The organism is Microcella flavibacter (assembly GCF_012530535.1).
GTDB lineage: Bacteria > Actinomycetota > Actinomycetes > Actinomycetales > Microbacteriaceae > Microcella > Microcella flavibacter.
Genome location: NZ_CP051299.1, coordinates 954,863 through 1,066,450, shown reverse-complemented (window position 1 = coordinate 1,066,450; position 111,588 = coordinate 954,863). Strand labels below are relative to the sequence as shown.

Genomic DNA, 111,588 nt, shown 5'->3' with positions numbered 1-111,588 from the left:
GAGGAGCAGGCCGTCGCCGAGCTCGGCATCGCCCGGGTCACCGCCGAGACCGCCGCCGAGGCGGTCGCCGCCCGCGCGGCCGACGGCGCCACGGGCCTGTACGCCCACGTCGACCTCGACGTGCTCGACCCGGGCGAGTTCGCCGGGGTCGCGTTCTCGACGCCCTTCGGCGAGACGACCGCCTCCCTCGTCTCCACCCTGCTCGCGGTGCGCGCGGCGCTGCCGCTGCGGGGTGCGGGGGTCACCGAGTTCGCGCCGAGCGACGCGGCCGCGGCCGCCGACGATCTGCCGAGCATCCTGCGCATCGTCTCGGCGCTCACCCGACCGGTCGAGCCCGCCTCGCTACGCTGAGCGGCCATGAGCGAGAACCGCGTCACCGTCGACCGCCGAGGCCCGCTGCTGCTGATCGGGCTGAACCGCCCCGAGAAGCGCAACGCCGCCGACCTGGCCATGCTCGAGCAGCTGGCGCTCGCCTACGGCGAGCTGGATCGCGACCCCGCGCTGCGGGTCGGCGTCGTGCACGCGCACGGCGAGCACTTCACCGCCGGGCTCGATCTCGGCGATCTCGCCCCGCGCATCGGCACCGAAGGACTGCGGATGGTGCCCGAGGGCGGCATCAACCCCTGGGGCACGGAGGGCGAGCAGGTCTCGAAGCCCGTCGTGCTGGCCGTGCAGGGCACCTGCCTGACGCTCGGCATCGAGCTGGCGCTCGCGAGCGACGTCGTGATCGCGGCCGACGACACCGTCTTCGCCCAGCTCGAGGTGGCGCGCGCCATCCTGCCGTTCGGCGGCGCGACGACGCGCTTCGCGGCCCGCGCGGGCTGGGGCGACGCGATGCGCTGGATGCTCACCGGCGACCGCTTCGACGCCGCCGAGGCGCATCGGATGGGCCTCGTGCAGGAGGTCGTGCCCGCCGGCGCGCAGCTCGACCGCGCCCTCGAGCTCGCCGAGCGCATCGCCGCGCAGGCCCCGCTCGCCGTGCAGGCGACGCTCGCCAACGCCCGCCTCGCCGACCGCGAGGGGCCCGCCGCCGCGGAGGCCCGGCTGCAGGGCGAGCTCGTGCGCCTCATGCAGACCGACGACGCGCGCATCGGCCTCGAGGCATTCATGACCCGCACCACCCCGCAGTTCACCGGAAGGTAGACCCCATGACGCAGCTCGAGACGACCTACGACCTCATCGTGCTCGGGGGCGGAGCGGTAGGCGAGAACGTCGCCGACCGCGCCGTGCAGGGCGGACTGAGCGTGCTGCTCGTCGAGCACGAGCTCGTCGGCGGCGAGTGCTCGTACTGGGCCTGCATGCCGTCGAAGGCGCTGCTGCGCTCCTCCGCCGCGCTCGAGGCCGCCCGGTCGCTCGCCGGGGCGCGCGAGGCCGTCACGGGCGATCTCGACGCCGCCGCGGTGCTCGCGCGCCGCGACTCGTTCACCTCGCACTGGGACGACAGCGGCCAGGTGCGCTGGCTCGAGGGCGCGGGCATCGCGCTCGCCCGCGGCCACGGCCGGCTCGACGGCGAGCGCCGCGTGATCATCGCCGACGCCGAGGGCGTCGAGACGGCGGTGGATGCCCGGCACGCCGTCGCCGTCTGCACGGGCTCCGACGCGCTCATCCCGCCCGTGCCGGGCCTCGCGGAGGCCCTGCCCTGGACGGCCCGCGAGGCGACGAGCGCGCAGGAGGTGCCGCAGCGCCTCGCCATCATCGGCGGAGGCGTCGTGGGATGCGAGCTCGCGACCGCCTGGAGCGCGCTCGGCTCCTCCGTCACCCTCATCAGCCGCGGCGCCCTGCTCGGCGGCGTCGAGCCCTTCGCCGGCGAGGCCGTCGCCCAGCGCCTGCAGTCGCGCGGCGCGCGCGTGCTGCTGCACGCCTCCCCCGTCGAGGTGCACCGCGGGGCGGATGGCCCCGTGCGGCTGGTGCTCGACTCCGGGGACGAGATCGAGGCCGACGAGGTGCTCGTCGCCACCGGCCGCACCCCGCGCACCTCCGGTATCGGCCTCGACACGGTCGGTCTCGAGGAGGGCGCCTGGATCGAGGTGGACGACACCCTGCGCGTGCCCGGCAGCGACTGGCTGTACGCCGTCGGCGACGTCACGCACCGCGCGCTGCTGACCCACCAGGGCAAGTACCAGGCGCGGGCCGCCGGCGACGTCATCGCGGCCCGGGCGCACGGCGCGCCGGTGGACGACGCGCCCTGGGGCGCCCACGTCGCCACCGCGGATCACGCCGCCGTGCCCCAGGTGACCTTCACCTCGCCCGAGGTCGCGAGCATCGGGCTCACCGCCGCCCAGGCGGAGGAGCGCGGTCTGCGCACCCGGGTCGTCGACTACGCGCTCGGCAGCGTCGCGGGCGCCTCGCTGCACGCGGACGGCTACGAGGGCACCGCGCGCATGGTCGTCGACGACGAGCGCGACGTCATCGTGGGCTTCACGGTCGTCGGGGACGACGTCGCCGAGCTGCTGCACGCGGCGACCATCGCGGTCGTGGGCGAGGTGCCGATCGCCCGCTTGCAGCACGCCGTGCCCTCGTACCCGACGATGAGCGAGGTCTGGCTGCGCCTGCTCGAGACCGACCGCGCGCAGCGCTCATGAGCGCGGCGCGGCCGCCGCGCTGAGCAGGGCGCGCCGCGGTCGCGCCCGGACTGCTAGGAATGGGGCATGAGCCCCGTCCCGCCCGCGCGCCCCGGCTCCGCCGCGCCCTCGACGGCGGCGCTCTCGCCGGTGCCGCGGGGTCGCTTCGCCCGCGTGGTCGATGAGGCGCGCCGGCGGCCGCTGCTGCGCCGCGTCGCCCTGCACCCGGCGGTCTGCCGGCCCGGCTACTGGACGGCGAGCGGCCTCGCCCTCGCCTGGGGCTCGGTGCTGGGCGGATTCCACGTGCGGCGGCGCGGCGGCGTGGTGGTCTGCGCCGGGCTCCCCCGCTGGGCCTTCGGCCGCGGCGGCACCACGATCGGGGCCGTCTACCTCACGCACGACAACACCGGTCGCGCCGTGCTCGAGCACGAGGCCGTGCACCGCGCGCAGTGGCGGCACTACGGGCTCGCCTTCATCCCGCTCTACCTCGCGGCGGGTCGGGATGCCCGGCGCAACCGCTTCGAGATCGAGGCCGGTCTCGAACGAGGGGGCTACCGCTGATGCGCACCGTCGTCATCACGGGCGCGAGCTCGGGCCTGGGGTCGGAGGCGGCGCTCGAGCTCGCCCGCCGCGGCTGGCAGGTCGCCGTGGTCGGGCGCCACGAGGCCCGCACGCACGCCGTCGCGGCGCGCGTCGGCGGCATCCCCTTCACGGCCGACTTCGACGAGCTCGACCAGGTGCGCGGGCTTGCCGACGAGCTGCTCGCCCGGTTCCCGCGCATCGACGCGCTCGCCTCGAACGCGGGCGGCCTCGTGCCGCAGCGCGCGCGCACGGTCGACGGCTTCGACGTCGGGTTCCAGCGCAACGTGCTCGCCGGCGCCCTGCTCACCGAGCTGCTGCTGCCGCGCCTGCGCGCCGCTCGCGGCCGAGTGATCGCGACGGCGAGCGTCGTCAACCGGCTCGGCGGTCTGCGGCTCGACGATCTGGAGTTCGAGCGGGGGCGGGTCGGCGGCAGCTGGCGCCGCTACGGCGCCGCGAAGCTCGCCACGATCCTCTACGCGCGCTCGCTCGCCGAGCGCACCGGGCTCGAGAGCTACGCCTTCCACCCCGGCTACGTGCGCAGCGCCTTCGGGGCCGAGTCGGCGAGCGCCCGGGTGCTCATCGCCCTCACCGGCAGCATGCAGATCTCGCCCGAGGCGGGGGCGGCGCCGCTCGTGCACCTGGTCGACACCCCCGAGCTCGGCGTGCCGAACGGCACCTACTTCGACGGGCTCAACCCCTTCGGCGCCGCCCATCCGAGCGCGGGCGATGCCCGGCTCGCCGAGGATCTCTGGCACGCGATCGCCGAGCGCATCGGCATCGCCGTGAGCACCGCCGACCGCTGACGGCCGACCGCCGCCCCGATCCCGGGCCCGCGCCCGCGCCGCGGGTGCCGCGCGTCACCACATCGCGGGATGCGGCAGCGGCCCGCGCCGGCGCTCGAGCTGCGCGCCGAGCGACAGCAGCGCCGCCTCGCCGCCCGGCCGCCCGATGAGCTGCACGCCCATCGGCAGGCCCGGCTCGGCCGAGTCGGGGCCGGTGAGCCCCACGGGCACGGTGAGCGCGGGCAGCCCGCTGACATTGACGAAGCTCGTGAACGGCGTGTACTGCACCTGCTGCCGGAAGTTCCGCTCCGCATCCACCGCGTCGTACCAGCCGATCGGGCGCGGGGTCATCGCGAGCGCGGGCGTGACGACGACGTCGACGGCGGCGAAGCGCCGGACGACCCGCCGCTCGAACGCCGCGAGCCCCGCGAGGGCCTCGGCCAGGCGCGAGGCGGGCAGCGCGCGCCCGCGCTCCACGAGCCAGGCGGTGAGCGGTTCGAGCTGCGCCAGCTCGTCGGGCGTGCGGGCGGGGATGCCGGCGGCGCCGGCCATCCACACGGTTCGGAAGTGCTCGGCGTACTCGGGTTCGGGCCGCGGCTCGAGCTGCTCGATGCCGTGCCCCATCTGCGCGAACAGCCGCAGCGCCCCGTCGAGCGCCGCCTGCGCCTCGGGCGCGAGGCCCACCTCGCACCAGTCGTCCCACGGCGAGTCGGTGACGACCCCGAGCTGGAACCGCCCCTCGCCGCGCACGGCGTAGCCGAGCAGGGGCCCGTCGTGCGGGCTCGGCGCGCGGGTCGCGAACTCCCACGGCGCCCCCTCGACCATCGCGTCGAGCATCAGGGCGGCGTCGGACACGGTGCGGGCGAGCGGCCCGGGCACGACGAGGCCGGCGAGCCGGTCGAGCCCGCTGCCGGCCGGCACGCGACCGCGCGAGGGCTTGAGCCCGACGAGCCCGCAGGCGGCGGCGGGGATGCGCACGCTGCCGCCGCCGTCGCTGCCGGGCGCCACGGGCAGCAGTCCGGCGGCCACGGCGGCCGCCGCGCCCCCGCTCGAGCCGCCCGCGCCCCGGGCGAGGTCGTAGGGATTGCGGGTCGCGCCCGACTGCGCCGACTCGGTGTACGAGGGCAGGCCGAACTCGGGCGCGGCCGTCGCGCCGAGGCTGATGGCGCCGGCCGCGTCGAGCTGCTCGACGAGCTCGTCGGAGTGCTCGGGCACGAAGCCCGCCCTGAGCCGCGAGCCGTAGCTCGTCACCTGGCCGGCGCGCGCGCTGAGCTCCTTGTCGGCGATCGGGATGCCCCACAGCGGCGCCGTGCGCGCGACCTCCCCGCGCTCCAGGCCGGCGGCTCGGGCCCGGGCGCGCTCGGGCTCGACCACCGTGAGCGCGCCGATCGCCGGATCGAGTCGCGCGATGCGTTCCAAGTAGTGGTCGACGAGCTCGCGCGGCGAGAGCCGGCCCCGGTGCAGCTCGTCCCACTGCTCGAGGGCGGTCAGGTCGTGCAGCTCAGCCATGCTCCGAGCCTAGGCGGAGCATCCGCGGTATCGATTCGGCAACGAAGGCCCGCGCACCCCTCGAGAGGGGGTGATCCGGCGGCTGCGGGAAACGCCGCCCTGCTACATTCGCGCCGAGGGCACGCCACCGTCGTCGTGGCCCCGCCGGTCGGGCATCCTCCGCTCGACCCCCATCACCGCAGCGCCGTGCCGCCGCAGCACGGCGGCATCCGTCACCGCCCCCGCTAGGAGAGCAATGTCCCGGTCGCGCCTGCTCGCGAGCACCGCCGTCCTCGCCCTCGTCGTGGGGCTCAGCGCGTGCGCCCCCGCGGCCGAGTCGGAGGAGCCGGTCGCCGAGCCGAGCACCTCGGCCACGCCCGAGCCGGTGGAGACCCCGACGGCCGAGCCCGAGCCCGAGGCGCAGCCGCGCGTGTTCACGATGCCGACCGACTGCACCGACATCCTGCCGCCCGAGCGCGTCACCGCCCTCACCGAGCAGGATCTCGCGCTGCTCGGCGGCCCGGGCAGCCTCTACGGCGACGAGTACTTCTTCAACGCCACCCCCGAGCAGCTCGCCGGCGGCATCAGCTGCGTCTGGGCGCAGGAGGGCGTCGACCTCTCGAGCCTGCTGATCAGCGCCGCCCCGCTGACGACCGCCACGCGCGGCCAGATCATCACCGACCTCAGCGCGCAGGGGCTCAACGAGGTCATCCTGGAGGACGGCTCGCTCACCTACGGCGTCGTCGGCGACGAGGCCGCGGCCGGTGCGCAGTTCAATCTGCTGACGGATGACGCCTGGGTCTCGGTCATCAACGCCTTCGGCGGCGACGTGTTCTTCGACGAGGCCGTCGTGCTCGCGAACGAGGTGCTCGACCACAACTCGGAATGACCTCCGCTTTTGTGGAACGTTTGCGCTATTTTTATGGCACAGACGTTCTAGATTCGGAGTCATCATGGGGTACCTGTTCCTGGTCGGCGCCATCATCGCCGAGGTCATCGCGACGAGCTTCCTCAAGCTCACGAGCGGCGAGCGCGCGGTGTGGTGGGCCTTCCCCATCGTCATCGTCGGCTACATCGCCGCCTTCTCGATGCTCTCGCTCACCCTCGGCCGCGGCGTGCCGCTCGGCACCGCCTACGGCATCTGGGCCGGCGCGGGCGTCGCCCTCGTCGCGGTCATCAGCTGGGTCGTCTTCGGCGAGACCCTGACCTGGGCGCAGCTCGCCGGCATCGCGCTCATCATCGCGGGCGTCGCGCTCGTCGAGCTCGGCGGATCGCACGAGACCACGACCGCCCAGGCCCCGTCCCTGACGCCATGAGCCTGACCGAGAAGGGCCGTCGCCGGCGCGAGGCCCTGCTCGACGCGGTCGTGGCCGTGCTCGAGCGCGAGGGCCCCACGGCCGTCACGCACCGGGCGGTCGCCGCCGAGGCCGGGGTGCCGGTCTCCGCCGCGACCTACTACTTCGCCTCGATCGACGACCTCCTCGTCGAGGCGCTGCGCCGCGCGGTGGAGGAGGAGTCGGCGCTGCTGCCGCCCGCGGCGCCCGCCGACGTGGCCGCGCTCGCGCGGGCGCTGCACGGCTACGCGGTCGAGCGCCGGGCGACGGCCGTCGCGCACTACGAGCTGCTGCTGCTCGCGACGCGGCGACCTGCGCTGCGGCCCGACGCCGAGCGGTGGTACGCCAGCCTGGAGGCGGCGCTCGACGCGGGCTTCCCCGCGACCGCGGGCGAGCATCCCGATGACCGCGCGCGGCGCCTCGAGGGCGCGGCCATGGCGCTCGACGGGCTCATCCTGCGCATGCTGTGGCGCGGCGAGCCCTCCGCCCCGGCCGAGGTCGAGCGGGCGCTCGCGCCCCTCATCGGCCCGCTTCTGCCGCTCGCCGATCGGGCGCCGGGCGTCAGCGCTTCTTCTTGAGCGACTTCTGCATCATGACGATGCCGAGCCAGCGCTCGAACTTGTAGCCGACGCGCGCCATGCGTCCGGTCTCGACGAAGCCGAACTGCTCGTGCAGGGCGATCGAGGCCTCGGCGCCGCGGTCGGCGATCACGGCGATGACCTCCTTGATTCCCGCCTCGCGCGAGCGCTCGAGCAGCTGCTCGAGCAGCACCCGCCCGAGGCCCTTGCCCGTGGCGCCCGGCCCCAGGTAGATCGAATTCTCGACCGTGAAGCGGTAGGCGGCCTTCTCCTTCCACGGGTAGACGTAGGCGAAGCCGAGGATGACGCCCGAGGGCGACTCGGCGACGAGGAAGGGGTGGCCGAGCTTGCGGATCCTGCCGAACTTCGTGCGCAGCCCGCGCAGCGTCCAGGGCTTCTCGTCGAAGGTCACCGTGGAGTTCGCGACGTAGTGGTTGTAGATCTCGCGGATCCACGGCAGATCGGCCTCGACCGCCTCGCGGATCTCGTAGGCGAAGACCGGTTCCGGGTCGGCGGGCGCCCGCAGATGGGGCGGCAGCACGCGACGCGGTTGGTACTCCTCCTCCAGCACGGGCTCAGTCTAGGCCGGGAGCGGAGCCCGTCGGATGCTCGGGGAGGCCCCAGTCCACGGGGGCCGCGCCCTGCTCCTCGAGCAGCGCGTTGACGCGCGAGAACGGGCGCGATCCGAAGAAGCCGCGGTGGGCCGACAGGGGGCTGGGATGCGCGGACGCGACGACGGCCGCCCCGCCCAGCAGCGGCTGGGCGGCGGCCGCATCCCGCCCCCACAGCACGCCCACGAGCGGCGCATCGCGCGCGGCCAGGGCCTCGACGGCGCACGCCGTCACCTCCTCCCAGCCGCGACCGCGGTGGGAGCCGGCGGCGCCGGCCCGCACCGTGAGCACCCGGTTGAGCAGCAGCACCCCCTGCCGCTGCCAGGCGCTGAGGTCGCCGTGCGCGGCGGGGGCGAGCCCGAGGTCGTCCTGGCGCTCGCGGTAGATGTTGACGAGGCTGCGCGGCAGCGGGCGCACGGCGGGGTCGACCGAGAAGCTGAGGCCCACGGCGTGGCCGGGCGTCGGGTACGGGTCCTGCCCGAGCACGAGCACCCGCACGGCGTCGAGCGGCTCGGCGAAGGCGCGCAGCACGCGCTCCCCCGCCGGCAGGTACGGCCGCCCGGCCGCGGTCTCGGCGCGCAGCCACTCGCCGATCCCGGCGATGCGGTCGGCGACGGGGGCGAGGGCCTCGGCCCAGCTCGGGTGCACGAGGTCGGCGAGGGGGCGGGGCGGGCTGGTCACCGTGCCACGCTAGCCGGGCATCCCGCGTCGACATCGCCCGCGCGCTCGACCGGGTCTAGCATCGCGGCATGCCCCTCGCCCCCGGCCGCACCGTCGCGGCCCTCCGCGGCCGCTCCGGCGCCATCACGCTCGGTCTCGTCGGCTACCTGTTCTTCGTCGAGTTCGTCAGCGGGATCCTGCAGGGGTACTACATCCCGCTCATCCCCGACCTCGTCGACCACCTCGGCATCCGCGACGCCGACGTCAACTGGTTCGAGGCCGCCCAGCTGCTGCTGAGCGCGATCGTCGTGCCCGTGCTCGCGAAGCTCGGCGACATGGTCGGGCACAAGCGGATCCTGCTCGTCTCGACCGTGCTCACCGCGGGCGCGAGCTGGTGGCTCGCCTTCGCCGGCGACTTCTGGAGCTTCCTCATCGCCTGGACGCTGCAGGGCTTCTACGTCGTCTGGCTGCCGCTCGAGGTCGCGCTCATCTTCGACCGCGGGCGGGCGAAGAACCGCGCCGCCTCCGACACCCGGCGGGCGGCGGGCCTGCTCGTCGTCGCGCTCGAGGCGGGCGCGATCGCCGGCGCACTCGGCGGCGGGCGCCTCTTCGAGGCCCTCGGCGGCGACGTGACGCTCACGCTCATGGTGCCCGCGGCGAGCGTGACGATCGCCTTCTTCGCGATCCTCTTCGGCGTGCCCGAATCGGCCCCCGTCACCGGGCGCCGGCTCGACACCGTCGGCTTCGCGCTGCTCACCCTCGCGCTGCTGACGATCACCTCGGGGCTGACGTTCCTGCGCATCAACGGCCCCGGCGCGCTGTGGGTCTACGCGCTCATGGCGCTGGGCCTGCTCCTGCTGCTGCCCTTCGGCCGCTGGGTGCTGCGCCACCCCGACCCGGCGATCGACCTGCGCGTGCTGCGGCAGCCGTCGATGTGGCCGGTGCAGCTCACCGCCGGGCTGCTCGGGGTGAGCATCCTGGGCGCCCAGGCGCCGCTGTCGACCTTCGCCGGCACCGATCCGGCCGAGGCCGGCTTCGGCCTGGGGCTCGGCTCGAGCGCCATCTCGAACATCATCGGCGCGTACCTCATCGCGATGATCGTCGGGGCGCTGCTGTTCCCGGTCGTCTCGAGGCGCACGACCCCCCGCATCGCGCTCATCGTCGGCACCCTGCTCATCGCCGCGGGCTACCTCGCGTTCCTCGTCAACAGCGCCACCGCCCTCGGCGTCACGCTCAACATGGTCGTCGCCGGCATCGGCTCGGGCGCGCTCGTCGCCGCCCTCCCCGCCGCGGCCGCCGCCGCCGCGCCGCTCGGGCAGACGGGCATCGCCACCGGGCTCACGAACACGACGAAGACCATCGGCGGATCCTTCGCGAGCGCGATCTTCGCCGTCGTGCTGGTCTTCGCCGCCGGGCAGGCCGCCGTCGGCACGGCCGCGAGCCTCGTGGGCTACCTCGTGGTGTTCGGCATCTGCGGCGTCACGGCGCTCGTCGCCGCGGGCGTGCTCGTGCTCGTGCCGCGCGCGGCCTTCGGCGACGCGCCCGCGGTCGCCGTGCCCGAGCGGGTCGTCTGAGCCCGCGGGCCGACCGGGCTCAGCCCTCGCGCACCCGCAGCGGCTCGCGCACGAGCTTGTGCTGAGCCGCCTGCGCGACGGGGCGCATCGTCACCTCGTCGAGGTTGACGTGGTGCGGCAGCAGGATCGCGTGGGTGATGGCCTCGGCGACGTCATCAGCGGTGAGGGGATGCTCCACCCCCGCGTACAGCGCGGCGACGCGCTCCTCGTCCCCGCCGAAGCGGTTCCGGGCGAACTCGTCGGTGCGCACCATCCCGGGCGCGATCTGCACGACCCGGAGCGGCTCGCCGGCGAGCTCCAGCCGCAGCGCCCCCAGCAGCCCGCGCAGGGCGAACTTGGCGGCGTTGTAGCCGCCGCCGCCCTCGTAGGCGACCTGCCCGGCCGTCGAGGTCACGGCGACGATGTCGGCGACGCCGCGCTCGACGGCTCCGGCGCGCAGGCTGCCGATGAGCGCGGCGATCGAGCGCTGCGCCGTCAGGACGTTGAGGTCGAACATCGCGGCGAGATCCGAGGCATTCGCCTCGGCGACGGGATCGGTGCCGATCGCGCCGCCCGCGTTGGCGACGAGGGCGTGCAGGGGGCCGGCCGCGCGCACGGCCTCGGCGAGAGCATCCACGGCGCCCGCATCGGTGAGATCGGCGACGACCACCGAGCATCCCGTCTCGGCGGCCAGGGCCTCGAGTCGGTCGGCGCGACGGGCGACGGCGGTGACGCTCCACTCGGCGGCCGTGAGACGGCGCACCGCGGCCGCTCCGATGCCCGAACTGGCTCCCGTGACGACCGCGCGATAGCTGTGCATGGGCCACACGCTACCGCGCAGCCACCGGGGTCGCGCCCGGCCGCGCAGTAGCCTGGGCCTCATGCAGGCGAGCGAACGCACCAAGGCCCCCCGCGAGCGCGTGCCGTTCTGGGACAACGCCCGATTCGTGTTCGTCACCCTCGTCGTCGCCGGCCACGCCATCCAGCGCCTCACGGCCGAGAGCGACAACGCGCTCGTCGTCTACCTGTTCATCTACGCGTTCCATATGCCGGCGTTCGCGATGATCAGCGGCTACTTCTCCAAGCCCGGCGCCCCGGGCGAGCGCCAGATGCGCAGGGTCATCACCGACATCGTGATGCCCTACGCGATCATGGAGACGATCTGGACGCTCGTGCAGTTCCTCGTCGAGGGCTCGATCGCGCTGAACCCGACGCAACCCTCCTGGACGCTCTGGTTCCTGCTCGCGCTCGGCATCTTCCGGCTGATCCTGCCGTACCTCGCCCTGCTGAAGTGGCCGCTCCTGTGGGCCGTCGTCTTCTCGGTCGGCGTGGGCTACCTCAGCAACGTCGACTCGACCTTCTCGCTCTCGCGCGCGATCGGCATCCTGCCCTTCTTCGTTCTCGGCTGGAAGCTCAAGGAGTGGGGCCTCATCGAGCGCTGGCGCTTCGTCGAGGCGCCGGCCCGGCTCGTGCGCATCGGCTCGGTCGCCGTGCTGCTCGTCTGGGGCGCCGTGCTCGTCGCCTTCATCGACGTCTGGCGCGCGACCGACCTGCGCTTCTGGTTCTTCTACGACGACTCGTACCAGGGCCTCGGCGAGGACCAGTGGTGGGCGGGCCTCGTGCGTCTGCTGCTCATCGCCCTCGCGGTGCTGCTCTCGGGCTGCGTGTTCGCGCTCGTGCCGCGCCGCGAGACGTGGATGACCGCCTTCGGCCAGGCCACGATGTACGTCTACCTGCTGCACTCCTTCGTGCTGTACCCGATCCGCGAATCGGGCGTGCTGGGCGGCGGCAACTCCTCCTTCACTTGGCTGATCGGGATGCTCTTCGCCTCCGTCGCGATCACCGTGGTGCTCGCGAGCCCGATCGTGCGGCGCATCACGCGCCCGATCATCGAGCCGAAGCCGCGGTGGCTCTTCCTCGAGCCCGCGGAGGACTCCCGGGCGCCGCGCTCGGGGTCGTCGAAGACCGACCCGACGGGCTCGCGCCGCCGCTGAGGAGCCCGCGAGGTTACGCCGCGTGTCCGCGATCGTTGACCGGCGCTCGGCGCTGTCCGTACCGTTGCGCTGACGCCGGAGCTCCGTGCCGGCCGCCGCCCACCCGCGAAGGAGCCACCCATGAGCGACGAGTACCGCTTCGAGACCCTGCAGATCCACGCGGGCGCCGCCCCCGACCCGCAGACGAACGCCCGCGCGACGCCGATCTACCGCACGACGGCCTACACCTTCGACAGCGCCGAGCACGCGAAGAACCTCTTCGCCCTCGCCGAGTTCGGCAACATCTACACGCGCATCCAGAACCCCACGCAGGACGTCGCCGAGCAGCGCGTCGCCGCGCTCGAGGGCGGCACCGCGGCCCTGCTGCTCTCCTCCGGCCAGTCGGCGACCACGTACGCCGTGCTCAACATCGCGCAGGCCGGCGACCACATCGTGTCGTCCTCCTCGGTCTACGGCGGCACCTACAACCTCTTCAAATACACCCTCGCCAAGCTCGGCATCGAGACGACCTTCGTCGAGAACCAGGACGACCCGGAGGAGTGGGCGCGCGCCGTGCGCCCGAACACGAAGCTGTTCTTCGGCGAGACGATCGGCAACCCGAAGATCAACGTGCTCGACATCGCGACGATCGCGGGCGTCGCGCACGACCACGACCTGCCCTTCATCGTCGACAACACGATCGCCACCCCGTACCTCATCCGGCCCTTCGAGCACGGCGCCGACATCGTCGTGCACTCGGCGACGAAGTTCCTCGGCGGGCACGGCACCGTGCTCGGCGGCGTCATCGTCGACGGCGGCCGGTTCCCCTGGTCGCAGCACGTCGACAAGTTCCCCGGCCTCACCGAGCCCGACCCCTCGTACCACGGGGCGAGCTACACGGGCGTGCTCGGCGACGGCATCGCGTACATCATCAAGGCGCGCGTGCAGCTGCTGCGCGACATCGGCTCGGCCATCTCGCCCGACAACGCCTGGCAGATCATCCAGGGCATCGAGACGCTGAGCCTGCGGGTCGAGCGCCACGTCGAGAACGCCGAGGCCGTCGCGCACTGGCTCGAGGAGCACCCCGACGTCGCGAGCGTCAGCTACTCGGCCCTGCCCTCGAGCCCGTGGTACCGCCACGCGCAGACCTACGCCCCCAAGGGCGTCGGCGCGGTGCTCTCCTTCGAGCTCAAGGGCGGCGTCGACGCCGGCCGCGCGCTCGTCGACTCGCTGTCGCTGTTCAGCCACGTCGCCAACATCGGCGACGTGCGCAGCCTGATCATCCACCCCGCCTCGACGACGCACTCGCAGCTCACCCCCGAGCAGCAGCTCACCGCCGGCGTCACGCCGGGCCTCGTGCGCCTCTCGGTGGGCCTCGAGAACATCGACGACATCCTCGCCGACCTCGAGAAGGGCTTCGCGGCCGCCCGCGCGGTGAGCCTCGCCAACGCGAGCGCCTGACGCACGGAACCGCCGCACCGCATCACCGCGCCTCCGCCCCCGTCGTCATACGGCGGGGGCGGAGGCGCGTCTGCGACAGAATGAAGCCGACATGGACTGGCAGACATCCGAAGACACCGTCCCCTCGGCCTTCATCACCGAGGCGAGCCGGCGCGCCCTGAGCGGCGCGCCGCCCGTCACGGGCGCGTGGCGCGAGGGCGACCCCGCGGGCGATCGGGTGTTCGAGAACCTCGGGCCGCTCGAGCTCGAGTCGGGCGCGCGGCTGCCGCACATCCGGCTCGCCTACGAGAGCTGGGGAGAGCTCAGCCCCTCCCGCGACAACGTCGTGCTGCTGCTGCACGCGCTGACGGGCGACAGCCACGTCGTCGGGCGGCCCGGCGGCGGGCATCCCACCGCCGGATGGTGGAGCGGCATCGTCGGGCCGGGCCTCGCCATCGACACCGACCGCTGGTTCGTGCTGGCGCCGAACATGCTCGGCGGCTGCCAGGGCTCGACCGGCCCGGCCTCGTTCTCGCCCGACGGCGCCGAATGGGGCTCGCGGTTCCCGTACCTCACGATCCGCGACCAGGTCGCGGCGCAGCGGATGCTCGTCGACCGCCTCGGCATCGACTTGCTCGCCGCGGTCGTCGGCGGCTCGATGGGCGGCATGCACGCGATCGAGTGGGCCGCGACGCACCCCGAGCGCGTGCAGCGGCTCGCCGTGCTCGCCGCCCCCGCCGTCTCGACCGCCGACCAGATCGCGCTCAACTCGGTGCAGCTCGAGGCGATCCGCATGGATCCGGCCTTCCACGGCGGCGACTACTACGACGAGGACGAGGGGCCGTACCGCGGGCTCGCCCTCGCGCGCCGCATGGCGCTGCTCAACTACCGCTCGCCCCACGAGCTCAACGAGCGCTTCGAGCGCTCCTGGCAGGGCGTGCTCGACCCGCTCGGCGTGGGCGGGCGCTTCGCGATCGAGAGCTACCTCGACTTCCACGGCAACAAGTTCACCCGGCGCTTCGACGCGGGCAGCTACAGCGTGCTCGTCGAGGCGATGAACTCGCACGACATCACCCGCGGCCGGGGCGACCTCGCCGCGGTGCTCGCCCCGGTCACGCGCCGCAGCCTCGTGCTCGGCATCGACAGCGACCGGCTGTTCCCCGTCGAGCAGCAGCAGGCGATCGCGAGGGCGCTGCCGGGCACCATCCACGGCGACGAGGCGGTCGTCATCTCCTCCCCCTTCGGCCACGACGCCTTCCTCATCGAGGACGACCTCGTCAGCCCGCACCTGCGCTCCCTGCTCGCGAGCGAGTAGGGCAGGGGATGCGCGGCGCAGGGGCAGCGGCGGCGCTCCTGCTCGCCGCGCTGCTGCCCCTCGCGGGCTGCGCGGCGGCCCCGCCCTCCCCCGCCGGGCCCGACGAGCCGGAGCCGACGGCCGGGCCCCTCGCCGCCGCCGTCGACGAGCTGCACGTCGTCGCCGAGGTGTACCGCACGCGCTCCGACCCGGGTCGCGGCGGCATCCAGCTCTCCCTCCGCAACGACGGCGCCGCACCGCTCGTCGTCCGCTCCGCCCGCCTCGACTCCCCCGCCCTCGCCGCCGCTGCGACGCGCGAGGACGAGGCGACCGTCCCCGCGGGCCTGCAGCGCGATCTGCCGATGCTGCTGCCCGCGCCCGTCTGCGAGGGATCCGCGGCGCCGGCGCCGCCCGAGGCCGTCCTCGAGGTGCTGCTCGCCGACGGCACGACCGCCGAGCTGCGCCTGCCCACCGCGGATCGCATCGGGCAGTGGGCGCGCTGGCATGCGGAGGCGTGCCTGGCCGCCACCGCCGCCGCGCTCGCCGAGCTGCGCCTGGAGGCGGCGCCGGCCGCGGAGGGCGAGATCGGCGTGCGGCTCGTGGCCGCTCCGGGGGCCGGCGGCGCGGAGGGGGCCAGCGGTGCGGAGGGCGGCGGCTCGGTGCGCCTGCTCGAGGTGAGCGGCTCGGTGCTGCTGAGCGCGCTCGACGCCGACGGGCGGCCCGCAGCGGGCATCCCGGTGCCGTCGGCGCTGTCGACCGCGCCGACCGAGCTCGCCCTGCGCTACGCCCCCGCGCGCTGCGATGCGCACGCGATCGCCGATGACAAGCAGGGCACGCACCTGCGCGTGCGGCTGGCGATCACGACCGAGGAGGGCGTGCGGGAGGGCGAGGTCGTCGTCGTGCCCGAGCCCGCGGTGCGCGACGCCCTGCTCGCGGCGGTCGTGGCGGCCTGCGCGTCGCGCTCGCCGGGCGACGGCGGGTGAGAGACTGACCGCAGAGCCGCGAGCGGCACCGAATCGCCCGGGAGACCCATGGATCTGATCGACAAGGAGCGCCGGGCGCTGCTGCAGCACGCCGCCCGGGCGCTCGGCCTCGTCGGCGTCGTGATCTCGGCGTTCTGCCTCTCGCTGCCGGGCGTGGTCGAGCCCGACGTGCTGCCCTCGGTGCTCATCGTGCTCGCCGGCCAGTCGGCGGCGCTCGTCATGGTGGGGCGCTCGCCGCACGTCGGCTGGCCCGCGCTGACGATCGTGCTCGGCTGCGGCGCCCTCGTGCTGGCGCAGCTGCCCTTCGACGGCACCGTCTCGGCCTCGCTGCCGATCGCGCTCTCCCCCCTCGCCGCCGCGGGCGTCGGGGCGGTGGGCACGGTGCTCAGCGAGGGGCGCGGCCGATGGATGCTCTGGGCCCTCGGCACCCTCGCCTCGAGTCTGCTCGTCGCCCTCGCCGGCCCCACGCGCGGCCTCGTCTCGGTGCCCGCGATCGCGACCGTCGCGGGCTGGGCCATCACGCTCATCATCGGCATCTGGGTCACCGCGGGGGTGCGCCGCGGCTTGCGCCGGATCGCCCAGATCGGTCTCGCCCACCAGGCGGAGCGCCAGGCGAGCGAGACCGAGGCCCAGCGCCGCCAGAGCGCGCGCCTGCTGCACGACACCGTGCTCGCCACCCTCACCCTGCTCGCGCACTCCGGCGTCGGCGTGAGCGCCGACGCGCTGCGCCAGCAGGCGGCGGAGGACGCGAACCTGCTGCGCCAGCTGCGGCTCGGCTCGACGCCCATGCCGCGCTTCTCCGGCTCGTACAGCCTCGAGCCGGTGGGCGAGACGACGCTCGGCACGACCCTCGAGTCGGTCAAGCAGCGCTTCCTGCGCATGGGGCTCACGGTGCGCTGGCACGGCACGGGCCAGGTGCTGCTGCCGAACGACGTGCTCGACGCCTTCCTGCTCGCCCTCGCCGAGTGCCTCGAGAACGTGCGCCGGCACGCCGGCGTCACCGAGGCCGACGTCACGATCACCGAGAGCGACGACGCCCTGCGCGCCGTGGTCACCGACGCGGGCGTCGGCTTCGACCCGACCGCGATCACGACCGAGCGGCTCGGCTTCAGCGAGTCCGTCGTCGCCCGCCTGCGCGACGTCGGCGGCAACACCCGCGTCTTCTCCACCCCGGGCGCCGGCACGACCGTGATGCTGGAGGTGCCCCGATGAGCTTCGCGCAGCCGAGCGGCCGGCCCGACCGGCCGAGCAGCCCCTTCGCCTTCCCCGACGAGTCGACCCTCGGCGGCAGCGTGCGCCCGGCGGGCGCGCGCTCGGCGGTGCGCCGCGGCAGCCCCACCTCGACGCACGGCTCGGCGCTCGGCACCGGGTTCCTCGGCATCGGCGTCGCGATCGTCGCGGCCCTCCAGTCGATGATCGGCCTCGGGCTCTTCCTCGCCCGCGCGGGCGACTACCCGGTGCTGCTGCCCGCCCTCGGGGCGTGGATGCTCCTGCTGGGCACCTTCCTCGCGCTCATCATCACGATCTCGGCGACGGGCGAGCGGCTGCCCGACTGGTTGTACGCGGTGTTCCTCACCGCGCTGGCCGCCGTCGTCGCCCTCGACTTCATCGCGATCGCCCCGCTCGACGACGTCGGCCGCTGGGCGACCGCCTCGGTGAGCGCGGGCTTCGTGCTGCTCGTCGTCGTGACGCTGCGCGCCCCGTGGGAGGTGCTGGCGGCCGCCGTGGCCCTCGGTGCGGCCTTCGTCGTCGCGATCGCGCTCACGACCCCGCTCACGCCGGTCACCCTGCCCTGGCAGCTCGTCACCGTCGCCCTCGCGGTCGCGCCCGGCGTCACCGGCGTGCTGCTCGTCGCGGGCTTCGAGAGGATGCTCAAGCGCGAGCTCGACCGCGTGCTCGTGCAGTCGACGGTCACCGCGCCGCGGCTCGCCGTCGGCATGCTCGCCTCGGAGGAGCTCGCCCGCCTCGACCTCGCGGCCGAGGAGCTGCTCGACGCCGTCGCCGAGGGCAAGGTGCCCCTGCCCCTGCGGCCGAAGGTGGCCTCGCAGGCTTCCGGCCTCGCCACCGAGCTGCGCCTGCACCTGCTGGAAGGCCGGCGCGAGACCTGGCTGTTCCACGCCGTCACCGAGTCGGAGCAGCTGGGCAAGCGCGTCACCGTGAGCGACCCGGGCACGCTCGCGGGGCTGCTCGACGACGTGCAGCGCGACGCGCTCCTCGCAGCCCTGTGGATGTTCGGCGCCGATCCGCTCGGATCCGCGCCCGCCGAGTCGGTCACCATCGCGCTCGGCCCGATGACCTCCGCGATGATCGACGGGCACGGCCGCACCCTCGTGCCCGTCGTCATCGAGGTCGTCGGCCTGAAACGGAATCGCGTCGACCCCGGAGTGTGGGAGGCCCTGGACAAGGTCGGGCGATACAGTGACTCGACGGCGAAGGGCGCGGTGCGCATCGAGATCGACTGCCCGGTCGAGAATCCGGTCGACGCCGCCCGCCCCTCCTGAGCCCTCCCCCCGGGGGCCAGGGATCCGCGATTTTCGGAGGATACGAATCCATGACCGACGCCCCCATCCGCCTCGCCCTGGTCGACGACCACCGCATGCTCCTCGGCGCGCTCACGGAGTGGATCCGGCAGGCCGCGGACGACATCTCGATGGTCGCCGCCGTCGCGAGCTGGCCCGAGCTGCTCGCCCACCCCGAGTTCCCCGTCGAGGTCGTGCTGCTCGACCTCGACCTCAAGGACAACATCCCCGTCTCGCTCAAGATCCAGACGCTCAAGGCCACCGGCGTCGCCGTCGTGCTCATGAGCACCTACAGCGAGCCGAACGTCGTTCGCGAGGCCCTCAACGCCGGCGCGCTCGGCTACCTCGTCAAGAGCGAGGACGCCGGCATGATCGTCGAGGCCATCCGCGCCGCCAAAGCCGGCGAGTCGTTCATCTCGGCCGAGCTCGACCTCGCCCTCAACGCCGCCGACGTCGGCGGCTCGCCGCGGCTCAGCGCGCAGGAGCGCCGCGTGATGGCGCTCTACGGCGCGGGCGAGCCCGTGAAGGCCGTGGCCTACCAGCTCGGCATCTCGGAGGAGACGGCGAAGAGCTACCTCAAGCGCATCCGCGAGAAGTATCGCATCGCGGGCATTGACGTCGGCACGAAGGTGGCGCTGCGCAAGCAGGCCATCACCGACGGCATCCTGGTCGACGCGCAGGGCGCCTGAGCCCGGGCGCTGCCGCGCGGCCCGCGGCGGGCATCCCCCGACCGGTCAGGCGAGGCGCGCGGCCCGGCGCTCGAGCGCGACGCTGAGCACGGCGAGCAGCACGCCGCCGATCGCGAGGGCGAGCCCCACCCACGACGGCGCGAGGTAGCCCCAGCCGGCCGCGACGACGACGCCGCCGAGCGCGGCCCCGAGCGCGTTGCCGATGTTGAGGGCCGAGTGGTTGAGCGCCGCGGCGAGCGTCTGCGACTCCCCCGCGACGTCCATGAGGCGGGTCTGGATGATCGGGCTGAGCGTCGCCGCCATGAAGCCGACCAGCGCGGTGCCGACGAAGAGCCCCACGGGGTTCGCGCCGGTGAGGCCCAGCAGGGTCACCGAGACGATGAGCCCGCCGAAGCCGAGAAAGATCGCGCGCACGGTGCCGCCGTCGGCGAGGCGGCCGCCGATGAGGTTGCCGATCGTCATCGCGATGCCGGTCGTGACGAGGATGATCGGCACGATCGACTCGGGCAGGCCCGCCTCGTCGGTGACCATCGGCGCGATGTAGGTGTACATCGCGAAGAAGCCGCCGAAGCCGATGGCACCCACGAGCAGCGCGATCCAGACCTGCAGCGAGGCGAAGGCGGCGAGCTCGGAGCGGATGGTCGAGCGCGGGTTGCCCGGCTGCCACGGCACGAGCAGGCGGATGGCGATCGCGGTCGCGGCGAAGAGCGCGGCGACGAGCAGGTAGGCGACGCGCCAGCCCTGGGTCTGGCCGACCGCGGTGAGCACTGGCACCCCGATGACCGTGGCGATGGTGAGCCCGCTGAGCACGAGCGCGACGCCCTGCCCGCGCTTGCCCGGCCCCATGAGGTCGGCCGCCACGAGCGCGGCCACGCCGAAGTAGGCGCCGTGCGGCAGCGCCGCGACGAAGCGCGCGATGAGCACGGTCTCGAAAGTCGGCAGCAGCGCCGAGGCGATGGTGCCGAGGGTGAAGGCGATCGCGAGGGCGATGAGCAGCGTGCGGCGCGGCATGCGCGCGGCGAAGGCGGCGATCGTCGGAGCGCCGACGACGACGCCGAGCGCGTAGGCGGTGATGAGCGCGCCGGCCTGCGCGTTGGCCTGCTCGGAGCTCGCCCCGTACAGCGCGGGCAGCAGGTCGCGGGCGAAGTCGGGCAGCAGGCCCATGGCGACGAACTCGGTCGAGCCGATGCCGAAGCCGCCGAGCGAGAGCGCGAGCAGCGCGGCGATGACGCGGCCCCGGCTGAGCGGGGCGCCGTGGCGGTCGCGGGCGACGAAGTCATCGTCGGGGCTGCCGCTGCCGCCGGTCGGGATGCTGCTGCCGGTGCCGCGCGCGGGCCGGCGCTCGGCGGGGATCACGGGGATCGGGGCGGTGGGGAAGCTCACGAGGTCCTTCGGATCGGCGGGACGGTCAGTCTATCGAAACGATTCGATGCGCTCAGCCATTCCCGCCGCGCCGACTGCGCCTCGCTCCTCCCGCGGACGCGCGTCGCGGCCGATCAGACGCCGAAGCGGTACCAGTGCCGCACGTGCCGGCGGTCGGCGCGCGCCTGCCAGAACTCGATCTCGGTCGGCTGCAGTGCCCAGGCCGCCCAGTCGGGGTTGCTCGGCTCGATGACGCCGGGCCGGGCGGCCCAGTCGGCCGCGGCGACGGAGGAGTCGAGCTCTTCGACCTCGCCGGTGACGCGGATCTGCCGCCCGCGGGTCGGCCAGTAGAAGGTGAGGGCCGCGGAGGGGTTCGCCGCGAGGTCGACGCCCTTGCGGGTGGATCGCGCCCCGGCGAAGACCCAGAGGCCGTCGAGCAGGTCCTTGAGGATGAGCGTGCGGGCGGTGACGTGGCCGGTGGGCCCGGCGGTGGAGAGCGTCGCGGCGTGCGGCTGGTGCACCCCGGCGGCGAGGGCCTCGTCGAGCCACTGCGCGAAGAGCTCGGCCGCATCATCCGGCGCCCGGGCCGGGTCGAAGACGGGCAGATCCTCGGGGAAGTCGGGGAGCGCCCGGAGGCGGTCGCGCAGTGGCTCGGTCATGCGCTCAGGCTATGCCGCGCATCCCGAACCGACCAGGGGAACCGCCGGGAGCGCCACCGCCGAGCCTGCGGGACGGGACGGGCGGGTGGCGCCTACGCGCTCTTCTCGCGGCGGATGCTCGCCCGCGGCACGATCGTCGGCGCGGCGTTCTCGAGCACGGCCTCGCGGGTCACGACGACCTTGGCGACCTCGTCGCTGGACGGCACCTCGAACATGATCGGCCCGAGCACCTCCTCCATGATCGCGCGCAGGCCGCGGGCGCCGGTCTGGCGCAGCACGGCGAGGTCGGCGATGGCGTCGAGGGCGCCCTGCTCGAAGTCGAGCTCGACGCCGTCGAGCTCGAACATGCGCTGGTACTGGCGCACGATCGCGTTCTTCGGGGTCGTGAGGATCTCGATGAGGGCGACGCGGTCGAGCGGCGTGACCGTGGTGACGACGGGGAGGCGCCCGATGAACTCGGGGATGAGGCCGAACTTGTGCAGGTCCTCCGGTAGCACCTCGCTGAAGAGGTTCTTCTCCTGCGCCTTGTCGTGCAGGGGGGCGCCGAAGCCGATGCCGCGCTTGCCCGCGCGCTGGCTGATGATGTCTTCCAGGCCCGCGAAGGCGCCGGCCACGATGAACAGCACGTTCGTCGTGTCGATCTGGATGAACTCCTGGTGGGGGTGCTTGCGCCCGCCCTGGGGCGGCACGCTCGCGACGGTGCCCTCGAGGATCTTCAGCAGCGCCTGCTGCACGCCCTCGCCCGAGACGTCGCGCGTGATCGACGGGTTCTCGGCCTTGCGGGCGATCTTGTCGACCTCGTCGATGTAGATGATGCCCGTCTCGGCCCGCTTGACGTCGTAGTCGGCGGCCTGGATGAGCTTGAGGAGGATGTTCTCGACGTCCTCCCCGACGTAGCCGGCCTCGGTGAGCGCGGTGGCGTCGGCGACGGCGAAGGGCACGTTGAGGCGCTTCGCGAGGGTCTGGGCCAGGTACGTCTTGCCGCAGCCGGTCGGGCCGATCAGCAGGATGTTGCTCTTCGAGATCTCGACGTCGTCGGCGAGCTGGTCGGCGGCGGTGAGTGCCTGGCCGGCGCGGATGCGCTTGTAGTGGTTGTAGACGGCGACGGAGAGGGCCCGCTTGGCGGCGCCCTGCCCGATGACGTACTCCTCGAGGAAGGAGTAGATCTCCTTCGGCTTGGGCAGCTCGAAGTCGGCGGATTCGGTCTCGCCCGACTCGGCCAGGCGCTCCTCGATGATCTCGTTGCAGAGCTCCACGCACTCGTCGCAGATGTACACGCCGGGGCCGGCGATCAGCTGCTGCACCTGCTTCTGGCTCTTCCCGCAGAACGAGCACTTCAGCAGGTCGGCGCTCTCCCCGATACGGGCCATGAGCCACCCCTCCTCACGTGATTGCCCCGAGCCTATCCCGCCGCACCGACATCGTGGCGCACGCGGCGACCCCGCGGGTGTCGGCCGATCGAGCGGCCGGGCGCGGGGCTCCGAACACAGGGCACGGCTGCCGCTGGGGCGCCGATCCGGGTGGCGTCCCCTGGGTTGGTGTAGTTTCCCGGCTCGGGTGTCACGTCGTGGACGTGGTGAGCCATCGTGCGATGGTCAGTGAGAACTGTCTAGGAATCTCACGGAAGGACACAAACGCACGATGGCTCTTGACCAGTCTGCCCTCCTCGAGCTACTCGGGGAACTGAAACTCACCGATGTGAACGACCGGATCCGGGTCGCGACCGAGACGCTCTACCAGGAGCTGATCGACGCGGAAGCAGCTGCGTTCATCGGCGCTGCCCCGTTCGAACGCTCCCCGGACCGTACGACGCAGCGCAACGGGACCCGGCTGCGGACCCTCACCACCACCGCGGGGGAGCTGGAGTTGCGGATCCCGAAGCTGCGGCAGGGATCGTTTTTCCCGTCGCTGCTGGAACGCCGCCGCCGGGTCGATCAGGCCCTGTTCGCGGTCGTGATGGAGGCGTACGTCCACGGCGTCTCCACCCGCAAGGTCGACGACCTGGTGAAGGCGCTCGGTGCCGACACCGGGATCAGCAAGTCGGAGGTGTCGCGGATCTGCAGCAACCTCGACGAGGACGTCGCGGCGTTCCGCGATCGGCCGCTCGCGGACAGCACGTACCCGTACGTGTTCCTCGACGCGACCTACTGCAAAGCCCGCGTCGGCCGGCGGGTCGTCTCCCAAGCCGTCGTCGTCGCGGTCGGTGTCGCCGCCGACGGGCGCAGGGAAGTCCTCGGCTTCGAGGTCGGGGACACCGAATCGCAACCGTTCTGGACCGCGTTCCTTCGCTCGCTGAAGGCCCGCGGGCTGGGCGGAGTGAAGCTGGTGATCTCCGACGCGCACACCGGGCTGATCGCGGCGATCGACACCGTCTTCCAAGGCTCGTCATGGCAGCGGTGTCGGGTCCACTTCATGCGCAACGTGCTTGCCAACGTCCCCAAGACCGCTGGGCCGATGGTCGCGTCGATCATCCGCACGATCTTCGCCCAGCCAGACACCGAGCACGTGTTCACCCAATTCCACGAAGTCGTCCGCATGCTCTCGAGGTCGCACCCGAAGATCGCCGGCATGCTCGAGGACGCGCAGAACGACATCCTCGCGTTCTGTCAGTTTCCCGCCACACACTGGCGGCAGATCTGGTCCACGAACCCGCTCGAGCGGGTCAACAAGGAGATCAAACGCCGCACCGACGTCGTCGGCACATTCCCCAACCCCGCCGCGTTGCTGCGCCTGGCCGGACACGTCCTGATCGAGCAACACGACGAATGGGACGGCGCTGACCGCCGCTACTTCAGCGAGCACTCCATGAAGCTCCTGAACGTCACCGAAGAGGAGGTCGCGATCCCGGAACTCGCTGCGGCATAATCACAACAGCTGACCCGCACGGTGTTGAGAAACTCCACCACTCAGCGGGACGTCACCCCGATCCGTAGACTGGGAGGCACGGTGCTGGATGCTCCCGCCGCACTCCGCGACCGCCGCAGCCGCACCGCTGCCTCCCTCGTCGTCGCCGCGCTCGCGATCGTCGTCACCGCGGTCGGTCACGGCCTCGCCGGCGGGGCCATGCCGCATCCGGTCGCCCTGGCCCTCGGCCTCGTCGTCACCGCGCTCGTGGGCATCCTCGTCATCGGGTCGCGCCCGACCGCGGGCCGTCTCGCCCTCGGTGTCAGCGTCGACCAGCTCCTGCTGCACGTCCTCTTCACCGCGCTCGGAACGGCGGCCGCTCCCGCGGCCACCGCCCTCGCGCCCGGCGCCGCGCACGCGGCGCACGCCGCTCCCGCGCTCCTGCCCGGGCACGCCTCGGGGGGGGGCAGCGCGCTCCTCGCCCTCCTCGACCCGGTCATGGCGGGGCACCACGCGCTCGCCGGGATTGTCGTCATCGCGCTGCTGCTGCGGGGACGGGCATCCCTCGCCGCCGCATTCGGCGCGCTCGGGCTGCGCATCCGCCGCGCGCTCACCCCGCTCGACGCGCTGCGCGCGCCCGTGACCCCGCGCCCCGTTGCGGCCCACGCGGCTCCGGCCGCCCCGCGCTCCGCCCTCGCGCCGCGCCCCGAGCGGCGCCGCGGCCCACCGGCGTTCGCCCTGGCCGCCTGAGCCGAGCGCCTCCTCCCCCTCCGCAGGGCGATGGACGGGCGCGCGGTGCGGTCACGCGCACGCTCCCATCCCCGCCGCTCGGCCTCGGCCCGCGCCCTCCTGGCGCCGCCGTCGCTCCGCGGCACCCTGACTCAGGAGAACTCCCATGATCAAGCGCCACCTCGCCATCCCCGCCGTCGTCGCAGGGGCACTGCTCGCCCTCGCCGCCCCGACCGCGGCATCCGCCCACGTGTCCGCATCCGCCACGAGCGCCGCCCCCGGCGCGTACACCGTCGTCACCCTCAGCGTGCCCCACGGCTGCGAGGGCTCGCCCACGCAGGTCGTCACGATCGACATCCCCGAGTCGGTGCCGTCGGTCACCCCGACGATCAACCCGCTCTGGACCGTCGAGAAGGTCATGGTGCCGCTCGACGAGCCCGTCGAGAGCAGCTACGGCGAGCCGCTCACCGAGCGCGTCGGCCAGGTCGTCTACACCTCGACCTCCGGCGGGCTCGAGGACGGGTTCCGCGACGTCTTCGCGCTCTCGCTGCAGCTGCCGCAGGGCGAGGAGGGCGAGGCGGTCGAGTTCCGCACCACGCAGACCTGCACCGAGGGCACCGCCGTCTGGGAGGGCGAGGACGTCCCCTCGGTCGTGCTCGCCGGCGCGGCCGAGGCCGGCCACGGCGCGAGCGATGCCGCGCCCTCCGATGAGGAGACCGCCACGACGACCGCCGCCGACGGCGACGCGAGCGCGGCATCCACCACCACCGCCACAGGACAGGGCGACGTGCTCGCCCGCGTGCTCGGCGTTCTCGGACTCCTCGTGGGTATCGTGGGCGTCGCGCTCGCCGTCATCAGCCGTCGCGCCGCGCGCGCCTCGGCCTAAGGAAGGAGACGCCATGCGTCGCACCACCGCTGCAGCGAGCATCATCGGGATGTCCGCGCTGCTCGCCCTCGGCACCAGCCTGCCGGCGAGCGCCCACAACTACGTCGCCTCGTCGACCCCCTCCGAGGGCGAGGCCGTCACGGCCGTGCCGGAGGGCTTCGTGCTCACGACGAACGAGCCGATGCTCGCCCCCGAGGGCGCAGCCGGAGCGGAGACGGCGGGCTTCGCCATCCAGGTCACCGACGCCGCCGGGCTGTACTACGGCGACGGCTGCCTCGAGGTCGCCGGCACGACGATGGGCATGGGCGCCGGTCTCGGGGAGGCGGGCGACTACACGCTCACGTACCAGTTCATCTCGGCCGACGGCCACACGGTGAGCGAGAGCTACGGCTTCAGCTACGCCCCGGCCGGCGACGCCGCGGTGCAGACCGGGCTCGCCGAGCCGCCCGTCTGCGGCGAGGCCTCGGTCACGGGCGAGGCCCCGGCAGAGCCGGCGCCGAGCGAGGTGCCCGACGCGAGCGCCGAGCCCGAGGCGACGGACGAGGCGGCGACGCCCGCGCCGAGCGACGACGCGTCCGCGACCGAGGCGAGCAGCACCGACGAGACGGGCCTCGTGCTCGGCATCGTGGGCGGCGTCCTCGCCCTGCTGCTCGTCGCCGGCATCGTCACCGCGATCGTGCTCGCCCGCCGCCGCGCGGCCGGCGGCGCGGGGTCGGCACCGGTCGACTGACGCGCACCCGCGAACGACGAGGGCCCCGCATCCGGTGAATGGATGCGGGGCCCTCGTACTGTGGCGCGAGTTACGCGGTCAACGCGTTGAGCGTCTTGCGGCTCGTGAGCACCTGGTCGATGAGGCCGTACTCGAGGGCCTCGGCCGCGATGAGGATCTTGTCGCGGTCGATGTCCTTGTTGACCTGCTCCTTGGTGCGGTTGGAGTGGTGCGCGAGGGTCTCCTCGAGCCACTCGCGCAGGCGCGCGATCTCCTTCGCCTGGATCTCGATGTCGGAGGCCTGACCGCGGCCCGCATCGCCCGTGGCGGGCTGGTGGATGAGCACGCGCGCGTTCGGCAGGGCGAGGCGCTTGCCCGGGGTGCCGGCGGCGAGCAGCACGGCCGCGGCGGAGGCCGCCTGGCCCAGCACGACCGTCTGGATCTCGGGACGGATGTACTGCATCGTGTCGTAGATCGCCGTCATGGCCGTGAACGAGCCGCCGGGGCTGTTGATGTACATGACGATGTCGCGGTCGGGATCCTGCGACTCGAGGACGAGCAGCTGCGCCATGACGTCGTCGGCGCTCGCGTCGTCGACCTGCACGCCGAGGAAGATGATGCGGTCCTCGAAGAGCTTCGCGTACGGGTCCTGCCGCTTGTAGCCGTAGGCCGTGCGCTCCTCGAAGCTGGGGAGGATGTAGCGGCTGCTCGGCATCGCGAGCGGGGAGCCGCCGAGGTTCGGGGTTTCCATGTGCGTCTCTCTCTGTCTCGCGGGCCTAGGCCTGGGTTCCGCCGCCGCCGACGATGTCGGTGGCCGAAGCGCGGATGTGGTCGACGAAGCCGTACTCGAGCGCCTCCTGGGCGTTGAACCAGCGGTCGCGGTCGCCGTCGATGTTGATCTGCTCGACGGTCTTGCCGGTCTGCTCGGCCGTGATCTCGGCGAGGCGGTGCTTCATGTCGGTGATGAGCGCGGCCTGCGTCTGGATGTCGCTCGAGGTGCCGCCGAAGCCGCCGTGCGGCTGGTGCAGCAGCACGCGGGCGTTGGGCGTGATGTAGCGCTTGCCCTTCGTGCCCGCCGTCAGCAGCAGCTGGCCCATCGAGGCGGCCATGCCGATGCCGACCGTGACGATGTCGTTGGGCACGAACTGCATCGTGTCGTAGATGGCCATGCCCGCCGTCACCGAGCCGCCGGGCGAGTTGACGTAGAGGTAGATGTCCTTCTCAGGATCCTCGGCCGCGAGAAGCAGGAGCTTCGCCGCGATCTCGTTGGCGTTGTCATCGCGCACCTCGGAACCGAGCCAGATGATCCGGTCTTTCAGAAGGCGGTCGAAAACACTGTTGGGCATTGCCGGTTCGGCCATGGGAGTGAGCTCCTTGTTCGTCTCGTGGTTCGAATCTACAGAAGCCAACGCGCGCGCCCGGCCGTGTTCGCCGTGGGCAGAGACCATGTCGCGGCGGCGCTCAGGAAGGCGGTCCACGGGCGCTCGTCGGGCGCTCCCCCGACGCTCGCCGGCCGCTACCGTGGCCCCATGCCGCGCTTCCGACGCCCCGCCCCCGCCGACCTGCCCGCCCTCTACCGGGTGTGCCTGCAGACCGGCGCCGCGGGGGCGGATGCGAGCTCGACGTACGCCGACCCCGACCTGCTGGGCCACCTCTGGTGCGCTCCGCACGCCATCACCGACCCGGCGCTGTGCGAGGTCGTCGACGACGAGAGCGGGGTGGCGGGGTACCTGGTCGCGACGGCGGACACTCCGAGGTTCGAGGCGTGGTGCGCGCAGAGCTGGTGGCCTCCGCTGCAGTCGCGGTACCCGCTCGAGCAGGCGCGGCCCGCGGCCGATCAGGAGCTCGTGCGCAGCATCCATTCGCCCGAGACGACGCCGGCGGCGATCACCGGGCCGTTCCCGGCGCACCTGCACATCAACCTGCTGCCGCGGCTGCAGGGGCAGGGGGCGGGCGGGATGCTCATCGCACGCCTGCTCGACCGCCTGCGCTCGCGGGGCGTCGCCGGGGTGCACCTCGGGGTGGACGCCGCGAACACGCACGCGATCGGCTTCTACGAGCACCAGGGCTTCACGCGGGTCGCCGTCGAGGACGACGGCGGGATCATCATGGGCCTGCGGCTCACCTGACCCCGCGGGGACGCGGAAGGGCCCGGCGCTCGCGCGCCGGGCCCTTCGCTTCGTGCGGGTGCTGCCTAGTGGTTGTGACCCTCGTGGTCGTCTTGGCTCTCCTCGTCGCCCTCCTCGGGGATGGCGTCGGTGACGGGCTCGGTGGCCGCGGCGGTGAAGGCGGAGAGGTCGACCTCGTCGCCGTTGCCGTCGACGACCTTCGCCTTGCTGAGGGCGACCGAGAGCGCCTTCGAGCGGGCGACCTCGCCGACCATCGACGGGATCTGGCCGTTCTGGTCGAGCAGCTTGATGAACTCGCCCGGCTCCATGTTGTACTGCGCGGCGCCCTGGATGAGGTACTGGGTGAGCTCCTGCTGGCTGACCTTGACCTCCTCCTTCTCGGCGAGCGCGTCGAGGAAGATCTGGTTCGTGAAGGTGGTCTTCGTCGACTCGGTGACCTCGGCGCGGTGCACGTCGTCCTCGAGGCGGTTCTCGTTCTCGAGGTGGCGGTGCACCTCCTGCTCGACGAGCGAGTCGGGGACGGGGATCTCGACCTCGGCCAGCAGCTTCTCCAGCAGCAGGTCGCGGGCCTGCGAGCCCTGACCGAAGGCCTTGTTGCGCTTGACCTGCTCGCGGATGTCGTCGGTCAGCTCGGCGAAGGTGTCGAACTGGCTGGCGATCTGGGCGAAGTCGTCGTCGGCCTCGGGCAGCTCGCGCTCCTTGACGGAGAGCACGGTGACCTCGATCTGGGCGGTCTTGCCCTCGTGGTCGCCGCCGAGCAGAACCGACTCGAAGGTGGTGGTCTCGCCGGCGCTGAGCGAGTCGAGCGCCTCGTCGATGCCCTCGATGAGCTCGCCCGAGCCGACCTCGTACGAGATCGAGCTGGCGGTGTCGACGGTGTTGCCCTCGACGGTCGCGGTGAGGTCGATCTGCACGAAGTCGCCGGTCGCGGCGGGGCGGTCGACGGTGATGAGGGTGCCGAAGCGCGAGCGCAGCTGGTCGAGCTCGGCCTGCACCTCCTCGTCGGTGACCTCGGCGGTGTCGACGGTGAGCTCGATGCCGTCGTAGTTCGGGATGTCGAACTCGGGCCGAACGTCGACCTCGACCTCGATCTTCAGGTCGCCCGAGAAGTCCTTCTCGCTGGGCCAGTCGGTGACGTCGGCCGAGGGACGGCCGAGGGTGCGCAGCTTCTGCTCCTGCACGGCGGCGCGGAAGAAGCCGTCGAGGCCCTCGCTGACGGCGTGGTTGAGCACCTCGCCGCGGCCGACGCGCTGGTCGACGATGGGCGGCGGCACCTTGCCCTTGCGGAAGCCCGGGATGCTCACCGACTCGGCGATGTGCTTGTACGCGTGCTCGATGCTGGGCTTGAGCTCCTCCGGCGTGACCGTGATGGCGATCTTGACGCGGGTGGGGCTCAGCTTCTCAACCGTGGACTGGACCAAAAGGGGTTCTCCTGAGTGTGTTGGCGTGCGGCATGGGGGGATCGTGGTCGGGGCGACAGGATTTGAACCTGCGACCTCCCGCTCCCAAAGCGGGCGCTCTAGCCAAGCTGAGCTACGCCCCGAAGAGGCCGACCCGTCGACCAGAGCAACGGAAGACGAGGTCGTCCGAAAAATGGCCTCGGCAAGTCTAGCCGAGCGGAGCCCTCCGGACGCCGGGAGCCTCGTCGGGGATGCGTTAGGCTTGCGTCTCGCACGGGCCGGGAACGGCCCTCGCGGGGATGTAGCTCAATGGTAGAGCCTCAGTCTTCCAAACTGATCACGCGGGTTCGATTCCCGTCATCCCCTCTCTGCTCACTGCTTCGCCGCCGCTTCTGCGGCGAACGCCTGGCGGCTGCGCCGCCGCCCCTCACATCGTCGCGCCGCTCGCGTGCGGCTACGCCTTCGCGACGGAGAGCACCGCCCAGGCGATGAGCGAGTCGATGCGTCGGACGTCGGCACCCTTTGCGAGCTTGATCTTGATGTGGCCGGCGCGCGTCCAGAGCTCGATCTCGGAGTTGAAGTCGAGGCGGCCCGCGTTCTCCGACGACCACATGTTGATCATCGAGTACGGCAGCGAGTAGATCTCCACCTTCTTGCCGGTGATGCCTTGCGCATCGCGAACGATCAGACGACGAGTCGTGAAGGTCGCCGAGTCGCGGAAGGTGCTGAACGAGGCGACGGCGGTCTCGCCGTCGACGAGCAGCGAGGTGACGTCGGGCGGGATGGGGATCTCCTGCTGGAGGGTCCACGTGAGCATCGGGGCGGTTTCCATGCTGGGACTGTGCCATGAGCCGTCCTCGCCGGATCGGTGCGACTCGCGGTGCGCTCGCGCGCGACGCACGCACTACTCCTCGCGGAACAGTTCCACCTCGACCGGCTCGGGCAGGGCGATGACGCCCTCCTCGAGCGAGATGACCGTGGAGTACCAGCCCTCCGGCTGCAGGTACGCGTAGCCCGGTACGAGCCAGGCGTCGCCCTGGGCATCCCACACCAGCAGCATCGTCGCCTCCGCCTCCTCGAGCGTCACCGTCACCTGCTCGGGCGTCGGCTCGGGCAGGGGCTCCGGAAGCGGCTCCGGCAAGGGCTCGGGCAGCGGCTCGATGGTCGGCTCCGGCTCCGGCTCCGGCTCGGGCAGCGGCACGGGGGCCGGCTCGGTGCCGGGCAGCGGCTCGACCGTCATGTCGGGCTTGGGCTGCGGCTCGTTGTCGGGGATGACGGAGGGCGCGGGGTCTGGCTCGGCCGGCACGGTGGGGTCGACGGGCGACGAGACGGGAGCATCCGGCCCGGTCGATTCGAGCGCGACCTCGGGCACGCCGCGCGCGGCGGTGTCGGCGAGCGCCATCACGCCGCCCTGGTAGTCGGGGCCGCCCGAGCCGAACCAGCGGCCGTCGGCCAGGCGGTCGACGGCGTCGGCGGCCGAGACGGTGCCGTACTCGCCGCGGTCGACGAGCTGCGCCGTGTGACCGGATGCCCAGGCCAGCTCGCCCGTCGAGGACCACGATGCCGCCCACTCCACGGCGGTGCGCACGCCGTCGACCTCGAGCGAGGCGAGCGCGGTGACCTGCCACTCGTCGCCCTGCACGCGCACGTCGTCGGCGTCGACGTCGAGGCCGGTCGCGGCGAAGAGCTCGAGCGCGTCCTCGAGCGCCTCCTGCTCGCTCGGCACGGAGCCGGCAGGCTGCGGGTTCTGCTCGTCCGGGGCGAAGACGGGGTTCGCGTCGGGGTCGGAGAACCACCAGGCGCCCGTTCCGTAGTCGCCGAGCACGAGGGAGGCCGCCGTGCCGTCCTCGGCGCCGATGAGGAGCGTGGGGAAGCTCGGATCGGAGGAGGACGACGCGGCCGGCTCGCCCTCGAGCCCGACGGCGGCGGCGATCTCGCGCAGCGACTGCTCGCCCGACTCGGGGCGCTCGACGGCGTAGGCGCGGCCGCTGCCGGCATCGGTGCCGAGGCCCGGGCCGGCGAGGTAGGTGTAGTCGATCCACTGCGCGATGCGCGACTCGTCGGCGGCGCCGAGCGTCGCGGCCTCGGGGCCGGCCGCTCCCCCGCCCGCGACGGTGAAGAGCGGCGCATCGGGGACGCCCGGCATGGTCGCCGGCACGACGACGAGCGCGATGGCGGTGGCGCCGGCGAGCGCGAGCACCGCACCGCCGGAGGCCTGGGCGACGCGGCCGCGGTTGACGAGCCGCGGAGCGCGACGGTCGGCAGCGCCGTCGACCACAGAGGTCGGCAGGGCGGGCGCGTCGTCCGCGCGGTCGAGCGAGCGGCGCAGGCGCGCGTCGAGGTCGGGGGTGGGGGTGTCGTCGTGCGCGGTCATACCGGGGGAACGTCGCGGGCGGGCGCGATCTTTCACGACGCGTCGACAGCGCTTCGGGATGCCCGGCGCGGGCCGCGCGCTACTCGGCCGTGCGCTCCCGCTCGAGGGCCGCCGCGAGCGCCTTCTTCGCCCGGTGCAGGCGGATGCTGACGGCATTGGGCGTGGAGCCGGCGGCCACGGCGATCTCGGCCACGGGCATCCCCTCGAGCACGGCCAGGGCGAGCACCTCGCGGTCGCGGGGGCGCAGCGCCGCCCAGGCCGCGGCGAGCGCCGGCTCGGTGTCGTCGACGAAGGCATCGGCGGCGGGCGCGGAGTCGGGGGCGATGAGCAGGTGCGCGAGGGATGCGCGCGTCGCGAGGCGGCGGCGGTGGTTGGCGACGACGTAGGAGGCGATGCGGTAGAGCCAGGGCAGCTCCTCGCCGGGCGCGACCGCGGCCCGCTTGCGCCAGGCGATGGCGAAGACGTCGGCGGCGAGATCCTCGACGGCCGTCCCGTCGACGCGACGGCGCAGGTAGCCGCTGACCGCGGGCAGGCATCGCGTGTAGGCCTCGGCGAAGGCCCGGGCCTCGTCGCGCTGCTCGGTCATGCGCCCATCATGGCGCGCTCGCCGCTCCTCCCCCGTCAGTCGGCGCGCCATGTCGTCCCCAGCCCATGCGCGTCAGGAGGCCCGGCGCGGCCGCGCAGCCGATAGCGTGTGCCGCGATGAGCGAGACACCCTCGACCCCGGTGCCCGGCAGCGCTGATCGCAGCGCGACCGACGACGATGCGATGTGGGCCGGTCGCGTCGACTTCCCCCGCGGGCCCGGCGATCTGCGGTCGGTGACGACCTGCCCCGCCTGCCACGCGCCGCTGCGCTCGGCCGTCTGCACCGTCTGCTCGCTCGATCTGCGGCATCCCGACGCGGCCGAGCTCGCGGCGCTCTCCGCGCAGACCGCCGACCTGCTGGATGCCCGCCGCGCCCTCATCGGCCGCCTGCGCCGCGACGCCCACGTCGCGAGCCGCGCGCGCGCCGCCGAGTCGCTCGCGGTGCCCGCCCCGACCGCGGCGGCGCACGCCGCCGCGCCGGTGGCCGCGCCGGTCACCGCTCCCGCGCTCCCGACCGCCGGGGCGCCGGCGGCCGTCGGCGATTCGCCCGCGGGACCGCCGCCTGCCTCGACCATCCCGCCGCGGTCCGCACCCGCCGCGGCCGCGCCGCGCCGCTCGGGCCGCTCCGGCATCCAGGTCGCGCTCCTCGTCGTCGGCATCAGCCTGCTGTCGATCTTCGCGATCTTCTGGCTGGCCTACGCCTTCCTCGTCTACGGCTCGACCGTGCGCATGCTCATCATCGCGGCGGGCACGCTCGCGACGCTCGCCGCCGCCGCGGCGCTCTCCCGCCGCGGGCTCACCGCGACCGCCGAGGGCATCGCCGTGCTCGGCACGATCATCCTCGTGCTCGACGCGTGGGCGCTGCGGGCGAACGATCCGGGCGGCATCGGAGCGGTCGAAGCGCCGCTGTACTGGGGCGTCGCCCTGCTCGTCATCGCGGTCGTCGCCGTCGCGTGGTCGCGTCTCGGCGCCCTCGCCTCCCCGGCCGTCGGCGCCGCCCTCATCCTGCCGATCGGTGCCGCGCTCGTCGCCGGGCACATCGCCGACGCCGCCCGTCTCGAGGTCGACGCGGTCGCCGTCGTCGCGGGGCTCGCCGCCGTCCTCGCCGCCCTCGCGCACCCCGTCATGGCCCCGCCCGAGCGGCCCCGGACGGCCACCGTCGTCGCGCTGAGCGTCCTCGCGGCGGGCGCCCCCGGCGCGGTCCTCGCCCTCGCCGCCGGCATCGGCGGCAGCCTCGGCGAGAACGGGGTCGGCCCGCTCCCCCTCCTCACGGGCGCCGCGCTCGCGCTCGTCGCCGGCGCGCACGCGATCGGTGCCGCGCGTCTTCCGGGCCCGCCCGTGATCGGAGTCGCCGTCGCCGGCACGGCGGCCGCGGGCGGCACCCTCGCACTGCTCGCCGGTGCGGCGTCGACCATCGTGCAGAGCGACCCCGGGCCGACCACGGCCGCGGTGTCGCTGCTCGTGGTCGTCGCCCTCGCGGTCGCGCTCTCGCTCATTCCCGCGCGCGCCGGCCGCGCCCGCGACGTCGCGCGGCTCGGAGCGCTCCTCGCCGCCGCGACGGTCGCCGGCGCGGCCGCGACGGTGGCGCTCCTCAGCGCCGTCCGCCCCCTCCTCGAGGCGGCGGAGAACGTCATCACCGAGCTCGACGGCCCCGGGTCGATCGTGCAGATCGCGACCGAGTCCGACCTCGCCGCCCTCGGCGGCACCGCGGCGACCCTCGCTCTCATCGCGCTCGGCGGCCGCCTCGGCGGTCCGCTGCGCCCCCTCGTGCCGTTCACCGCGCCCGCCCTGGCCCTCCTCGTCGTGGCGGCCGTGCCCCTCGCCGGGGCGTGGTGGCTCGTGCTCGCCCTCGCGGCGGTGCTCGCGATCGGCGCGGCCTTCGCCGTCGCCCCTGCCCGCGCGATCGAGCCCGGGGCGTCCCGCTCGGCCGCGCTGGTCGCCCTCGGCATCCTCGCGGTCGGGGGCTCGCTCACCGCGCTCGTCGTGGCCCCGCGGCTCGACTCCGCCTGGATCCTCGGCACCGCCACCGCCCTGATCGCTATCGCGCTCGGCCGACGCGCGACCCCGCCCGGCGCCGCCACCGTCGGCGCGCTCGGGGTCGCCGTGGTGCTCGTCCTCGCCGCGGCGCCCGCCCTCGCCGACGACCTCGCCCGCGCCCGCATCGGGGCTACCGACGCGGGCGTCCTGCTCGCCCTCGCGGCGCTCGTGATCGTCGGCGCGGTGCTCGGCCGGCTCGACGACGCCGAGCGGAAGGCCGCCGCGCTCCTCGGCGCGGTCGGCGGCATCGGCGGGGCCCTGCTGCTCGCCGACGCCGACGCCGACGCGCGCGTCGCCGTCACCGACGGGCTCGCGGCCCTCCTCGCCATCGCCGCGGTCGCGCTCGTCGTGCTGCGCACCCGCCTCGTCGAGCTGCGCCGCCCCGCCGCCGCGCTGCTCGGGCCGGCGGTCGTCCTCCTCGTGATCGTGGGCCTGCGCGGCATCGCCGCCTCCGCCGGGTTCGATACCGTGGCCGGCGTGCGGCTGTGGGGTCCGATCGCGGCCCTCGCCGCGCTGCTGCTCGTCGCTGCCCTCGCCCTCGCGACCCTCGGCCGCGCGTCGCGGGCCGACGGCCGACCGGGCGAGCACCGCATGACCCGCGGGGCGATCGACGCGGGGGCGCTCGCCATCGGCCTCGGGATGCTCGGCCTCGCCCTCGACCGCGACTCCGCCGTCCTCGGCCTCCTGCTCTCCGCCGTGCTCGTCCTGATCGTCGCGCTCAGCGGCGACGGGCTCATCGGCTCGACCTCCCGCCGCCGCCACCTCGGGTGGATCGCGCTGGCGCTCGGCACCGCCTCCCTCTGGACGGGGCTCGCCGAGGAGGACGCCGCCGACCCCGAGGGCTACGCGCTGCCCCTCGCCGGCGCCCTGCTGCTCATCGCCGCCGCCCTCGCCCGGCGCGACGCCGACAGCGGCGCCCCCTCGCGCAGCACGGCGCCGCTCATCGGCGCGGCCCTCGCCATCGCGCTGCTGCCGGTCGGGCTGCTCAGCGGCATCGCGCCGGGCGCCCCGACGATCCGCTCCGCGGTGGTCGCGCTCGTCGCGCTCGCGCTGCTCGCCGCGGCCGTCGCCCGCACCGAGCGGCTCGAGCGGAGCATCCCGACCCTGCCCCTCGTGCTCGCGGGCGTCTCCGTCACTGCCCTCGGCGTCGTCGGCGGCGTGCTCACCGCCGACCTCGTCGCGACGCCGGCGGCACCGCTCGACGAGCAGCTGCGCGGCCTCCTCGTCGTCGTCGTGCTCGCCGGCGCCGCCGCCGCGGTGCGCGTCGGCACGAGCGGGGCCCTGCGCGACCCCGTCGCGGGCGTGCTGCTCGGGCTCGCCGGCCTCGTCGCCGCCGCGCTCGGGCTCGCCGGGGTCGTCGCGCCGGTCGAGCTCGTCGCCCTCCCCGTCGCGCTCGCGGCGCTCGCGATCGGCGTGCTCGAGCTCGACCGCCGGCCCGCCACGAGCAGCTGGCCGCTGCTCGCCCTCGGCATCCTGCTGCTGCTCGGCCCGAGCCTCATCGCCATCGCCGACGAGCCCGAGCCCTGGCGCATCGTCGCCCTCGGCGTCGTCAGCGCCGGCGTCATGCTCGGCGGGCTGCAGCAGCGGCTGCAGGCGCCCTTCGTGCTCGGCGGCTCGGTGCTGCTCGTGCACGCGCTCGTGCAGAGCTGGCCGCTGCTGAGCCGCGCCGCCGCGGCCGTCGACTGGTGGATCTGGCTCGGCATCGTCGGCATCCTCGTCGTCGCCGTCGCCGCCCGGTACGAGCGGCGTGTGCAGAACCTCACCGCCGTCGCGCGCCGCATCGCCGACCTGCGCTGACCGGCAGCGACCCGCGCCGGCCGCGAATCGCGCGCGCCGCTCGGCTGAGAGCCCCCTGCACGCTCCCTGCACGATGTCAGCCCCGGCGGCTACCGTGGCACTCGACCGGACTCCCCACGAAAGGACCGTCATGACCGACATCTCCTCCGCTCCCGAAGCCACCACCGACACTGAGATGACCACCGGGGTCGCGCAGTACCTCGCCCCCGTCGTCATCGACCTCAACGCGCTCGCGCTCGAGGGCAAGCAGGCCCACTGGCACGTGCGCGGCCCGAACTTCATCGGCGTGCACGAGCTGCTCGACACCCTCGTCGACCACGCCCGCGAGTACGGCGACACCGCCGCCGAGCGCATCGTGGCCATGGGCGAGGAGCTCGACGCCCGCACCGCCACGATCGCCGCGAAGACCTCCGTGCCGGCCGTCCGGTCGGGCTTCAACCAGTCGGAGGACTTCATCGCCGACGTCATCGCCGGCATCGACGCGGCGCTCGTCACCCTTCGCGCCGCGATCGAGGGGCTCGAGGAGATCGACGCCGTCAGCCAGGACCTCGCGATCGCCATCACCGCCGACCTCGAGAAGGACCGCTGGTTCCTCTTCTCGCACATCGCGAAGTAGCGCGAGCCGCGCGAGACGCAGCGCAGCACCACCCCGGACGGGCCGGATCACGCGAGTGACCGGCCCGTTCGGCGTCTCCGGCCCACAACGTGCGCGCGCGGGCCGCGGGTGAGCGCGCGCTAGATGTACTCGGCAGGGACGTTGGTGACACAACCGTTGTGAGACAGGGAGACCTCCTGGCTTAGTGGAGCTGTCTAGTTCTTCACTGCCAGGAGGTCTCGTGTCCCACGGTAATGCCCGCCTCAACGTCCGCGGGAGGTTGCTGCTGATCGATCGCGTGATCGGTCAGGGCCGCCCGGTCGCTCACGTCGCCGCCGAGCTCGGCATCTCCCGACAATGCGCCCATCGATGGGTCGGCCGGTTCCGGCAGGAAGGTGCCGCGGGGCTTCAGGACCGCTCCTCGCGCCCGCATCGCTCACCGAATCGAACACCGGCCCACCTCGAGCAACAAGTGTTGACTTTGCGACGCCGGCGCCGGGTCGGGCCGGCGAGACTTGCTGAGGAGTTGGGAATCCCAACCCGCACGATCGGCGCGATCCTTCACCGGCATGCCGTGCCGCGCCTGGCGGAATGCGATCCACTGACCGGGGCAGTGATCCGCGCCTCTCGCCGAACCGGGCTGCGTTATGAACGAGACCGGCCCGGCGAGCTGGTCCACATGGACGTGAAGAAGCTCGGCCGGATCCCCGACGGCGGCGGATGGCGCGCCCACGGCCGCAGCGAACAAGTCCGCGGCCGCGGCATCGGGTTCGACTACGTCCACTCCATGATCGATGACCACTCCCGGTTGGCGTATTCCGAGATCCTTCCCGACGAGAAAGGCATCACCTGCGCGCAGTTCCTGCTCCGCGCCGCGGACTACTTCGCCCAGCGCGGCATCACCCGCATCGAGCGGATCATGACCGACAACGCCTTCGCCTATCGCAAATCCCTCGCTGCTGCGGCGGCTCAACTCGGCGCGAAACAGGTCTTCATCCGTCCTCACTGCCCCTGGCAGAACGGCAAGGTCGAACGCCTGAACCGGACGCTGCAGATCGAATGGGCTTACCGGCAAGTGTTCACCTCCAACGACGACCGAGCGGCTGCGCTTGCGCCCTGGCTGGAGCACTACAACACTCAACGCATCCACACAGCCATCGGAGCACCCCCGATCAGCCGAGTGTCGCCAACGTGACTGCCGAGTACAGCTAGAGCGCGGAGTGCGTCGCGCGACCGCCGAGGAGCGTGAGCGCGACGGGCATCGCCCGGAGGGCATCCCCCGACGCCGTCAGCGGGTCCTCGTCCACCAGCAGCAGATCGGCCGGCTCGCCCACCGCCACCATCGACCGCGACGACGCCGCGAGCGCCTCGTGCGGCGTGATCGCCTGCTCGGCGTGGAACGGCTCGCGGTCGCCGCGCGTGCGGGTCGTCGCCGCGGCGATCGCGACCCAGGGGTCGAGCGGCGCCACGGGCGCGTCCGAACCGAGGACGAGGCGCGCTCCCGCGTCGAGCAGCGATCGCAGCGCGAAGGCGCGATCCGTGCGCCCCGGCCAGAATCTTTCAGCCACATCGCGGTCGTCGACCGCGTGCTCGGGCTGCACGCTCGCCACGACGCCGAGCGCCGCGAACCGCGGGAAGTCGCAGGGTCGAACCAGCTGCGCGTGCTCGATGCGGCCGCCGCGGCCGATGCGCGCGAAGACGTCGAGCGCGGTGTGGTTCGCGCCGTCGCCGATCGCGTGCACGGCGAGCTCGAACCCGGCGCCGGCGGCGCGGGCGAGCAGGGGCTCGAGATCGCACGGCGGCACGGTCAGCACGCCGTAGGGCGTCGCCGACTCCTCCGGGTACGGATCGCAGCAGTAGGCGGTGCGGGTGTTGAGCGAGCCGTCGGTGATGACCTTCAGCGGGCCGACCCGAACGTCCGACGCGACGTCGAGGCCCGAGCGCAGCCCGAGCTCGATCGCGCGGTCGAGGTGCTGCGGATAGACGCCGAACTCGACGCGCAGCGCGTCGAAGCCGGCCTCGACGCGGCGGGCCCAGTCGTCGCGGTTCCAGCGCATCTCGAGGTCGACGACGCCGACGACGCCGCGGGCGGCGGCCTCGCGCGCGGCCTCCTCGACCCAGCGGTCGAGCACGTCATCGGGCGCGCCGTCGAGCTGGCGCGTGACCGCGAAGGCCGCCTCCTCGCGCAGCAGGCCCGAAACGGCCGCATCAGCGGTCTCGGCACCCTGCGAGCCGGCCGAGGCGGCGGCGTAGGCGGGCACGTAGCGCGCGAGCGCGGCCGTGTTGAGCCAGGCGCAGTGCACGTCGGCGCTGACGAGCACCACCGGGTGATCCGGCGCGGCGGCGTCGAGCAGGGCGGCCGTCGGGGCATCGGGCCAGAGCGCGTCGCGGAAGCCGCCGCCGACGATCGTCTCGCCGGGCGCGGCGGCGGCAGCGGCATCCCGAACCCGATCGGCGACCTCGTCGGCGCTCGACGCGCCCTCGAGATCGAGTCGGCGGCGGTGCTGCGCCCACTGCGTGAGGTGCACGTGCTCGTCCCAGAGGCCCGGCATGATCCAGCGGCCATCGGCGTCGATTACGCCGTCGCCGGCGGGCAGAGTGCCGGCCGGGTGGATGCCCGTGATGAGCCCCTCGGCGATGCTCACGTCGATCGGCGCGTGCCCTCCGAGCGGGCGGGCGTTCCGGATCGCGGTGATCATTCCCGTCTCCTCATCTCGCGGGCGAGGCCCGGATGCGCGTAGTGGCCGTCGCCCTCGAGCTGCGTCACGATGCTCGCGCGCACCTCCGGGGTCTTGCCTTGGCTGAGCTTCAGGCGCGCGTCGAAGCGGGTGACGCGCAGGCGGATGCCCACCGTTCCCTTCGCGACGCGCGCGCTGTACTCGGGGTCGAGGTGCAGGCCCCGCGGGTCGGGCACGTGCCGCTCGAAGTGGTCGGTGAGCGTGCTGAGCACCCGCAGGTTCTCCTCCGCCGAGAGGAGCTCGGGGGTGCCGTAGAGGTGCGCGGTGACGTGGTTCCAGGTCGGGATGATGTCGCCCTCGGCGTACCAGGAGGGCGAGATGTAGCCGTGGGGCCCCTGCACGATGACGAGCACCTCGCTCTCGCCGAGGCGGTGCAGCTGCTCGTCGGGGCGGCCGACGTGGCTCAGCAGCACGATGTCGTCGCCGGTGGAGGCGGCCTCGTCGAGCAGGAAGGGGTAGTGCGAGGCGACGATGCCGCGGTCGGGCACGTGCGAGACGATGCCGGCCCAGGGGTTCTCGCGCACGAGGCGGCGCACCTCGTCGGGCTCGGTGAGCAGGTACTGGGGCGTGTGGCGCATGATCGGTGCTCCTCGTCCGTCAGCTCTGGCAGTTCGGGCAGTAGTAGAGCTTGCGGCCCGCAGCCACCTCGAGCACGATGTGCGTCCCGCAGATGCGGCACGGCAGGCCCTCGCGCTTGTAGACCCAGTGCCGGTCGGCCCGGTTGCGCAGGGCGCGTTTCCGCGACTCCTCGTCGAGGCCGTCCATCGTCATCATCTGGCCGGTGTCGACGCCGATGCCGAGCAGGTAGCGCCAGTCGCGCCACAGCTCGCGGATGACGTCCTCGGGCAGGCTGGCGCCGGGCGTGTGCGGGTCGAGCCGGGCGCGGAACAGCATCTCCGCCCGGTACACGTTGCCGATGCCGCTCACGACGCTCTGATCCATGAGCAGCAGCCCGATCGGCACGCGGCGACGGCGGATGCGCGCGAGCATGCGCTCCTCGCCCTCCTGCGCGTCGTCGACGAGCGGATCGGGGCCGAGGGCGTCGATGACCGTCTGCACGGCGGCCGCGTCGAGTACCTCGCAGGCGGTGGGGCCGCGCAGGTCGGCGACGACGCGCTCGGTGAGCAGGCGCACGCGCACCTGCCCGATCGGCTCGGGCGGCCAGCCCTCGACGACGGCGGCCGTCTCGGCCTCGGCCATGCGCAGGCGGGTGCGCCGGGGGGCGCCGATGGAGGAGAGCGAGTCCTCGTGCTCGCCGACGACCGTGGCGGGGGCATCCCCCTCATCGCCGGTGCCGCGCATGCCGGTCTGGCCCATGCGCCCGCGGGCCGCGCGCTGCGTGGCGTCCTGCCGCAGGTCGCCCGAGAAGTCCCAGGCGCCGTAGATGCCGAGGTGCACGCGCAGCCACAGCGCCTCGTCGAACTCGAGGAACATCTGCTTGCCGACGGCCCGCGAGGCCGTCATGGTGCGGCCGTCGATGAGCGCCGCGCCCTCGGCGAAGCGGCCCTGCGGCGAGCTCACCGCGACGGCGTCGCCGACCATGTGCCGGCCGAACTGGCGGGCGATGCGGTGGACGGAGTGACCCTCGGGCACGGCTAGACGACGTCGCGGCCGGCGAGGGCGCCGGTCGTCTCGTACTCGCCGATCTGGCCGATGCGGCGCACGTGGCGGATGTCGCCGCTGAACGGCGTGGCGAGGAAGATCTCGATGAACCGCAGGGCGTCCTCGACGGGGTGCTGCCGCGCGCCGATCGAGATGACGTTCGCGTCGTTGTGCTCGCGGGCGAGGGCGGCGGTCGCGTCGTTCCAGACGAGGGCGGCGCGGATGCCCGGCACCTTGTTGGCCGCGATCTGCTCGCCGTTGCCCGAGCCCCCGAAGACGATGCCGAGCGCCTCGCGGCCCTCGGACTGGTCGTGGGCGACGGCGCGGGCGGCGTCGATGCAGAAGCCCGGGTAGTCGTCGAGGGCGTCGTACTCGACCGGCCCGTGGTCGATCACCTCGTGCCCGAGGGAGGCGACGTGGGCCTGCACGGTGCGGCTGAACTCGAGTCCGGCATGGTCGGTGGCCACGTGGATGCGCATGGGGTCAGTCTAGATCCGGCGCGAGGGGGCGGCCGTCGGCCGCGGGGCGCGCGCTCAGGCGGGGCGGGCGCTCAGGCGATGTAGATCTTGCGCAGGGTCTCGAGCACTTCCCACTCGGTCTCCTCGCCGTCGTCGAGACGGCCGACCGAGCCGACGACGAGCTCCTGCTCGGAGCCGTCCTCGCGGCGCAGGATGGCGCGGCCGGCGAGCACGATGAAGACCTCCTCGACCTCGACGTCGGTGACGATGCCCGGGGTCATCTCCCAGACCCCGATCTCCCAGTCGTCGACCTCGGTGAGAGCCTCGACGCCCGTGGTGGGCGAGCCCTCGACGACGCGCTCCTCCTCCACCGGCTCGTGGTCGAGCTCGAGGGTGAGGGCCTGCAGCACGGTGGCGGCGTCGAGCGGGAGTGAGGTCACGAATCGAACCCTAGACCCACCGCGTCGAGAGTGCGAAGGAATGCGCCGCGGCGGCCCTCGCGGTGGTCGGCCCGGTCGAGCGCGGCGCGCACTGCCTGCACGGCGAGGTACGTCGCCGGCTCGGGCGGGAACGGCAGCGGCAGCTCGTTCACCATCTTCAGGCTCGTGCGCTCGGTCTCGAGCCCGGCGAGCTGGTCGAGCATGACCTCGGCGGCGAAGCGGGTGGCGGCCACGCCCAGCCCGGTGAAGCCGGCCGAGTAGGCGACACGGCCGCCGTGGGCCGTCGCGTGGAAGGCGCAGAAGCGGCTCGAGGTGTCGATGACGCCCGCCCAGCGGTGGCTGAAGCGGATGCCCTCGAGCTGCGGGAAGGTCGTGAGGAAGTGCGCGGCGAGGGTCTCGAAGCTCTCGCGCCGCTCCTCGTACGCGCGGCGGATGCGGCCGCCGTAGTGGTAGACCGCGTCGTAGCCGCCCCAGAGGATGCGGTCGTCGGCGGTGAGCCGGTAGTAGTGGAACTGGTTGGCCGAGTCGGCGATGCCCTGCCGACCCTGCCAGCCGATGGCGGCGCGCTGCTCGGCGGTGAGCGGCTCGGTCATGAGCACGTAGTCGTAGACGGGCACGGTGTGCAGCCGGTACCGCTTGAGCAGCGAGGGGTAGGCGTTCGTCGCGAGGGCGACCCGGTCGGCGGCGAGGGTGCCGTGGGCGGTGTCGAGCAGCACCGCGTCGGGCTCGGCGGTGAGGCGGCGCACGGGCGACTGCTCGTGCACCTCCACGCCGGCATCGAGGCAGGCCTCGAGCAGGCTGCGGGCGAGCCTGCCGGGATGCACGAGCGCGGTATCGCGGGTCGACTCCAGCCCGCCGAGGTAGGTGGGCGAGTCGACGAGCGCCCGCATCCCGCCGCCGTCGTGGAACAGCTCGTGCTCGCCGTCGTGCGCCTCGGCGAGCGCCGCCAGCTGGTACTGCTCGGTGGCGACGGCGATGGACCCGACGCGCTCGAACTCGCACCGCCACCCCCGGGACTCGACGGTCTGCTCGATGGCGTCGAGGTTCGCCATCCCCAGGCGGTCGAGCTCGGCGAGCTCGGTCGGGAACCGCGTCTCGCCGTTCGCGGCCCCGTGCGTGAGGGTCGCCTCGACGAAGCCGCCGTTGCGCCCGGAGGCGGCGTGACCGATGCGCGCGCCCTCGAGCAGCACGACGCGGGCGCCGGGGTCGCGCTCCTTCGCCAGCAGCGCCGTCCACAGCCCCGCGTAGCCGCCGCCGACCACGGCGAGGTCGGCGCGCACGCGGCCGGTGAGGCGCGGCAGGGCGGGCGCGGCGGGCAGCTCGTCGAGCCAGAACACCGAGGGGCGCGACGGGGCCAGCGCCTCGGTCACGAGTCGGGTGTCGGGGCGCTCGCGGTCGAATACGGTGGTGGCCATACCGCCACGATGCCAGACGGTTATCCATTTGGACAATAGGGGAACGCGCAATGGAGCACACCCGTACCCGGTCGATCGACGACGCCCTCGCCGCCGCCCGGCTGCCCGAGACCGCCGAGAGCGACTGGCAGCAGCTGCTCGACCGGGTCGACCGCGAGCTGCCCCGGCTCGAGACCCTCTTCCGCCGGGTCTACGGCGAGAACGAGGCGACCGACGCCCAGCTCGCCCTCCTGCTCGGCGAGCTCGCGACGAGCTGGCAGGCCCGCCCCGCCGACCTCAAGGCGGTCGACTCCGCGCGCGAGGCCGATCCGCACTGGTTCCTGTCGAACCGGATGCTCGGCGGCGTGCTCTACGTCGACCGCTACGCCCGCGACCTCGACGGCGTGCGGGCGCGCATCCCGTACTTCCGGGAGCTGGGCCTCACCTACCTGCACCTCATGCCGCTCTTCCTCGCCCCCGAGGAGAACAGCGACGGCGGCTACGCCGTGTCGAGCTACCGCGAGGTGAGCCCCGCCCTCGGCGACATGGAGCAGCTCACCGCGCTCGCCGCCGAGCTGCGCGAGAACGGCATCGCCCTCGTCGTCGACTTCATCTTCAACCACACCTCGAACGAGCACGAGTGGGCGATGCGGGCCCGCGCCGGCGAGCAGGAATACGCCGACTACTACTGGATCTTCGACGGCCGCGAGATGCCCGACGCCTTCGAGACGACGGTGCGCGAGATCTTCCCCGACGACCACCCCGGCTCCTTCGTGCCCATGCCGCTGCCCGACGGAACCGTGCCGAGCCGGGAGGAGGCCGAGCGCTGGGTCTGGGCGACCTTCCACTCGTTCCAGTGGGATCTCAACTACGCCAACCCCGCGGTCTTCCGCGCCATGGCCGGCGAGATGCTGTTCCTCGCCAACCGCGGCGTCGACATCCTGCGCATGGACGCGGTCGCGTTCATCTGGAAGCAGCTCGGCACGACGTGCGAGTCGCTGCCCGAGGCCCACCTGCTCATCCAGGCCTTCAACGCCGCCCTGCGCATCGCCGCCCCCGCCGTGCTGTTCAAGTCGGAGGCCATCGTGCACCCCGACGAGGTCATCCAGTACATCTCGCCCGAGGAGTGCCAGCTCAGCTACAACCCCCTCCAGATGGCGCTCATCTGGAACTCGCTCGCCACGCGCGACGCCCGCCTGCTGCAGCAGGCCCTCGACCGCCGGCACGCGCTGCCCGCCGGCACCGCCTGGGTCAACTACGTGCGCAGCCACGACGACATCGGCTGGACCTTCGCCGACGAGGACGCCGCCGAGCTCGGCATCGACGGCTTCGAGCACCGGCGGTTCCTCAACAGCTTCTTCGTGAACCGGTTCCCCGGCAGCTTCGCGCGGGGCGTGCCGTTCCAGGACAACCCGAAGACGGGCGACTGCCGCATCTCGGGCACGACCGCCTCGCTCGCGGGCCTCGAGGCCGGTGACGCGGGCGCGATCGACCGCATCGTGCTCGCGCACTCGATCACGCTCTCGACCGGCGGCGTGCCGCTGCTCTACCTCGGCGACGAGGTCGGGCAGCTCAACGACTACTCCTACGTCGACGAGCCCGCCCATGCGGAGGACAGCCGCTGGGTCAACCGCCCGCCGTACCCCGAGGAGCGCTACGCCGAGCGCATCGACCCGACCACCGATGCCGGGATGCTCTACGCGCGCCTGCAGCAGCTGCTGGCCGTGCGCCGCCGCACGCCGGAGTTCGCCGGCGGCGCCCTCATCGGCTTCGACGCCCGCTCCCCCCACGTCGTCGGGTACCAGCGCCCGGGCGACGACGGAGCCCTCGTGCTCTGCCTCGCCAACGTCGCCGACGCCCCCGAGACGGTGCTGGCCTCCACGCTGCAGGGCATGCCCGCCACGGGCTCGGATCTCATCACCGGGCAGCCCGTCGACCTCCGGGCCGATCTCGTGCTGCCCGCCCACGGCCTCGCGTGGATCCGCGTGCGCTCGGGCGGCGGCGAATAGGGTTGAGTGCCGCGCGGCCACGAGCCGCGCATCCCCCGCGACAGAGCCCACACGCCCAGAGCCCCAAGGAGGCTGCATCGTGCCCGGAGAGAACCTGACCCGCGTCGAAGCGCAGGAGCGCTCGTCGCTCGTGTCGACCGAGAGCTACCAGATCGAGCTCGACCTCACGACGGGGGACGAGGTGTTCCGGTCGACGTCGACCGTGACCTTCTCCGCGACCGCGGGCGCGAGCACCTTCATCGACGCGATCACCCGCACCGTGCACTCGGTCACGCTCAACGGCGCCGAGCTCGACGCGGCCGCGGTGGCCGACGGCACGCGCATCCGGCTCGACGACCTGGCCGAGCAGAACGTGCTCACCGTCATCGCCGACCACGAGTACACGAACACGGGCGAGGGCCTGCACCGCTTCGTCGACCCCGTCGACGGCGAGGTGTACCTGTACTCGCAGTTCGAGGTGCCCGACAGCCGCCGCGTCTTCGCGGTCTTCGAACAGCCCGACCTCAAGGCGACGTTCCAGTTCACGGTGCGCGCCCCCGGCCACTGGGTGGTCGTCTCCAACTCCCCCAGCCCCGAGCCCGTCGTCGACGGCGAGTCGACGATCTTCACCTTCGCGCCGACCCCGCGCATCTCCAGCTACATCACCGCCGTCGTCGCCGGCCCGTACCAGTCGGTGCACTCGGAGCTCACGAGCGCCGACGGCCGCACCATCCCGCTCGGGGTCTACGCCCGCGCATCCCTCTTCCCCTTCATGGACGCCGACTACGTCTTCGAGAAGACCCGCCAGGGCTTCACGTACTTCGAGGAGAAGTTCGGCGTCGCCTACCCCTTCGAGAAGTACGACCAGCTCTTCGTGCCCGAGTTCAACGCCGGCGCCATGGAGAATGCGGGCGCGGTCACGTTCACCGAGACCTACGTGTTCCGCTCGAAGGTGACCGACGCCATCAAGGAGCGCCGCGTCGTCACGATCCTGCACGAGCTCGCCCACATGTGGTTCGGCGACCTCGTGACCATGAAGTGGTGGAACGACCTCTGGCTCAACGAGTCCTTCGCCGAGTGGGCGTCGACCATCGCGACCGCCGAGGCCACCGAGTGGACGGAGGCCTGGACGACGTTCCAGGCGATGGAGAAGAGCTGGGCGTACCGCCAGGACCAGCTGCCCTCGACCCACCCCGTCGTCGCGACCATCAACGACCTCGAGGACGTGCAGGTCAACTTCGACGGCATCACCTACGCCAAGGGCGGCAGCGTGCTCAAGCAGCTCGTCGCCTGGGTCGGGCAGGACGCCTTCTTCGCCGGCGTCTCGGCGTACTTCCGCAAGCACGCCTGGGGCAACACCGAGCTGCGCGACCTGCTCGTCGAGCTGGAGGCCGCGAGCGGCCGCGAGCTCACCGAGTGGAGCCAGAAGTGGCTCGAGACGGCGGGCGTCAACACGCTGCGCCCCGAGATCGAGACCGACGCCGACGGCGTCATCACGTCCTTCGCCGTGCTGCAGAGCGCGCCGGCGGACTACCCGACGATCCGCCCGCACCGCATGGCCATCGGCTTCTACGCGCTGCAGGGCGAGTCGCTGGAGCGCGTGCACCGCCTCGAGCTCGACGTCGACGGCGAGCGCACCGAGGTGCCCGAGCTCGTCGGCCAGGTCAAGCCCGACCTCGTGCTGCTCAACGACGACGACCTCGCCTACGCGAAGATCCGCCTCGACGACGACTCGCTCGCCGTCGCGATCGAGCATCTCGCGGGCATCTCCAGCCCGCTCGCCCGCGCGATCGTCTGGGGCGCCGTCTGGGACGCCACGCGCGACGCCGAGGCCGCCCCGCGCGACTACGTGCGCCTCGTGCTCGGCAACATCGCGACCGAGACCGAGTCGACGACCATCCGCACGACGCTCACGCAGCTGGCGACGGTCGCGCGCATGTACGTGGCCCCGGAGCACCGCGACGCGGTCATCCGCGAGGTCGCCGACGGCCTGTGGATGCTCGCACAGGGCGCCGCTCCCGGCAGCGACGCCCAGTTCCAGTTCGTGAAGTTCTTCGCCGCCATGGCCTCCACGCCCGAGCACGGCCGCACCCTCGCCGGGCTGCGCGACGGCTCGATCGCGCTCGAGGGGCTCGAGATCGACACCGACCTGTCGTGGGAGCTGCTCGAGGGCCTCGCCCTCGTCGGCGCCGCCACGGAGACCGATATCGACGCCGCGCTCGCGGCCGACAACACCTCGAACGGCGCGCAGGCCGCCGCCCGCGCCCGCGCCGCGATCGACACGGTCGAGGCGAAGCGCGCGACCTTCGAGCACCTCGTCGGCGACGACACCGTGCCGAACGCGATCGTGCGCATGACGACGATGGGCTACCTGCACGTCAACGATCCGGCCCGCCTCGAGCAGCTCGTCGAGCCGTACTTCGCCGCCCTCGGCGAGGTGTGGGAGAGCCGCACGTACAAGATCGCGGAGTACCTGATCCTCGGCCTGTACCCGGCCCCGCTCGCCTCCGAGAGCCTGGCCGCGGCGACTCGCGCGTGGCTCGACGCGAACCCGGGCATCCCGGCGCTGCGCCGCATGGTGTCGGAGAACCTCGCCGGTGTCGAGCGCGCTCTGGCCGCGCAGGAGCGCGACCGGGCCTGATCGAGCCCCGCACCATCGAACGGGGGTCCGCCATCGGCGGGCCCCCGTTCGGCGCTCGGTAGTCTGGGGTCGATGGAGACCTTCGACTGGGCCGTGTTCTGGCAGACCTGGGGCACGCCGATCCGCATCATCGCGCTGCTCGTCGGCGCGGGCATCCTGCGCGCCGCCCTGCGCTTCTCGATCAAGCGCGTCGTCGACCGCGTCGTCAGCGGGGTGAAGAAGGCGCAGGCCGTCGAGCACACCGTCGAGCTGAGCGCCTCGCCCCTGCACGCCGTGCGCGTCGTGCAGCGCACCCGCACGATCGGCAGCGTGCTCAACAACCTCGCGACCTGGGCGATCATCTCCGTCACCCTCGTGCTCGTGCTCGCCGAGCTGAACTTCTCGGTCACCGCGCTCATCGCGAGCGCCGGCGTGCTCGGCGCGGCCCTCGGCTTCGGCGCGCAGAACGTCGTGAAGGACATGCTCAACGGCCTGTTCATGGTCTTCGAGGACCAGCTCGGCGTCGGCGACATCGTCGAGCTGACCTCCACGCAGGGGCCCGTCTCGGGCGTCGTCGAGGAGGTCGGCGTGCGCGTCACGCAGGTGCGCGACGTCAACGGCACCCTGTGGTTCGTGCGCAACGGCGAGGTCGTCACCGTCGGCAACAAGTCGCAGGGCTGGGCGAGGGTCATCCTCGACATCCCCGCGCCCTACACCTCCGACGTCGAGGCGGTCGAGGAGGTCATGCTCGCGACGGCGCAGGCGCTCGCCGACGCCCCGGAGTGGAAGCGCAAGGTGCTGGAGAAGCCCGAGATCTGGGGCATCGAGTCGATCTCGGCGGAGGCCCTCGTCGTGCGCCTCGTCGTCAAGGTGCGCACGGCCGACCAGTTCGACATCGCGCGCGAGCTGCGCCTGCGCCTCAAGCTCGCCCTCGACGAGATGGGCGTCATGCTGCCGGCGATGAACCGCCTCGTACTCGACGCGATCGACGCGCCGAAGTCGCCGCGCAGCCGCAAGGCCGCCGCCGCGCCGGTGGAGAAGCCGTGACGACCGACGCCGGGCTGCCGATCGGGCCGCCCGACCCCTTCTTCACGCAGGTGGGCGGGCACGACACCTTCGTGCGGCTCGTACGCCGCTTCTACGAGGGCATCGAGCACGACGAGGTGCTTCGGCCGATGTACCCCGACGATGACATGGAGGGCGCGGTGTGGCGCCTCACCGCCTTCCTCGAGCAGTACTGGGGCGGCCCGACCACCTATAGCGAGCAGCGCGGCCACCCGCGGCTGCGCATGCGGCATATGCCGTTCAAGGTGAACCCCGACGCGCGCGACCGCTGGCTGCTCCACATGCGCGCCGCGGTCGACGAGCTGGCGCTGCCGCCGATGCACGAGGAGGCGCTGTGGGACTACCTGCAGCGCGCCGCGCACGCCATGGTCAACACCTTCGAGGAGTAGACCGGGGCGCGCGCGGCGCGAGGGCGCGGTGGATGCTCAGCCCGCGAGCGCCGCCCGCAGCCCCTGCTCGAGCGGCGTCGTCGGCCGACCGATGAGGCGCGACAGGTCGCCCGTGGTCGCGTCGAGCAGGCCGGATCGGATGTCGCCGTCGAGCGCGACGACGAACCCGGCGGTGCCCGCGTCGAGCCCGGCGGCGGTGAGCTGCGCGAGGTGCTCCTCGGCGGTCACCTGCTGCACGGCGATCGCCGCGCCGGTCGCCGCCGAGGCGGCGGCGGCGAGCTCGTCGAAGCCCCAGGCGACGTCGCCCGAGAGCTCGTAGACCGCGCCCTCGTGCCCCTCGCCCGTGATGACGGCGGCGGCCGCCTCGGCGTAGTCGATGCGGCTCGCGCTCGACACGCGGCCCTCCCCCGCGCTCGTGAGCAGCGCGCCGGTCTGCGCCGCCTGCCGCACGGCGCCGGCGTAGTTCTCGGTGTACCAGCCGTTGCGCAGCACGGTGACCGCGAGGCCGGAGTCGGCGAGCAGGCTCTCGGTCGCGGCGTGCTCGGGGGCGAGCACGAGGGGCGAGTCGGCGGCGTCGAGCACGCTCGTGTAGACGATGCGGCGCACGCCCGCGCGCTGGGCGGCCGCGATCGCCGCGCCGTGCTGCGCGACGCGCGAGCCGACCTCCGAGCCGGAGACGAGCATGAGGATCTCGGCCCCGGCGAGCGCCGCGTCGAGCGAGGCGGCGTCGTCGTAGGCGGCGGGGACGATGCGCACGCCGCGCTCGGCGAGGTCGGCGGCGCGCTCGACCGAGCGGCCCGTGCCGGTGATCGCGGCGGGCGCGACGCCGCGGGCGAGCAGGGATTCGATGATGAGGCGGCCGAGGTGGCCGGTGGCTCCGGTGACGACGATGGTCATGGGGGTGCTCCTTCGAGAGGCGGGCGCCGTGGCGCGGGTCGTCGGGGTCAACCGGCGCCGAGCATCCCCTGTTCCCGACGCGCGGGAGGGACGCGCCGGGCCGACGTTGCTACCCTCGCAGGCGGCACGACCGCCGTCCGCCCCGATTCGATGAGGATGCCCGTGAGCGACTCCCCCGCGACCCCCGCCCCCGTTCCCGCCGGCTGGTACCCCGACCCCGCGGGCGGCCCTGGCCGCCGCTGGTGGAACGGCACCGCGTGGACGGAGCAGATCGAGCAGCCCTACTCGGCGACCTACACCGCGCCCGTGCTCAGCGCACCCGCCGGCACGGCGCCGTACACCCCGTGGATCTGGATCCTCGCGCTGCTGCCCCTCACCTCGCTGCTGTCCTTCCTCCTGCTCGACGTCGAGGCGATCGTCGCGCAGTCCCTCGCGACCGACCCCTCCGACCCGTTCGCGATCCCCGCCCCGACCTCCGGCGAGCTGCTGACGAACGTCCTCGGCATCGTCGCCTGGGCGCTCGGCATCCTGCTCGCCTTCCTCGACTGGCGCGAGCTGAAGAAGCGCCGCGTCGACAAGCCCTTCCACTTCGCCTGGTCGATCCTGCTGTCGCTGGTCTACGTCATCGGCCGCTCGATCGTGGTGAAGCGCCGCATCGGCACGGGGCTCGCCCCGATGTGGACGGCCATCGCCCTGACCGCGCTCAACCTCGTCGTGATCATCGCGGTCACGGTCCAGATCACCACCGCGGTGCTCGCCGAGCTGCCGGGGTTCGCCCCCTAGCGACGCCGGGTCAGGCCTCGGCCCGCGCGGCGACCCGGCGCGCGTGCCGCAGCACGGGCTCGTCGACCATCCGGCCCTCGTGCGCGAACACGCCCGGCCGGCCCTCCGCCGCGCTGAGCAGGCGGCGCGCCGCGGCGAGCTCCTCCTCGGAGGGCCGGTACGCCGCCCGGATCGCCTCGACCTGCGAGGGGTGGATGCACGCGCTCGCGGTGAATCCCTGGGCCGCGGCATCGCGCGCCTCTGCCGAGAGCCCCTCGCGGTCGGCGATGTCGAGGTGCACGGCGTCGATCGCCGCGATGCCGTGGGCGCCCGCCGCGAGCAGCACCCGCGCGCGGGCGTGCACGGCGGCATCCCGGTACCGGCCGTCGGCGTGCCGGCTCGAGGAGCCCCCGAGCGACGCGATGAGATCCTCGGCGCCCCACATGAGCCCGACGACGTGGGGCGTCGCGGCGAGCGACTCGGCCGCCAGCACCCCGGCGGCGGTCTCGACGAGGGCGATCACCCGCCAGCGGCCGAGGGCACGCGCATCCACCGCCTTCGGCAGCATGAGGCGCCGGTAGCCGGTGCGCGCGAGGGCCTCGAGATCGCGAGCGTGTTCGTCGGTGCCGATCGCGTTGACGCGCACGATGACCCGCTCGGGGTCGACGGGGGTCGCGAGCAGCGCCGCGCGCGCCCGCTCCTTGTCCGCGGGCGCGACGGCGTCCTCGAGGTCGAGGATGACGCCGTCGGCCCGGTCGAGGGCCTTCTCGTAGCGCTCGGGCCGGTCGGCCGGGCAGAACAGCAGGGCGGGGCCAGGCAGCTCGCTCACGCGCCGTCCTCCGCTCCCGGGGCGGCGCCGCGGCACCAGACGAGGGTCGCGCGCTCGGCCGTCGCCACGACCTCGCCGTTCTGGTTGCGGCCGGTGTGCACGAGCCGGACGACGCCCTGCCCCGGTCGCGAGCCCGACAGGCGGGCCTCCGTCACGAGCGTCTCGCTGCGCAGCGTGTCGCCGATGAGCAGCGGGTGCGGGAAGGTCACGGCGCCGAAGCCGAGGTTGGCCACGAGGGTGCCCTGCGTGAGCTGGGCGACGGATGCCCCCACGATCGTCGCGAGCGTGAGCATCGAGTTGACCAGCTGCTCGCCGAAGGGCTGCGTCGCCGCCCAGTGCGCGTCGAGGTGCAGCGCCTGCGTGTTCATCGTGAGGGTCGTGAAGAGCACGTTGTCGGCCTCGGTGATCGTGCGGCCCGGGGCGTGCACGTAGGTCGCGCCCGGCTCGAACTCCTCGAACCAGAGCCCGCGCTGCACGATGCGACGGCCGGCGCCGGCAACGGCATCCCGCCCCTCGGCGCTCATGCGCGGATGCCCAGTTCGCGCGCGATGAGCATGAGCTGCACCTCGGTCGTGCCCTCGCCGATCTCGAGGATCTTCGAGTCGCGGTAGTGGCGGCCGACGAGGTACTCGTTCATGAAGCCGTAGCCGCCGAAGATCTGGGTCGCGTCGCGCGCGTTGTCCATCGCCGCCTCGCTCGCCGCGATCTTCGCGATGCTCGCCTGCGTCGTGAAGGGCTCGCCCGCGACCATCGCGAAGGCCGCGTCGTAGGTGGCGAGGCGCGCGAGGTGCACCCGCGACCGCATGCGGGCGAGCGTGAAGGCGATGTGCTGATTGGCGGAGACGGGGCGTCCGAAGACCGTGCGCTCCCCCGCGTAGCGCAGCGCCTCGTCGAGGCAGCCCTGCGCGACCCCGACGCCGAGCGCCGCGATCGCCACGCGCCCCTCGGTGAGCGTCTGCAGGAAGTTCGCGTAGCCGCGCCCGCGCTCGCCGAGCAGGTTGCCGGCGGGCACGCGCGCCTTCTGGAAGGTGAGCGGGTGGGTGTCGGAGGCGTTCCAGCCGACCTTGTCGTAGGCGGGCTCGACGGTGAAGCCCTCGGTGCCGGAGGGCACGAGGAACGCGCTCAGCTCGGGGCGTCCCCCGTCATCGCGCCCCGTGACCGCGGTGACGGTCACGAGCTCGGTGCGGGGGGTGCCGGAGTTGGTGATGAACTGCTTCGAGCCCGAGATGACCCACTCGTCGCCGTCGAGCGTCGCGGTCGTGCGGGTGGCCCCCGCGTCGGTGCCGGCCTCGGCCTCGGTCAGCCCGAAGCCCGCGAGCGCACGGCCCGAGGCGAGCCGCGGCAGCCAGTGCTGCTTCTGCTCCTCCGTGCCGCTGCGCAGGATGGGCATCGCCCCGAGCCCCACCGCGGCCTCGAGGGTGATCGCGACCGACTGGTCGACGCGCGCGATCTGCTCGATCGCGATGCACAGGTCGACGTAGTCGCCGCCCTGCCCGCCGTACTCCTCGGGCACGGGCAGGCCGAAGAGGCCCATCTCGCCCATCTGGTCGATGACGCCCCACGGCAGCTCGTGCGCACGGTCGGCCTCGTACGAGGCCGGGGCGACGACCTCGTCGGCGAACTCGCGCACGAGCTGCTGCAGCTCGAGCTGCTCCTCGGTGAAACCCCTCATGGTGTCGCTCCTTCGCGCTGCGTCGGGTCCGGTCCGGTGGTGGTAGTGGGCGGGGCGGCGGGATGCTCGGCCGCGGCCTCGACGCGCGCGACGACCTGGCGCTGCCGCACCTGCTCGCCGACCGCGACGGCGATCTCGGCGACGGTGCCCGCGAGGGGGGCCAGCACGGCGTGCTCCATCTTCATCGCCTCGACGACGAGCAGCGGATCGCCCGCCGCGACGGCGTCGCCGACCGCGACGGCGATCGACACGACGGAGCCCGGCATCGACGCGCGCACGGCGGGGTCGACGGCGCCCTCGACGCGGTCGAGGCCCGCGCGGTGCTCGGCGAGCAGCTCCGCGCGGTCGCGCAGCCGCCATGCCCGTCCGCCCGCGGCGGGCGCGCCGGTGCGCGCGAGCCAGACGGCGCCGTCGTGCGAGTCGTGCGCGACGACGAAGGCCGTGCGGCGGTCGTCGAGCGCGAGCACGAGCTCGTCGCCCTGCCGACGGAGGCGCGCGCGGCGGGTGGTCGCGGCGGCGAGGGCGGGGGCATCCGGATGCGCGCCCGCGACGAGGGCGACCGCGCGCTCCTCCGCCGCGCCCGAGACGAGCACCGTGGTCGACCTTCCGGCATCGTCGCCGACGACGTACCGCGCGGGTCGGGCGCCCTGCACGCGGAACCCGCTCGGCCGCGCCCACGGGCCGGAGCCCGCGGCCGCCCGCTCCCGCTCCTCGTGCGCGAGCAGGGCGACGGCCGCGATCGCGGCGTCGTCGCGCGGCGGCGTCCCCGCCTCCTCGGCGGCACGGCGCTCGACGAGGCCGGTGTCGAGTCGGCCGGCTCGCACCTCGGGGTCGGCGAGGAGGCCGCGGAGGGCCGCGAGATTCGTCGGCACCCCGAGCACGACGGTCTCGGCGAGCGCCGCGTCGAGACCGGCGAGCGCGGCGGCGCGGTCCGGCCCGTGCACGATGATCTTCGCGAGCAGCGAGTCGTAGTGGGCGGTGACGACCGCGCCCTCGCGGAGGCCGGAGTCGACCCGTACACCCTCGCCGCTCGGCTCCTGCAGCGCGAGCACCGTGCCGGTCGCGGGCAGGAAGGCCGCGTCCTCCGCGCAGAGCCGCGCCTCGATCGCCCAGCCGGTCGTCCGCACCGGCGGCAGCTCGAGCGCCTCCCCCGCGGCGACGCGCAGCTGCTGCTCGACGAGGTCGATGCCGGTGACGAGCTCGGTGACGGGGTGCTCGACCTGCAGGCGCGTGTTCATCTCCATGAAGAAGAACGCGCCAGGGTCGGCGTCGGAGACGAGGAACTCGACCGTGCCCGCCCCGCGGTAGTCGACGCTGCGGGCGACCGCGCAGGCGGCCTCGCCCATCGCCGTGCGGGCGGCATCGTCGAGCAGCGGGCTCGGCGCCTCCTCGATGACCTTCTGGTGCCGTCGCTGCAGCGAGCACTCGCGCTCGCCGAGCGAGATCGTCGTGCCGTGCGCATCGGCGAGCACCTGCACCTCGATGTGCCGGGGGCGCTCGACGAGGCGCTCGAGCAGCAGGGCGTCGTCGCCGAAGGCCGCGAGCGCGACGCGCCGGGCCGTGCGCAGGGCCGCGGGCAGCTCGTCGAAGTCGCGCACGACCGTCATGCCCTTGCCGCCGCCGCCCGCCGAGGGCTTGACGATGAGCGGCACGCCGACGCCCTCCGCGGCGGCGAGCAGCTGCTCATCGGACATGCCCGGCTCGCCCGCGCCCGGGATGATCGGCACCCCGTGCTCGGCGACGTGCGCCTTGGCGCGCATCTTGTCGCCCATGACCTCGAGCGCCCGCAGTCCGGGGCCGACGAGCACGATGCCCGCCTCGGCGCAGGCGCGCGCGAGCGCGGGGCTCTCGGAGAGGAAGCCGTAGCCGGGGTGGACGGCCGAGGCGCGCGCGGCGCCGGCGGCTCCGACGACGGCGCCGACGTCGAGGTAGCTCTGCGCCGCGGGGGCGGGGCCGAGCCGCACGGCCTCGTCGGCGAGGTGCACGTGGGGGGCATCCCGATCGGCGTCGCTGTAGACCGCGATCGAACGGATGCCCATGCGGCGCAGGGTGCGGATGATGCGGCAGGCGATCTCACCGCGGTTGGCGACGAGCACGCTCTCGAAAGGGGGCATCGCGGTCACATCCGGAAGAGGCCGAAGGCCGGATCGGGCAGCGGCGTGCGGCTGCAGACGTCGAGAGCGAGGCCGAGGATCTCGCGGGTGTCGGCCGGGTCGATGATGCCGTCGTCCCACAGCCGCCCGGTCGAGAAGTAGGGGCTGCCCTGCTGCTCGTAGAGCGCGCGGACGGGCGCCTCGAAGGCCTCCTGCTGCTCGGGGCTCCAGTCGTCGCCGAGCTGCTCGCGCCGCACCGTGCCGAGCACGGAGGCCGCCTGCGCCCCGCCCATGACGGAGATGCGGGCGTTCGGCCACATCCAGAGGAAGCGGGGCGAGTAGGCCCGGCCGCACATCGAGTAGTTGCCGGCCCCGAAGGAGCCGCCGATGACGACCGTGAGCTTGGGCACGCGCGTCGTCGAGACGGCCGTCACCATCTTCGCGCCGTGCTTGGCGATGCCGCCCGCCTCGGCGTCGCGCCCGACCATGAAGCCCGAGATGTTCTGCAGGAACAGCAGCGGCACGCCGCGCTGGTCGCACAGCTCGATGAAGTGCGCGCCCTTCTGCGCCGACTCGCTGAACAGCACCCCGTTGTTGGCGACGATGCCGACGGGGTGGCCGTGGATGCGGGCGAAGCCGGTGACGAGGGTCTCGCCGTACTCGCGCTTGAACTCGTGCCAGCCCTCGCCGTCGACGAGCCGCGCGATGACCTCGCGCACGTCGTAGGGGGTCTGCACGTCGGGCGGCACGACGTCGTAGAGGGTGCCCGGGTCGACCGCGGGCGGCGTCGAGGGCACGACCTGCCACACGGGCGGGGCCGGAGGGGGGAGCGTCGCGACGATGTCGCGCACGATCTGCAGGGCATGGCGGTCGTCGTCGGCGAGGTGGTCGACGACGCCGGAGACGCGCGCGTGCACCTCTCCCCCGCCGAGCTCCTCCGCCGTCACGACCTCGCCGATCGCCGCCTTCACGAGCGGCGGCCCGCCGAGGAAGATCGTGCCCTGCCCGCGCACGATCACCGTCTCGTCGCTCATCGCGGGCACGTAGGCGCCGCCCGCCGTGCACGAGCCCATGACGGCGGCGATCTGCGGGATGCCCTGGGCCGACATGCGCGCCTGGTTGAAGAAGATGCGCCCGAAGTGATCGCGGTCGGCAAACACCTCGGCCTGCAGCGGCAGGTAGGCGCCGCCCGAGTCGACGAGCGCGATGCACGGCAGGCGGTTCTCGGCGGCGATCTCCTGCGCCCGGAGGTGCTTCTTGACCGTGAGCGGGAAGTAGCTGCCGCCCTTGACGGTGGCGTCGTTGGCGATGATGAGCACGTGGCGGCCCTCGACGAGCCCGATGCCCGCGATGACGCCCGCGCCGGGCGCCTCGTCGTCGTAGAGCCCGGTCGCCGCGAGGGGCGCGACCTCGAGGAAGGGGCTGCCCTCGTCGAGGAGCACGTCGATGCGCTCGCGCGGCAGCAGCTTGCCGCGGGCGACGTGGCGCTCGCGGGAGCGCGGCGGGCCGCCGAGCGCGGCGATCGCGAGGCGCTCGCGCAGCTCGTCGACGAGCCGGCGCATGCGGGCGGCGTTCGGCTCGCCGGGCCGGGGCTCCGGCGGTGTGCTCGTCGTCGGCGTCGTCGGCGTCGTGCCGAGGGTCTCCATCGACCGCTCTCCTCGTCCTCCGGGGGCGGTTCGTGGCGCCCTCGGCTCGCGTCGCGTCCGACCGCTCGGTTAGCGGTCGTTCACCCGATCAGGTTAGCCATCGTTCACCGCACTGTCTACGCTGAACTCGTGGAGCGCGGAACGGGGACGGGGTCGGGGTCGGCCCCGACCGGCGCGCCGACACCGGCGACCGCGCGCGGGCGCGCGAAGGCCGAGCGCCGCGCCGAGCTGCTGCGCGCGGCGGCGCGGCTCTTCGCCGAGCGCGGGTACCCCCGCGTCTCGCTCGACGACCTCGGCGCCGCCGCGGGGGTGAGCGGCCCCGCCGTCTACCGCCACTTCGCGAGCAAGCAGGCCGTGCTGGCCGCCGTGCTGCTCGACGCCAGCGAGGGCCTGCGCACGGGCGGCGCCGCAGTCGTGGCGGCCGCGGCCGACGCCCGCACGGCGCTCGAGCGCCTCGTCGCCTTCCACGTCGACTTCGCCCTCGCGAACCCCGACGTCATCCGCGTGCAGGATCACGACCTCGACAGCCTCGCCGAGCCCGACCGGCACGCCGTCCGCACGCTGCAGCGGCAGTACGTCGAGCTGTGGGTCGACGTGCTCGCGCGGCTGCGCCCCGAGGAGGCGCGCGCGGCGCTCCGCACGCGCGCCCACGCGACCTTCGGTCTGCTCAACTCCACGCCCTACAGCGATCGGCCCGGCGCCTCCGCCGGCACGCGCGGCACGCTCGAGCGCATGGCGCTCGCCGCGCTCACCGTCTGAGCGCGGCGAGCGCGAGCGCAGCATCCCGCGCGGTACCGGGCCGGCCGGTCAGACGAGCGCGAGCACGCTCGCCGGATCGCGCAGCACCCCCGCGACGTCGGTGAGGAACCGCGCCCCCTGCTCGCCGTCGACGAGACGATGATCGAACGACAGGCTGAGCGTCATGACCTCGCGCAGCGCGATGCCGCCCTCGAACTCCCACGGCTGCCGGCGCACGGCCCCCGTCGCGAGGATCGCCGCCTCGCCGGGCACGAGGATGGGCGTGCCGCCATCGACGCCGAGGGAGCCGATGTTGGTGATCGTGATCGTGCCGCCCCGCATCGCCTGCGGCGTCGTGCGCCCCTCCCGCGCGGTCGCCGCGAGCTCGCGGATCGCGCCGGCGAGCTGCGGCACGGTGAGCGCCTCCGCCCCGGGGATGCAGGGGACGACGAGCCCGCGCGGGGTCGCGACCGCGATGCCGAGGCCGACGCGGCCGAAGTGCACGATCTCGCCCGCCTCCTCGTCCCATCGGCTGTTGACGTCGGGCGTGCGGCGCACGGCAAGGCACAGGGCCTTGGCGACGACGGCGAGCACGCTCGCGTCGTGCCCGGCCGCGCGCAGCCGCGCGACGAGCTCGGTCGTCGCCGTGACGTCGACGGTGAGGAACTCGGTGACGTGCGGCGCGGTGAACGCGCTCGCGACCATGGCCTGGGCCGTCGCCCGGCGCACGCCGCGGATCGGGGTCCGCGCGTCCTCGCTCGTCGACGCGGTGGCGGGATGCTCCGCCGAGGCCCGTTCGGCCGCCGCGGTGACGTCGGCGCGCGTGACCGCGCCGCCCTCCCCCGAGCCCGCGAGCGCCCCGAGGTCGACCCCGAGGTCGTGCGCGAGCTTGCGCACGGGCGGCGTCGCGAGCGCGGCGCCGCGGCCGGGCGGGCACGCGGCGTCGTCGCGCGACCGGGTCGGGCGGCTCGGCGCCTCGGGCAGCGTGCGCGCCCGACGGGCCGGACGACGGCCCGTCTCGACCGCCGGCCCGTAGCCGACGAGCACGGCCGTGCGGGCGGCGGCGCCGACGGGCGCCTCCGCCGAGGCCGAGGCCGAGGCCGAGGCCACGGCAGCGACAGCGGCAGCGGGGTCGGCCTGCTCCGCAGGCGATGCGGCGACCGCGTCGACCTGCCCGGCCGGCGGCGCCGCCGCGGCCTCCGGCGTCGGCGCCCCGACGGCGACGCCGTCCTCGTCGCCCGGCGAGACCGCCACCGGCACCTCGATCGAGAGCAGCGGCGCGCCGACGGCGACCGTCTCGCCCTCGCCGGCGTGCAGCGCGGTGACGATGCCGGCCCAGGGCGAGGGCAGCTGCACGACCGCCTTGGCGGTCTCGACGTCGGCGATCGTCTGGTTGAGGGTGACCCGGTCGCCGACGGCGACGTGCCACTCGACGACCTCCGACTCGGTGAGCCCCTCCCCCAGGTCGGGCAGGGCGAACTGCTTGACGGTCATCGCGGGCTCCATCCGGTGAGGGCGTTCGCGCGGCCGAGCACGCGGTCGACGGCATCGAGGATGCGGTCGAGGTCGGGCAGGAAGTGCTCCTCGGCGCGAGCGCTCGGGTAGGGGGTGTCGAAGCCCGTCACCCGCGCGGGCGCGGCCTCGAGGTGCAGGAAGCAGCGGTCGGTGATGCTCGCCGCGATCTCCGCGCCGAGCCCGCCCGACTGCTGGGCCTCGTGGGTGATGACGAGCCGCCCCGTCCTGCGCACGCTCGCCTCGATCGTGTCGAGGTCGAGGGGCGCGAGCGAGCGCAGGTCGACGACCTCGATCGAGAGGCCCTCGTCGCTCGCGGCGACCGCGGCGTCGATGGCCGTGGCGACGAGCGGCCCGTACGCGACGATCGTGACATCGGTGCCCTCGACGACGACGCGCGCCCGGTCCATCAGCTCGGCGCGGCCGGGCTCGTCGAGCACGGTCTCGTCGACCTCGCCCTTCGTCCAGTACCGGCGCTTGGGCTCGAAGAACACCACGGGGTCGTCGCAGGCGATCGCCTGCCGCAGCATGGTGTGGGCGTCCTGCGGCGTCGAGCAGGTCACCACGCGCAGCCCCGCGGTGTGCGCGAAGTACGCCTCGGGCGATTCGGAGTGGTGCTCGACCGCGCCGATGCCGCCGCCGTAGGGCACCCGGATGGTGAGCGGCATGCGCACCGCGCCGCCCGTGCGGTAGTGCAGCTTGGCGACCTGCGCGACGATCTGGTCGAAGGCCGGGTAGATGAAGCCGTCGAACTGGATCTCGCATACCGGCCGGAACCCGCGGAACGCGAGCCCCACCGCCATGCCGATGATGCCGGATTCCGCGAGCGGCATGTCCATGACGCGATCGGGGCCGAAGTCGCGCTGCAGCCCGTCGGTGACGCGGAACACGCCGCCGAGGGCGCCGATGTCCTCGCCCATGAGCACGACGCGGTCGTCGTCGGCGAGCGCCCGGCGCAGCCCCGAGCCGAGGGCCTTGGCGAGGGTGAGCTGCGTCATTCGGCCACCTCCCCGATGCTCCGCAGGTACGCGGCCTGCTGCGAGCGCTGGCGGTCGAGCGCCGAGTTCGGCTCGGCGTACACGTGGTCGAAGATCGAGAGCGGGGCGGGCTGCGGCAGGGACGTGCATCCCGCCCGGAACGCCGCCGCGACCTCGTCGGCGCGGGCCGCCACGCGCGCGGCCGCCTGCTCGGTGAGCACGCCCTCGGCGCGCAGGTGCGCCTCGACGCGGGCGATCGGATCCCTGCCCGCCCACTCCGCGCGCTGCCGCGGATCGACGTAGCGGCTGGGATCGTCGCTCGTCGTGTGCGGGCCCATGCGGTAGGTGACCGCCTCGATGAAGGTCGGGCCGTCGCCGCGGTGGGCGCGCTCGAGCGCCCGGCGCGTGACGGCGAGCACGGCGAGCACGTCGTTGCCGTCGACGCGCACGCTCGGGATGCCGAAGCCCGGTGCGCGCTCGGCGATGGGGCGCTGCGCCTGCAGCCCGACGGGCTCGGAGATCGCCCAGTGGTTGTTCTGGCAGAAGAAGACCACGGGCGCGGCGAAGGAGGCCGCGAAGACCATCGCCTCGTTGACATCGCCCTGGGTCGTCGCCCCGTCGCCGAAGTAGGCGACCGCCGCGGTGTCGACGCCGTCGCGGCGGCATCCGACCGCGTAGCCGACGGCGTGCAGGGTCTGCGCGCCGATGACGATCGCGGGCGTGGCCATGTTCACCGAGTACGGGTCCCAGCCCGACTGCGACGTGCCGCGCCACACCCGCAGCAGGTCGCGGGGCTCGACGCCGCGGCAGTAGGCGACGCCGTTCTCGCGGTAGCTCGGGAACACGAAGTCGTCCTCGCGCAGCGCCCGGGCCGAGCCGACCTGCGCGGCCTCCTGCCCGAGCAGCGGCGGCCAGAGGCCGAGCTCGCCCTGCCGCTGCAGCGCGGTGGCCTCGACGTCGAGGCGCCGCACGACGACCATGTCCTCGTAGAGGGAGAGGAGCCGCTCACCCGTCGCGTCCGCGACGTAGGACTCGTAGAGGGGATGCTCCATCCGCGTCCCCGCGGGATCCAGCAGTTGCACCAGCTCGTCGCCGGGAAGCCCCTCGGCGGTGCTGTCGAGCATCGATGCGATGCTCTCGTCGGACACTGTCGTACGCAACGATTCTCCGATCCGCCGCGCCGCCAGCGGGTGAGCCGGTGCGCGGACGATCCTCACAGCGCCGGCCTGTGGGCCCGCGCTGACCCGGGCGCCGTTGCCCGGAGTTGCGTCCGACCGTAGTCAGGTCTCGACCCGGGGGCAAGATCGACCCGCCGCGGATCGGAGGGCGCCTCGACTCAGAGCGCGCCGGCGGCCTGCTTCACGAGCACGTGGCCGCGGCGGGTGGAGAACCGCAGCCAGGCGCCCGCGGCGAACTGCTGCACGGGGTCGTCGCCGAGGAACCCGAGGCTCTCGAGCGCGAAGGCGGCGCCGGCCGGGATGTGGTCGTGGCCGGGCAGGGCGCGCCCCCACACCTCGCGGCGGACGCGGTGCACGAGGTCGGCGCCCAGAGCGCCGGGGACGGCGGCGGCGACCTCCTCGATGCCGGCGCGCGCGGCGGCGGCGAGGGGCGCGGGCTCGAGCGGGGCCATCCGCTGCCAGCCCGCGCGGGGCGGCGTGATCGCGGCCCAGACGACGGAGCGGACCGGCTCGGGCACGGGCAGCGCGACGGGCGCGGCGGCCTCGGCCGGGGCATCCCCCGCACCGATCGCCGTCTGCAGCGACGCGGCGAGCTCGGCGATCGCGACCACGGCATCGGCCGCGCCCTCGACGAGCGCGAGGCTGCGCAGGCCGAGCACGGTCGGGCTGCGGTCGAGCAGGCCCTGCGGGTGCACGACGGCGGCGGAGACCGCGAGCACGCCCCCGCCGGCCTGCAGGCGCACGGCACCGCCCGGGTCGAGGCGGGCGGCGCGGGCGAGGAAGGTGGCCAGATCCTGCGCGGTGGCGCGGTCGGGCAGCAGCAGGGTCGAGGGCATCGCTCCCTAGACTACCGGCGTGACCGACACCACTCCCGACCCCGTCGCGGGCATGCTGCAGGCCCTCTCCCTCGCCGACACCGGCGCCCGCACCACCGAGGACGTCTTCACGGCCCCCAGCCAGTGGATGCCCCAGGGCCGCGTCTTCGGCGGGCAGGTGATGGCGCAGTCGGTGCTCGCCGCGACCCGCACGGTCGAGGGCGAGCGCGCGATCCACTCGATGCACGGCTACTTCCTGCGCCCGGGCGACGTCACCGAGCCGATCACCTTCTCGGTCGACCGCATCCACGACGGCCGCTCCTTCTCCACCCGGCGCACGCAGGCGTACCAGAAGGGCGTGCCCATCCTGTCGATGATCGCCTCGTTCCAGGACGACGACCCCGGGCTCGACCACCAGGCCACGATGCCCTCGGGCATCCCCCAGCCCGAGGACCTGCCGAGCGCCGCCGAGGTGCTCGCGCCCATCGACCACCCCGTGGCCCGCTTCTGGGCGCACGAGCGGCCGTTCGACCTGCGGCACGCGCCCGATCCGATCTACTTCCGCAGCGGCGAGGAGCGCACGGCCCACCAGGCGGTCTGGTTCCGGTCGCTGGATGCCCTGCCCGACGATCCGGCGCTGCACCGGGCCGCGCTCGCCTACGCGAGCGACTACTCGATCCTCGAGCCGATCCTGCGCCGCCACGGCAAGAGCTGGATCACGCCGGGGCTCAAGATGGCGAGCCTCGACCACGCCATGTGGTGGCACCGCCCCGCCCGCGTCGACGACTGGCTCTGCTACGTGCAGGAGTCGCCCAACGCCATCGGCGGGCGCGGACTCTCGCTCGGCCGCATCTTCACCCGCGACGGGATGCTCGTCGCGAGCGTCGCGCAGGAGGGCATGGTGCGCGTCCCGCTCGACGACTAGTCGCGCGGCCACGCCCTCCCGGCGGTGCTCAGCCGCGCCGCGCGTGCGCCTTCGCGGCGCTCGACGTCGGATCGGCGACCACGGGCGTCATCGCCGCCGCCTTCTCGGGCACGAGGCGCGGGCCCTCCGGCGGGAAGACGTGCTGGGGCTCGGGGAACAGGAACAGCGCGCCGAGGTACAGCACGGCTGCCGAGCCGATCGCCACGAGCAGGCTGATGTCGGCGCCGCCGGCGACGCCCGAGAACCATCCGACGATGACCGGCGGGTAGTAGGCGAAGCTGAGGCCGAGCGCCGCCGAGGCGATCCAGGCCACCATGCCGCGCCAGTTGACGCCCGCGCTGAACCAGTAGCGTCCGCCGGTCTCGCCGCGGTTGAAGACCTGCAGGTCGCGGCGGTCGAAGGCCCCGCGGCGCACGATGAAGCCGATCGCCATGATGACCATCCACGGCGTCGTGGTGACGACGATCGCGCCCACGAAGGCGTTGACCGCGCCGAGCAGGTCGAAGAAGAGCCGCCCGAGCAGGATGAAGGCGAAGGCCGCGACGCCGATCGTGATCGTCGCCGTCACGCGACCAGTCGCCGAGGAAGGCGCCGAACGAGATCGGGTTCGACATGGCGATGAGCGCCGAGAGGATGAACGTCGGCCAGAACGCGCCGAGCGCGTAGGCCTCGGGCCCGGGGTCGTAGCTCGGGTCGAAGACGCCGGCGAAGGCGACGATGGCGAGCAGGAACAGGATCGTGTTGGCGATCACCGCGGTCTTGTTGATGAGCAGCATGAACTGGTACCCGAAGACCACGACGACGATCACGATGAGGCCGATGAGGCCGTAGATCACCGTGCGCAGGCCGATCGAGTCGGGCACGCCGAAGAGCCGGCTCATGCCGCCGACGAGGGCGTCGCCGCCGACCCAGACCGAGATCGAGTAGAACGCGATGGCCGTCAGCAGCGAGAGGAACGAGCCGACGACGCGGCCGCGCACGCCGAAGAACGCGCCGGAGGAGACGGCGTTGTTCGTGCCGGTGCGCGGGCCGAAGAGCCCCATCGGCATGAGGAAGAGGATGCCGACGGCGACGCCGAGCAGCACGGCCGCGACGGCCTGCCAGAACGAGAGCCCGAGCGCGATCGGCAGCGTGCCGAGCAGCACGGTGGCGAAGGTGTTCGCGCCGCCGAACTGGATGCGCATGAGGTCGACCCAGGTCGAGGTGCGGTCGGCGTCGGGGATGGTGTCGATGCCGCGCTGCTCGACCTCCGTCGCGCGCGGGCGGCGTTGAGGGTCGTGTCGTCGGAGAGGACAACCACTCTGTTGTCGGTCATTGCGGTCCTTCGCTGGGGAGGCGGACGAATGACGCGACTCTAAACTGCCTGCACCCCGTAGGGCAACATTTGGTGTCTCACATGCACCGGATCCGGGTCGGGGCAGTGGGGCGGCCGGCCCTCAACGGCGGCGGAATTCGAGCGGCGGCTCGTGGAAGGGTAGCCACAGCGCGCGCTCGCGCGCGCTGATGCGGCGGGGACGGCCGGATGCGGCATCCACCATCACGATCGTCGTCGCGGCGCGCGCGTACAGCACGCGCTCCTCGGCCCCGATCGGCCCGTGCACCTCGTAGCAGACCTCGAGGCTCGCGCCGCCGATGCTGCCGAGCCACAGCTGCACGTCGAGCGGCTCGCGCAGATGCGGCACGGGCGCGAGGTACTCGACCTCCTGCCGGGCGATGAGGCTCAGCGTGCCGTCGTCCATGTGCAGCTCGGGCAGCGGCTCGGCGAGGGCGCTGCGCCCCGGCCAGAACACCTCGATGCGCGCCTCCTCGAGCAGCGTCAGCATGCGCGCGTTGTTGACGTGCCCGTAGGCGTCGAGGTCGCTCCAGCGCAGGGCGACGGGCACGTGCACGCGCGTCATCGCCGTCGCCCTAGTCGCGCGTCAGCTTGCGGTACGTCGAGCGGTGGGGCTTCGCCGCGTCGGCACCGAGGCGCTCGATCTTGTTCGCCTCGTACGACTCGAAGTTGCCCTCGAACCAGTGCCAGTAGCTCGGGTTCTCGTCGGTGCCCTCGTAGGCGAGGATGTGCGTCGCGATGCGGTCGAGGAACCACCGGTCGTGCGTGATGACCACGGCGCAGCCCGGGTACTCGAGCAGCGCGTTCTCGAGGCTGCCGAGGGTCTCGACGTCGAGGTCGTTCGTCGGCTCGTCGAGAAGCAGCAGGTTGCCGCCCTGCTTGAGGGTGAGGGCGAGGTTCAGACGGTTGCGCTCACCGCCCGAGAGCACCCCGGCCTTCTTCTGCTGGTCGGGGCCCTTGAAGCCGAACTGCGAGACGTAGGCCCGCGAGGGGATCTCGGTCTTGCCGACCTGGATGTAGTCGAGGCCGTCGCTCACGACCTCCCACAGGGTCTTGTTCGGGTCGATGCCGCCGCGGCTCTGGTCGACGTACGAGATATCGACCGTCTCGCCGATCTTCAGCGTGCCGGCGTCGAGCTGCTCGAGGCCCACGATCGTCTTGAACAACGTGGTCTTGCCGACGCCGTTCGGGCCGATGATGCCGACGATTCCGTTGCGCGGCAGGGTGAAGCTCAGCCCGTCGATGAGCACGCGGTCGCCGAAGCCCTTGTGCAGCTTCGTCGCCTCGATGACCTGCGCGCCGAGGCGCGGGCCGACGGGGATCACGATCTCCTCGAAGTCGAGCTTGCGCGTCTTCTCCGCCTCCGACGCCATCTCCTCGTAGCGGGCGAGGCGCGCCTTCGACTTGGCCTGGCGGCCCTTCGCGTTGCTGCGCACCCACTCCAGCTCGCCGGCGAGGCGCTTGGCGAGCTTCGCGTCCTTCTTGCCCTGCACCTCCAGACGGGCGGCCTTCTTCTCGAGGTAGGTCGAGTAGTTGCCCTCGTAGGGGTAGAGGCGGCCGCGATCGACCTCGGCGATCCACTCGGCCACGTGGTCGAGGAAGTACCGGTCGTGCGTGATGGCGATGACGGCGCCGGGGTACTTCTGCAGGTGCTGCTCGAGCCAGAGCACGCTCTCGGCGTCGAGGTGGTTGGTGGGCTCGTCGAGCAGGAGCAGATCCGGCTTCTCGAGCAGGAGCTTGCAGAGCGCGACGCGGCGCTTCTCGCCGCCCGAGAGGTGGGTGATCATCTCGTCGCCGGGCGGGCAGCGCAGAGCATCCATCGCCTGCTCCAGCTGCGAGTCGAGGTCCCAGCCGTTCGCGGCGTCGATCTCCTCCTGCAGCGTGCCCATCTCGGCGAGCAGCGCGTCGAAGTCGGCATCGGGGTCGGCCATCGCGAGCGAGATCTCGTTGAAGCGGGCGAGCTTGTCGTGCAGCGCGCGCACGCCGTCCTGCACGTTCTCCAGCACCGTCTTCGACTCGTCGAGCTCGGGCTCCTGCATGAGGATGCCGACGGTGTAGCCGGGGCTCAGCCGCGCCTCGCCGTTCGAGGGGGTGTCGAGCCCGGCCATGATCTTGATGATCGTCGACTTGCCGGCGCCGTTCGGGCCGACCATGCCGATCTTGGCGCCCGGGAGGAAGGACATGGTGACGTCGTCGAGGATCAGCTTGTCGCCGACCGCCTTGCGGGCGCGGACCATGGAGTAGATGAATTCGGCCATGCCCCCAGTCTAGGGAGCGGGCGGGTCGGCCCGAGCCGGGGCGGCCGCGGGATGCCCGGCCCGCCGCGTTCGCATACCGAATGCCGCTCGGCAGGCCCGCTTGCCGCATCGGGTGCCGTGCGGCACTCTCGTACCAACGACGCGGAGCAGGGCCGGGGGGCCTGGGAACCGCCGTCGAATCGGTGGAGCCGCCCCGTTCGGGTCGGGTCGGGTCCACCGGGTGACGTGTCAGCCGCTCCCGGCTCATTCGGGTTGAGCCGGGAGCGGCGACAGCAGGTCGCCCGTCCCGATCGGGGCGGGCGGCACCACCGTGCATCCGCCGGACGGGCATCCCGTCGAGCGCCCCCCGCTGTGCGAGCATGGAGGCCCTCGACCGGGGCGTGCGATCGGCCGGGCACCTCGATCGATGTACGGAGCGGCATGGGCGTTCGCGAGGCACTCGGCGGCCGGTGGGCCACCCACCCGCTCGTCTGGCTGCTCATGCTGCCCGCGGCCACGATGCTCGTCGTCCTGCAGGAGCTCGACCCCGACGCCCCGGTGCCCGCCTGGGTGCTGCTCTCGGCGGTCGCGCAGCACCTCGTCGACGGCGTCATCGTGCTCGGCGGCGGCGCCCTGCTGCGGCAGGGGCGCGCCGTCCTCCCCCTGCCGGCCATCGCGGGCCTCTGGTTCGCGGCCGCGCTGGGCCGCAGCATCACGGGGGCGAGCATCGCCGTCGCCCTCGGCGGGCGCGACCCCGAGCTGCTCTTCCGCGTCGTCAGCTGGAGTTTCACGAGCGCGGCCTGGGTTCCGGTCACCGTGTACTCGATCGCCGTGATCGTGCGCCGGCGCGAGACCCTCGGCGAGCTCGACGGCATCGAGCAGCGGCTGCGCGCCCTGCGCGAGCGCGAGCTGCGCACGAGCGAGACGACCCGCGCCTACCTCGTCTCCTCGCTCGGCGAGACGGTCGTGCCCGTCCTCGAGGATCTGCAGTCGACCCTCACCACCGCCCGGCACGGCATGACGGGCGCGGCCGCCGCCGAGATGAGCCTGCGCATCTCGCAGGTGCACGACCGCGTGCTCACCGTGGTCGACGCCGTCGGAACCGTCCCGCACGACGATGAGGCCGCGACCCTCCGACCGCCGAGCCTCGGCCGCACCATCGACCTGCGCCCCGACCGCACCTGGTCCACGGCCCTCCTCATCGGGTTCTCGACCCTCGCCCTGCTGCTGCCGCCCGGGCTCATGGCCTACGGCGCCCCCACGGCGCTCGAGCTGCTGGTGGCGACGGGCGCGGCGGTGCTCGTCCTCGGCGCGGTGCCCGCGATGCTCGACCGGTGGCCCATCCCCGGGGCGCCCGCGCAGGCGGCGACGCTCATCGGCGGCATCCTCTCGGTCGCGAGCGCCCTCGTCGTCATGCTCACGAGCGGCATCGACGCGATCACCGCCCGCGGGCTGCAGCTCGCGCCGCTGCTCGCGCTCAGCCTGGGCGGGGGCAACGTGCTGTTCCGCGCCGCGATCGCCGTCGCGAGCGCCAACGACGCCGCCGAGACGCTGCGCGGGTACCGCAGCCGCGAGCTGGAGGCGCTGGAGGAGCGGTACCGCACGATCGTGGCGCAGGAGCGCGAGCGCCTCACGCAGATCATGCACGGGCCGGTGCAGGGGCGGCTCGCCGCCTGCGTCATGGCGCTCAACTTCCACGCCGGGCCGGACGCCGAGCCGGCCGCCGTGGCGGCCATCGCCGAGCAGGTGCTCGAGCACCTCTCCGCCGCCGCCGACGACCTGGGGATGCTCATCGCGCGCCCGGCGTCATCGAGCTCCTCCTCGTGACGTCGCGCCCGGGGTCGCGGCGCGCTGGTGCAGGCCTACACTGACGCCATGGCCGACCTGCCGGGTCGCGACGCCGCGATCCTCGTCGCTGATGACGACGCCCTCGTGCGCACCGTGCTGCGCATGGCGCTCGTCGCGGAAGGGCACGAGGTCGTCGAGGCGGCCGGGGTCGCGCAGATCGCGGCGCTCGAGCCGGGCATCCGCCTGCATCTGGCCATCGTCGACATCCACATGCCCGACGGCACCGTCCACGACAGCCTGGACGCCCTCGCCGCGCGCACGCCCGCGCCGCGCGTGCTGCTGCTGAGCGGCGACGACCGCGCCGCGCCCGAGATCGCGTCGCGGGCGGCGGGGCTGGCGCGCAAGCCGATCGAGCTCGACGAGCTGCGCCGTCGCGTGACGGCGCTGCTGCGCGAGGGGCTCGACCCGCCGCGCACGACCGGGGCCTCGCACGGATGACCGCCGCCCTGACGGGATCGGCGGAGGACGCGGACGCCGCGTTCGCCCTGCTCTTCTCGCGCCATCCCGAACCGCACTGCCTCATCGGCGTCGACGGGCGCATCCGGGCGATCAACGACGCGGCGGTGGCGCTCATCGGCGGGGATGCCGAGGCGGTGGGGATGCCCTTCGACTCCTGGCTGCTCGCCGAGGACCGGGCCCTCGTGCAGGAGCGGCTCGACGGGGCGCTGGCCGGTGCCGTCCAGCTGTTCCGCATGCCGCCCGTCCTCGACGCGGTCAAGTCGCTCGAGCGGGAGGTCACCTACGTGCCGCTGCTCGATGAGCACGGCGCCGTCCACGCCGTGCTCTGCTGCACCACCGACCTGCTGTCGGCGTCGAGCCGCGAGCGCGACCGGGAGGAGGGGGCCGCCCTGCTCGCGATCGCCGGTCGGCTCGGGAGGTTCGGCGGGTGGGCCCTGCCGGCGGGATCGACCCGGCTGAGCCTCTCGCCAGAGTCGCGCCGCATGCTCGAGCTGCCGGAATCGGGCACGGTGCCGCTCGAGGAGGCCATCCGGGTGCACGCGGCGCACGAGCGGGAGCGCGTGCTCGCGAGCCTCGCCGCGCTGTTCGAGCGGGCCGAGCCCTTCCGCATCGAGATCGACGCGGTCACCGCCGCCGGGCATCCCCTCACGCTGAGCGTGCTCGGCGAGCCGGTGATCGACGACCGCGGGGTCGTCGTGAGCGCGCGCGGCGCGCTGTGGGACGTCACCGAGGCCGCCGAGGCGCGTGCCCGCAGCTCCGCCCTCGAGCGCCGGCTCGACGACACCCTCAACGCCTTCGGCGACGGCCTCGCCTTCCTCGACGCCGAGGCCCGCATCAGCTACGTGAACCAGCGGGCCGCGTCGATGATGGGGATGCCCCCGGACCGCCTGATCGGGATGTCGCTGTGGGAGCTCTTCCCCGAGGCGCGCGGCAGCCGGGTCGAGGCGGCGTTCCATCGCGCGATCGAGGCGGGCGAGCGCACCCAGGCCCGCGAGCGCTCCGACCGGCTCGGCATCTGGCTCGACTGCACGCTGCACCCCACCCGCGGCGGGCTCGTGCTGTACGCGCGCGACGCCACGGAGGACGAGCGGATGCGCCGCGCCGCCGAGGCGGCCCAGCGCCGCGTCGCCGAGCAGGCCGCCCTGCTCGACGCCTCGCGAGACGCCGTGATCGTGCGCTCGCTCGACGGCATCGTGCAGTACTGCAACGCCGCCGCGGCGCAGCTCTACGGGTGGGATCCCGCGGACGCGGTCGGCCGCAGCATCCACGAGCTCGTGGAGGACCGGTCGGCGGAGTTCGACGCCGCGATGGAGGCCACCCTGACGACCGGGTACTGGGCCGACGAGCTGCACGAGAGCACGCGCGACGGGCGCTCGATCATCGTGGACAGCCGGTGGCAGCTGCTGCAGGACGACGCCGGCGCGCCGACCGGGGTGCTCTCGCTCGGCACCGACGTCACGCGCTGGCGTCAGGACGAGCAGGAGCGCATCCGCGCCCGCCGGCTCGAGAGCCTGGGCACCCTCGCCGGCGGCATCGCGCACGACCTCAACAACGTGCTCACCCCCATCCTCATGGCGGTGCAGCTGCTGGGTCAGGGCGAGCAGGAGGACGCGCGGCGGGAGCTGCTCGCGACCATGGAGACCGCGGCCCGCCGCGGCGCCGACATGGTCGCGCAGGTGCTCGCCTTCGCCCGCGGCGTCGACGGCCGCCGGGAGCGCATCCGGCTCGCCCCGCTGCTGGCCGAGCTCGGGGCGAGCGCCCGCGAGCTGCTGCCCGACTCGGTGGCGCTCGAGATCGCGGCGGTCGAGCCCGATCTCGCCGTGCTCGGCGACAGCACCCAGCTGCTGCAGGTGCTCACGAACCTGGTCACGAACGCGCGGGACGCGATGCCCGGCGGCGGCACGCTCTCCGTGCGGGCGCACGTGCAGCACGATCGGGATGCCCCCGCCGACGCCGGGCCGTTCGACCACGTCGGCGCGCGCATCGCCATCGACGTCGACGACGAGGGCTCGGGCATGCCCGAGGAGGTCGTCGAGAAGATCTTCGAGCCCTTCTTCACCACGAAGCCGCTCGGGCGCGGCACCGGGCTCGGTCTGGCCACCTCGCTCTCGATCGTGCGCAGCCACGGCGGATCGATGCGGGTCTCGAGCGAGCCGGGGCGGGGCACGAGGGTCCGCATCGTGCTGCCCCTCGCCGAGGAGGCCACTGGCGAGGCGCCGCCCGCGGAGCCGGTGGACGAGACGGCGCCGCTCGGGAGGGGCGAGCTCGTGCTCGTCGTCGATGACGATGCGAGCATCCGGCTGGCGGCGGTGCAGACGCTGCGGGCCCACGGCTACCGCGCGCTCGCGGCGGCCGACGGCCGCGAGGCGATCGCGCTCGTCGAGAACGGCGATGAAGCGATCGACATCGTCCTCACCGACATGATGATGCCCGTCATGGACGGCGCCGCCACCACGGCCTATCTCGAGGAGCACCACCCCGCGCTGCCCGTCGTGGCCTCGAGCGGGCTCATCTCGCGCTCCGGGGGCGAGCAGGTGCCCGGCATGGGCGTCGCGGCGTTCCTGCCGAAGCCGTACTCGACGGCGTCGCTGCTGACCGTGCTGCGCGCCGCGCTCGACGGCGCGCGCCGGGCCGGTGCTGCAGCGGAGCGCCCGGCCGAGGTCGGCGGCGCGCCGTCGATCTCCCCCGCCGCTCAGACGGGGGCGTCATGATGAGCCTCAGCCGACCGGAGGGGAGCTCACGATGACGGGCACGGAGAGCAAGGCCCTGCGCGTCGTCGTCGCCGACGACGACGCCTTCACCGTCTCGCTCGTCGCCGGCGGCCTCGAGGCCCAGGGCTTCGCCGTCACGACCGCGACGAGCGTGGATGCCGCTCTCGACCTCGTCGCCGACACCGACCCGCACGCCCTCGTCACCGATCTCAACTTCGGCACCGAGGCCTCCGGCGCCGATCTGCTGGATCGCGTGACGCAGGACTACCCGTGGATCGGGCTCGTCGTGCTGACCTCCCACCGCTCCCCCGAGCTCGCGGTGCCGAACCCCCAGCTCATCCCCTCGTCCGTCGTGTACCTCGTGAAGTCGCAGCTGGCGGGCGTCGAGGATCTCGCCGCCGCGGTGCACCGCGCGATCAGCGGCCAGCCGGACGAGCGTCTGGAGAGCGCCGACGACGTGCCCACCGTCACCGCCGCGCAGGCGGAGGTGCTGCGCATGCTCGCCGCCGGCGCATCCACGCGCGCGCTCGCCGAGCACCGCGGCACGACCGTGCGCGCCGTCGAGACGATGCTCACCCGGCTGTTCACCGCTCTCGGGCTCGACACCGGCGAGAACGCGAACCCGCGCGTCGCCGCCGTCACGATGTGGCAGCGCGGCGGGATCCGCGTGCGGCGCGCCGGAGCCTGACCCGGTCGCTGTCGCCCGGGTCGACCGCCTGTCGCCGATCAGAAGGGCGTCGCGCCCGCACCCGCGGCCGCGAAGGGCGCGTCCTCGTCCTCCCCCGCGACCTCCTCCGCCGGCGACTCCTCCGCGCCGTCCGCGGGGCGGCGGGCCCCGATGACGCTGCGGGTGAAGGTCGCCCGGCCCCAGGTCAGGTCGTGGCCGATGGCCTCGGCGTCGATCTCGATGCTCGTGCCGCTCTTCTCGTCGCTCGTCCAGTCGCGGATGCGCACGCGCCCCGTGACGAGCACCCGATCGCCCTTCTGCACCGAGCTGGCGACGTGCGTGCCGAGCTGGCGGAACGCGGTGACGGTGTACCAGTTGGTGTCGCCGTCGAGCCACTTGCCCTCGGCCCGGTCGAAGCGCCGCTGGTTCGAAGCGAGGCGGAACGAGGTGATCGCGAGCCCCTCCGTCGTGACGATGTGGCGGGGGCTCGTGGCGACGAGGCCGGTGAGCGTGATGGTGTCGGACATGGCGTCTCCTCCTGCGGTCGGGGCCCGTGCGGGCCCTCATGGATGGGAGGGGCGCCGTGCGGTTCGTGCCGGAATCACGCCCGGCGCCCCGCGCAGGAGTATGCGGATCGGCGGCGGCGCGGGGCCGCCCCTCGATCGAGCAGGGGGATGACCCCGGGCCGGCGCCCCCTGGGGAGGAGCCGGCCCGACGGCGGTGGCGCTAGTGCTCGTGGAACTCGGGGCGGTCGGCGCCGGGCCCGAGGGCCGCGTGCAGCGCCTGCTTCGCCACCTCGAGCGAGTCGAACGGTCCGCGCTCCGCGGTCTCGGAGCGCAGGCGCACGGTGAATCGATCGCCGTCGCGGTGGATGGATCCGGCCGCACCGGCCGGGCCGAGGGCCACCCAGGTCTGGTGCGCGGTGGTGGACGTGCTCATCGTCGAGCTCCTTCCCCCGCCCGTCGGAGGGCGGGTGCGGGCCCGACGCTACGCCCGCGCGGCGGCGGTGTCGAGGGGCCCGCGGGCGGGCATCCAGGATCGCGCTCGCCGGTGTCGGCGCACGCCCCTAGCCTGGAGCCATGCCCTACGACGCCGATCCCGCCCGATACGACCAGCTCGAGTACGCCCGCGTGGGCGCGAGCGGCCTCAAGCTGCCCCGCATCTCGCTCGGTCTCTGGAACAACTTCGGCGGCGACCGCCCGCTCGAGACCCAGCGCGCGATCCTGCGCCGCGCGTTCGACCGCGGCGTCACGCACTTCGACCTCGCCAACAACTACGGCCCGCCCGCCGGCAGCGCGGAGGAGAACTTCGGCCGCATCCTGCACCAGGATCTGCTGCCCTACCGCGACGAGCTCGTGATCTCGAGCAAGGCCGGGTACCACATGTGGGAGGGCCCCTACGGCGAGTGGGGGTCGCGCAAGTCGGTGCTCTCCTCGCTCGACCAGAGCCTGCGGCGGCTGCAGCTCGACTACGTCGACATCTTCTACTCGCACCGGTTCGACCCCGAGACCCCGCTCGAGGAGACCATGGGCGCGCTCGCCACGGCCGTGCAGAGCGGCAAGGCGCTCTACGTCGGCATCTCGAACTACGGCCCCGACGAGACGCGCGAGGCGCACCGCATCCTCGGCGAGATGGGCGTTCGTCTGCTCATCCACCAGCCGAAGTACAACATGTTCGAGCGCACGCCCGAGAAGGGCCTGCTGGATGCCCTCACCGAGACCGGCATCGGCAGCATCGTCTTCTCCCCCCTCGCCCAGGGGCTGCTCACCGACCGGTACCTCGACGGCGTGCCCGCCGGCTCGCGCGCGGCGGAGGGTCGCTGGATCAGCGAGGACAACATCGATGAGACGTACCTCGGCCGGGCGCGCGCGCTCAACGAGATCGCCGCGGCGCGCGGCCAGTCCCTCGCGCAGCTCGCGCTGCTCTGGGTGCTGCGCCACGAGCAGGTGACGAGCGCGCTCATCGGCGCCAGCAGCGTCGCGCAGCTCGACAACAGCCTCGACGCGCTGCGCGGCGAGGCCCTGACCGCCGACGAGATCGCGGCGATCGAGCCGCACGCCGTGCACGGCACCGGCTCGCGCAGCTAGCGCCGATCCCGGCGTGCGCCGCTCGACGGGGATGCACCGCGCCCGTGTGGCGCGCATCCCCGTCGCCCGGCTGCCGCTAGCCTGCAGCCATGCAATGGGGGAATGACATCATCGACTGGCTGGCTTCCGACGAGGGCGAGCGCGTGCTGTTCGGCGCGATCATCCCCTTCCTGGCGATCATCGTGGCGGCGCTCATCGGCGGCGCCATCGGCCGCGGCTCGACGAAGCGCGTCATCGCGCAGTACAACCGCGATGCCCTCACCGCCGCGGTGCAGGCGCTCGTGCTCGCCGGGCGCAAGGCCGCCGGCTGGAACGGGCTCAGCACCGTCGAGCGCGTGCAGGTCGACCACCTCATCGGCGAGGCCGAGACCCGCATCCGCCTGCTGCCCGTCGCCGGCGCCTCGCTCGCCGCCTCCTGGGCGGCCCACCAGCTGGGCGACATGAAGCGCAACTCCGCCGGGTTCTCCTTCCAGGCGCAGCAGACGCTCGCCGAGTACCGCGACCGCCTCATCGCCTGGAGCGAGAAGCCGCGCAGCGCGAAGAAGCTCTTCGGCGCCGACATCGACCGCTGGAAGTACGAGACCGACGCCGACGAGCAGGCCCTCGTCGCCGAGCAGGCCCGCTGGGAGTCGTCGCGCACGAGCGAGCGCGAGAGCGCCGCCGTCGGTGGCCCCGCCCCGCAGCAGGCCGCACCCGCCGCCGCGCCGGCCCCGGCGCCCGCTGCCGCTCCGGTCGCCGCGCCCGCGATCGTGCCGGCCGCGAGCCCGGCCTCCTCCGCCCCCGCTCCGACCCCGGCGCCCGCACCGACGGCAGCCGCCGCCCCGGTCGCCCACCACGACGAGCCCCCGGTCACCCCGCCCTCGGCGAGCACGCCGGTCGTCGTCGGCGGCTCCGCTCCGGCCCTCACCGAGCCGGCCGAGGCCACGCCGACGCAGGCCTACGTCGTCCCGCCGCGGCAGTCCGACGACGAGGCCGGCGAGGCGCCGCGCCCCGTCTCGGCGAGCGAGGTGCGCGACCGCGTCGCCCCGTTCGAGTCCGACGACCAGCGCTGAGCCACCGCCCTCGAGGCGTTGCCCCTCAGGCACCGCACTCGAGGCACCGCCCCCGCACGGCCTCCGGAATCGTCCTCCGACGGAGCCGCTCGCTCTCGCGGCGCTAGTCCGCCGAGCGCTCCTGCTCGGCGATCGCCGCCTCGAGCCGCTGCAGTTTGCCGTCGAGCTCGCCCGCTCGACCGGGCCGGATGTCGGCCTTGAGCACGAGCGAGACCCGGGAGCCGTAGGCGCCGACGGCCTCGGTCGCGGCGCGCACGACCGCCATCACCTCATCCCACTCCCCCTCGATCTCGGTGAACATCGACGAGGTGCGGTTCGGCAGCCCCGACTCGCGCACCACCCGCACGGCCGCGGCCACGGCGTCGTGCACCGAATCGCTCGAGGAGCCGCCCGAGGGGGCGACGGAGAAGGCGACGATCATGAGGATGCTCCCTGCTCGAGTGGCGGAGCACCCAGCCTGCCACGCCGCGCCGGGCGGTCGACGGCAGACTCCGACCACGACCCAGCCGACGACTCCGCCGTCGGAACCGGCGACGCGCGGACGAGCCGCACGAGCGCCGCGACCCCCCAGGCGAGCAGCGCCACCCAGAGCAGGTTCCGCACGGTGATGGCGGCGAGCATGACGGGCTCGAGCGCGAGCAGCCGGCCGTACAGCACCGGGTAGAGGGTCTGCGTCAGCGCGGCGATCGCGAGGGCGAGGCAGGCGGGCACCGCCATGTGCGGGCCGCCGCGGCGCTGCGCGAGCAGGCCGAGCACGATGGGGGCGGCCAGCCACGTCGCGAACTGGGGCGACCCGACCTTGTTGAGCACGACGAGGGCCGCGACGAGGGCGATGCCGAGCACGGGCAGCAGCCGCTGCTCGTCGACGCCGCGCTGCTGGGCGACGACGGCGAGCAGCACGAGCACGCCGACGCCCACGGCGAGCAGCGGGGTCATGGCCGCGGCCGCCGCGTCGACGCCGAGGCCCGCCACCTGGAAAGTGAGCAGCGGGTCGTCGTAGTAGACCCGCGCGCCCCACTCCCCCGCGGCAGCGGCCCACAGCCAGACGGTCGCGACGACCGACTCGACCTGCAGGCCGCGACCGGCCTGCTCGGTGATCGGCGTGAGCAGGGCCGTCGTGCCGCCCAGAGCGAGCCCGAGCGCCACGACGAGTGCCGAGAAGGCCGCCGCGGTGCCGATCACTGCCGCGCGATGCCGGGCCGCGATCGCGGCTGCGAGCAGCAGGGCGCCCGGCCAGATCTTGATCCACGCGCCGAGGGCGAGCAGCGCCGCGGCGATCCGGGGCCGGCGCGCGAGCAGGGCGACCGCGGCGACCGCGAGGGGCGCGGTGATCGAGTCGATGCGGCCGAGCGCGATCGGGCCGAGGAGGGTGAGGAGGAGCATCCACCACCAGGCGGGCAGGACGTGGCGCACCCGGCGGCCGACGCCCGAGAGGCACAGCAGCGCCCCGGCGTTCAGCGCGGTGACGAGCGCCAGCCAGGCCTCGGTGTAGAGCGCAGGCCCGCCGACGTAGGCCGCGAGCATGGGCGCGAGCGCGACGTAGGGGTACACCCAGCCGGCGTCGATGCCGAGCCAGCGACCGCCGATGAGGCCCTGCTCGACCCACGGCAGGTAGGCGAAGTCGACGTCGCCGAGCGGGAACCCGGGGGCCGTGAGGTTGAGGAACCACAGCCAGGCGTGCACGAGCGCGAAGGCGATCCAGAGGGCGAGCGGGCGAGCGGCGGTCTCGCGGAGGAGGGCGAGCGGGCGCGTCACGCCGACAGGCTATCGCCGCGGCGGAGGTGCGCCGTGCCGACCGTTCAGGGCTCGGGATGCTCCCGCAGCAGCCGCGCGATGGTCGGACCGAGCTGCGCGCACAGGTCGAGCACCGTGAGCGGACCGCCGGCCGAGGCCGCCTCCGCGGCGAGGCCGTGCAGCACCGCTGCGGCGGCCGCGAGGTCGACCAGCAGCGCCGGCTCACCCTGCACCTCCTCGGCGTGCGTGGCGACGAGCGCCCCGAGGATGCCGGCGAGCGCGTCCCCGGCGCCGGCCGTGGCCAGCCAGGCGGGGGCCGAGCGGGCCGTGCGCGCGCGACCGCCGGGCTCGACGGCGATGCTCGTGCTGCCCTTCAGCAGCACGGTGGCGCCGTGCCGCTCCGCGGCCGCCCGGGCGCTGGCGAGGGGGTGCTGCTCGACCTCGGCGCGGGACGCGCCGAGCAGCGCGGCCAGTTCGCCGGCGTGCGGGGTGAGCACGCGCGGCGCCGACGAGGAGTCGACGAGGTCGAGGGCGCCCGCGTCGAGCACGAGCGGGCATCCCGAATCGAGGGCGAGGGCGAGACGATCGCGGGCGGCCTCGTCGCGATCGGAGGCGGGCCCCATGCCGCTGCCGAGCAGCCAGGCCTGCACGCGGCCGGCCGAGGTGACGGCCTCGGGCCGGCGCTGCAGCACGAGGTCGCTCGGGCGCGCGTCGCCGAGGTAGCGCAGCATGCCGACGCCCGTGCGCAGGGCCGCCTCGACGCCGAGCACCGCGGCGCCCGGGTACTGCGTCGACCCGGTCACCACGCCGAGCACGCCGCGCGTGTACTTGTGGCTGGCCTCGGTCGGCACGGCGATGAGCCGCGCGGCGTCGGCGGGGGTCATGAGCGGCGGGGAGGTCACGCGGTCACCCTAGCCGCGCCGCCGAGCCGGCCCGGTGCGCCGTGCTGTCGGAATACGCTCGGCGGGCACGGGCTTGGATGGAGGTGTGACCAGCGCGCTCTTCTCCCCCCTGACCATCCGCGAGCTCGAGGTACGCAACCGCCTCTGGGTCGCGCCCCTCTGCCAGTACTCGGTCGACGCCGCCGACGGCGTGCCGCACGACTGGCACCTCGTGCACCTCGGCTCGTTCGCCCGCGGCGGGGCGGGGCTCGTGATCGCCGAGGCGACGGCGGTCGTGCCCGAGGGTCGCATCAGCCCGCACGACACCGGCCTGTGGAACGCCGAGCAGGCGCAGGCCTGGCGCCGCATCACCGACTTCATCCACTCGCAGGGCGCCGCGGCGGGCGTGCAGCTCGCCCACGCGGGCCGCAAGGCGAGCGTCTACCCCGAGTGGGGCGCCACGACCGAGGGTCACGCGGGCCGGGGCACGATGCCCGCCGAGCACGGCGGCTGGACCCCGGTGGCACCGTCCGCCGTCGCCTTCGACGGGTACGCCGTCCCCGCGACGCTCGACGCCGAGGGCATCCAGCGCGTCGTGGACGCGTTCGCCGACTCCGCCCGCCTCGCCGTCGAGGCCGGCTTCGACCTGGTCGAGATCCACGCCGCCCACGGCTACCTGCTGCACCAGTTCCTGTCGCCGCTGTCGAACGAGCGCGACGACGCCTGGGGCGGCAGCCTCGAGAACCGCGCGCGCCTCCTGATCGACGTCGTCCGCGCCGTGCGCGCCGCCGTCGACGTTCCGGTGCTCGTGCGCTTCTCCGGCACCGACTGGACGGAGGGCGGCTGGGACGAGCACCAGACCGCGAAGGTCGCCGCCTGGTCGCTCGAGGCCGGCGCCGACCTCTTCGACATCTCCAGCGGCGGCCTCGTGCGCGCCGCCATCCCCGTCGGCCCGGGCTACCAGGTGCCGCTCGCCGCGCACGTGCGCCGCGAGGGCGGCGTGCCGGTGAGCGCCGTCGGCCTCATCACCGAGGCGCAGCAGGCCGAGGCGATCATCGCGGCGGGCGACGCCGACGCGATCATGATGGGCCGAGAGTGGATGCGCGATCCGCACGCCGCGCAGCGCTTCGCACTCGCTCTGGGCGACGAGTCGGCGCACGCCGCCCTGGTGCCGCCCCAGTACGTGCGCGCGCACGGCTAGTCGCCGGATCCCCTCGAGCAGCCCGCCCGGGGCGGCGGCCTACAGCCGCCGCCGCGTCGCGTCCTGCACCTCGCCGACGAGCTCCTCGATGATGTCCTCGAGGAACAGCACGCCGGTGACGTTGCCCTGCTCGTCGACGGAGCGGGCGAGGTGCGCGCCCGATCGGCGCATGACGGCGAGCCCGTCCTCGAGGTCGGCCCGGCTGAGGATCGACACGAGGCGGCGGATGCGCTTCGGCGGCACGGGGTCGTCGAACTCGTCCTCGTCGAGGTCGATGACGTCCTTGAGGTGCACGTAGCCCGTGGGCTCGCCGGCCTCGTCGACGAGCACGTAGCGGCTGAAGCCGCGCTGCGCGACGGCCCGTTCGACGTCGGCGGGCGAGGCGTCCTCCGGCAGGGTGACGAGCTCGGCCATGGGCACGGCGACGTCGCTCACGGTCTTCGTCGTGAACTCGAAGGCCGCGGTGAGGGCGCCGGAGCGGTCGTGCAGCAGGCCCTCGCGCTGCGACTGCTCGACGATGGTGGCGACCTCCTCGAGCGTGAACGCGCTCGCGGCCTCGTCCTTCGGCTCGACCTTGAAGGCCCGCAGCACGCTGTTCGCGATGGCGTTGAGCGCCCGGATGAGGACGCCGAAGACGCGGGCGACCGCGACGAGCGGCGGCGCGAGCAGCAGCACGGCGCGCGTCGGCAGCGAGAAGGAGATGTTCTTCGGCACCATCTCGCCGAGCACGACGTGCAGGAAGGTCACGATGAGCAGCGCCATCGCGAAGGCGATGCCGCTCACGACCTCGACCGGCAGGCCGGTCAGCTCGAGCGGGATCTCGAGGATGTGGTGCAGGGCGGGCTCGGAGACGTTGAGGATGAGCAGGGAGCACACGGTGATGCCGAGCTGGCTCGTGGCGAGCATGAGCGTCGCGTGCTCCATCGCCCACAGGGCGGTCTTCGCGGCGCGCGAGCCGGCTTCGGCGCGCGGCTCGATCTGGGAGCGCTTCGCGGCGATGACGGCGAACTCGGCGCCGACGAAGAAGGCGTTGCCGGCGAGCAGCACGACGAGCCAGGCGAGGCCCCACCAGTCGGATTCGGAGATCATCGCTCGCCCTCCTCGGGCTCGTCGACGCGCTTCGGCGTGAAGCGCACCCGGTCGATGCGCCGCCCGTCGAGCCGCTCGATGCGGAAGGTGCCGGCCTCGTGCTCGACGAGGTCGCCGACGACGGGCAGCCGGCCCAGCTCGGCCATGAGGTAGCCGCCGAGCGTCTCCCACGGGCCCTCCTCGGGCACGGTGACGCCGACGCGGTCGCGCAGCTCGTCGGGGCGCAGCATGCCGGGGAAGGTCAGCCAGTCGCGCGATCGCACGACGCCGACGAGCACGCGGTCGTGCTCGTCGGAGACCTCGCCGACGAGCTCCTCGACGAGATCCTCGAGGGTCGCGACGCCGGCGGTGCCGCCGTACTCGTCGACGACGACGGCCATCTGGTAGCCGCGGCCGCGCAGCTCGGCGAGCAGGGTGTCGAGCATCATCGTCTCGGGCACCCGCAGCGCGTCGTTCTGCAGCGCGGCGGCCGAGACCTCGGCGCGTCGGTCGTGCGGCACGGCGACGGCCTGCTTGACGTGAACGATGCCGACGATGTCGTCGATCGACCCGTCGATGACGGGGAACCGAGAGTGGCCGGTGCGGCGCGCGAGGTCGATGACGTCCTGCGCCGTGTCGCCGCGCTCGACGCTCGCGACGCGGGGGCGGGGCGTCATGACGTCCTGCGCGGTGTGCTGGGCGAAGGCGAGCGTGCGCGAGAGCAGCGTGGCCGTGTCGCTGTCGAGGCTGCCCTGGCTCGCCGAGCGGCGGACGAGGCTCGAGAGCTCCTCGGCCGTGCGCGCGCCGCTGAGCTCCTCCTTCGGCTCGATGCCGACGCCGCGCAGGATGGCGTTGGCCGTGTTGTTGAGCAGCACGATGGCCGGCTTGAACACGGTCGTGAAGACGATCTGGAACGGGATGACGAGCTTCGCCGTCTGCCGCGGCAGCGAGAGCGCGAAGTTCTTCGGCACGAGCTCGCCGACGATCATCGACAGCAGGGTGGCGATGACGACGGCGGTGATGGTGCCGATGACGGGGACGACCGCCTCGGGGAGGCCGATCGCCTCGAGCGGCCCGGCGAGCATCCCCGAGATCGCGGGCTCCATCGTGTAGCCGGTGAGCAGCGTCGTCAGTGTGATGCCGAGCTGCGCGCTCGAGAGGTGCGTCGAGGTGATCTTGAGGGCCGAGATGGTGGGCCCCAGCCGCTTCTCACCGCGGGCCTGCCGGGCCTCGAGCTCGGAGCGGTCGAGATTGACGAGGGCGAACTCGCTGGCCACGAAGAGGCCGGTGCCGATGGTGAGCAGCACGCCCACCCCGAGCAGGATCCATTCAGTTCCCACCGACGGCGCCCCCGATCAGATGGAGAGGGGCGGAGGGTCTATGGCAGGGGTCGGACGTCGAAGACGGAGGGTCATCCATGATGCGGACGAGTATAACGAGGGCTCCTCCGGGGCCGGCCGTGAGCATCCGGCCCGCTCGGGCGATCACCAGGAGACCGGCAGCGCCTTCCCCTCCTCGTACCCCGCCGCCGACTGCACGCCGACGACGGCGCGCTCGGCGAACTCCGGCAGCGTGGCCGCACCCGCGTAGGTCATGGAGGAGCGTAGGCCCGAGGTGATCATGTCGAGCAGGTCGTCGAGCGACGGCCGCTGCGGATCGAGCAGGATGCGCGAGCTCGAGATCCCCTCCGCGAACAGCGTCTTGCGCGCCCGCTCGAAGCCGTCGAGGCGGCGGAAGCGCTGCTCGACCGCCTTGGTCGACGCCATGCCCCACGACTCCTTGTACCAGCGGCCGGTCTCGTCGACGAGGATCTCGCCGGGCGCTTCGAGGGTGCCGGCGAACCACGAGCCGATCATCACGGCCGAGGCGCCGGCCGCGAGCGCGAGCGCGACGTCGCGCGGGTAGCGCACGCCGCCGTCGGCCCACACCCGGGCGCCGTGCTCGCGCGCGGCCTCGGCCGTCTCGAGCACGGCCGAGAACTGCGGGCGGCCGACAGCGGTCATCATGCGCGTCGTGCACATCGCTCCCGGGCCGACCCCGACCTTGAGGATGTCGGCCCCGGCTTCGGCGAGATCGCGCGCGGCCTGCGCCGTGACGATGTTGCCCCCGACGATCGGCACGCCGAGCGACCGCGCCGCGACGGCGCGCACCGCCTCGATCATCTGCTGCTGGTGCCCGTGGGCGGTGTCGAGCACGAGCACGTCGACGCCCGCCTGCACGAGCGCCGCGGCGCGCTCCGCCGGGTCGCCGTTGACGCCGACGGCGGCCGCGACGCGCAGCCGGCCGTGCGCATCTTGCGCCGGCTCGTAGAGGGTGGCGCGGACTGCGCTGCGCGCGCTCAGCGAGCCGATGATGCGGCCGTGGTGCATGACGGCGACGGCCTCGACCCCCGCCGCCTCGATGAGGTCGAATGCCTGGCGCGGCTCGGTGACGTCCTCGTCGTCGACGGCGGGCACGGCCTCGGCGACGACGTCGCCGAGCTCCGCATCGGGCAGCACGTGCCGCAGCGCGGCGACCGGGATGCACCGCACGGGCTCCCCCGAGCCGTCGACGATCGTCAGCAGGGCGCCGGGGGTGTCCGGCGCGCGCCGCAGCGCCTCCGCGACGGTCGTGCCGCTGCCGACGCGCACGAGCGGGTCGAGCACGGCGTCGGCCGCCTTGACGGCGCGGATCGCGGCGTCGAGATCCTGCAGCGGGAGGTCCTGCGGCAGCACCCCGAGCCCGCCCCGGCGGGCCATGGCGGCGGCGAGCCGCGCACCGGTGACCGAGGTCATGTTGGCGGCGACGAGCGGCACGCGCATCCCGCTCCGATCATCGACCGCGAGGTCGACGCCGAGGCGGCTGCCGACCGCGGAGCGCGCGGGGACGAGGAACACGTCGGAGTAGGTCAGGTCGTGGGGAGGCCGCTCGCTGAGGAATCGCACGGGTGAACGCTAGCCACCCCGCTCGAGGGCCGGTAGTGCGGGTCGGAAGTGGTTAGGCTTATCCGGGCGGAACCAGCGACGGGTCCGTGCGATCCGAACCTCGATTTTGGGAAAGTGGGCGGTCGGCTGTGTCAAGCCAAGTGACCGGAGTGAGCCAGGACGGCGGCGCCGCAGGCGACTTCGGTGCCAACGAGTGGCTCGTTGACGAGATGTACGAGCAGTTCCAGGCGGACAGGAACTCGGTGGACCCGTCATGGTGGCCCATCCTGGAGAAGTACCAGGCGGCCAAGACCGGCGAGGCGGGCGCTCCGGCATCCGCCCCGCCCGCCCCGCATGCCGGGCCCGAGGTGACGCCCGTCATCGAGATCCCGGCCGAGGCCCCCGAGGCGACGACGGCCGCGCAGCCCGCGGCCTCCGTGCCCTCGACCGGCAGCCAGCCGGTCGCGCGCACCACGTCGATCGCCCCGCAGCCGCAGCCCATCCCGGCGCAGGCGCCCACCTCCTCGGCCGCACCGGCCGACCTCGACGACGAGCAGACGGCCCCGGCCGAGGACGCCGTCACACCGCTGCGCGGCATGGCCAAGGCCCTCGCCACGAACATGGACGCGAGCCTCTCGGTGCCCACAGCGACGAGCGTGCGCACCATCCCGGCGAAGCTGATGATCGACAACCGCATCGTCATCAACAACCACCTCAAGCGCGCCCGCGGCGGCAAGGTCTCGTTCACCCACCTCATCGCCTGGGCGATGGTGCGGGCGCTGAAGGAGTTCCCGAGCCAGAACGTCTTCTACGACGAGGTCGACGGCAAGCCCGTCGTCGTCACCCCGGCGCACATCAACCTCGGCATCGCGATCGACATGCCGAAGCCCGACGGCACCCGCGCCCTGCTCGTGCCCGGCATCAAGAAGTGCGACACGATGGGCTTCGGCGACTTCCTCGTCGCCTACGAGGACGTCGTCAAGCGCGCCCGCGACAACAAGCTCGCCGCCGGCGACTTCCAGGGCAACACGATCTCGCTGACGAACCCCGGCGGCATCGGCACCGTGCACTCCGTGCCGCGGCTCATGAAGGGCCAGGGCGCCATCATCGGCGCCGGCGCGCTCGACTACCCGGCCGAGTTCCAGGGCGCATCGCACGAGACCCTGGCCGACCTCGGCATCGGCAAGACCATCACCCTCACGAGCACCTACGACCACCGGGTCATCCAGGGCGCCGGCTCGGGCGAGTTCCTCAAGAAGGTGCACGAGCTGCTCATCGGCCAGCGCGGCTTCTACGAGGACATCTTCTCCGACCTGCGCATCCCCTACGACCCGATCCACTGGGCGCAGGACATCAACGTCGACCTCTCGGGCGCCATCTCGAAGACCGCCCGCGTGCACGAGCTCATCAACTCGTACCGCGTGCGCGGCCACCTCATGGCCGACGTCGACCCGCTGGAATACCGCCAGCGCTCGCACCCCGACCTCGACATCGCCAGCCACGGGCTGACCTTCTGGGATCTCGACCGCGAGTTCGTCGCGGGCGGCTTCGGCGGCAAGCGCACGATGCTGCTGCGCGAGATCCTCGGCGTGCTGCGCGACTCCTACTGCCGCACCGTGGGCATCGAGTACATGCACATCCAGGACCCGGCGCAGCGCCGATGGTTCCAGGATGCTCTCGAGAAGCCGTACCAGAAGCCCACGCACGACGAGCAGATGCGCGTGCTCGGCAAGCTCAACCAGGCCGAGGCGTTCGAGACCTTCCTGCAGACGAAGTACGTCGGTCAGAAGCGCTTCAGCCTCGAGGGCGGCGAGTCGGTCATCGCGCTGCTCGACGAGATCCTGCAGGGCGCGGCCGAGGCCGAGCTCGAGGAGGTCGCGATCGGCATGGCCCACCGCGGCCGCCTGAACGTGCTGGCGAACATCGCCGGCAAGACCTACGGGCAGATCTTCCGCGAGTTCGAGGGCACGCAGGACACCCGCGGCTCGCACGGCTCGGGCGACGTGAAGTACCACCTCGGCACCGAGGGCGTCTTCACGGCCATGAGCGGCAAGCAGATCCCCGTCTACCTCGCCGCGAACCCCTCGCACCTCGAGGCCGTGAACGGCGTGCTCGAGGGCATCGTCCGCGCGAAGCAGGATCGCAAGGGCGACGGCAAGTACGGCGTGCTGCCCGTGCTCGTGCACGGCGACGCGGCCATGGCCGGCCAGGGCGTCGTGCTCGAGACGCTGCAGCTCTCGCAGCTGCGCGGCTACCGCACCGGCGGCACCGTGCACGTCGTGGTCAACAACCAGGTCGGCTTCACCACGCCCCCCGGCGAGGCGCGCTCCTCGGTCTACTCGACCGACGTCGCCAAGACCATCCAGGCGCCGATCTTCCACGTCAACGGCGACGACCCCGAGGCCGTCGTCCGCGTCGCGGAGCTCGCCTTCCGCTACCGGCAGGAGTTCAAGCGCGACGTCGTCATCGACCTCGTCTGCTACCGCCGCCGCGGGCACAACGAGGGCGACGACCCCTCGATGACGCAGCCGCTGATGTACAACCTCATCGAGGCCAAGCGCAGCGTGCGCACCCTCTACACCGAGTCGCTCGTCGGCCGCGGCGACATCACGGCCGAGGAGTTCGAGGCGGCGCACAAGGACTTCCAGGACCGCCTCGAGGTCGCCTTCGCCGAGACCCACGCCGTGCAGACCGGCTCCATCCCCGCCGTCGACGGCGGCACGGGCACGGCGACGCAGGGCGAATCGGCCGAGCCGGCCGAGCCGGAGACCACGGGCGTCGACATCGCCGTCGTGCAGCACATCGGCGACGCCCACGACAACCCGCCCGCCGGCTTCACCATCCACGGCAAGCTGCAGGCGATGCTGAAGAAGCGCGTCGACATGAGCCGGAACGGCGGCGTCGACTGGGGCTTCGGCGAGCTGCTCGCGCTCGGCTCGCTGCTCATGGAGGGCACGCCCGTGCGCCTCGCCGGGCAGGATTCGCGCCGCGGCACCTTCGTGCAGCGCCACGCGGTGCTGCACGACCGCAGCAACGGCCAGGAGTGGCTGCCGCTCGCGAACCTCTCGGACAATCAGGCGAAGTTCTGGATCTACGACTCGCTGCTGAGCGAGTACGCCGCGATGGGCTTCGAGTACGGGTACTCGGTCGAGCGCCCCGACGCCCTCGTGCTCTGGGAGGCGCAGTTCGGCGACTTCGTCAACGGCGCCCAGACGATCGTGGACGAGTTCCTGTCCTCCGCCGAGCAGAAGTGGAACCAGCGCTCGAGCGTCGTACTGCTGCTGCCGCACGGCTACGAGGGCCAGGGCCCCGACCACTCGTCGGCCCGCATCGAGCGCTTCCTGCAGCTCGCCGCCGAGGACAACATGACGATCGCGCGCCCGTCGACGCCGGCCTCGTACTTCCACCTGCTGCGCCGGCAGGCCTACGCCCGCCCGCGGCGCCCGCTCGTGGTCTTCACCCCGAAGGCGATGCTGCGCCTGCGCGGCGCGACAAGCGACGTAGCCGACTTCACCTCGGGCAAGTTCGAGCCCGTGCTCGACGACGCGCGGATCACCGACGGCGCCGCCGTGCGCCGCGTGCTCGTGCACGCCGGCAAGATCCACTACGACCTCAAGAGCGAGATCGAGAAGCGCGGCACCGAGGGGGTCGCCCTGGTGCGGCTCGAGCAGCTCTACCCGCTGCCCGCGGTCGAGCTGCAGGCCGTGCTCGACCGGTACCCGAACGCCGAGATCGTCTGGGTGCAGGACGAGCCCGAGAACCAGGGCGCGTGGCCGTTCTTCGCGCTCGAGAGCGCGAAGCGCTCCGGCCCGCGCGGAGTGCGCGTCATCTCGCGCCCGGCCTCGGCCTCGCCCGCGACCGGGTCGACGAAGCGCAGCGCGCAGGAGCACGCCGCGATCATGGACGCGGCCCTGGCCGAGTAGCGCCGGGGGAACGTCGAAGGGCCCGTCACCGCGAGGTGACGGGCCCTTCGACGTGGAACGGGGTGCGCGGGGCCGACGGGCGGCCCGCGGCGGGCATCCCGCGTCAGGCGTTCGCGTCGGCGCGCAGGATGGCGCCCTCGATCATCGCGCGCAGCTCCTCCGGAGCCTTCTCCTGGCAGGACTGCTTGACCTTCTCGGTCAGCGTGATGCCGACGAGGTGCTCAGCTGAGCAGTCGTCGCAGTTCGCCATGTGCTCGCGGATGTCGCTGCACTGCTGCTCGCTGAGCTCGTTGTGCAGGAACTCCTCGAGCTCGGCCTTGGCCTTGTCGCAGCCGCAGTCGGTCATCGGGTCCTCCTCGGGGCCGTGCTCGCGGTCATGCCGCGCTCGCGCGCGTAGTCGGCGAGGGAGTCGCGCAGGAGCCGACGGCCGCGGTGCAGGCGGCTCATGACGGTTCCGACGGGGGTCTTCATGATGTCGGCGATCTCCTGGTAGGAGAAGCCCTCGACATCGGCGAGGTACACCGCGAGGCGGAAGTCCTCGGGGATCGCCTGCAGGGCGTCCTTCACGACGCCGGAGGGCATGCGGTCGATCGCCTCGGCCTCGGCCGAGCGGCTCGAGCTCGAGGTCGCCGACACGGCGCCGCCGAGCTGCCACTCTGCGAGCTCGTCGACCGAGCCCTGGTACGGGTCACGCTGCTTCTTGCGGTACACGTTGATGAACGTGTTCGTGAGGATGCGGTAGAGCCACGCCTTGAGGTTCGTGCCCTGCTCGAACTGGCCGAACGCGGCGAAGGCCTTCACGAAGGTCTCCTGCACGAGGTCGCTGGCGTCGGCCGGGTTCTTCGTCATGCGCATCGCGGCGCCGTAGAGCTGGTCCATGAACGGCAGCGCCTGCTCCTGGAACATCGCGCGCCGCTCGACGAGCTCGGCCTCGCGGGCCGCCGCCTCGTCCTGCGCCGCGGGCGCGTCGGCCGGCGCGGTCTCGCTCTGCGCGGAGTCGGCCGGCGCGGTGTCGGCCTGCGCCGTCTCGGTTCGGGCCGTCTCGGCCCGCAGCTGGTCAGTCATCGAGCGCCAGTGTACTGAGAGCGCCTGCTCGTCGATCGCGGGCGGCGCGGGGGGTGCATCCATCATGAGGGCGCCCATGGCGCCTCCTTCCGTTTTGCGGCTGCCGATACTCTGGTAACCGATGCTGATCTCCAATCATTCCGGCCCGCAGTTCTCGCCCTACGGCGACGAGGAGCGCCCCGGCACGACCGACCCCGTCGTCGACGCCGCCGCCTGGCCCGCCCCCCGCGCGACCGGCCCGCTGGATGCCCGCCTCACCCTCCCCGGATCGAAGAGCCTCACGAACCGCGAGCTCGTGCTCTCGGCCCTCGCCGACGGCCCCTCGCTGCTGCGGCGCCCGCTGCACTCGCGCGACTCCGCGCTGATGGTGCAGGCGCTGCGCGCCCTCGGCGTCGTCATCGAGGAGGTCGCGGGCGACGGCCTCTACGGGCCGGATCTGCGCATCACTCCCCCGGCCGAGCTCGGCGGCTCGGCGAGCATCGACTGCGGGCTCGCCGGCACCGTCATGCGGTTCCTGCCGCCGCTCGCCGCGCTCGCGCTCGGCCCCGTCGCCTTCGACGGCGACGAGTCGGCCCGCCGTCGGCCGATGCGCACCACGATCGACTCGCTCCGCGCCCTCGGCGTCGACGTCAACGACGACGGCCGCGGCACCCTGCCGTTCAGCCTGTGGGGCGCCGGGGCCGTGCGCGGCGGCGAGATCGCGATCGACGCGAGCGCCTCGAGCCAGTTCGTCTCGGGCCTGCTCCTCGCCGCCCCGCGCTTCACCGAGGGGCTCACCCTGCGCCACACGGGCGAGCACCTGCCCTCGATGCCGCACATCGAGATGACGATCGCCGCGCTCGCGGCCCGCGGCGTCGAGGTCGCGAGCCCCGACGAGGGCGTCTGGGTCGTCGCCCCCGGCCCGATCGCGGCGGCCGACGTCGACATCGAGCCCGACCTCTCCAACGCCGCGCCCTTCCTCATCGCCGCGCTCGTCGCGGGCGGCACCGTCGCGATCGAGGGCTGGCCCCGCTCGACCACGCAGGTCGGCGACGACCTCACGCGCATCCTGCCCCGGTTCGGCGCGACGGTGCGCCGCGACGGCGAGGCAATCGTCGTCGACGGCGGCGCCGGGCTGCTCGGCGGCGCGGCCCTGCCCGGGCTCGAGCTCGACCTGTCGACCGGCGGCGAGCTCGCTCCGGCCCTCGTCGCCCTCGCGGCCCTCGCCGAGGGGCCGAGCCGGGTGACCGGCATCCGCCACCTGCGCGGGCACGAGACCGACCGGCTCAAGGCCCTCGCCGACGACCTCAACGGCATCGGGGGTGCCGTCACCGAGCTCGACGACGGGCTCGCCCTCGAGCCCGCATCCCTCACCGGCGGCGCCTGGCGCGCCTACGAGGACCACCGCATGGCGACGGCCGGCGCGATCGTCGGCCTCGCCGTCGACGGCGTCGAGGTCGACGACATCGGCTCGACCGCGAAGACCCTGCCGCAGTTCGCCGAGCTGTGGCACGGGATGCTCGCCACGAGCCGCGCGACCGCCGAGCCCGCCGGGCAGCAGCCCGGATGAGCTGGCTGCCGCCCGACGACGACGAGCTCGACCCCTACGGCGAGTACGACGAGTCGTCCGTGCGCGCGCGGCCGAACCCGAAGGCCAACCGCCCCCGCAGCAAGCAGCGGCCCGCCCACGTCGACGCGGTCGTCGGGCGCATCGTCACCGTCGACCGCGGGAGGTACCTGGCCCTCGTCGACGAGAACGGCGAGGAGGAGCGCGAGGTCATCACGACCCGCGCGCGCGAGCTGCGCAAGACCGCGATCGTGACGGGCGACCGCGTCGACGTCGTCGGCGACGTGAGCGGCGAGGAGGGCGCGCTCGCCCGCATCGTGCGCGTGCACGACCGCCGCACCCTGCTGCGCCGCAGCGCCGACGACACCGACGTCGTCGAGCGCATCGTCGTCGCGAACGCCGATCAGCTCATGATCGTCGTCGCGGCCGCCGACCCCGAGCCGCGCCCCCGCCTCGTCGACCGCTACCTCGTCGCCGCCTTCGACGCGAAGATCGCGCCGCTCATCGTCGTGACGAAGACCGACCTCGCCGACCCGGAGCCGTTCCTCGAGCACTTCGCCGGGCTCGAGGTCGCCGTCGTGCGCAGCTCGAGCGAGGACCCGCCCGTCGACGAGCTGCTCGGCCACCTGCGCGGCCGCACGACCGTCGCCGTCGGGCACTCGGGCGTCGGCAAGTCGACGCTCGTCAACGCGCTCGTGCCCGGGGCCGGCCGCGCCACCGGCCACGTCAACGCCGTCACGGGCCGCGGACGGCACACGAGCTCCTCGACCGTCTCGCTGCGCCTGCCCGGCCGCGAGGGCTGGATCATCGACACCCCCGGCATCCGCTCCTTCGGCCTCGGGCACATCAACCCCGACAGCATCGTCACCGCCTTCGGCGACCTCGCCGCGATCGCCGCCACCTGCCCGCGGGGCTGCACCCACCTGCCCGACAGCCCCGACTGCGAGCTCGTGGAGGCCGCCGAGCGGGGCGGGCTCGGCCCGCTCGGTCCGCAGCGGCTCGACTCGCTGCAGCGCCTGCTCACGACCCTGACCCGCTCGGCGTACTGAGCCGCCGGGCGGGCGGGCCGCGGCGGGGACGGGCGCGGCCGGGGTGCTCGCGCGTACGCTGGAGGCGTGACCGAGCATCCCGACCTCGCAACCGATCTCGCCGCCGATCTGGCCCTGGCCCTCGACCTCGCCGAGCGGGCCGACGCCGTCTCGATCGCGCGGTTCCGCGCCATGGACCTCGCCGTGACGACGAAGCCCGACCGCACCCCGGTCACCGACGCCGACCGCGAGGTCGAGCGGGTCATCCGCGAGGGGCTCACCGCCGCCCGCCCCGAGGACGGCGTGCTCGGCGAGGAGCTCGGCACCTCCGACGGCACCGGAGCGGGCATCCGCCGCCAGTGGATCATCGACCCCATCGACGGCACCGCCAACTTCCTGCGCGGCAACCCCATCTGGGGCACCCTCATCGCGCTCGCGATCGACGGCGTGCCCGTCGTCGGCGTCGTCAGCTCCCCCGCGCTCGAGCAGCGCTGGTGGGCGGCCCGCGGGCACGGCGCCTTCACGGCGCGCACGGGCGCGCATCATGATCGGGATGCCCGGCCGCTGCGCGTGAGCGGCGTCGAGACCCTCGCCGACGCCGTCGTGTCGTACAACAGCCTGCCGGGCTGGGACGACGCGGGTCGCCTCGACGGCCTGCTCGCCCTCGCACGGGCGAGCTGGCGGGCGCGGGCGATCGGCGACATGTGGTCGTACATGCTCGTCGCGGAGGGCGTGCTCGACGTCGCAAGCGAGTTCGACCTGCAGCCCTACGACATGGCGGCCCTGCAGCCGATCATCGAGGAGGCCGGCGGGCGCTTCACCTCGGTCGACGGCGAGGCGGGGCCGTGGCACGGCTCGGCGCTCGCGAGCAACGGGCTGCTGCACGAGGAGGCGCTCGCCCTCGTCCGCGCGGCGGGAGCCGGCACGTGAGCGCCGCGGGCCGACGCTCCGCCGCCGCGCCCCGAGCGCTCGGGATCGTGGCGATCGCCGCCGCGCTCGCGCTCGCCGGCTGCGCCGACGGCGGCGAGCAGGAGGAGCCGCGCGGCAACGTGTTCTCGCTCGAGGTGGGCGACTGCCTCGGCGACGCCGAGCTGGGCGCCGAGCTCGACTCGGTCGTCCTGCTCCCCTGCGACGAGCCGCACACGAGCGAGATCTACGCCTCGATCATCGTCGGCGATACCGAGTTCCCCGGCCTCGAGGCCATCACGGCCGAGGCCGACGAGCGCTGCCTCGCCGAGTTCGAGGGCTTCACCGGCGGCGCGTGGGCCGACTCCGCCTACGACTTCACCTACCTGCACCCGACGGCGGGCAGCTGGGCGAACGGCGACCGCGAGATCCTGTGCCAGATCTACGACCCGGCCGGCCCCACGACGGGCAGTCTGCAGGGCGCCGGGGCCTGAGCCGCGCGCTCATCCGAGCAGGCCTGTGCGGTGCGACACACGCCCGTAACAGCTCACGCCATAGGGTCGGAGGATCCGCGAGGGGGCCGGTCAGCCGTTCCCCGTCGCGCGCACCCAGCACCGTCCAGCGTCACAGACCGGAGGAACACCTCAATGAGAGCAACTTCGCGACACACACGGCCGTTCTCGGCCATCGCCCTGCTCGCCGTCGGAGCCATTGCGCTCACCGGCTGCGTGCAGAGCGAGCGCGGCACCGACGCCGGCGACGGCGACGGCCCCGACGGCACCTTCGTCTTCGCGGCATCCGGCGACCCGGTGAGCCTCGACCCGGCATTCGCGAGCGACGGGGAGTCCTTCCGCGTCGCGCGCCAGATGTTCGAGGGCCTCGTCGGCGTCGAAGCCGGCTCCGCCGACCCCGCCCCGCTGCTCGCCGAGTCGTGGGAGCAGTCGGAGGACGGCCTCAGCTACACCTTCCAGCTGCAGGAGGGCGTGACCTTCCACGACGGCACCCCCTTCGACGGCGAGGCCGTCTGCGCCAACTTCGACCGCTGGTACAACTTCGAGGGCCTGGCGCAGAGCCCGGGCCTCGCCTACTACTACGGCAGCCTCTTCCGCGGCTACGCGGGCGACGACGACGCCCTCTACGAGAGCTGCGAGGCCACGGCTGAGACCGAGGCCGTCATCACGTTGACCACGCCGTTCGCCGGCTTCATCGCCTCGCTCTCGCTGCCCGCCTTCTCGATGCAGAGCCCCACGGCTCTCGCCGAGTACGGCGCCGACGAGGTCGGCGGCACCGACGAGGCACCCGTGCTCTCCGAGTACGCCACCGCGTACCCGACCGGCACCGGCCCCTACGTCTTCGAGTCGTGGGACGTCGGATCGCAGCTCGAGCTCAGCGCCAACCCCGACTACTGGGGGGAGGCGGGCGATGTCACCGACATCATCTTCCGCGTGATCGACGACCCGAACGCGCGACGACAGGCGCTCGAGGCCGGCAGCATCGACGGCTACGACCTCGTCGCCCCCGCCGATACCGTCGCGCTCGAGGACGCCGGGTTCCAGATCGTGCCGCGCGACCCGTTCACGATCCTCTACCTGGGCTTCAACCAGGCCATCCCGGAGCTCGCCGATGTGCGCGTGCGCCAGGCGATCTCGCAGGCCATCGACAAGGAGCAGCTGATCGCGCAGACGCTGCCCGAGGGCACGCAGCTGGCCACCCAGTTCATCCCGCCCGTCGTCGCCGGCTACAACGAGGACGTCACGACGTACGACTACGACCCCGAGGCCGCGCGGGCGCTGCTCGCCGACGCCGGGTACCCCGACGGATTCTCGCTCGACTTCAACTACCCGACGAACATCTCGCGGCCGTACATGCCGACCCCCGAGCAGGTCTTCACGAACCTCAGCAGCCAGCTGGCCGAGATCGGCATCACGGTCAACCCGCAGCCGAACGAGTGGGGCGAGTACCTCAACCGCGTGCAGAACACCGAGGATCACGGTATCCACCTCCTCGGCTGGACGGGCGACTACAACGACACCGACAACTTCGTCGGCGTCTTCTTCGGCGCCGAGAAGCCGGAGTTCGGCTTCGACAACCCGGAGCTCTTCGCCGCCCTCGACGAGGCCCGCGGGGTCGCCGACCTCGAGGAGCAGCTGCCGCTCTACGAGTCGATCAACGAGCAGATCGCCGAGTTCATCCCGGCCGTGCCACTCGCGCACCCGGCTCCGTCGCTCGCCTTCGGCGAGCGCGTCGAGAGCTACCCGGTGAGCCCGGTCAACGACGAGGTGTTCAACCTCATCGAGCTGGCCGACTAGCACCGCCCTGGACGGGGGCGGGACCCACCGGGTCCCGCCCCCGTCCCCCTGCGACCGGAAGGACCCCCTCGTGCTCCGTCTCATCGGCAAACGGGTAGCGCTGCTCGTGCCGACGCTGTTCGGCCTCTCCCTGCTGCTGTTCCTCTGGGTGCGCTCGCTGCCCGGCGGCCCGGCGACGGCGCTGCTCGGCGAGCGCGCCACCCCCGAGCGCGTCGCCGAGGTGAACGCGGCCTACGGCTTCGACCGGCCCATCCTCGAGCAGTACGTGACCTACATCGGCCGGCTCGTCTCGGGCGACTTCGGCGTCTCGATCCAGACCGGCAGGCCGGTGCTCGAGGAGTTCGCGAACCGCTTCCCCGCCACCATCGAGCTGACGATCGTCGCGCTCATCGTGGCCATCGGCATCGGCATCCCGCTCGGGTACCTCTCGGCGAAGTACTACGGCAAGGCGCCCGACCACATCGCGGTCGTCGTGAGCCTGCTCGGCGTCACCATCCCCGTCTTCTTCCTCGCCTTCATCCTCAAGTACGTCTTCGCCGTCGAGCTGGGCTGGTTCCCGCCCGACGGCCGGCAGGACCCCCGCATCGACGCCACCGACGTCACCGGCTTCGCCGTGCTCGACGGCCTGCTGACAGGCGAGTTCGACGCCTCGGGCGACGCGCTCATGCACCTCGTGCTGCCCGGCATCGCCCTCGGCACCATCCCGCTCGCCATCATCGCGCGCATCACCCGGGCATCCGTGCTCGAGGTCACCGGCGCCGACTACGTGCGCACCGCCCGGGCCAAGGGCCTCTCGGGCGGGCTCATCCGCGACCGCTTCGTGCTGCGCAACGCGCTGCTGCCGGTCGTCACGACCATCGGCCTGCAGCTCGGCCTGCTCATCTCGGGGGCGGTGCTCACCGAGACGGTCTTCGCCTTCGCCGGCATCGGCAACTTCCTCGCCGACGCGATCTTCCGGCGCGACTTCCCCGTGCTGCAGGGGTTCATCCTGTTCATCGCGATCCTGTACGCGCTGATCAACCTCATCGTCGACATCAGCTACAGCATCATCGACCCCCGGGTGCGTGTCCAATGACCAACAGCCTTCCCCCCGCCGCGGCGCCCATGGGCGACGCCCCCCGCCCGACCGGGCGCGCGACCGACGACCTCGCCGGCTCGAGCCTCTGGCGCGACGCCTGGCGCCGGCTGCGCCGCAACCCGCAGGCAATCGCGGGCGCGCTCGTCGTGCTCGTCTTCGTGCTCATCGCCGCGCTCGCGCCGCTCCTCGCCCCCTACCCGGGCGAGGCGCTGCCCGGGCAGCGCGAGGTCACGCCGACCTTCCTGCCCGGCATCGGCGAGAACCCCGCGTTCCCGCTCGGCATCGACCGCTTCGGCGGCGACGTGCTCAGCAAGCTCATCTGGGGCGCGCAGGCCTCGCTGCTGATCGGCCTCATCTCGACGGCCCTCGGTCTCGCGGGCGGCATGCTCATCGGCTGGGTGGCCGGCACCTTCGGCGGCTGGATCGACAACGTCATCATGCGCTTCGTCGACATCCTGCTCTCGGTGCCGAACCTGCTCCTCGCGGTCAGCATCGCGGCCATCCTCGGGCAGAACCCCGCGGCCATCATGATCGCGATCGGCGTCTCCCAGGTGCCGATCTTCGCGCGCCTGCTGCGCTCGTCGATGATCGCCCAGCAGAACAAGGAGTACGTGCTCGCCGCCCGCACCCTCGGCCTCAGCAAGAGCGCCGTGAGCCTGTCGCACATCCTGCCCAACAGCCTCGGGCCGGTCATCGTGCAGGGCACGCTGAGCCTCGCCACCGCGGTCATCGAGGCGGCCGCCCTGTCGTTCCTCGGGCTCGGCGGCGGGCGCCCCGAGACGGCCGAGTGGGGCCGCATGCTCACCTACGCGCAGAACGAGCTGGCGATCGCCCCGCACCTGGCCTTCCTGCCCGGCCTCTGCATCGCCATCACGGCGCTCGGCTTCACGCTGCTCGGGGAGTCGCTGCGCGAGGCGCTCGACCCCACCGCCGGCACGCGGCGCTGACGAGGCGCGGGCCGTCCGGTCATCCGGACGGCTCGCGCGTCGCGCCTCGTCCCGCCCGGGCTAGGCCGCGCCGAGCGCGGCGCCCGGGATGGAGGCGAGCAGCGCCTTCGTGTAGGGGTGCTGAGGGCTCTCGAAGAGCTGCTCGCTCGGCGCCTGCTCGACGATGCGGCCGTTCTGCATGACGCAGACGTGGTCGCTGATGAGGCGCACGACGGCGAGGTCGTGGCTGATGAAGAGGTAGCTGAGCCCCAGTTCGCGCTGCAGCTCGGCGAGCAGGTCGAGGATCTGCGCCTGCACGAGCACGTCGAGCGCCGAGACGGGCTCGTCGCAGACGATGAGCCGGGGCTTGAGCGCGAGCGCCCGGGCGATCGCGACGCGCTGCCGCTGCCCGCCGCTCAGCTGCGAGGGGTAGCGCGCCGCGGTGCTCGTCGGCAGCGAGACCTGCTCGAGCAGCTCGTGCACGCGGGCCCGGCGCTCGCGGCCCGAGCCGCGATCGTAGACCGCGAGGGGCTCCTCGATGATGCGCTGCACGGTGAAGGAGGGGTTGAGCGAGGAGTACGGGTCCTGGAAGACCGGCTGCACGTTCTCGCGGAACCGCCGCAGCGCCGCGGCGTCCATCGCCGAGACGTCCTCCCCGTCGAAGCGGATGCTGCCGCTCGTCGGCTCGATCGCCCGCAGCAGCATCCGCGCCGTCGTCGTCTTGCCCGAGCCGGACTCGCCGACGATCGCGACGGTGCTGCCGCGCGGGATGCTCAGGCTCACGCCGTCGACGGCGACGAAGTCGTCCCGGCGCCCGCGGCGGCGGTAGACCTTCGTCAGCTCGCGGATCTCGACGATGTTGTCCTCGACGGCCGGAGCGGGCTCGGGCGCCCCGCCCGTCGCGCCCTCGACGGGGGCCGCGGCCGCGAGCGGCCGCGCCGGTGCCGCCCGCGCGATCGCGACGCTCGGGGCGGCGGCGACGAGCCGGCGGGTGTACTCGTGCTCGGGCTGCGAGAGGATCTGCTCGGCCGAGCCGGTCTCCACGACGCGGCCCTTGCTCATGACGACGACGCGGGCGGCCCGCTCGGCGGCGAGGCCGAGGTCGTGGGTGATGAGCAGCACGCTCGTGCCGAACTCGTCGGTCATGCGCTCGATCTGGTCGAGGATGGTGCGCTGCACGGTGACGTCGAGGGCGCTCGTCGGCTCGTCTGCGATGAGCAGCCGGGGCCGGCAGGCGAGGCCGATGGCGATGAGGGCCCGCTGGCGCATGCCGCCGGAGAGCTCGTGCGGGTACTGCTTGGCCGTCGCGGCCGGGTCGGGCAGGCCGGCGGCGGCGAGGGCCGCGTGCACGGCGGCGTCGAGGCCGTCGCGGCCGACCATGTCGTGCGCGCGCAGGGTCTCGGCGACCTGCGTGCCGACCTTCGAGACGGGGTTGAGGTTCGACATCGGGTCCTGCGGGACGAGGCCGATGGAGGCCCCGCGCACCTTCTGCATGCGCGATTCGGCGAGCCCGACGAGCTCGGTGCCGTCGAAGCGGATGCTGCCGCGCTGCACGTCGCCGTTGCCGGCGAGCAGCCCGATGACGGCCATCGCGGTGGTCGACTTGCCCGAGCCGGACTCGCCGACGATCGCGACCGTCTCGCCGGCGGCGACGTCGAGGTCGACGCCCGTGACCGCCTCGACGATGCCGCCCGGGGTGCGGAAGCCGATGGTGAGGTCGCGGACCTGGAGCAGGGGTGTCGACGGCGTGGTCATCCGACCATTCTGTCGGCTGCGGCCGCCGAGCGGGCGCAGCCCGCGCACTCTTAACGCCGGCGAAACCTCGTGCGGCCGCGGGGGCCCGCGAGCGGGTTGCTAGGCTCGCCCGCGACGCGCCGCCGGCATCCCGCCCCGGTCGGCAGCCCGCCCCCGCGAGAGAGCACGATGAGCCACGAGACCCGCCCCGCCGACGCCCCCTCCCCCGGCCCGACGCCGGCGAGCGACCGCCGGGTCGGCCCCGTGCAGCGGCTCGTGCGCCTGCTGCTCGATCTCGTGCGCGGCGGCCTCATCGGCGTCGTCGAGATCGTTCCCGGCGTCAGCGGCGGCACGGTCGCGCTCATCGTCGGCGTCTACGAGACGCTCATCGACGGCGCCGGCCACCTCGCGCGCGGGGCGGCGCTGCTCGTCGCGGACGGGCTGCGCGGGCGCGGCATCCGTCGGGCGATGGAGCACGTCCGGTCGGTGCGCTGGTCGGTCGTGCTGCCCCTCGGCATCGGGATGCTCATCGCCATCGTCGCCGGGGCGGCGCTGCTGGCGCCGCTGCTCGAGTCGAACCCCATCCAGACGAAGGCGCTCTTCGCCGGCCTCATCGCCGCCTCGCTCATCGTGCCCATCCGCATGGTCGGCGGGCGCTGGCGGGCGCGCGAGGTCGTCATCGCGCTCCTCGCGGCCGCCACGAGCTTCGTGCTCACCGGGCTCCCGCCCGCCGCGGAGGCCGACCCCTCCCTCGTCGTCGTCGCCATCGCCGCGGCGTTCGCGGTGTGCGCGCTCGTGCTGCCCGGCGTCTCGGGATCGTTCCTGCTGCTGACCGTCGGCATGTACGCGCCCACGCTCGCCGCCGTCAACGACCGCGACCTCGCCTACCTCGGCGCCTTCGTCCTCGGCGCGGTGCTCGGGCTCGGCCTCTTCGTCTCGGGCCTGCAGTGGCTGCTCGCGCACCGGCACCGCATCACCCTCGTCGTGATGACCGGGCTCATGCTCGGCTCGCTGCGCGCGCTGTGGCCGTGGCAGACCGAGGGCAACGCGCTGCAGGCGCCCGACGAGGGCGTCGGCTCGGCCGTGCTGCTGTTCGGCATCGGCGTCGTCGCGGTGCTCGCGCTCATCGCCGTCGAGGCGGTGCTGCTGCGGCGGCGCGTGCTCTCCCCCGACAGCGTCAGCGATGAGCGGCCCGAGCCCGACGAGCGGCCCGCGCCGGCCGAGCGCTAGCGGGCGAGCACCGCGCGCAGGGCATCCCGCAGCGCGCTCGTCGGGTCGTCGACGGCCGAGTGGGAGCGCCAGGCGACGTGCTTGTCGGGGCGGATCAGCACGCAGCCGTCCTCCTCGATGCCGCGGATGCGCTCCCAGTCGTTGTAGACGTCGGTGACCTCGCGGCCGGGACCGATGACGATCGCGCTGAGCGGGATGCCGAGCTCGGCCGCCACAGCCGATGCGGCGGTCGCCCACTCCTCCCCGGCGATGCCGGTGAGGAGCGTGAACTGCCCGGTCGCCGCGACGTCGTGGGTCGAGACCTTCTGGCGGTCGCGCAGCAGCCAGGCGTGCGGCAGACGCGCGCCGGGGAAGGTCGTGGCCTCGTAGTACAGCTCGGGGTCGCGGGTCGGCACGGGGCGCTCGGTGCCGTCGGGCACCACGGCGGCGGAGTCGTACTGCTGCCCCAGCTCGACGCCGAGGGCGTTGAACTCGTAGTCCTTGAGCTCGATGGCCTTCGTCAGCGCCGCGCGGCGGGCACGGGCATCCGGCGTGTTCTCGGTGCGCGCGTCGATGTTCGCCTGCATCTGCACGGGGTCGCTCGTGCCGAGCACGCCCAGGGCCTCGAAGATGGGCCCGAACTCGGCGCCCGACTTGTTGGCCCGCAGCACGATCTGCTTCGCGACGGGCGCGCGCTCGGCCTGGTAGCTGTCGAGCAACGACTCGCCGGCGAGGCCCTTGATGACGTACGCGAGCTTCCAGGCGAGGTTGTACGAGTCGCCGATCGAGGTGTTCGAGCCGAGCCCGTTCGACGGCGGGTGGCGGTGGATCGCGTCGCCCGCGGCGAAGACGCGCCCGTTCGACAGGGTCGTGGCGTACATCTCGTTGTTGCCCCAGAGCGAGGTGCCCGTGATCTCGACCGGCAGCTCCTGGTCGCCGACGAGGTTGCGCACGATCTGGATGGCGGCGGCCTCATCGACCTCGGGCGGCGGCTGCGTGATGTCGTAGCCCCAGACGATGAGCCACTCGTTCCACGGGCGCACCATGCGCACGAGGCCCATGCCGATGCCGCCGATGTTCGAGCCGGGCTGCAGCACCCAGTAGAGCACGCTCGGGCGGTGGGCGACGAGGTGGCTGAGGTCGGCCGTGAAGGTGATGTTCATCGAGCCGGCGATGTCCATGCGGCCCTCGTACTCGAGGCCCGCCTGCGCGGCGACGACCGAGCGCGCGCCGTCGGCGCCGATGAGGTAGCGGGCCCGGATGCCGCACTCCTCGCCCGTGAGCCGATCGCGCACGGTGACGGTGACGCCCTCGTCGTCCTGCTCGAAGGAGACGAACTCGGTGGAGAAGCGCACGACGGCGCCGCGCTCCGCGGCGGTGCGGATGAGGATCGGCTCGAGCAGATTCTGCGGCAGATCGCAGTTGAGGCTCGGACTCGCCGCCTCGTAGTCGGCGTGACGCGCGGGCGAGGTGCCCCACGTGTGCATGCGCCCGAGCTCCTCGCCGGTGAGCGAGGTGCAGAAGACGGTGTCGCCCATGAGGTGGTGCGGCACGGCCTCGGCGAGCACCTGCTGCTCGATCCCGAAGTCGCGGAAGATCTCCATCGCGCGCTGGTTGGTGATGTGCGCGCGCGGCGTGTTGGCCGTCCAGCTGTACTTCGTGATGACGTGGGTGCGGATGCCGTGGGTGGCGAGGAACATGGCCGCCGAGGCGCCGGCGGGGCCGCTGCCGACGACGAGCACGTCGGTCTCGATGCGGATCTCGGTCATGATGCGTCTCCTGTGCTGGGGTCGGTGCGGTCGTCGGGGCCGGTGCGGCGGGTCGGTGCGGCGGGTCGGTGCGGCGCGGTCGGTGGATGCGCGGCTCAGGCGCCCGTGGGCGCGAGCACGATGTCGAAGGCCGTTGAGCTCCACGGCTCGTCGACGCGGCGGCCGGGCGCCTCGCCCGGCTCGTGCCGCTCGAAGTCGAGGATGAGGCTCTGCTTCACGCCGAAGACGGCGTCGTCGCCGAGCCACTCGTCGCCCGCGACGAAGATGTGCGTGATGAGGGTGTCGAAGCCCTCGGCCTCGACCATGAAGTGGATGTGCGCCGGGCGCATCACCGAGCGGCTCGTCGCGGCGAGCAGGTCGCCCACGGGGCCGTCGTGCGGGATCGGGTAGGCGGCGGGCTGCACCGTCCAGAAGTCGTACTCGCCGTTCTCGTCGGTGAAGAGGTGGGCGCGGGCCTGCACGACGTCGCCGGTGTACTGCACGTCGTAGAAGCCGTCCTCGTCGGCGCCCCAGACCTCGACGCGGGCACCCGCGATCGGGGCGCCGTCGACGCCCGTCACGCGGCCGCGCACGTGGCAGGGCATCCCCTTCACGCCCTCGCCCATGTCGCCGCCGCGCGGGATCTCGGGGCTGTTCTCGAGGAAGAAGGGCCCGAACACGGTCGACTCGGTCGCCTCGGCCGAGGCGGGCGCGTTCATGCCGACGGTGAGCATCGAGAGGCCGAGCACGTCGCTGAGCAGGATGAACTCCTGCCGGCGGTCGTCGGTGATGTGCCCGGCGCGGGTGAGGAACCCGATCGCGGCCTCCCACTCGGGCGTGGTGAGGCGCACCTCGCGGGCGAAGGCGTGCAGGTGGCGCGTGAGCGCCTGCATGAGGTGCTGCAGCCGGGCATCCGGCGTGCCCGCGAAGCTCGCGACCACCTCGTCGGTGACCCGCTGCTCGCGCGCGGACTGCTCGGTGTGCTGCTGCTCGTCGTGCTCGGACGTCATCGTCGTCGCCACCTCTCTGTGGACGGTCGTGCTGCGGGGCCTCCGGCGGTCGGATCGGATGCTCCGCATCCGCCCTGTCGCCACCTCCCGGCAGACTGTACTCTAGGCGAACCGAAGTTCGCTATCCGAATACCATGCATTCGCATACTACGCGGCGAGCGGGCGCGACCGACAGGAGCACCCCGTGGATTTCCTCTACACCGCCCTCCCCTACCGCGTGACGTTCGGCGCCGGATCGAGCCGCACCGCCGTCGCCGGCGAGCTCGAGGCGCTGGGGCTCACCCGCGTCATGCTCATCGCCGCCGAGGCCGAGGGCGCGCTCGCCGATGAGCTCAGCGCCCCGTGGCGCGACCGCGTGGCCGTGCGCTTCAGCGGCGTGCGCCCGCACGTTCCCGACGCGGTCGCCGAGGAGGCCCGGCGCGTCGCCGCCGAGCACAGCGTCGACGGCCTCGTCTCGATCGGCGGCGGCTCGACCACCGGCACCGCCAAGATCGTCGCCCTCACCACGGGCCTGCCGATCATCGCCATCCCCACCACCTACGCCGGCAGCGAGATGACGCCCGTCTGGGGCCTCACCACGGCCTCCCGCAAGGAGACGGGGGTGGATGCCCGCGTGCTGCCGCGCAGCGTCGTCTACGACGACGAGCTCGTCGCCACCCTCCCCGACGACCTCGCCGTCGCCTCGGCGCTCAACGCCATGGCCCACTGCGTCGAGTCGTTCTGGACCCCGGCCTCGAACCCCATCGTGCGCCTCATGGCCGGCGAGGGCGTCCGCGCGCTGGCCGAGGGCCTGCGCGGCATCCGCGGCGAGGGCCGCGACGCCGCCCGCGAGCGCCTCGTCTACGGCTCGTTCCTCGCCGGCATGTCGTTCGCCGCCGCCGGCTCGGGCCTGCACCACAAGATCTGCCACGCCCTCGGCGGCGCCTTCGACCTGCCGCACGCGCAGACGCACGCCGTCGTGCTGCCGCACGTGCTCGCCTTCACCGCGCCCGCGGCCCCCGAGGCCGCCGCGCGACTCGCGGAGGCCCTCGGCGTCGACGATGCCGTCGAGGGTCTTCGCGAGCTCGGCCGCGAGGCCGGCGCCCCGCGCGGCCTTCGCGAGCTCGGCCTCACCGAGGCGCAGCTCGAGGAGGCCGTCGGCATCGTCGAGGCGAAGCTGCCGATCGAGCACCCGGCGCCGGTCGACCGCGCGGCGATCGAGGGCATCCTGCGCGGCGCGTTCGGCTAGCGCAGGGCGACGGCGCCGGAGGATAGGGCGGCGAGGCTAGCGGCGGGCGGCGAGGTCGGCCTCGATCCCGCTCGCGACCTGCTGGATGCGCTCGAGGAAGGTCGTGCGCAGCGTGTCGAGGGTCACGCGCGTGGAGTGCGCCGAGGCGTTCACCGTCGCGATGACCTGGCCCCGGGCATCCCGCACCGGAACGGCGACGCTGCGCACGCCGATCTCGAGCTCCTGATCGAGCACGCACCAGCCCTGCTCGCGCACGCGGTCGATCTCGGTGCGCAGGCCCTCGGCGGTCGTGATCGTCGACGGCGTGCGGGGCTCGAGCGCGACCCGGCCGAGGAACGCCTCGAGCTCGGCCTCAGGCAGCGAGGCGAGCATGACGCGCCCCATCGAGGTGGTCGCGGCGGGCAGACGGGTGCCGACGGCGAGGTTGATCGACATGATGCGGGTGGTGGATGCTCGCGCGATGTAGACGACGCTGTCGCCGTCGAGCACCGAGGCCGAGCACGACTCGTGCAGCTGGTCGGCGGCGGGCGTGAGGTGCTCGAGCGCGATGTCGGCGAGCGAGAGCGACGACAGGTAGGCGTAGCCGAGCTGCAGCACCGAGGGCCGCAGGTAGAACTGCCCGGCGTCGCTGCCGACGTAGCCGAGGTGCTGCAGCGTGATGAGGAACCGCCGCGCGGCCGCCCTCGTCAGCCCGGTGTGGCGGGCGACCTCGGAGAGCGTGAGGCGCGGGCGCTCGTCGCTGAAGGCCCGCACGACGGCGAGGCCGCGCTCGAGCGACTGCACGAACTCGGTCGGCCGGTCGGCGATGGGGGCGGCGCTGTCTGAGGTCATCTCGTCCGATCCTGCGGGGCGGGGCGGGCGGCCCCGGGGGCTCGCCCGGCGTGCGGGGGTCGCCGCGCTGTGCGCATGGCGAACCCCAGCGTGGGCGAGTCGTCCCGTCGTGTCAAGGCCGACGCTCCTTGACACCCGGCACCCCTCGTCGCATTGTTCTCTATACGCACAGTGTTGCGCAATCCGAACAACGGCGTTGAGGAGAGGCACCATGAGCACGTTCCTGCACCCATCCAGCGGAGGACGGCGCCGCCGCCTCCTCACCCCCATCGCACTGGCCGGCGCGAGCGTCCTGATGCTCGCCGCCTGCTCCACCCCCACCCTCGGCGGTGCCGACGGCGACGGCGGCGGCGACGAGAACGTCATCCGCATCGGGTACGTCACCCCGCAGACCGGCCCGCTCGCGGCCTTCGGCGAGGCCGACAGCTTCGTGCTCGACCAGGTGCGCGCGTACTACGAGGAGAACGGCGTCGTCGACGCGGCGGGCACCGAGTACAGCGTCGAGATCATCGTCGCCGACACCCAGAGCGACCCGGCGCGCGCCGCCGACGTCGCGGCCGAGCTCATCCTCGACGACGGCGTCGACATGATCCTCGCCTCCTCCACCCCCGAGACGACGAACCCCGTTTCCGACCAGTGCGAGGCGAACCAGGTGCTCTGCATCACGACGGTCGCGCCCTGGCAGGCCTGGTACTTCGGCCGCGGCGGCACCCCCGACGCGGGCTTCGACTACACGTACCACTTCTTCTGGGGCCTCGGCGAGGTGGGCAGCGTCTACAGCGAGCTGTGGGCGGCCGTGCCCGACGGCGGCTCGGTGGCGCAGCTGCTGCCGAACGACGCCGACGGCAACGCCTGGGCCGACACGACCACCGGATTCGCCCCGATCATCGAGGGCGGCGGGCTCGCCCCCGTGAACCCAGGCGCGTACCCGAACGGGCAGGCCGACTTCTCGGCGCAGATCTCGGCCTTCCAGGAGGCCGACGCGGACATCCTCATGGGCGTCCCCATCCCGCCCGACTTCACCACCTTCTGGCAGCAGGCCATCCAGCAGGGCTACCAGCCGCAGATGGCGACCATCGCCAAGGCGCTCCTGTTCCCCTCCGCGGTCGAGGCGCTCGGCGCCAACGGCGAGAACATCGCCACCGAGGTCTGGTGGAGCCCCTCGCACCCGTTCTCGAGCTCGCTCACCGGGCAGAGCGCCGAGGAGCTCGCCGCCGCCTACGAGGAGGAGACCGGCCGGCAGTGGACGCAGCCGCTCGGCTTCGCCCACGCCCTGTTCGAGGTCGCGACCGCGACGATCGCCGCGAGCGACTCGATCGAGACGGACGACCTGCGCGGAGCCCTCGCGGGCCTGAGCACCGACACGGTGGCCGGCACGATCGACTTCACGGCCGGCCCGGTGCCGAACGTCTCGCTCACCCCGCTCGTGGGCGGCCAGTGGCGCGGCACCGGCGACGGCACCTACGAGCTCGTGATCGTCGCGAACGCCGACAACCCCGAGATCCCCACGGGCGGGGAGATCGAGCTGATCGACTGGTCGAACCGTTGAGCTCAGCCGCTCCGCTCGTCGACGCGCGCGGGATCACCAAGCGCTACGGCTCCCTCACCGTGCTCTCCGGCCTCGACCTGCGCGTCGAGGCCGGGGAGGCCCTCGGCATCATCGGGCCGAACGGTGCGGGCAAGTCGACCCTGCTCGGGCTGCTGTCGGGCTCGGTGCGGGCGACGAGCGGGCGTCTGGACTACCGGGGTGACGACATCACCCGCCGCCCCGCCGCCTGGCGGGCGCGGCACGGCATCGCGACGAGCTTCCAGATCCCCCGCCCCTTCGCCGGCATGACGGTCATGGAGAACATGCTCGTCGCGGCGTCCTTCGCCGGCGGCGCCCGGGGCGGCGCCGCGCAGACGCAGGCGATCGAGGCGATGACCCGCACCGGCCTGCAGGGCCAGGCCAACGTCGCGGCCGGCTCGCTGCGGCTGCTCGACCGCAAGCGCCTCGAGGTCGCGCGGGCCCTCGCGGCGGACCCCCGCCTGCTGCTGCTCGATGAGATCGCGGGCGGGCTCACCGAGGCCGAGGTGCCCGAGCTCGTCGAGCTCGTGCGCGAGGTCGTCGCCGCCGGCGTCACCGTCGTCTGGATCGAGCACGTCGTGCACGCGCTGACCGCCGTCGCGACGCGCATGATGTGCCTCACCTACGGCGAGGTCATCGCCGTCGGCACGCCCGACGAGGTCATGCAGAACCCGCGGGTGAAGAGCGTGTACCTCGGCATCGACCCCGAGGAGGACGGCGTGGAGGAGAGCCATGTCTGAGGCCCCCGCGAGCTCGGGCAAGGAGATCGTGCTCGAGGTGCAGCAGCTGCGCGCCGCCTACGGCGAGCTGCCGGCCCTGCGCGGCATCTCGCTGCGGCTCGAGCGCGGCGAGACCCTCGCCGTCATCGGCGCCAACGGCGCCGGCAAGTCCACGCTGCTGAAGACGCTCGCGGGGCAGATGGCCCCGACGGGCGGGCGCATCCTCTACAACGGCGACGACATCACGCGGATGCCCGCCCACGAGCGCGCCCGGGCCGGCATCATCCTCGTGCCCGAGGGCCGCCGCCTCTTCCCCTCGCTCACGGTCGAGGAGAACCTGCTCGTCGGCGCCTCGACGAAGCGCCGCGGCCAATGGAACCTCGAGAGCGTCTACGCCCTCATGCCCCTCGTCGCGGAGCGCCGGTCGCGGTACGCGGGCGACCTCTCCGGCGGCGAGCGCCAGGCCACGGCGATCGCGCGCGCCCTCATGTCGAACCCCGAGGTGCTGCTGCTCGACGAGGTGAGCCTCGGGCTCGCCCCGGCCGTCATCGGCCAGCTGTACGCGAGCCTGCCCGAGATCCAGAGCACGGGCACCTCGATCCTCGTCGTCGAGCAGGACGTGCGGCAGGCGCTCGCCGTCAGCGACGAGGTGCACTGCCTTCTGCAGGGCGCCACCTCGCTCGCCGGCAGCGGCTTCACCATGGACGAGATCTCGGCCGCCTACTTCGGCGCCGGCGTCGCGCACGTCACCCCCACCGGCACCATCACCACGCTCGACGCGGCAGAACTGGAGGAGTCGTGAACCTGCTCGATCCGATCGTGCAGGGGGTGCTGCTGGGCGGCCAGTACGCCCTCTTCGCCGCGGGCCTGTCGCTGCTGTTCGGCGTCATGCGGCTCGTCAACCTCGCGCACGGCGACGTCGCCGTCATCGCGAGCTACGGCATGCTGCTCGTCGTCAACGTCTTCGCCGTCTCCCCCGTCGTCGCCCTCGTCGTCGTCGCCCCGCTCACCGCCCTCGCCGGCTGGGTGCTGCAGCGGTTCCTGCTGCAGCGCACTCTCGAGGCCTCGCCCCTGCCGTCGCTGCTGGTGACCTTCGGATTGTCGATCATCATCCAGAACCTGCTGCTCGTCACGCAGTCGGCCGACCAGCGCCGCCTCACGCTCGGCGCCTTCGACACGGCCTCGATCAGCCTGCCCTTCGGGCTGCAGATCGGGCTGCTGCCGCTGACGATCTTCGTGCTCGCGGTCGGGCTGCTCGCCGCGCTCTCCCTCGTGCTGCAGCGCACCCCGTACGGACGGCTCATCCGCGCCGTCAGCGACGACGCCGAGACGGTCGCCCTCAGCGGCGTCGACCCGCGCCGCATCTACGCGACGGCGGCGGCGATCGCGTTCGGGCTCGTCGCCATCGCGGGCTTCAGCTCGGGCATCCAGAGCTCGTTCAATCCCTTCTCGGGCTCGCTGCTGCTCATCTTCGCCTTCCAGGCGGTCATCATCGGCGGACTCGGCAACCTGTGGGGCACGCTGCTCGGCGCCATGATCCTCGGGCTCGCGCAGACCATCGGCGGCTCGTTCTTCCCCGCCCAGCAGGTGCTCATCGGGCACCTGGTGTTCCTCGTCTTCCTCGCGGTGCGGCCGCAGGGCCTGCTGAAGGGATCGGCCACCTCATGAGCATCCCGACCCTCACCGATCGCCCGACGGCGGCGGGCTTCCGCGTCACGCGCTGGTCGCGCAGCTCCGTCGTCGGCACGAGCCTGCTCGGCCTCGTCGTCGTCGTGCTCGCCGCGCTGCCCTACCTCGTGGGGCTCGCGACGATCCAGTCGCTCGTGAGCCTGTTCATCCTCGTCATCCTCGCCTCGACCTGGAATCTGCTCGCCGGCTACGGCGGCATGCTCTCGATCGGGCAGCAGGCCTACATCGGCATCGGCGCCTACGGGCTCGTGCTCATCGCCGACCTCGTCGGGCTCGACCCGTTCCTCGCCGTGCCCGTCGCGGCGCTCATCGCCGCGCTCGTCTCCATCCCGATCTCGTTCCTCGCCTTCCGGCTCGTCGGCGGCTACTTCGCGATCGGCACCTGGGTCATCGCCGAGGTGCTGCGCCTCACCGTCTCGCAGGTGCCCGAGCTCGGGGCCGGGTCGGGCATCTCGCTCTCGGCCCTCAGCGGGCTCGACCGCATCCTGCGCATCGCCACCGTCTACTGGTGGGCGCTCGCGGTGCTCGTCATCGTCGTCGTCGCCTGCGTGCTCTTCGCGCGCTCGCGCGGCGGCCTCGCCCTCACCGCCGTGCGCGACGACCCCGTGGCCGCCGCCACCTCGGGCATCGACGTGCAGCGCTCGAAGCGCATCGTCTTCGTCGCGGCCGCCGCGGGCGCGGGCGCGGCGGGCGCCCTGCTCGCGCTCTCGACCCTGCGCGTGCAGCCGAACGCGGTCTTCAGCGTCGAGTGGAGCGCCTTCATGATCTTCATCGTGCTCATCGGCGGCCTCGGCACGCTCGAGGGCCCGCTCATCGGCGCGATCGTCTTCTTCGTGCTGCGCGAATCGCTCGCCGACTACGGCTCGACCTACCTCATCGTGCTCGGCGTGCTCGGCGTGCTGTTCGTGCTGTTCGCCCGCCGCGGTCTGTGGGGGCTCGTGCAGCGGCGATGGGACGTGTCGTTGTTCCCGACGGGGTACCGGGTGGCGGCGGTCGACGCGGGGCGGTCGCGACGACGCTGAGCGCCGCCATACTGGGCGCATGACCGAGCCCGACCGCATCCGCGAGGACCACCACCGCGACGGCACCCTGAAGGCCCGGGGCGGGATGCTCGGCGACGAGCTGCACGGGGCGTGGCAGTGGTGGCGGGCGGACGGCTCGCTCATGCGCTCCGGCTCGTTCGACCGCGGGCGCCAGGTCGGCGAGTGGACGACGTACGACCGGCACGGCGCTGCGGCGCGCACGACCTCGTTCGGGGAGTAGCGCGCGGCGGGCATCCCGCGCCGCCTCAGCGAAGGCCTCGCCCGCGAGAGAGGTGCACGAACTCCTGCAGAACGGCGCCGAACGCGCCCGAAGGCGTGCTGGAGGGCCGTTCTGCAGGAGTTACGGCACGCGACCGTCAGCGCAGGGCGACGACGATCTTTCCGCGCACCGTCCGCGCCGCGAGCCGGCCCATCGCCGGACCCACCTCGGCCAGCGGGGCGACCTCGTCGACGGCGGGCGCCAGCCGCCCCGCCGCGACCTCGGCGAGCAGCTCGGCCACGTCGGCGGCGCTCTCGCGCTGGGTCACCGAGGTGACGCGGTACCGCACCCACGGGTTGAGCAGCAGCGCCCGCAGCTGCCGATCGAAGCCCTCGAGCACGGGCCCGCCGACGTGGTCGGCGCCGACGATGACGAGGGTTCCGCACGGGGTGAGGGCCCGCCGCAGCACGTGCAGCGCGCGCCCGTCGGCGGTGTCGATGACGAGGTCGTAGCGGCCCCAGTCGGCGGGCTCGCGCACGGCGCGGTGGTCGATGACGCGCTCGGCGCCGAGGCCGCGCACGAACGAGGCCTTCGCGGCGCTCGCGAGCCCCGTGACGCGCAGCCCCCGCGCGACGGCGAGCTGGGTGAGGAACGAGCCCACTCCCCCGCCGGCGCCGATGATCAGCACACGGGCACCCGCCCGCACCTCGCCCGCGGCCCGCAGCGCCTGCAGCGCGGTGCCGGCCGAGACCGGCAGGGTCGCCGCCTGGGCCATCGTGACGCCGTCCGGGATGCGCGCCGCGCGATCCGCCCGCGCGACGACGTACTCGGCCATGGCCCCCGGCGCCGTGCCGGCCACGCGGTCGCCGACGACCAGGTCGCGCACGCCCTCGCCGACGCCCTCGACGACTCCGGCGTAGGCGAGCCCGATGATCGGCTGCCGAGGGCGGCGCCGCCCGAGCACGGCCCGGATCATGAGGGGGCGGCCGCGCATGAGGTGCACGGTGCCGGCGTCGGGGCTCACGGCCTCGACGCGCACGCGCACCGTGCCGGGGCGCACCGCGGGGACGGGCAGCTCGACGGTGTCGAGCACCTCGGTCTCGCCGTAGCCGTGCTGCACGACGGCGCGCATCGTGGCGGGAAGGTCGGCGGCGGAAGCGGGGGTGGGCTGGGTCTCGGTCATGATTCGGCTCCTGCCGGGTACTGGAACACCGCGTCGAGGGGCACCTCGAACACGCGGGCGATCTGGAAGGCCATCTCGAGGGAGGGCGAGTAGCGCCCCTGCTCGATGGCGATGACGGTCTGGCGGGTGACCCCGATGCGCCGGGCGAGCTCCGCCTGGGTCATCTCGTCGGCGGCGAAGCGCAGGGCGCGGATGCTGTTGGTGACGCTCGTGGGCTTCACCATGCGGGCATGACCCCGCGGTAGAGGGCGATGCGCGCGCCGACCTCGACGAGCCCCGAGACGACGAAGGCCAGGTAGATCGTGTTGGCGATCCAGAACGGGTCGGCCTCGAGGAGGGCGAGCGCGAGCGCTCCCAGCACTCCGATGGTCATGAAGGCGCGCGAGGAGTGCGAGGCCCGCACGCTGATCTGCTTGTCGCGCTGGTCGCTCGTGAGCCCGTCGCGGCGCGTGATGATGCTCACCGCGATGGTGACGAGGATGCCCGCGACGATGGCCGCGCCGATGCTCCACAGCAGCGCATCGGCGTAAGGCGTGTCGGCGAGCTCGCCGCCGGCCGCGCGGCCCAGCACGACC

Annotated in this window: 103 protein-coding genes, 2 tRNA genes and 1 pseudogene (2 of these 106 only partly in view); 55 read left to right on the top strand and 51 right to left on the bottom strand. The window is 73.4% G+C overall.

Annotated elements, in window-relative coordinates; genetic code table 11:
• From HGB54_RS05080 to HGB54_RS05060, 5 genes are all read left to right on the top strand, one after another.
• On the top strand, positions 1-351 hold the 3' end of the coding sequence (locus HGB54_RS05080) for an arginase family protein (RefSeq protein WP_168915480.1). The gene continues 462 nt to the left of window position 1, outside the view; 351 of the gene's 813 nt are visible here — the last part of the coding sequence; its start codon lies beyond the left edge, outside the window; its stop codon occupies positions 349-351.
• 6 nt (positions 352-357) lie between these two features.
• Positions 358-1,143, top strand: coding sequence for a crotonase/enoyl-CoA hydratase family protein (locus HGB54_RS05075; RefSeq protein WP_168915479.1), 786 nt, complete (start codon positions 358-360; stop codon positions 1,141-1,143).
• Positions 1,144-1,148: 5 nt separating this feature from the next.
• The gene (locus HGB54_RS05070) at positions 1,149-2,582 is read left to right on the top strand and encodes a dihydrolipoyl dehydrogenase family protein (protein ID WP_168915478.1); all 1,434 of its coding nucleotides are present in this window, start codon (positions 1,149-1,151) and stop codon (positions 2,580-2,582) included.
• Between the two features lie 66 nt (positions 2,583-2,648).
• Complete coding sequence (locus HGB54_RS05065) at positions 2,649-3,122, top strand: hypothetical protein (protein WP_228545963.1); 474 nt, start codon at positions 2,649-2,651, stop codon at positions 3,120-3,122.
• The gene (locus HGB54_RS05060) at positions 3,122-3,946 is read left to right on the top strand and encodes an SDR family NAD(P)-dependent oxidoreductase (RefSeq protein WP_228545962.1); all 825 of its coding nucleotides are present in this window, start codon (positions 3,122-3,124) and stop codon (positions 3,944-3,946) included. The genes HGB54_RS05065 and HGB54_RS05060 overlap by 1 nt, the downstream gene beginning before the upstream one ends.
• Positions 3,947-4,000: 54 nt before the next feature.
• Here the strand turns inward: HGB54_RS05060 and HGB54_RS05055 are convergent, their stop codons facing one another.
• Positions 4,001-5,434, bottom strand: coding sequence for an amidase (locus tag HGB54_RS05055; protein ID WP_168915477.1), 1,434 nt, complete (start codon positions 5,432-5,434; stop codon positions 4,001-4,003).
• Between the two features lie 235 nt (positions 5,435-5,669).
• Here HGB54_RS05055 and HGB54_RS05050 point away from each other — a divergent pair, with 235 nt between their 5' ends.
• The 3 genes from HGB54_RS05050 (at position 5,670) to HGB54_RS05040 (ending at position 7,325) form a co-directional block, all read left to right on the top strand.
• Positions 5,670-6,302 (top strand): hypothetical protein, encoded by a 633-nt coding sequence (locus HGB54_RS05050; protein ID WP_168915476.1) that lies wholly within the window; start codon positions 5,670-5,672, stop codon positions 6,300-6,302.
• Positions 6,303-6,366: 64 nt separating this feature from the next.
• A complete protein-coding gene (locus HGB54_RS05045) occupies positions 6,367-6,729 on the top strand; it encodes a DMT family transporter (protein WP_168915475.1) in 363 nt (120 codons plus the stop codon).
• Positions 6,726-7,325, top strand: a complete 600-nt coding sequence (locus HGB54_RS05040) for a TetR/AcrR family transcriptional regulator (RefSeq protein WP_168915474.1) — start codon at positions 6,726-6,728, stop codon at positions 7,323-7,325. The genes HGB54_RS05045 and HGB54_RS05040 overlap by 4 nt, the downstream gene beginning before the upstream one ends.
• Here HGB54_RS05040 and HGB54_RS05035 read toward each other — a convergent pair.
• Positions 7,309-7,896, bottom strand: coding sequence for a GNAT family N-acetyltransferase (locus HGB54_RS05035; protein ID WP_168915473.1), 588 nt, complete (start codon positions 7,894-7,896; stop codon positions 7,309-7,311). The two genes, HGB54_RS05040 and HGB54_RS05035, sit on opposite strands and share 17 nt — an antisense overlap.
• 4 nt (positions 7,897-7,900) lie before the next feature.
• Entirely contained in the window at positions 7,901-8,617 is a 717-nt protein-coding gene (locus HGB54_RS05030) for a uracil-DNA glycosylase (protein ID WP_168915472.1), read from the bottom strand.
• A 68-nt stretch (positions 8,618-8,685) separates the two neighbouring features.
• Here HGB54_RS05030 and HGB54_RS05025 point away from each other — a divergent pair, with 68 nt between their 5' ends.
• Complete coding sequence (locus HGB54_RS05025) at positions 8,686-10,170, top strand: MFS transporter (protein ID WP_168915471.1); 1,485 nt, start codon at positions 8,686-8,688, stop codon at positions 10,168-10,170.
• A gap of 19 nt (positions 10,171-10,189) precedes the next feature.
• Here HGB54_RS05025 and HGB54_RS05020 read toward each other — a convergent pair whose 3' ends face one another.
• Positions 10,190-10,969, bottom strand: a complete 780-nt coding sequence (locus HGB54_RS05020; protein ID WP_168915470.1) for an SDR family oxidoreductase — start codon at positions 10,967-10,969, stop codon at positions 10,190-10,192.
• A 61-nt stretch (positions 10,970-11,030) separates the two neighbouring features.
• Here HGB54_RS05020 and HGB54_RS05015 point away from each other — a divergent pair, with 61 nt between their 5' ends.
• The 7 genes from HGB54_RS05015 to HGB54_RS04985 all read left to right on the top strand — a co-directional run bounded on the left by HGB54_RS05015 (position 11,031) and on the right by HGB54_RS04985 (position 19,047).
• Positions 11,031-12,143: an acyltransferase family protein gene (locus HGB54_RS05015; RefSeq protein ID WP_168915469.1), complete on the top strand. Its 1,113-nt coding sequence runs from the start codon at positions 11,031-11,033 to the stop codon at positions 12,141-12,143.
• Between the two features lie 120 nt (positions 12,144-12,263).
• Positions 12,264-13,583: a bifunctional o-acetylhomoserine/o-acetylserine sulfhydrylase gene (locus tag HGB54_RS05010; protein ID WP_168915468.1), complete on the top strand. Its 1,320-nt coding sequence runs from the start codon at positions 12,264-12,266 to the stop codon at positions 13,581-13,583.
• Between the two features lie 91 nt (positions 13,584-13,674).
• Entirely contained in the window at positions 13,675-14,877 is a 1,203-nt protein-coding gene (gene metX, locus HGB54_RS05005; protein ID WP_168915467.1) for a homoserine O-acetyltransferase MetX, read from the top strand.
• Between the two features lie 8 nt (positions 14,878-14,885).
• The gene (locus HGB54_RS05000) at positions 14,886-15,839 is read left to right on the top strand and encodes a hypothetical protein (protein WP_168915466.1); all 954 of its coding nucleotides are present in this window, start codon (positions 14,886-14,888) and stop codon (positions 15,837-15,839) included.
• Between the two features lie 48 nt (positions 15,840-15,887).
• Positions 15,888-17,051, top strand: coding sequence for a sensor histidine kinase (locus tag HGB54_RS04995; RefSeq protein ID WP_168915465.1), 1,164 nt, complete (start codon positions 15,888-15,890; stop codon positions 17,049-17,051).
• The gene (locus tag HGB54_RS04990) at positions 17,048-18,340 is read left to right on the top strand and encodes a hypothetical protein (protein ID WP_228545961.1); all 1,293 of its coding nucleotides are present in this window, start codon (positions 17,048-17,050) and stop codon (positions 18,338-18,340) included. Before HGB54_RS04995 ends, HGB54_RS04990 begins: the two co-directional genes overlap by 4 nt.
• A 50-nt stretch (positions 18,341-18,390) precedes the next feature.
• Entirely contained in the window at positions 18,391-19,047 is a 657-nt protein-coding gene (locus HGB54_RS04985; RefSeq protein ID WP_168915464.1) for a response regulator, read from the top strand.
• Positions 19,048-19,092: 45 nt separating this feature from the next.
• Here HGB54_RS04985 and HGB54_RS04980 read toward each other — a convergent pair whose 3' ends face one another.
• From HGB54_RS04980 to clpX, 3 genes are all read right to left on the bottom strand, one after another.
• Positions 19,093-20,274 carry an MFS transporter gene (locus HGB54_RS04980; RefSeq protein WP_228545992.1) on the bottom strand — a complete coding sequence of 394 codons (1,182 nt, stop codon included), beginning with the start codon at positions 20,272-20,274 and terminating at the stop codon, positions 19,093-19,095.
• 269 nt (positions 20,275-20,543) lie between these two features.
• Positions 20,544-21,068, bottom strand: a complete 525-nt coding sequence (locus HGB54_RS04975) for a pyridoxine/pyridoxamine 5'-phosphate oxidase (RefSeq protein ID WP_168915463.1) — start codon at positions 21,066-21,068, stop codon at positions 20,544-20,546.
• Between the two features lie 92 nt (positions 21,069-21,160).
• Positions 21,161-22,438 carry an ATP-dependent Clp protease ATP-binding subunit ClpX gene (gene clpX, locus HGB54_RS04970; protein ID WP_168915462.1) on the bottom strand — a complete coding sequence of 426 codons (1,278 nt, stop codon included), beginning with the start codon at positions 22,436-22,438 and terminating at the stop codon, positions 21,161-21,163.
• Positions 22,439-22,709: 271 nt separating this feature from the next.
• Between clpX and HGB54_RS04965 the strand changes: the two genes are divergently transcribed.
• From HGB54_RS04965 to HGB54_RS04950, 4 genes are all read left to right on the top strand, one after another.
• Positions 22,710-23,933, top strand: coding sequence for an IS256 family transposase (locus HGB54_RS04965; protein ID WP_166194845.1), 1,224 nt, complete (start codon positions 22,710-22,712; stop codon positions 23,931-23,933).
• Between the two features lie 81 nt (positions 23,934-24,014).
• Positions 24,015-24,662, top strand: a complete 648-nt coding sequence (locus HGB54_RS04960; RefSeq protein WP_168915461.1) for a hypothetical protein — start codon at positions 24,015-24,017, stop codon at positions 24,660-24,662.
• A 145-nt stretch (positions 24,663-24,807) separates the two neighbouring features.
• The gene (locus tag HGB54_RS04955; RefSeq protein ID WP_168915460.1) at positions 24,808-25,527 is read left to right on the top strand and encodes a YcnI family protein; all 720 of its coding nucleotides are present in this window, start codon (positions 24,808-24,810) and stop codon (positions 25,525-25,527) included.
• Between the two features lie 13 nt (positions 25,528-25,540).
• Entirely contained in the window at positions 25,541-26,257 is a 717-nt protein-coding gene (locus HGB54_RS04950; protein WP_168915459.1) for a copper resistance CopC family protein, read from the top strand.
• 70 nt (positions 26,258-26,327) lie between these two features.
• On the opposite strand, the gene HGB54_RS04945 is transcribed toward HGB54_RS04950, so the two are convergent.
• The gene (locus HGB54_RS04945; RefSeq protein WP_168915458.1) at positions 26,328-26,987 is read right to left on the bottom strand and encodes an ATP-dependent Clp protease proteolytic subunit; all 660 of its coding nucleotides are present in this window, start codon (positions 26,985-26,987) and stop codon (positions 26,328-26,330) included.
• A 25-nt stretch (positions 26,988-27,012) separates the two neighbouring features.
• Positions 27,013-27,684 (bottom strand): ATP-dependent Clp protease proteolytic subunit, encoded by a 672-nt coding sequence (locus HGB54_RS04940; RefSeq protein ID WP_267237860.1) that lies wholly within the window; start codon positions 27,682-27,684, stop codon positions 27,013-27,015.
• A gap of 81 nt (positions 27,685-27,765) precedes the next feature.
• On the opposite strand from HGB54_RS04940, the gene HGB54_RS04935 reads away from it, so the two are divergent.
• Positions 27,766-28,365, top strand: a complete 600-nt coding sequence (locus tag HGB54_RS04935; RefSeq protein ID WP_168915456.1) for a GNAT family N-acetyltransferase — start codon at positions 27,766-27,768, stop codon at positions 28,363-28,365.
• A 65-nt stretch (positions 28,366-28,430) separates the two neighbouring features.
• Here HGB54_RS04935 and tig read toward each other — a convergent pair whose 3' ends face one another.
• Both tig and HGB54_RS04925 read right to left on the bottom strand, forming a co-directional pair.
• Positions 28,431-29,786: a trigger factor gene (gene tig / locus HGB54_RS04930; protein WP_168915455.1), complete on the bottom strand. Its 1,356-nt coding sequence runs from the start codon at positions 29,784-29,786 to the stop codon at positions 28,431-28,433.
• Between the two features lie 44 nt (positions 29,787-29,830).
• Positions 29,831-29,908: transfer RNA gene (locus tag HGB54_RS04925), tRNA-Pro, on the bottom strand.
• A gap of 152 nt (positions 29,909-30,060) precedes the next feature.
• Here HGB54_RS04925 and HGB54_RS04920 point away from each other — a divergent pair.
• A tRNA-Gly gene (locus tag HGB54_RS04920) sits at positions 30,061-30,131 on the top strand.
• An 88-nt stretch (positions 30,132-30,219) separates the two neighbouring features.
• Here HGB54_RS04920 and HGB54_RS04915 read toward each other — a convergent pair.
• The 3 genes from HGB54_RS04915 to HGB54_RS04905 all read right to left on the bottom strand — a co-directional run bounded on the left by HGB54_RS04915 (position 30,220) and on the right by HGB54_RS04905 (position 32,725).
• On the bottom strand, positions 30,220-30,597 hold the full coding sequence (locus HGB54_RS04915) for a PH domain-containing protein (RefSeq protein WP_168915454.1): 378 nt from the start codon (positions 30,595-30,597) through the stop codon (positions 30,220-30,222).
• Between the two features lie 72 nt (positions 30,598-30,669).
• A complete protein-coding gene (locus HGB54_RS04910) occupies positions 30,670-32,139 on the bottom strand; it encodes a hypothetical protein (protein WP_168914632.1) in 1,470 nt (489 codons plus the stop codon).
• A gap of 79 nt (positions 32,140-32,218) precedes the next feature.
• Positions 32,219-32,725: an RNA polymerase sigma factor gene (locus HGB54_RS04905; protein ID WP_168915453.1), complete on the bottom strand. Its 507-nt coding sequence runs from the start codon at positions 32,723-32,725 to the stop codon at positions 32,219-32,221.
• A gap of 116 nt (positions 32,726-32,841) precedes the next feature.
• On the opposite strand from HGB54_RS04905, the gene HGB54_RS04900 reads away from it, so the two are divergent.
• From HGB54_RS04900 to HGB54_RS04890, 3 genes are all read left to right on the top strand, one after another.
• Positions 32,842-36,558: an SCO7613 C-terminal domain-containing membrane protein gene (locus tag HGB54_RS04900; RefSeq protein ID WP_168915452.1), complete on the top strand. Its 3,717-nt coding sequence runs from the start codon at positions 32,842-32,844 to the stop codon at positions 36,556-36,558.
• A 130-nt stretch (positions 36,559-36,688) separates the two neighbouring features.
• Positions 36,689-37,174: a Dps family protein gene (locus HGB54_RS04895; protein ID WP_168915451.1), complete on the top strand. Its 486-nt coding sequence runs from the start codon at positions 36,689-36,691 to the stop codon at positions 37,172-37,174.
• Between the two features lie 220 nt (positions 37,175-37,394).
• Positions 37,395-38,348, top strand: a complete 954-nt coding sequence (locus HGB54_RS04890) for an IS481 family transposase (RefSeq protein WP_168915450.1) — start codon at positions 37,395-37,397, stop codon at positions 38,346-38,348.
• Between the two features lie 13 nt (positions 38,349-38,361).
• Here HGB54_RS04890 and HGB54_RS04885 read toward each other — a convergent pair whose 3' ends face one another.
• From HGB54_RS04885 to HGB54_RS04860, 6 genes are all read right to left on the bottom strand, one after another.
• Positions 38,362-39,852, bottom strand: coding sequence for an amidohydrolase (locus HGB54_RS04885; protein ID WP_168915449.1), 1,491 nt, complete (start codon positions 39,850-39,852; stop codon positions 38,362-38,364).
• On the bottom strand, positions 39,849-40,469 hold the full coding sequence (locus tag HGB54_RS04880; protein ID WP_168915448.1) for an FMN-binding negative transcriptional regulator: 621 nt from the start codon (positions 40,467-40,469) through the stop codon (positions 39,849-39,851). Before HGB54_RS04880 ends, HGB54_RS04885 begins: the two co-directional genes overlap by 4 nt.
• Positions 40,470-40,488: 19 nt before the next feature.
• Complete coding sequence (locus HGB54_RS04875; protein WP_168915447.1) at positions 40,489-41,484, bottom strand: Fpg/Nei family DNA glycosylase; 996 nt, start codon at positions 41,482-41,484, stop codon at positions 40,489-40,491.
• Between the two features lie 2 nt (positions 41,485-41,486).
• Entirely contained in the window at positions 41,487-41,972 is a 486-nt protein-coding gene (locus HGB54_RS04870) for a ribose-5-phosphate isomerase (protein ID WP_168915446.1), read from the bottom strand.
• Positions 41,973-42,043: 71 nt separating this feature from the next.
• Positions 42,044-42,391 carry a cupin domain-containing protein gene (locus HGB54_RS04865; protein ID WP_168915445.1) on the bottom strand — a complete coding sequence of 116 codons (348 nt, stop codon included), beginning with the start codon at positions 42,389-42,391 and terminating at the stop codon, positions 42,044-42,046.
• On the bottom strand, positions 42,388-43,806 hold the full coding sequence (locus HGB54_RS04860) for an NAD(P)/FAD-dependent oxidoreductase (RefSeq protein ID WP_168915444.1): 1,419 nt from the start codon (positions 43,804-43,806) through the stop codon (positions 42,388-42,390). Before HGB54_RS04860 ends, HGB54_RS04865 begins: the two co-directional genes overlap by 4 nt.
• A 50-nt stretch (positions 43,807-43,856) precedes the next feature.
• Here HGB54_RS04860 and HGB54_RS04855 point away from each other — a divergent pair, with 50 nt between their 5' ends.
• From HGB54_RS04855 to HGB54_RS04840, 4 genes are all read left to right on the top strand, one after another.
• Entirely contained in the window at positions 43,857-45,794 is a 1,938-nt protein-coding gene (locus tag HGB54_RS04855; protein ID WP_168915443.1) for an amylosucrase, read from the top strand.
• A 79-nt stretch (positions 45,795-45,873) separates the two neighbouring features.
• The gene (pepN, locus tag HGB54_RS04850; RefSeq protein ID WP_168915442.1) at positions 45,874-48,414 is read left to right on the top strand and encodes an aminopeptidase N; all 2,541 of its coding nucleotides are present in this window, start codon (positions 45,874-45,876) and stop codon (positions 48,412-48,414) included.
• Between the two features lie 72 nt (positions 48,415-48,486).
• A complete protein-coding gene (locus tag HGB54_RS04845) occupies positions 48,487-49,440 on the top strand; it encodes a mechanosensitive ion channel family protein (protein ID WP_168915441.1) in 954 nt (317 codons plus the stop codon).
• Positions 49,437-49,847 carry a globin gene (locus HGB54_RS04840; RefSeq protein WP_228545959.1) on the top strand — a complete coding sequence of 137 codons (411 nt, stop codon included), beginning with the start codon at positions 49,437-49,439 and terminating at the stop codon, positions 49,845-49,847. Before HGB54_RS04845 ends, HGB54_RS04840 begins: the two co-directional genes overlap by 4 nt.
• A 36-nt stretch (positions 49,848-49,883) precedes the next feature.
• Here the strand turns inward: HGB54_RS04840 and HGB54_RS04835 are convergent, their stop codons facing one another.
• Complete coding sequence (locus HGB54_RS04835; RefSeq protein WP_168915440.1) at positions 49,884-50,744, bottom strand: NmrA family NAD(P)-binding protein; 861 nt, start codon at positions 50,742-50,744, stop codon at positions 49,884-49,886.
• 162 nt (positions 50,745-50,906) lie between these two features.
• On the opposite strand from HGB54_RS04835, the gene HGB54_RS04830 reads away from it, so the two are divergent.
• On the top strand, positions 50,907-51,527 hold the full coding sequence (locus HGB54_RS04830; protein ID WP_168915439.1) for a DUF2510 domain-containing protein: 621 nt from the start codon (positions 50,907-50,909) through the stop codon (positions 51,525-51,527).
• 10 nt (positions 51,528-51,537) lie between these two features.
• On the opposite strand, the gene HGB54_RS04825 is transcribed toward HGB54_RS04830, so the two are convergent.
• From HGB54_RS04825 to HGB54_RS04805, 5 genes are read right to left on the bottom strand one after another with little or no spacing between them, the layout of a single operon-like run.
• Positions 51,538-52,335 carry an HpcH/HpaI aldolase/citrate lyase family protein gene (locus HGB54_RS04825; RefSeq protein ID WP_168915438.1) on the bottom strand — a complete coding sequence of 266 codons (798 nt, stop codon included), beginning with the start codon at positions 52,333-52,335 and terminating at the stop codon, positions 51,538-51,540.
• The gene (locus tag HGB54_RS04820; RefSeq protein WP_168915437.1) at positions 52,332-52,859 is read right to left on the bottom strand and encodes a MaoC family dehydratase; all 528 of its coding nucleotides are present in this window, start codon (positions 52,857-52,859) and stop codon (positions 52,332-52,334) included. The genes HGB54_RS04825 and HGB54_RS04820 overlap by 4 nt, the downstream gene beginning before the upstream one ends.
• Positions 52,856-54,007 carry an acyl-CoA dehydrogenase family protein gene (locus HGB54_RS04815; protein ID WP_168915436.1) on the bottom strand — a complete coding sequence of 384 codons (1,152 nt, stop codon included), beginning with the start codon at positions 54,005-54,007 and terminating at the stop codon, positions 52,856-52,858. The genes HGB54_RS04820 and HGB54_RS04815 overlap by 4 nt, the downstream gene beginning before the upstream one ends.
• Positions 54,004-56,121, bottom strand: a complete 2,118-nt coding sequence (locus HGB54_RS04810; RefSeq protein ID WP_168915435.1) for an ATP-binding protein — start codon at positions 56,119-56,121, stop codon at positions 54,004-54,006. The genes HGB54_RS04815 and HGB54_RS04810 overlap by 4 nt, the downstream gene beginning before the upstream one ends.
• A 5-nt stretch (positions 56,122-56,126) precedes the next feature.
• The gene (locus tag HGB54_RS04805; protein ID WP_407663499.1) at positions 56,127-57,662 is read right to left on the bottom strand and encodes a carboxyl transferase domain-containing protein; all 1,536 of its coding nucleotides are present in this window, start codon (positions 57,660-57,662) and stop codon (positions 56,127-56,129) included.
• Positions 57,663-57,875: 213 nt separating this feature from the next.
• Between HGB54_RS04805 and HGB54_RS04800 the strand changes: the two genes are divergently transcribed.
• Positions 57,876-58,505 (top strand): TetR/AcrR family transcriptional regulator, encoded by a 630-nt coding sequence (locus tag HGB54_RS04800; protein ID WP_168915433.1) that lies wholly within the window; start codon positions 57,876-57,878, stop codon positions 58,503-58,505.
• A 48-nt stretch (positions 58,506-58,553) separates the two neighbouring features.
• Here HGB54_RS04800 and HGB54_RS04795 read toward each other — a convergent pair whose 3' ends face one another.
• The 4 genes from HGB54_RS04795 to HGB54_RS04780 form a co-directional block, all read right to left on the bottom strand.
• Entirely contained in the window at positions 58,554-59,978 is a 1,425-nt protein-coding gene (locus tag HGB54_RS04795) for a dihydrolipoamide acetyltransferase family protein (protein WP_168915432.1), read from the bottom strand.
• A complete protein-coding gene (locus HGB54_RS04790) occupies positions 59,975-60,994 on the bottom strand; it encodes an alpha-ketoacid dehydrogenase subunit beta (RefSeq protein WP_168915431.1) in 1,020 nt (339 codons plus the stop codon). The genes HGB54_RS04795 and HGB54_RS04790 overlap by 4 nt, the downstream gene beginning before the upstream one ends.
• Positions 60,991-62,097 (bottom strand): pyruvate dehydrogenase (acetyl-transferring) E1 component subunit alpha, encoded by a 1,107-nt coding sequence (pdhA, locus tag HGB54_RS04785; protein WP_168915430.1) that lies wholly within the window; start codon positions 62,095-62,097, stop codon positions 60,991-60,993. The genes HGB54_RS04790 and pdhA overlap by 4 nt, the downstream gene beginning before the upstream one ends.
• Before the next feature lie 212 nt (positions 62,098-62,309).
• Positions 62,310-62,987, bottom strand: a complete 678-nt coding sequence (locus HGB54_RS04780; RefSeq protein WP_168915429.1) for a hypothetical protein — start codon at positions 62,985-62,987, stop codon at positions 62,310-62,312.
• 52 nt (positions 62,988-63,039) lie between these two features.
• On the opposite strand from HGB54_RS04780, the gene HGB54_RS04775 reads away from it, so the two are divergent.
• Positions 63,040-63,891 carry an acyl-CoA thioesterase gene (locus HGB54_RS04775; RefSeq protein ID WP_168916820.1) on the top strand — a complete coding sequence of 284 codons (852 nt, stop codon included), beginning with the start codon at positions 63,040-63,042 and terminating at the stop codon, positions 63,889-63,891.
• 28 nt (positions 63,892-63,919) lie between these two features.
• Here the strand turns inward: HGB54_RS04775 and HGB54_RS12605 are convergent, their stop codons facing one another.
• The 4 genes and pseudogenes from HGB54_RS12605 to ettA form a co-directional block, all read right to left on the bottom strand.
• Positions 63,920-64,459: a cytosine permease gene (locus tag HGB54_RS12605; protein ID WP_228545958.1), complete on the bottom strand. Its 540-nt coding sequence runs from the start codon at positions 64,457-64,459 to the stop codon at positions 63,920-63,922.
• A gap of 58 nt (positions 64,460-64,517) precedes the next feature.
• A pseudogene (locus HGB54_RS12805) lies at positions 64,518-65,075 on the bottom strand (cytosine permease); the annotation flags it as partial.
• 252 nt (positions 65,076-65,327) lie between these two features.
• The gene (locus tag HGB54_RS04765) at positions 65,328-65,789 is read right to left on the bottom strand and encodes an acyl-CoA thioesterase (RefSeq protein ID WP_168915428.1); all 462 of its coding nucleotides are present in this window, start codon (positions 65,787-65,789) and stop codon (positions 65,328-65,330) included.
• A 10-nt stretch (positions 65,790-65,799) separates the two neighbouring features.
• Complete coding sequence (gene ettA, locus HGB54_RS04760; RefSeq protein WP_168915427.1) at positions 65,800-67,482, bottom strand: energy-dependent translational throttle protein EttA; 1,683 nt, start codon at positions 67,480-67,482, stop codon at positions 65,800-65,802.
• 420 nt (positions 67,483-67,902) lie between these two features.
• Here ettA and HGB54_RS04755 point away from each other — a divergent pair, with 420 nt between their 5' ends.
• The 4 genes from HGB54_RS04755 to HGB54_RS04740 are packed head-to-tail and all read left to right on the top strand — an operon-like array spanning position 67,903 to position 73,167.
• On the top strand, positions 67,903-69,288 hold the full coding sequence (locus HGB54_RS04755; RefSeq protein ID WP_168915426.1) for a hypothetical protein: 1,386 nt from the start codon (positions 67,903-67,905) through the stop codon (positions 69,286-69,288).
• Between the two features lie 48 nt (positions 69,289-69,336).
• Entirely contained in the window at positions 69,337-69,747 is a 411-nt protein-coding gene (locus tag HGB54_RS04750) for a response regulator (RefSeq protein ID WP_168915425.1), read from the top strand.
• The gene (locus HGB54_RS04745; protein ID WP_168915424.1) at positions 69,744-72,479 is read left to right on the top strand and encodes a hybrid sensor histidine kinase/response regulator; all 2,736 of its coding nucleotides are present in this window, start codon (positions 69,744-69,746) and stop codon (positions 72,477-72,479) included. The genes HGB54_RS04750 and HGB54_RS04745 overlap by 4 nt, the downstream gene beginning before the upstream one ends.
• Positions 72,480-72,510: 31 nt before the next feature.
• The gene (locus HGB54_RS04740; RefSeq protein WP_168915423.1) at positions 72,511-73,167 is read left to right on the top strand and encodes a response regulator; all 657 of its coding nucleotides are present in this window, start codon (positions 72,511-72,513) and stop codon (positions 73,165-73,167) included.
• 38 nt (positions 73,168-73,205) lie between these two features.
• Here the strand turns inward: HGB54_RS04740 and HGB54_RS04735 are convergent, their stop codons facing one another.
• Positions 73,206-73,673, bottom strand: coding sequence for a single-stranded DNA-binding protein (locus HGB54_RS04735; RefSeq protein ID WP_168915422.1), 468 nt, complete (start codon positions 73,671-73,673; stop codon positions 73,206-73,208).
• Between the two features lie 199 nt (positions 73,674-73,872).
• Positions 73,873-74,085 (bottom strand): methyltransferase, encoded by a 213-nt coding sequence (locus tag HGB54_RS04730; protein WP_168915421.1) that lies wholly within the window; start codon positions 74,083-74,085, stop codon positions 73,873-73,875.
• 140 nt (positions 74,086-74,225) lie between these two features.
• Here HGB54_RS04730 and HGB54_RS04725 point away from each other — a divergent pair, with 140 nt between their 5' ends.
• Positions 74,226-75,233 (top strand): aldo/keto reductase, encoded by a 1,008-nt coding sequence (locus HGB54_RS04725; protein WP_168915420.1) that lies wholly within the window; start codon positions 74,226-74,228, stop codon positions 75,231-75,233.
• 89 nt (positions 75,234-75,322) lie between these two features.
• The gene (locus HGB54_RS04720) at positions 75,323-76,285 is read left to right on the top strand and encodes a hypothetical protein (protein ID WP_168914631.1); all 963 of its coding nucleotides are present in this window, start codon (positions 75,323-75,325) and stop codon (positions 76,283-76,285) included.
• 103 nt (positions 76,286-76,388) lie between these two features.
• On the opposite strand, the gene HGB54_RS04715 is transcribed toward HGB54_RS04720, so the two are convergent.
• The 3 genes from HGB54_RS04715 to HGB54_RS04705 are packed head-to-tail and all read right to left on the bottom strand — an operon-like array spanning position 76,389 to position 78,921.
• Positions 76,389-76,706, bottom strand: coding sequence for a thiamine-binding protein (locus HGB54_RS04715; RefSeq protein ID WP_168915419.1), 318 nt, complete (start codon positions 76,704-76,706; stop codon positions 76,389-76,391).
• A complete protein-coding gene (locus HGB54_RS04710) occupies positions 76,703-78,040 on the bottom strand; it encodes a glycosyltransferase 87 family protein (protein ID WP_168915418.1) in 1,338 nt (445 codons plus the stop codon). The genes HGB54_RS04715 and HGB54_RS04710 overlap by 4 nt, the downstream gene beginning before the upstream one ends.
• Positions 78,041-78,084: 44 nt before the next feature.
• Positions 78,085-78,921 (bottom strand): ADP-dependent NAD(P)H-hydrate dehydratase, encoded by an 837-nt coding sequence (locus HGB54_RS04705; protein ID WP_228545956.1) that lies wholly within the window; start codon positions 78,919-78,921, stop codon positions 78,085-78,087.
• 85 nt (positions 78,922-79,006) lie between these two features.
• Between HGB54_RS04705 and HGB54_RS04700 the strand changes: the two genes are divergently transcribed.
• A complete protein-coding gene (locus tag HGB54_RS04700; protein WP_168915417.1) occupies positions 79,007-80,101 on the top strand; it encodes an NADH:flavin oxidoreductase/NADH oxidase in 1,095 nt (364 codons plus the stop codon).
• A 39-nt stretch (positions 80,102-80,140) separates the two neighbouring features.
• On the opposite strand, the gene HGB54_RS04695 is transcribed toward HGB54_RS04700, so the two are convergent.
• From HGB54_RS04695 to guaB1, 3 genes are all read right to left on the bottom strand, one after another.
• Positions 80,141-81,190 carry a hemolysin family protein gene (locus HGB54_RS04695; RefSeq protein ID WP_168915416.1) on the bottom strand — a complete coding sequence of 350 codons (1,050 nt, stop codon included), beginning with the start codon at positions 81,188-81,190 and terminating at the stop codon, positions 80,141-80,143.
• Positions 81,187-82,509 carry a hemolysin family protein gene (locus HGB54_RS04690; protein ID WP_228545955.1) on the bottom strand — a complete coding sequence of 441 codons (1,323 nt, stop codon included), beginning with the start codon at positions 82,507-82,509 and terminating at the stop codon, positions 81,187-81,189. Before HGB54_RS04690 ends, HGB54_RS04695 begins: the two co-directional genes overlap by 4 nt.
• Before the next feature lie 144 nt (positions 82,510-82,653).
• On the bottom strand, positions 82,654-84,093 hold the full coding sequence (gene guaB1 / locus HGB54_RS04685) for a GMP reductase (protein ID WP_168915415.1): 1,440 nt from the start codon (positions 84,091-84,093) through the stop codon (positions 82,654-82,656).
• A gap of 128 nt (positions 84,094-84,221) precedes the next feature.
• Between guaB1 and HGB54_RS04680 the strand changes: the two genes are divergently transcribed.
• Positions 84,222-87,995 carry a multifunctional oxoglutarate decarboxylase/oxoglutarate dehydrogenase thiamine pyrophosphate-binding subunit/dihydrolipoyllysine-residue succinyltransferase subunit gene (locus HGB54_RS04680; RefSeq protein ID WP_168915414.1) on the top strand — a complete coding sequence of 1,258 codons (3,774 nt, stop codon included), beginning with the start codon at positions 84,222-84,224 and terminating at the stop codon, positions 87,993-87,995.
• Positions 87,996-88,098: 103 nt separating this feature from the next.
• Here the strand turns inward: HGB54_RS04680 and HGB54_RS04675 are convergent, their stop codons facing one another.
• Together HGB54_RS04675 and HGB54_RS04670 are read right to left on the bottom strand one after the other, a co-directional pair.
• Positions 88,099-88,341, bottom strand: a complete 243-nt coding sequence (locus tag HGB54_RS04675) for a zf-HC2 domain-containing protein (RefSeq protein ID WP_168915413.1) — start codon at positions 88,339-88,341, stop codon at positions 88,099-88,101.
• Positions 88,338-89,138 (bottom strand): sigma-70 family RNA polymerase sigma factor, encoded by an 801-nt coding sequence (locus HGB54_RS04670; RefSeq protein WP_228545954.1) that lies wholly within the window; start codon positions 89,136-89,138, stop codon positions 88,338-88,340. Before HGB54_RS04670 ends, HGB54_RS04675 begins: the two co-directional genes overlap by 4 nt.
• 43 nt (positions 89,139-89,181) lie before the next feature.
• Between HGB54_RS04670 and aroA the strand changes: the two genes are divergently transcribed.
• The 7 genes from aroA to HGB54_RS04635 all read left to right on the top strand — a co-directional run bounded on the left by aroA (position 89,182) and on the right by HGB54_RS04635 (position 96,874).
• Positions 89,182-90,609, top strand: a complete 1,428-nt coding sequence (gene aroA / locus HGB54_RS04665) for a 3-phosphoshikimate 1-carboxyvinyltransferase (RefSeq protein WP_168915412.1) — start codon at positions 89,182-89,184, stop codon at positions 90,607-90,609.
• A complete protein-coding gene (gene rsgA, locus HGB54_RS04660; protein WP_168915411.1) occupies positions 90,606-91,655 on the top strand; it encodes a ribosome small subunit-dependent GTPase A in 1,050 nt (349 codons plus the stop codon). Before aroA ends, rsgA begins: the two co-directional genes overlap by 4 nt.
• Positions 91,656-91,721: 66 nt before the next feature.
• Complete coding sequence (locus HGB54_RS04655) at positions 91,722-92,564, top strand: inositol monophosphatase family protein (protein ID WP_168915410.1); 843 nt, start codon at positions 91,722-91,724, stop codon at positions 92,562-92,564.
• Positions 92,561-93,034, top strand: coding sequence for a septum formation family protein (locus HGB54_RS04650; RefSeq protein WP_168915409.1), 474 nt, complete (start codon positions 92,561-92,563; stop codon positions 93,032-93,034). The genes HGB54_RS04655 and HGB54_RS04650 overlap by 4 nt, the downstream gene beginning before the upstream one ends.
• 153 nt (positions 93,035-93,187) lie before the next feature.
• The gene (locus HGB54_RS04645; RefSeq protein WP_168915408.1) at positions 93,188-94,849 is read left to right on the top strand and encodes an ABC transporter substrate-binding protein; all 1,662 of its coding nucleotides are present in this window, start codon (positions 93,188-93,190) and stop codon (positions 94,847-94,849) included.
• Positions 94,850-94,919: 70 nt separating this feature from the next.
• Positions 94,920-95,924 (top strand): ABC transporter permease, encoded by a 1,005-nt coding sequence (locus HGB54_RS04640; protein ID WP_168915407.1) that lies wholly within the window; start codon positions 94,920-94,922, stop codon positions 95,922-95,924.
• A gap of 29 nt (positions 95,925-95,953) precedes the next feature.
• Positions 95,954-96,874, top strand: coding sequence for an ABC transporter permease (locus HGB54_RS04635; RefSeq protein ID WP_228545953.1), 921 nt, complete (start codon positions 95,954-95,956; stop codon positions 96,872-96,874).
• Positions 96,875-96,934: 60 nt separating this feature from the next.
• Here the strand turns inward: HGB54_RS04635 and HGB54_RS04630 are convergent, their stop codons facing one another.
• Positions 96,935-98,608, bottom strand: a complete 1,674-nt coding sequence (locus tag HGB54_RS04630; RefSeq protein WP_168915405.1) for an ABC transporter ATP-binding protein — start codon at positions 98,606-98,608, stop codon at positions 96,935-96,937.
• Between the two features lie 168 nt (positions 98,609-98,776).
• Between HGB54_RS04630 and HGB54_RS04625 the strand changes: the two genes are divergently transcribed.
• A complete protein-coding gene (locus HGB54_RS04625; RefSeq protein ID WP_168915404.1) occupies positions 98,777-99,817 on the top strand; it encodes a DUF368 domain-containing protein in 1,041 nt (346 codons plus the stop codon).
• On the opposite strand, the gene HGB54_RS04620 is transcribed toward HGB54_RS04625, so the two are convergent.
• Together HGB54_RS04620 and HGB54_RS04615 are read right to left on the bottom strand one after the other, a co-directional pair.
• The gene (locus HGB54_RS04620; protein ID WP_168915403.1) at positions 99,814-101,565 is read right to left on the bottom strand and encodes an FAD-dependent oxidoreductase; all 1,752 of its coding nucleotides are present in this window, start codon (positions 101,563-101,565) and stop codon (positions 99,814-99,816) included. The two genes, HGB54_RS04625 and HGB54_RS04620, sit on opposite strands and share 4 nt — an antisense overlap.
• 95 nt (positions 101,566-101,660) lie before the next feature.
• Positions 101,661-102,554 carry an intradiol ring-cleavage dioxygenase gene (locus HGB54_RS04615; RefSeq protein WP_168915402.1) on the bottom strand — a complete coding sequence of 298 codons (894 nt, stop codon included), beginning with the start codon at positions 102,552-102,554 and terminating at the stop codon, positions 101,661-101,663.
• 184 nt (positions 102,555-102,738) lie between these two features.
• On the opposite strand from HGB54_RS04615, the gene HGB54_RS04610 reads away from it, so the two are divergent.
• The gene (locus HGB54_RS04610; protein WP_168915401.1) at positions 102,739-103,782 is read left to right on the top strand and encodes a maleylacetate reductase; all 1,044 of its coding nucleotides are present in this window, start codon (positions 102,739-102,741) and stop codon (positions 103,780-103,782) included.
• Between the two features lie 36 nt (positions 103,783-103,818).
• On the opposite strand, the gene HGB54_RS04605 is transcribed toward HGB54_RS04610, so the two are convergent.
• Positions 103,819-104,613 (bottom strand): IclR family transcriptional regulator domain-containing protein, encoded by a 795-nt coding sequence (locus HGB54_RS04605; protein ID WP_168915400.1) that lies wholly within the window; start codon positions 104,611-104,613, stop codon positions 103,819-103,821.
• 211 nt (positions 104,614-104,824) lie between these two features.
• On the opposite strand from HGB54_RS04605, the gene HGB54_RS04600 reads away from it, so the two are divergent.
• Genes HGB54_RS04600 through HGB54_RS04575 form a run of 6 tightly spaced genes read left to right on the top strand, consistent with a single transcriptional unit; the run spans position 104,825 to position 109,851 of the window.
• Positions 104,825-106,162 (top strand): ABC transporter substrate-binding protein, encoded by a 1,338-nt coding sequence (locus HGB54_RS04600; RefSeq protein WP_168915399.1) that lies wholly within the window; start codon positions 104,825-104,827, stop codon positions 106,160-106,162.
• On the top strand, positions 106,159-106,920 hold the full coding sequence (locus HGB54_RS04595) for an ABC transporter ATP-binding protein (protein ID WP_168915398.1): 762 nt from the start codon (positions 106,159-106,161) through the stop codon (positions 106,918-106,920). The genes HGB54_RS04600 and HGB54_RS04595 overlap by 4 nt, the downstream gene beginning before the upstream one ends.
• Complete coding sequence (locus HGB54_RS04590; RefSeq protein ID WP_168915397.1) at positions 106,913-107,701, top strand: ABC transporter ATP-binding protein; 789 nt, start codon at positions 106,913-106,915, stop codon at positions 107,699-107,701. Before HGB54_RS04595 ends, HGB54_RS04590 begins: the two co-directional genes overlap by 8 nt.
• Positions 107,698-108,567 (top strand): branched-chain amino acid ABC transporter permease, encoded by an 870-nt coding sequence (locus tag HGB54_RS04585; RefSeq protein ID WP_168915396.1) that lies wholly within the window; start codon positions 107,698-107,700, stop codon positions 108,565-108,567. Before HGB54_RS04590 ends, HGB54_RS04585 begins: the two co-directional genes overlap by 4 nt.
• Complete coding sequence (locus HGB54_RS04580; protein ID WP_168915395.1) at positions 108,564-109,610, top strand: branched-chain amino acid ABC transporter permease; 1,047 nt, start codon at positions 108,564-108,566, stop codon at positions 109,608-109,610. Before HGB54_RS04585 ends, HGB54_RS04580 begins: the two co-directional genes overlap by 4 nt.
• A 19-nt stretch (positions 109,611-109,629) precedes the next feature.
• On the top strand, positions 109,630-109,851 hold the full coding sequence (locus HGB54_RS04575) for a toxin-antitoxin system YwqK family antitoxin (RefSeq protein WP_168915394.1): 222 nt from the start codon (positions 109,630-109,632) through the stop codon (positions 109,849-109,851).
• A gap of 136 nt (positions 109,852-109,987) precedes the next feature.
• Here HGB54_RS04575 and HGB54_RS04570 read toward each other — a convergent pair whose 3' ends face one another.
• The 3 genes in view from HGB54_RS04570 to HGB54_RS04560 are tightly spaced (each overlapping or abutting the next) and all read right to left on the bottom strand, a layout consistent with a single transcriptional unit that may run on beyond the window.
• Entirely contained in the window at positions 109,988-111,013 is a 1,026-nt protein-coding gene (locus tag HGB54_RS04570; protein WP_228545952.1) for an NAD(P)-dependent alcohol dehydrogenase, read from the bottom strand.
• On the bottom strand, positions 111,010-111,237 hold the full coding sequence (locus HGB54_RS04565) for a helix-turn-helix transcriptional regulator (RefSeq protein WP_168915393.1): 228 nt from the start codon (positions 111,235-111,237) through the stop codon (positions 111,010-111,012). The genes HGB54_RS04570 and HGB54_RS04565 overlap by 4 nt, the downstream gene beginning before the upstream one ends.
• Positions 111,231-111,588, bottom strand: the 3' portion of a protein-coding gene (locus tag HGB54_RS04560; RefSeq protein WP_228545951.1) for a hypothetical protein. It continues 98 nt past the right edge of the window; the window shows 358 of its 456 coding nt (coding positions 99-456); the start codon falls outside the window, past its right edge; its stop codon occupies positions 111,231-111,233. Before HGB54_RS04560 ends, HGB54_RS04565 begins: the two co-directional genes overlap by 7 nt.

Excerpts from the sequence above, each read along its gene's own strand:
- HGB54_RS04880 (WP_168915448.1), bottom strand. The coding sequence starts at position 40,469 with ATGCGCCACACGCCCCAGTACCTGCTCACCGAGCCCGACGAGGTGCGC.
- HGB54_RS04745 (WP_168915424.1), top strand. The coding sequence starts at position 69,744 with ATGACCGCCGCCCTGACGGGATCGGCGGAGGACGCGGACGCCGCGTTC.
- HGB54_RS04695 (WP_168915416.1), bottom strand. The coding sequence starts at position 81,190 with ATGATCTCCGAATCCGACTGGTGGGGCCTCGCCTGGCTCGTCGTGCTG.
- HGB54_RS04835 (WP_168915440.1), bottom strand. The coding sequence starts at position 50,744 with ATGACCATCGTCGTCACCGGAGCCACCGGCCACCTCGGCCGCCTCATC.
- HGB54_RS04955 (WP_168915460.1), top strand. The coding sequence starts at position 24,808 with ATGATCAAGCGCCACCTCGCCATCCCCGCCGTCGTCGCAGGGGCACTG.
- HGB54_RS04855 (WP_168915443.1), top strand. The coding sequence starts at position 43,857 with ATGGAGCACACCCGTACCCGGTCGATCGACGACGCCCTCGCCGCCGCC.
- HGB54_RS04940 (WP_267237860.1), bottom strand. The coding sequence starts at position 27,684 with ATGGTCTCTGCCCACGGCGAACACGGCCGGGCGCGCGCGTTGGCTTCT.
- HGB54_RS04620 (WP_168915403.1), bottom strand. The coding sequence starts at position 101,565 with ATGACCGAGATCCGCATCGAGACCGACGTGCTCGTCGTCGGCAGCGGC.
- clpX (WP_168915462.1), bottom strand. The coding sequence starts at position 22,438 with ATGGCCCGTATCGGGGAGAGCGCCGACCTGCTGAAGTGCTCGTTCTGC.
- HGB54_RS05055 (WP_168915477.1), bottom strand. The coding sequence starts at position 5,434 with ATGGCTGAGCTGCACGACCTGACCGCCCTCGAGCAGTGGGACGAGCTG.
- HGB54_RS04750 (WP_168915425.1), top strand. The coding sequence starts at position 69,337 with ATGGCCGACCTGCCGGGTCGCGACGCCGCGATCCTCGTCGCTGATGAC.
- HGB54_RS04570 (WP_228545952.1), bottom strand. The coding sequence starts at position 111,013 with ATGACCGAGACCCAGCCCACCCCCGCTTCCGCCGCCGACCTTCCCGCC.
- HGB54_RS04765 (WP_168915428.1), bottom strand. The coding sequence starts at position 65,789 with ATGACGCGCGTGCACGTGCCCGTCGCCCTGCGCTGGAGCGACCTCGAC.
- HGB54_RS04645 (WP_168915408.1), top strand. The coding sequence starts at position 93,188 with ATGAGAGCAACTTCGCGACACACACGGCCGTTCTCGGCCATCGCCCTG.
- HGB54_RS05015 (WP_168915469.1), top strand. The coding sequence starts at position 11,031 with ATGCAGGCGAGCGAACGCACCAAGGCCCCCCGCGAGCGCGTGCCGTTC.
- HGB54_RS04820 (WP_168915437.1), bottom strand. The coding sequence starts at position 52,859 with ATGAGCGCCGAGGGGCGGGATGCCGTTGCCGGCGCCGGCCGTCGCATC.
- HGB54_RS05070 (WP_168915478.1), top strand. The coding sequence starts at position 1,149 with ATGACGCAGCTCGAGACGACCTACGACCTCATCGTGCTCGGGGGCGGA.
- HGB54_RS04605 (WP_168915400.1), bottom strand. The coding sequence starts at position 104,613 with ATGACCTCAGACAGCGCCGCCCCCATCGCCGACCGGCCGACCGAGTTC.
- HGB54_RS04740 (WP_168915423.1), top strand. The coding sequence starts at position 72,511 with ATGACGGGCACGGAGAGCAAGGCCCTGCGCGTCGTCGTCGCCGACGAC.
- HGB54_RS04625 (WP_168915404.1), top strand. The coding sequence starts at position 98,777 with ATGAGCCACGAGACCCGCCCCGCCGACGCCCCCTCCCCCGGCCCGACG.
- HGB54_RS04735 (WP_168915422.1), bottom strand. The coding sequence starts at position 73,673 with ATGTCCGACACCATCACGCTCACCGGCCTCGTCGCCACGAGCCCCCGC.
- HGB54_RS04715 (WP_168915419.1), bottom strand. The coding sequence starts at position 76,706 with ATGATCGTCGCCTTCTCCGTCGCCCCCTCGGGCGGCTCCTCGAGCGAT.
- aroA (WP_168915412.1), top strand. The coding sequence starts at position 89,182 with ATGCTGATCTCCAATCATTCCGGCCCGCAGTTCTCGCCCTACGGCGAC.
- HGB54_RS05020 (WP_168915470.1), bottom strand. The coding sequence starts at position 10,969 with ATGCACAGCTATCGCGCGGTCGTCACGGGAGCCAGTTCGGGCATCGGA.
- HGB54_RS04725 (WP_168915420.1), top strand. The coding sequence starts at position 74,226 with ATGCCCTACGACGCCGATCCCGCCCGATACGACCAGCTCGAGTACGCC.
- HGB54_RS05060 (WP_228545962.1), top strand. The coding sequence starts at position 3,122 with ATGCGCACCGTCGTCATCACGGGCGCGAGCTCGGGCCTGGGGTCGGAG.
- HGB54_RS04720 (WP_168914631.1), top strand. The coding sequence starts at position 75,323 with ATGCAATGGGGGAATGACATCATCGACTGGCTGGCTTCCGACGAGGGC.
- HGB54_RS04900 (WP_168915452.1), top strand. The coding sequence starts at position 32,842 with ATGAGCGAGACACCCTCGACCCCGGTGCCCGGCAGCGCTGATCGCAGC.
- HGB54_RS04575 (WP_168915394.1), top strand. The coding sequence starts at position 109,630 with ATGACCGAGCCCGACCGCATCCGCGAGGACCACCACCGCGACGGCACC.
- HGB54_RS04600 (WP_168915399.1), top strand. The coding sequence starts at position 104,825 with ATGAGCACGTTCCTGCACCCATCCAGCGGAGGACGGCGCCGCCGCCTC.
- HGB54_RS04780 (WP_168915429.1), bottom strand. The coding sequence starts at position 62,987 with ATGCCCTCGACCCTGCTGCTGCCCGACCGCGCCACCGCGCAGGATCTG.
- HGB54_RS04730 (WP_168915421.1), bottom strand. The coding sequence starts at position 74,085 with ATGAGCACGTCCACCACCGCGCACCAGACCTGGGTGGCCCTCGGCCCG.
- HGB54_RS04895 (WP_168915451.1), top strand. The coding sequence starts at position 36,689 with ATGACCGACATCTCCTCCGCTCCCGAAGCCACCACCGACACTGAGATG.
- HGB54_RS04935 (WP_168915456.1), top strand. The coding sequence starts at position 27,766 with ATGCCGCGCTTCCGACGCCCCGCCCCCGCCGACCTGCCCGCCCTCTAC.
- HGB54_RS05025 (WP_168915471.1), top strand. The coding sequence starts at position 8,686 with ATGCCCCTCGCCCCCGGCCGCACCGTCGCGGCCCTCCGCGGCCGCTCC.
- pdhA (WP_168915430.1), bottom strand. The coding sequence starts at position 62,097 with ATGCTCGACAGCACCGCCGAGGGGCTTCCCGGCGACGAGCTGGTGCAA.
- HGB54_RS04675 (WP_168915413.1), bottom strand. The coding sequence starts at position 88,341 with ATGACCGACTGCGGCTGCGACAAGGCCAAGGCCGAGCTCGAGGAGTTC.
- HGB54_RS05065 (WP_228545963.1), top strand. The coding sequence starts at position 2,649 with ATGAGCCCCGTCCCGCCCGCGCGCCCCGGCTCCGCCGCGCCCTCGACG.
- HGB54_RS04905 (WP_168915453.1), bottom strand. The coding sequence starts at position 32,725 with ATGACCGAGCAGCGCGACGAGGCCCGGGCCTTCGCCGAGGCCTACACG.
- HGB54_RS04950 (WP_168915459.1), top strand. The coding sequence starts at position 25,541 with ATGCGTCGCACCACCGCTGCAGCGAGCATCATCGGGATGTCCGCGCTG.
- HGB54_RS04860 (WP_168915444.1), bottom strand. The coding sequence starts at position 43,806 with ATGGCCACCACCGTATTCGACCGCGAGCGCCCCGACACCCGACTCGTG.
- HGB54_RS04975 (WP_168915463.1), bottom strand. The coding sequence starts at position 21,068 with ATGACCGAGCCACTGCGCGACCGCCTCCGGGCGCTCCCCGACTTCCCC.
- HGB54_RS04910 (WP_168914632.1), bottom strand. The coding sequence starts at position 32,139 with ATGACCGCGCACGACGACACCCCCACCCCCGACCTCGACGCGCGCCTG.
- HGB54_RS04810 (WP_168915435.1), bottom strand. The coding sequence starts at position 56,121 with ATGCCCCCTTTCGAGAGCGTGCTCGTCGCCAACCGCGGTGAGATCGCC.
- HGB54_RS04565 (WP_168915393.1), bottom strand. The coding sequence starts at position 111,237 with ATGGTGAAGCCCACGAGCGTCACCAACAGCATCCGCGCCCTGCGCTTC.
- HGB54_RS05050 (WP_168915476.1), top strand. The coding sequence starts at position 5,670 with ATGTCCCGGTCGCGCCTGCTCGCGAGCACCGCCGTCCTCGCCCTCGTC.
- HGB54_RS04815 (WP_168915436.1), bottom strand. The coding sequence starts at position 54,007 with ATGAGGGGTTTCACCGAGGAGCAGCTCGAGCTGCAGCAGCTCGTGCGC.
- HGB54_RS04870 (WP_168915446.1), bottom strand. The coding sequence starts at position 41,972 with ATGCGCATCCACGTGGCCACCGACCATGCCGGACTCGAGTTCAGCCGC.
- metX (WP_168915467.1), top strand. The coding sequence starts at position 13,675 with ATGGACTGGCAGACATCCGAAGACACCGTCCCCTCGGCCTTCATCACC.
- HGB54_RS04790 (WP_168915431.1), bottom strand. The coding sequence starts at position 60,994 with ATGACGCAGCTCACCCTCGCCAAGGCCCTCGGCTCGGGGCTGCGCCGG.
- HGB54_RS04755 (WP_168915426.1), top strand. The coding sequence starts at position 67,903 with ATGGGCGTTCGCGAGGCACTCGGCGGCCGGTGGGCCACCCACCCGCTC.
- HGB54_RS04635 (WP_228545953.1), top strand. The coding sequence starts at position 95,954 with ATGGGCGACGCCCCCCGCCCGACCGGGCGCGCGACCGACGACCTCGCC.
- HGB54_RS04630 (WP_168915405.1), bottom strand. The coding sequence starts at position 98,608 with ATGACCACGCCGTCGACACCCCTGCTCCAGGTCCGCGACCTCACCATC.
- HGB54_RS04580 (WP_168915395.1), top strand. The coding sequence starts at position 108,564 with ATGAGCATCCCGACCCTCACCGATCGCCCGACGGCGGCGGGCTTCCGC.
- HGB54_RS05045 (WP_168915475.1), top strand. The coding sequence starts at position 6,367 with ATGGGGTACCTGTTCCTGGTCGGCGCCATCATCGCCGAGGTCATCGCG.
- HGB54_RS04915 (WP_168915454.1), bottom strand. The coding sequence starts at position 30,597 with ATGGAAACCGCCCCGATGCTCACGTGGACCCTCCAGCAGGAGATCCCC.
- HGB54_RS04670 (WP_228545954.1), bottom strand. The coding sequence starts at position 89,138 with ATGGGCGCCCTCATGATGGATGCACCCCCCGCGCCGCCCGCGATCGAC.
- HGB54_RS04845 (WP_168915441.1), top strand. The coding sequence starts at position 48,487 with ATGGAGACCTTCGACTGGGCCGTGTTCTGGCAGACCTGGGGCACGCCG.
- HGB54_RS04945 (WP_168915458.1), bottom strand. The coding sequence starts at position 26,987 with ATGGAAACCCCGAACCTCGGCGGCTCCCCGCTCGCGATGCCGAGCAGC.
- HGB54_RS04775 (WP_168916820.1), top strand. The coding sequence starts at position 63,040 with ATGCTGCAGGCCCTCTCCCTCGCCGACACCGGCGCCCGCACCACCGAG.
- HGB54_RS04985 (WP_168915464.1), top strand. The coding sequence starts at position 18,391 with ATGACCGACGCCCCCATCCGCCTCGCCCTGGTCGACGACCACCGCATG.
- HGB54_RS04805 (WP_407663499.1), bottom strand. The coding sequence starts at position 57,662 with ATGCGCCGGCTCGTCGACGAGCTGCGCGAGCGCCTCGCGATCGCCGCG.
- HGB54_RS04590 (WP_168915397.1), top strand. The coding sequence starts at position 106,913 with ATGTCTGAGGCCCCCGCGAGCTCGGGCAAGGAGATCGTGCTCGAGGTG.
- HGB54_RS05040 (WP_168915474.1), top strand. The coding sequence starts at position 6,726 with ATGAGCCTGACCGAGAAGGGCCGTCGCCGGCGCGAGGCCCTGCTCGAC.
- HGB54_RS04995 (WP_168915465.1), top strand. The coding sequence starts at position 15,888 with ATGGATCTGATCGACAAGGAGCGCCGGGCGCTGCTGCAGCACGCCGCC.
- HGB54_RS04885 (WP_168915449.1), bottom strand. The coding sequence starts at position 39,852 with ATGATCACCGCGATCCGGAACGCCCGCCCGCTCGGAGGGCACGCGCCG.
- HGB54_RS04795 (WP_168915432.1), bottom strand. The coding sequence starts at position 59,978 with ATGACCGTCAAGCAGTTCGCCCTGCCCGACCTGGGGGAGGGGCTCACC.
- HGB54_RS05000 (WP_168915466.1), top strand. The coding sequence starts at position 14,886 with ATGCGCGGCGCAGGGGCAGCGGCGGCGCTCCTGCTCGCCGCGCTGCTG.
- HGB54_RS05075 (WP_168915479.1), top strand. The coding sequence starts at position 358 with ATGAGCGAGAACCGCGTCACCGTCGACCGCCGAGGCCCGCTGCTGCTG.
- rsgA (WP_168915411.1), top strand. The coding sequence starts at position 90,606 with ATGAGCTGGCTGCCGCCCGACGACGACGAGCTCGACCCCTACGGCGAG.
- ettA (WP_168915427.1), bottom strand. The coding sequence starts at position 67,482 with ATGGCCGAATTCATCTACTCCATGGTCCGCGCCCGCAAGGCGGTCGGC.
- HGB54_RS04615 (WP_168915402.1), bottom strand. The coding sequence starts at position 102,554 with ATGACGTCCGAGCACGACGAGCAGCAGCACACCGAGCAGTCCGCGCGC.
- HGB54_RS05010 (WP_168915468.1), top strand. The coding sequence starts at position 12,264 with ATGAGCGACGAGTACCGCTTCGAGACCCTGCAGATCCACGCGGGCGCC.
- HGB54_RS04990 (WP_228545961.1), top strand. The coding sequence starts at position 17,048 with ATGAGCTTCGCGCAGCCGAGCGGCCGGCCCGACCGGCCGAGCAGCCCC.
- HGB54_RS04965 (WP_166194845.1), top strand. The coding sequence starts at position 22,710 with ATGGCTCTTGACCAGTCTGCCCTCCTCGAGCTACTCGGGGAACTGAAA.